This is a genomic window from Streptomyces sp. NPDC048590 (assembly GCF_043199535.1).
GTDB lineage: Bacteria > Actinomycetota > Actinomycetes > Streptomycetales > Streptomycetaceae > Streptomyces.
In genome coordinates this window covers 112,924-226,019 of the sequence record NZ_JBICWC010000008.1, presented here as the reverse complement: position 1 = coordinate 226,019, position 113,096 = coordinate 112,924, and the positions used below count along the sequence as shown (strand labels likewise).

At 71.1% G+C, this 113,096-nt stretch carries 97 protein-coding genes, 4 pseudogenes and 1 riboswitch (2 of these 102 only partly in view); of the genes and pseudogenes, 41 read left to right on the top strand and 60 right to left on the bottom strand.

Going from position 1 to position 113,096, the window contains the following annotated elements; all coding sequences use genetic code 11:
• The 7 genes from ACGFNN_RS23925 to ACGFNN_RS23895 all read right to left on the bottom strand — a co-directional run.
• Positions 1 to 3,271, bottom strand: the 5' portion of a protein-coding gene (locus tag ACGFNN_RS23925) for a hypothetical protein (protein ID WP_393558777.1). 1,907 nt of this gene lie to the left of the window's left edge; 3,271 of the gene's 5,178 nt are visible here — the first part of the coding sequence; its start codon is at positions 3,269 to 3,271; its stop codon lies off the left edge, out of view.
• Entirely contained in the window at positions 3,268 to 4,128 is an 861-nt protein-coding gene (locus ACGFNN_RS23920) for a DUF4132 domain-containing protein (protein WP_393558775.1), read from the bottom strand. The genes ACGFNN_RS23925 and ACGFNN_RS23920 overlap by 4 nt, the downstream gene beginning before the upstream one ends.
• Positions 4,129 to 4,471: 343 nt before the next feature.
• Positions 4,472 to 6,118, bottom strand: coding sequence for a penicillin-binding transpeptidase domain-containing protein (locus ACGFNN_RS23915; RefSeq protein WP_393558773.1), 1,647 nt, complete (start codon positions 6,116 to 6,118; stop codon positions 4,472 to 4,474).
• A 238-nt stretch (positions 6,119 to 6,356) separates the two neighbouring features.
• Positions 6,357 to 7,331 (bottom strand): clavaminate synthase Cs1, encoded by a 975-nt coding sequence (gene cs1, locus ACGFNN_RS23910; protein ID WP_362554193.1) that lies wholly within the window; start codon positions 7,329 to 7,331, stop codon positions 6,357 to 6,359.
• The gene (speB, locus tag ACGFNN_RS23905) at positions 7,328 to 8,278 is read right to left on the bottom strand and encodes an agmatinase (protein ID WP_393558771.1); all 951 of its coding nucleotides are present in this window, start codon (positions 8,276 to 8,278) and stop codon (positions 7,328 to 7,330) included. Before speB ends, cs1 begins: the two co-directional genes overlap by 4 nt.
• Before the next feature lie 58 nt (positions 8,279 to 8,336).
• Complete coding sequence (locus ACGFNN_RS23900) at positions 8,337 to 9,869, bottom strand: asparagine synthase-related protein (protein ID WP_393559104.1); 1,533 nt, start codon at positions 9,867 to 9,869, stop codon at positions 8,337 to 8,339.
• Positions 9,869 to 11,584 carry a thiamine pyrophosphate-binding protein gene (locus ACGFNN_RS23895; RefSeq protein WP_362675135.1) on the bottom strand — a complete coding sequence of 572 codons (1,716 nt, stop codon included), beginning with the start codon at positions 11,582 to 11,584 and terminating at the stop codon, positions 9,869 to 9,871. Before ACGFNN_RS23895 ends, ACGFNN_RS23900 begins: the two co-directional genes overlap by 1 nt.
• Before the next feature lie 243 nt (positions 11,585 to 11,827).
• Here ACGFNN_RS23895 and argJ point away from each other — a divergent pair, with 243 nt between their 5' ends.
• Positions 11,828 to 13,006 (top strand): bifunctional glutamate N-acetyltransferase/amino-acid acetyltransferase ArgJ, encoded by a 1,179-nt coding sequence (argJ, locus tag ACGFNN_RS23890; protein WP_393558769.1) that lies wholly within the window; start codon positions 11,828 to 11,830, stop codon positions 13,004 to 13,006.
• A gap of 96 nt (positions 13,007 to 13,102) precedes the next feature.
• Positions 13,103 to 14,116, top strand: coding sequence for an MBL fold metallo-hydrolase (locus tag ACGFNN_RS23885; protein WP_393558767.1), 1,014 nt, complete (start codon positions 13,103 to 13,105; stop codon positions 14,114 to 14,116).
• Between the two features lie 141 nt (positions 14,117 to 14,257).
• Here the strand turns inward: ACGFNN_RS23885 and ACGFNN_RS23880 are convergent, their stop codons facing one another.
• Positions 14,258 to 15,166, bottom strand: coding sequence for a recombinase family protein (locus ACGFNN_RS23880; protein WP_393559102.1), 909 nt, complete (start codon positions 15,164 to 15,166; stop codon positions 14,258 to 14,260).
• A 171-nt stretch (positions 15,167 to 15,337) separates the two neighbouring features.
• Positions 15,338 to 15,976 (bottom strand): TetR family transcriptional regulator, encoded by a 639-nt coding sequence (locus ACGFNN_RS23875; protein WP_393558765.1) that lies wholly within the window; start codon positions 15,974 to 15,976, stop codon positions 15,338 to 15,340.
• A gap of 142 nt (positions 15,977 to 16,118) precedes the next feature.
• Here ACGFNN_RS23875 and ACGFNN_RS23870 point away from each other — a divergent pair, with 142 nt between their 5' ends.
• The 3 genes from ACGFNN_RS23870 to ACGFNN_RS23860 are packed head-to-tail and all read left to right on the top strand — an operon-like array spanning position 16,119 to position 18,908.
• Positions 16,119 to 17,186 (top strand): ABC transporter permease, encoded by a 1,068-nt coding sequence (locus ACGFNN_RS23870; protein WP_393558763.1) that lies wholly within the window; start codon positions 16,119 to 16,121, stop codon positions 17,184 to 17,186.
• Positions 17,183 to 18,037 carry an ABC transporter ATP-binding protein gene (locus ACGFNN_RS23865; RefSeq protein WP_393558761.1) on the top strand — a complete coding sequence of 285 codons (855 nt, stop codon included), beginning with the start codon at positions 17,183 to 17,185 and terminating at the stop codon, positions 18,035 to 18,037. The genes ACGFNN_RS23870 and ACGFNN_RS23865 overlap by 4 nt, the downstream gene beginning before the upstream one ends.
• 1 nt (position 18,038) lies before the next feature.
• Positions 18,039 to 18,908: an ABC transporter ATP-binding protein gene (locus ACGFNN_RS23860; protein ID WP_393558759.1), complete on the top strand. Its 870-nt coding sequence runs from the start codon at positions 18,039 to 18,041 to the stop codon at positions 18,906 to 18,908.
• Between the two features lie 65 nt (positions 18,909 to 18,973).
• On the opposite strand, the pseudogene ACGFNN_RS23855 reads toward ACGFNN_RS23860, so the two are convergent.
• A pseudogene (locus ACGFNN_RS23855) lies at positions 18,974 to 22,101 on the bottom strand (Tn3 family transposase).
• 880 nt (positions 22,102 to 22,981) lie between these two features.
• Between ACGFNN_RS23855 and ACGFNN_RS23850 the strand changes: the two are divergent.
• Positions 22,982 to 23,545 (top strand): BTAD domain-containing putative transcriptional regulator, encoded by a 564-nt coding sequence (locus ACGFNN_RS23850; RefSeq protein WP_393558758.1) that lies wholly within the window; start codon positions 22,982 to 22,984, stop codon positions 23,543 to 23,545.
• 89 nt (positions 23,546 to 23,634) lie between these two features.
• On the opposite strand, the gene ACGFNN_RS23845 is transcribed toward ACGFNN_RS23850, so the two are convergent.
• Both ACGFNN_RS23845 and ACGFNN_RS23840 read right to left on the bottom strand, forming a co-directional pair.
• The gene (locus ACGFNN_RS23845) at positions 23,635 to 23,928 is read right to left on the bottom strand and encodes a transporter (protein ID WP_393558756.1); all 294 of its coding nucleotides are present in this window, start codon (positions 23,926 to 23,928) and stop codon (positions 23,635 to 23,637) included.
• A gap of 61 nt (positions 23,929 to 23,989) precedes the next feature.
• On the bottom strand, positions 23,990 to 27,976 hold the full coding sequence (locus tag ACGFNN_RS23840) for a NocE (RefSeq protein WP_393558754.1): 3,987 nt from the start codon (positions 27,974 to 27,976) through the stop codon (positions 23,990 to 23,992).
• A 308-nt stretch (positions 27,977 to 28,284) separates the two neighbouring features.
• On the opposite strand from ACGFNN_RS23840, the gene ACGFNN_RS23835 reads away from it, so the two are divergent.
• On the top strand, positions 28,285 to 29,946 hold the full coding sequence (locus ACGFNN_RS23835; protein ID WP_393558752.1) for an ABC transporter substrate-binding protein: 1,662 nt from the start codon (positions 28,285 to 28,287) through the stop codon (positions 29,944 to 29,946).
• A 50-nt stretch (positions 29,947 to 29,996) separates the two neighbouring features.
• On the opposite strand, the gene ACGFNN_RS23830 is transcribed toward ACGFNN_RS23835, so the two are convergent.
• A complete protein-coding gene (locus ACGFNN_RS23830) occupies positions 29,997 to 31,469 on the bottom strand; it encodes a LysR family transcriptional regulator (protein ID WP_393558750.1) in 1,473 nt (490 codons plus the stop codon).
• Positions 31,470 to 31,664: 195 nt separating this feature from the next.
• A complete protein-coding gene (locus tag ACGFNN_RS23825) occupies positions 31,665 to 32,408 on the bottom strand; it encodes an SDR family oxidoreductase (RefSeq protein ID WP_393558748.1) in 744 nt (247 codons plus the stop codon).
• A 246-nt stretch (positions 32,409 to 32,654) separates the two neighbouring features.
• Here ACGFNN_RS23825 and ACGFNN_RS23820 point away from each other — a divergent pair, with 246 nt between their 5' ends.
• Genes ACGFNN_RS23820 through ACGFNN_RS23805 form a run of 4 tightly spaced genes read left to right on the top strand, consistent with a single transcriptional unit; the run spans position 32,655 to position 36,422 of the window.
• Positions 32,655 to 33,887, top strand: coding sequence for a cytochrome P450 (locus ACGFNN_RS23820; RefSeq protein ID WP_393558746.1), 1,233 nt, complete (start codon positions 32,655 to 32,657; stop codon positions 33,885 to 33,887).
• A complete protein-coding gene (locus tag ACGFNN_RS23815; protein WP_393558744.1) occupies positions 33,884 to 34,096 on the top strand; it encodes a ferredoxin in 213 nt (70 codons plus the stop codon). The genes ACGFNN_RS23820 and ACGFNN_RS23815 overlap by 4 nt, the downstream gene beginning before the upstream one ends.
• Before the next feature lie 35 nt (positions 34,097 to 34,131).
• Positions 34,132 to 35,436 (top strand): Cpe/LpqF family protein, encoded by a 1,305-nt coding sequence (locus tag ACGFNN_RS23810; RefSeq protein WP_393558742.1) that lies wholly within the window; start codon positions 34,132 to 34,134, stop codon positions 35,434 to 35,436.
• Positions 35,433 to 36,422: an EamA family transporter gene (locus tag ACGFNN_RS23805; protein ID WP_393558740.1), complete on the top strand. Its 990-nt coding sequence runs from the start codon at positions 35,433 to 35,435 to the stop codon at positions 36,420 to 36,422. Before ACGFNN_RS23810 ends, ACGFNN_RS23805 begins: the two co-directional genes overlap by 4 nt.
• Here the strand turns inward: ACGFNN_RS23805 and ACGFNN_RS23800 are convergent.
• The 5 genes from ACGFNN_RS23800 to ACGFNN_RS23780 form a co-directional block, all read right to left on the bottom strand.
• Entirely contained in the window at positions 36,374 to 37,405 is a 1,032-nt protein-coding gene (locus ACGFNN_RS23800) for a GNAT family N-acetyltransferase (protein ID WP_393558738.1), read from the bottom strand. The two genes, ACGFNN_RS23805 and ACGFNN_RS23800, sit on opposite strands and share 49 nt — an antisense overlap.
• Positions 37,402 to 39,105, bottom strand: a complete 1,704-nt coding sequence (locus ACGFNN_RS23795; protein ID WP_393558736.1) for an ABC transporter substrate-binding protein — start codon at positions 39,103 to 39,105, stop codon at positions 37,402 to 37,404. Before ACGFNN_RS23795 ends, ACGFNN_RS23800 begins: the two co-directional genes overlap by 4 nt.
• Complete coding sequence (locus ACGFNN_RS23790; protein WP_393558734.1) at positions 39,102 to 40,250, bottom strand: GNAT family N-acetyltransferase; 1,149 nt, start codon at positions 40,248 to 40,250, stop codon at positions 39,102 to 39,104. Before ACGFNN_RS23790 ends, ACGFNN_RS23795 begins: the two co-directional genes overlap by 4 nt.
• Positions 40,247 to 41,536, bottom strand: a complete 1,290-nt coding sequence (locus ACGFNN_RS23785; protein ID WP_393558732.1) for an ATP-grasp domain-containing protein — start codon at positions 41,534 to 41,536, stop codon at positions 40,247 to 40,249. The genes ACGFNN_RS23790 and ACGFNN_RS23785 overlap by 4 nt, the downstream gene beginning before the upstream one ends.
• A gap of 497 nt (positions 41,537 to 42,033) precedes the next feature.
• On the bottom strand, positions 42,034 to 42,501 hold the full coding sequence (locus tag ACGFNN_RS23780; protein ID WP_393558731.1) for a DUF5709 domain-containing protein: 468 nt from the start codon (positions 42,499 to 42,501) through the stop codon (positions 42,034 to 42,036).
• A gap of 370 nt (positions 42,502 to 42,871) precedes the next feature.
• On the opposite strand from ACGFNN_RS23780, the gene ACGFNN_RS23775 reads away from it, so the two are divergent.
• From ACGFNN_RS23775 to ACGFNN_RS23760, 4 genes are all read left to right on the top strand, one after another.
• Complete coding sequence (locus ACGFNN_RS23775) at positions 42,872 to 44,635, top strand: diacylglycerol kinase family protein (RefSeq protein ID WP_393558729.1); 1,764 nt, start codon at positions 42,872 to 42,874, stop codon at positions 44,633 to 44,635.
• 1 nt (position 44,636) lies between these two features.
• On the top strand, positions 44,637 to 45,590 hold the full coding sequence (locus tag ACGFNN_RS23770) for a YihY/virulence factor BrkB family protein (RefSeq protein ID WP_393558727.1): 954 nt from the start codon (positions 44,637 to 44,639) through the stop codon (positions 45,588 to 45,590).
• The gene (locus tag ACGFNN_RS23765; RefSeq protein WP_362548479.1) at positions 45,591 to 46,397 is read left to right on the top strand and encodes a phosphatase PAP2 family protein; all 807 of its coding nucleotides are present in this window, start codon (positions 45,591 to 45,593) and stop codon (positions 46,395 to 46,397) included.
• A gap of 88 nt (positions 46,398 to 46,485) precedes the next feature.
• Positions 46,486 to 47,112 (top strand): alpha-ketoglutarate-dependent dioxygenase AlkB, encoded by a 627-nt coding sequence (locus ACGFNN_RS23760; protein WP_393558725.1) that lies wholly within the window; start codon positions 46,486 to 46,488, stop codon positions 47,110 to 47,112.
• Between the two features lie 148 nt (positions 47,113 to 47,260).
• On the opposite strand, the gene ACGFNN_RS23755 is transcribed toward ACGFNN_RS23760, so the two are convergent.
• The 12 genes from ACGFNN_RS23755 to ACGFNN_RS23700 all read right to left on the bottom strand — a co-directional run bounded on the left by ACGFNN_RS23755 (position 47,261) and on the right by ACGFNN_RS23700 (position 60,130).
• Positions 47,261 to 49,954 carry an amino acid adenylation domain-containing protein gene (locus ACGFNN_RS23755; RefSeq protein ID WP_393558723.1) on the bottom strand — a complete coding sequence of 898 codons (2,694 nt, stop codon included), beginning with the start codon at positions 49,952 to 49,954 and terminating at the stop codon, positions 47,261 to 47,263.
• A gap of 97 nt (positions 49,955 to 50,051) precedes the next feature.
• Complete coding sequence (locus ACGFNN_RS23750) at positions 50,052 to 50,684, bottom strand: isochorismatase family protein (RefSeq protein WP_393558722.1); 633 nt, start codon at positions 50,682 to 50,684, stop codon at positions 50,052 to 50,054.
• 33 nt (positions 50,685 to 50,717) lie between these two features.
• On the bottom strand, positions 50,718 to 52,370 hold the full coding sequence (locus ACGFNN_RS23745; protein WP_393558720.1) for a (2,3-dihydroxybenzoyl)adenylate synthase: 1,653 nt from the start codon (positions 52,368 to 52,370) through the stop codon (positions 50,718 to 50,720).
• Positions 52,367 to 53,569, bottom strand: a complete 1,203-nt coding sequence (locus ACGFNN_RS23740; RefSeq protein WP_393558718.1) for an isochorismate synthase — start codon at positions 53,567 to 53,569, stop codon at positions 52,367 to 52,369. The genes ACGFNN_RS23745 and ACGFNN_RS23740 overlap by 4 nt, the downstream gene beginning before the upstream one ends.
• A 53-nt stretch (positions 53,570 to 53,622) precedes the next feature.
• Positions 53,623 to 54,411: a 2,3-dihydro-2,3-dihydroxybenzoate dehydrogenase gene (locus ACGFNN_RS23735; RefSeq protein WP_393558716.1), complete on the bottom strand. Its 789-nt coding sequence runs from the start codon at positions 54,409 to 54,411 to the stop codon at positions 53,623 to 53,625.
• Complete coding sequence (locus ACGFNN_RS23730) at positions 54,408 to 54,659, bottom strand: hypothetical protein (protein ID WP_393558714.1); 252 nt, start codon at positions 54,657 to 54,659, stop codon at positions 54,408 to 54,410. Before ACGFNN_RS23730 ends, ACGFNN_RS23735 begins: the two co-directional genes overlap by 4 nt.
• 898 nt (positions 54,660 to 55,557) lie before the next feature.
• A complete protein-coding gene (locus ACGFNN_RS23725) occupies positions 55,558 to 55,965 on the bottom strand; it encodes an SHOCT domain-containing protein (protein WP_362675545.1) in 408 nt (135 codons plus the stop codon).
• 88 nt (positions 55,966 to 56,053) lie between these two features.
• Positions 56,054 to 56,548 (bottom strand): FBP domain-containing protein, encoded by a 495-nt coding sequence (locus tag ACGFNN_RS23720; RefSeq protein ID WP_362548455.1) that lies wholly within the window; start codon positions 56,546 to 56,548, stop codon positions 56,054 to 56,056.
• Between the two features lie 50 nt (positions 56,549 to 56,598).
• A complete protein-coding gene (locus ACGFNN_RS23715) occupies positions 56,599 to 57,102 on the bottom strand; it encodes an NUDIX hydrolase (RefSeq protein WP_393558712.1) in 504 nt (167 codons plus the stop codon).
• A gap of 87 nt (positions 57,103 to 57,189) precedes the next feature.
• Positions 57,190 to 58,089, bottom strand: a complete 900-nt coding sequence (locus ACGFNN_RS23710; protein WP_393558710.1) for a hypothetical protein — start codon at positions 58,087 to 58,089, stop codon at positions 57,190 to 57,192.
• Positions 58,086 to 59,099, bottom strand: coding sequence for an SPFH domain-containing protein (locus tag ACGFNN_RS23705; RefSeq protein WP_393558708.1), 1,014 nt, complete (start codon positions 59,097 to 59,099; stop codon positions 58,086 to 58,088). Before ACGFNN_RS23705 ends, ACGFNN_RS23710 begins: the two co-directional genes overlap by 4 nt.
• Before the next feature lie 386 nt (positions 59,100 to 59,485).
• Positions 59,486 to 60,130 carry a TetR/AcrR family transcriptional regulator gene (locus ACGFNN_RS23700; protein WP_393558706.1) on the bottom strand — a complete coding sequence of 215 codons (645 nt, stop codon included), beginning with the start codon at positions 60,128 to 60,130 and terminating at the stop codon, positions 59,486 to 59,488.
• Positions 60,131 to 60,299: 169 nt separating this feature from the next.
• Here ACGFNN_RS23700 and ACGFNN_RS23695 point away from each other — a divergent pair, with 169 nt between their 5' ends.
• Positions 60,300 to 61,112, top strand: coding sequence for a phosphatase PAP2 family protein (locus tag ACGFNN_RS23695; protein ID WP_393558704.1), 813 nt, complete (start codon positions 60,300 to 60,302; stop codon positions 61,110 to 61,112).
• Positions 61,109 to 62,086 carry a DMT family transporter gene (locus ACGFNN_RS23690; RefSeq protein WP_393558702.1) on the top strand — a complete coding sequence of 326 codons (978 nt, stop codon included), beginning with the start codon at positions 61,109 to 61,111 and terminating at the stop codon, positions 62,084 to 62,086. The genes ACGFNN_RS23695 and ACGFNN_RS23690 overlap by 4 nt, the downstream gene beginning before the upstream one ends.
• A 42-nt stretch (positions 62,087 to 62,128) precedes the next feature.
• Here the strand turns inward: ACGFNN_RS23690 and ACGFNN_RS23685 are convergent, their stop codons facing one another.
• From ACGFNN_RS23685 to ACGFNN_RS23675, 3 genes are all read right to left on the bottom strand, one after another.
• Positions 62,129 to 62,686, bottom strand: a complete 558-nt coding sequence (locus ACGFNN_RS23685; RefSeq protein WP_393558700.1) for a BLIP family protein — start codon at positions 62,684 to 62,686, stop codon at positions 62,129 to 62,131.
• Between the two features lie 247 nt (positions 62,687 to 62,933).
• Complete coding sequence (locus tag ACGFNN_RS23680; protein WP_393558698.1) at positions 62,934 to 63,473, bottom strand: PadR family transcriptional regulator; 540 nt, start codon at positions 63,471 to 63,473, stop codon at positions 62,934 to 62,936.
• A gap of 33 nt (positions 63,474 to 63,506) precedes the next feature.
• Positions 63,507 to 65,522, bottom strand: a complete 2,016-nt coding sequence (locus ACGFNN_RS23675) for an FAD-dependent oxidoreductase (RefSeq protein WP_393558696.1) — start codon at positions 65,520 to 65,522, stop codon at positions 63,507 to 63,509.
• 203 nt (positions 65,523 to 65,725) lie between these two features.
• Between ACGFNN_RS23675 and ACGFNN_RS23670 the strand changes: the two genes are divergently transcribed.
• Positions 65,726 to 66,265 carry a DoxX family protein gene (locus ACGFNN_RS23670; protein WP_393558694.1) on the top strand — a complete coding sequence of 180 codons (540 nt, stop codon included), beginning with the start codon at positions 65,726 to 65,728 and terminating at the stop codon, positions 66,263 to 66,265.
• Between the two features lie 53 nt (positions 66,266 to 66,318).
• Positions 66,319 to 67,161 carry a DUF1206 domain-containing protein gene (locus tag ACGFNN_RS23665; RefSeq protein ID WP_393558693.1) on the top strand — a complete coding sequence of 281 codons (843 nt, stop codon included), beginning with the start codon at positions 66,319 to 66,321 and terminating at the stop codon, positions 67,159 to 67,161.
• 106 nt (positions 67,162 to 67,267) lie between these two features.
• Here ACGFNN_RS23665 and ACGFNN_RS23660 read toward each other — a convergent pair whose 3' ends face one another.
• Both ACGFNN_RS23660 and ACGFNN_RS23655 read right to left on the bottom strand, forming a co-directional pair.
• Positions 67,268 to 68,533 carry an amidohydrolase gene (locus tag ACGFNN_RS23660; RefSeq protein WP_393559100.1) on the bottom strand — a complete coding sequence of 422 codons (1,266 nt, stop codon included), beginning with the start codon at positions 68,531 to 68,533 and terminating at the stop codon, positions 67,268 to 67,270.
• 94 nt (positions 68,534 to 68,627) lie between these two features.
• Complete coding sequence (locus ACGFNN_RS23655) at positions 68,628 to 69,914, bottom strand: MFS transporter (RefSeq protein ID WP_393558691.1); 1,287 nt, start codon at positions 69,912 to 69,914, stop codon at positions 68,628 to 68,630.
• Between the two features lie 153 nt (positions 69,915 to 70,067).
• Here ACGFNN_RS23655 and ACGFNN_RS23650 point away from each other — a divergent pair, with 153 nt between their 5' ends.
• A complete protein-coding gene (locus ACGFNN_RS23650) occupies positions 70,068 to 71,171 on the top strand; it encodes an Lrp/AsnC family transcriptional regulator (protein ID WP_393558689.1) in 1,104 nt (367 codons plus the stop codon).
• Between the two features lie 19 nt (positions 71,172 to 71,190).
• Here ACGFNN_RS23650 and ACGFNN_RS23645 read toward each other — a convergent pair whose 3' ends face one another.
• Together ACGFNN_RS23645 and ACGFNN_RS23640 are read right to left on the bottom strand one after the other, a co-directional pair.
• Complete coding sequence (locus ACGFNN_RS23645) at positions 71,191 to 72,570, bottom strand: cryptochrome/photolyase family protein (protein WP_393558687.1); 1,380 nt, start codon at positions 72,568 to 72,570, stop codon at positions 71,191 to 71,193.
• A complete protein-coding gene (locus ACGFNN_RS23640; RefSeq protein ID WP_393558685.1) occupies positions 72,567 to 74,078 on the bottom strand; it encodes an SDR family oxidoreductase in 1,512 nt (503 codons plus the stop codon). Before ACGFNN_RS23640 ends, ACGFNN_RS23645 begins: the two co-directional genes overlap by 4 nt.
• 143 nt (positions 74,079 to 74,221) lie before the next feature.
• Here ACGFNN_RS23640 and ACGFNN_RS23635 point away from each other — a divergent pair, with 143 nt between their 5' ends.
• The 5 genes from ACGFNN_RS23635 to ACGFNN_RS23615 all read left to right on the top strand — a co-directional run bounded on the left by ACGFNN_RS23635 (position 74,222) and on the right by ACGFNN_RS23615 (position 79,621).
• A complete protein-coding gene (locus ACGFNN_RS23635; protein ID WP_393558683.1) occupies positions 74,222 to 74,716 on the top strand; it encodes a MarR family winged helix-turn-helix transcriptional regulator in 495 nt (164 codons plus the stop codon).
• Between the two features lie 93 nt (positions 74,717 to 74,809).
• The gene (locus tag ACGFNN_RS23630) at positions 74,810 to 76,930 is read left to right on the top strand and encodes an MMPL family transporter (protein ID WP_393558681.1); all 2,121 of its coding nucleotides are present in this window, start codon (positions 74,810 to 74,812) and stop codon (positions 76,928 to 76,930) included.
• Positions 76,931 to 77,073: 143 nt separating this feature from the next.
• Positions 77,074 to 77,742, top strand: coding sequence for a TetR family transcriptional regulator (locus ACGFNN_RS23625; RefSeq protein WP_393558679.1), 669 nt, complete (start codon positions 77,074 to 77,076; stop codon positions 77,740 to 77,742).
• Positions 77,739 to 78,515 carry an SDR family NAD(P)-dependent oxidoreductase gene (locus ACGFNN_RS23620; protein ID WP_393558677.1) on the top strand — a complete coding sequence of 259 codons (777 nt, stop codon included), beginning with the start codon at positions 77,739 to 77,741 and terminating at the stop codon, positions 78,513 to 78,515. Before ACGFNN_RS23625 ends, ACGFNN_RS23620 begins: the two co-directional genes overlap by 4 nt.
• Before the next feature lie 65 nt (positions 78,516 to 78,580).
• Positions 78,581 to 79,621, top strand: a complete 1,041-nt coding sequence (locus tag ACGFNN_RS23615; protein ID WP_362675661.1) for an NAD(P)-dependent alcohol dehydrogenase — start codon at positions 78,581 to 78,583, stop codon at positions 79,619 to 79,621.
• 102 nt (positions 79,622 to 79,723) lie between these two features.
• Here the strand turns inward: ACGFNN_RS23615 and ACGFNN_RS23610 are convergent, their stop codons facing one another.
• The 8 genes from ACGFNN_RS23610 to ACGFNN_RS23575 form a co-directional block, all read right to left on the bottom strand.
• A complete protein-coding gene (locus ACGFNN_RS23610) occupies positions 79,724 to 81,208 on the bottom strand; it encodes a SulP family inorganic anion transporter (protein WP_393558675.1) in 1,485 nt (494 codons plus the stop codon).
• Positions 81,209 to 81,474: 266 nt separating this feature from the next.
• Positions 81,475 to 81,876 carry a hypothetical protein gene (locus ACGFNN_RS23605; protein WP_393558673.1) on the bottom strand — a complete coding sequence of 134 codons (402 nt, stop codon included), beginning with the start codon at positions 81,874 to 81,876 and terminating at the stop codon, positions 81,475 to 81,477.
• A gap of 453 nt (positions 81,877 to 82,329) precedes the next feature.
• A complete protein-coding gene (locus tag ACGFNN_RS23600; protein WP_393558671.1) occupies positions 82,330 to 83,193 on the bottom strand; it encodes an energy-coupling factor ABC transporter ATP-binding protein in 864 nt (287 codons plus the stop codon).
• Complete coding sequence (gene cbiQ / locus ACGFNN_RS23595) at positions 83,190 to 83,939, bottom strand: cobalt ECF transporter T component CbiQ (RefSeq protein ID WP_393558669.1); 750 nt, start codon at positions 83,937 to 83,939, stop codon at positions 83,190 to 83,192. Before cbiQ ends, ACGFNN_RS23600 begins: the two co-directional genes overlap by 4 nt.
• Positions 83,940 to 83,945: 6 nt before the next feature.
• Positions 83,946 to 84,314: an energy-coupling factor ABC transporter substrate-binding protein gene (locus ACGFNN_RS23590; protein ID WP_393558667.1), complete on the bottom strand. Its 369-nt coding sequence runs from the start codon at positions 84,312 to 84,314 to the stop codon at positions 83,946 to 83,948.
• Positions 84,314 to 85,036 (bottom strand): energy-coupling factor ABC transporter permease, encoded by a 723-nt coding sequence (locus tag ACGFNN_RS23585; protein ID WP_393558665.1) that lies wholly within the window; start codon positions 85,034 to 85,036, stop codon positions 84,314 to 84,316. The genes ACGFNN_RS23590 and ACGFNN_RS23585 overlap by 1 nt, the downstream gene beginning before the upstream one ends.
• Before the next feature lie 28 nt (positions 85,037 to 85,064).
• Positions 85,065 to 85,275, bottom strand: a riboswitch (cobalamin riboswitch).
• 366 nt (positions 85,276 to 85,641) lie between these two features.
• Entirely contained in the window at positions 85,642 to 86,181 is a 540-nt protein-coding gene (locus ACGFNN_RS23580) for a hypothetical protein (protein ID WP_393558663.1), read from the bottom strand.
• Positions 86,182 to 86,462: 281 nt separating this feature from the next.
• Positions 86,463 to 87,083 (bottom strand): TOPRIM nucleotidyl transferase/hydrolase domain-containing protein, encoded by a 621-nt coding sequence (locus ACGFNN_RS23575; protein ID WP_393558661.1) that lies wholly within the window; start codon positions 87,081 to 87,083, stop codon positions 86,463 to 86,465.
• Positions 87,084 to 87,277: 194 nt separating this feature from the next.
• Between ACGFNN_RS23575 and ACGFNN_RS23570 the strand changes: the two genes are divergently transcribed.
• Positions 87,278 to 88,129, top strand: coding sequence for a phosphotransferase (locus ACGFNN_RS23570; protein ID WP_393558659.1), 852 nt, complete (start codon positions 87,278 to 87,280; stop codon positions 88,127 to 88,129).
• Positions 88,130 to 88,253: 124 nt separating this feature from the next.
• On the opposite strand, the gene ACGFNN_RS23565 is transcribed toward ACGFNN_RS23570, so the two are convergent.
• Complete coding sequence (locus ACGFNN_RS23565; protein WP_393558657.1) at positions 88,254 to 89,003, bottom strand: DUF1838 family protein; 750 nt, start codon at positions 89,001 to 89,003, stop codon at positions 88,254 to 88,256.
• A gap of 107 nt (positions 89,004 to 89,110) precedes the next feature.
• A complete protein-coding gene (locus ACGFNN_RS23560) occupies positions 89,111 to 89,503 on the bottom strand; it encodes a glyoxalase (RefSeq protein ID WP_393558655.1) in 393 nt (130 codons plus the stop codon).
• A gap of 389 nt (positions 89,504 to 89,892) precedes the next feature.
• Between ACGFNN_RS23560 and ACGFNN_RS23555 the strand changes: the two genes are divergently transcribed.
• Positions 89,893 to 90,333 (top strand): NUDIX domain-containing protein, encoded by a 441-nt coding sequence (locus tag ACGFNN_RS23555; RefSeq protein WP_393558653.1) that lies wholly within the window; start codon positions 89,893 to 89,895, stop codon positions 90,331 to 90,333.
• Here ACGFNN_RS23555 and ACGFNN_RS23550 read toward each other — a convergent pair.
• On the bottom strand, positions 90,321 to 91,202 hold the full coding sequence (locus ACGFNN_RS23550) for an alpha/beta hydrolase (RefSeq protein ID WP_393558651.1): 882 nt from the start codon (positions 91,200 to 91,202) through the stop codon (positions 90,321 to 90,323). The genes ACGFNN_RS23555 and ACGFNN_RS23550 overlap by 13 nt on opposite strands.
• A 234-nt stretch (positions 91,203 to 91,436) precedes the next feature.
• Between ACGFNN_RS23550 and ACGFNN_RS23545 the strand changes: the two genes are divergently transcribed.
• The 3 genes from ACGFNN_RS23545 to ACGFNN_RS23535 all read left to right on the top strand — a co-directional run bounded on the left by ACGFNN_RS23545 (position 91,437) and on the right by ACGFNN_RS23535 (position 94,165).
• Positions 91,437 to 92,030 (top strand): ArsR/SmtB family transcription factor, encoded by a 594-nt coding sequence (locus tag ACGFNN_RS23545; protein WP_393558649.1) that lies wholly within the window; start codon positions 91,437 to 91,439, stop codon positions 92,028 to 92,030.
• Between the two features lie 32 nt (positions 92,031 to 92,062).
• On the top strand, positions 92,063 to 93,340 hold the full coding sequence (locus ACGFNN_RS23540) for an MFS transporter (RefSeq protein ID WP_393558647.1): 1,278 nt from the start codon (positions 92,063 to 92,065) through the stop codon (positions 93,338 to 93,340).
• Positions 93,341 to 93,535: 195 nt separating this feature from the next.
• Positions 93,536 to 94,165 carry a GPP34 family phosphoprotein gene (locus ACGFNN_RS23535; protein ID WP_393558645.1) on the top strand — a complete coding sequence of 210 codons (630 nt, stop codon included), beginning with the start codon at positions 93,536 to 93,538 and terminating at the stop codon, positions 94,163 to 94,165.
• Between the two features lie 245 nt (positions 94,166 to 94,410).
• Here ACGFNN_RS23535 and ACGFNN_RS23530 read toward each other — a convergent pair whose 3' ends face one another.
• On the bottom strand, positions 94,411 to 95,277 hold the full coding sequence (locus ACGFNN_RS23530; RefSeq protein WP_393558643.1) for a helix-turn-helix transcriptional regulator: 867 nt from the start codon (positions 95,275 to 95,277) through the stop codon (positions 94,411 to 94,413).
• Between the two features lie 241 nt (positions 95,278 to 95,518).
• Between ACGFNN_RS23530 and ACGFNN_RS23525 the strand changes: the two genes are divergently transcribed.
• Complete coding sequence (locus ACGFNN_RS23525; RefSeq protein WP_393558641.1) at positions 95,519 to 96,460, top strand: SDR family oxidoreductase; 942 nt, start codon at positions 95,519 to 95,521, stop codon at positions 96,458 to 96,460.
• Positions 96,461 to 96,520: 60 nt separating this feature from the next.
• Here ACGFNN_RS23525 and ACGFNN_RS23520 read toward each other — a convergent pair whose 3' ends face one another.
• The 3 genes from ACGFNN_RS23520 to ACGFNN_RS23510 form a co-directional block, all read right to left on the bottom strand.
• Complete coding sequence (locus ACGFNN_RS23520) at positions 96,521 to 97,741, bottom strand: metallophosphoesterase (protein WP_393558639.1); 1,221 nt, start codon at positions 97,739 to 97,741, stop codon at positions 96,521 to 96,523.
• A 116-nt stretch (positions 97,742 to 97,857) separates the two neighbouring features.
• Complete coding sequence (locus ACGFNN_RS23515) at positions 97,858 to 98,649, bottom strand: hypothetical protein (RefSeq protein ID WP_393558637.1); 792 nt, start codon at positions 98,647 to 98,649, stop codon at positions 97,858 to 97,860.
• Positions 98,650 to 98,910: 261 nt separating this feature from the next.
• Entirely contained in the window at positions 98,911 to 99,792 is an 882-nt protein-coding gene (locus tag ACGFNN_RS23510; protein ID WP_393558635.1) for a LysR family transcriptional regulator, read from the bottom strand.
• 198 nt (positions 99,793 to 99,990) lie between these two features.
• Between ACGFNN_RS23510 and ACGFNN_RS23505 the strand changes: the two genes are divergently transcribed.
• Positions 99,991 to 100,803, top strand: coding sequence for a DMT family transporter (locus ACGFNN_RS23505; protein ID WP_393559098.1), 813 nt, complete (start codon positions 99,991 to 99,993; stop codon positions 100,801 to 100,803).
• A gap of 400 nt (positions 100,804 to 101,203) precedes the next feature.
• Positions 101,204 to 102,250 (top strand): glutaminase A, encoded by a 1,047-nt coding sequence (gene glsA / locus ACGFNN_RS23500; RefSeq protein ID WP_393558633.1) that lies wholly within the window; start codon positions 101,204 to 101,206, stop codon positions 102,248 to 102,250.
• A gap of 34 nt (positions 102,251 to 102,284) precedes the next feature.
• Here glsA and ACGFNN_RS23495 read toward each other — a convergent pair whose 3' ends face one another.
• The gene (locus tag ACGFNN_RS23495; RefSeq protein ID WP_393558632.1) at positions 102,285 to 102,437 is read right to left on the bottom strand and encodes a hypothetical protein; all 153 of its coding nucleotides are present in this window, start codon (positions 102,435 to 102,437) and stop codon (positions 102,285 to 102,287) included.
• Here ACGFNN_RS23495 and ACGFNN_RS23490 point away from each other — a divergent pair.
• Both ACGFNN_RS23490 and ACGFNN_RS23485 read left to right on the top strand, forming a co-directional pair.
• A pseudogene (locus tag ACGFNN_RS23490) lies at positions 102,364 to 102,792 on the top strand (MFS transporter); the annotation flags it as partial. The gene ACGFNN_RS23495 and the pseudogene ACGFNN_RS23490 sit on opposite strands and share 74 nt — an antisense overlap.
• Positions 102,793 to 103,081: 289 nt before the next feature.
• Complete coding sequence (locus tag ACGFNN_RS23485) at positions 103,082 to 103,888, top strand: MFS transporter (RefSeq protein WP_393559096.1); 807 nt, start codon at positions 103,082 to 103,084, stop codon at positions 103,886 to 103,888.
• A 143-nt stretch (positions 103,889 to 104,031) separates the two neighbouring features.
• Here the strand turns inward: ACGFNN_RS23485 and ACGFNN_RS23480 are convergent, their stop codons facing one another.
• Genes ACGFNN_RS23480 through ACGFNN_RS23470 form a run of 3 tightly spaced genes read right to left on the bottom strand, consistent with a single transcriptional unit; the run spans position 104,032 to position 105,774 of the window.
• Positions 104,032 to 104,811 carry a GNAT family N-acetyltransferase gene (locus tag ACGFNN_RS23480; protein WP_393558630.1) on the bottom strand — a complete coding sequence of 260 codons (780 nt, stop codon included), beginning with the start codon at positions 104,809 to 104,811 and terminating at the stop codon, positions 104,032 to 104,034.
• A gap of 58 nt (positions 104,812 to 104,869) precedes the next feature.
• On the bottom strand, positions 104,870 to 104,947 hold the full coding sequence (locus ACGFNN_RS23475; protein ID WP_393559094.1) for a 50S ribosomal protein bL37: 78 nt from the start codon (positions 104,945 to 104,947) through the stop codon (positions 104,870 to 104,872).
• A 17-nt stretch (positions 104,948 to 104,964) separates the two neighbouring features.
• Entirely contained in the window at positions 104,965 to 105,774 is an 810-nt protein-coding gene (locus ACGFNN_RS23470; protein ID WP_393558628.1) for an SDR family NAD(P)-dependent oxidoreductase, read from the bottom strand.
• 469 nt (positions 105,775 to 106,243) lie between these two features.
• Between ACGFNN_RS23470 and ACGFNN_RS23465 the strand changes: the two genes are divergently transcribed.
• Positions 106,244 to 106,744: a hypothetical protein gene (locus ACGFNN_RS23465; RefSeq protein ID WP_393558626.1), complete on the top strand. Its 501-nt coding sequence runs from the start codon at positions 106,244 to 106,246 to the stop codon at positions 106,742 to 106,744.
• A 29-nt stretch (positions 106,745 to 106,773) separates the two neighbouring features.
• On the opposite strand, the gene ACGFNN_RS23460 is transcribed toward ACGFNN_RS23465, so the two are convergent.
• Positions 106,774 to 107,460, bottom strand: coding sequence for a dihydrofolate reductase family protein (locus ACGFNN_RS23460; protein WP_393558624.1), 687 nt, complete (start codon positions 107,458 to 107,460; stop codon positions 106,774 to 106,776).
• A 197-nt stretch (positions 107,461 to 107,657) separates the two neighbouring features.
• Between ACGFNN_RS23460 and ACGFNN_RS23455 the strand changes: the two genes are divergently transcribed.
• The 3 genes and pseudogenes from ACGFNN_RS23455 to ACGFNN_RS23445 all read left to right on the top strand — a co-directional run.
• Positions 107,658 to 108,026: a YciI family protein gene (locus tag ACGFNN_RS23455; RefSeq protein ID WP_362548313.1), complete on the top strand. Its 369-nt coding sequence runs from the start codon at positions 107,658 to 107,660 to the stop codon at positions 108,024 to 108,026.
• The gene (locus ACGFNN_RS23450; protein WP_393558622.1) at positions 108,023 to 109,279 is read left to right on the top strand and encodes an RNA polymerase sigma factor; all 1,257 of its coding nucleotides are present in this window, start codon (positions 108,023 to 108,025) and stop codon (positions 109,277 to 109,279) included. Before ACGFNN_RS23455 ends, ACGFNN_RS23450 begins: the two co-directional genes overlap by 4 nt.
• A 117-nt stretch (positions 109,280 to 109,396) precedes the next feature.
• Positions 109,397 to 109,609: pseudogene (locus ACGFNN_RS23445) on the top strand (MMPL family transporter); the annotation flags it as partial.
• Between the two features lie 277 nt (positions 109,610 to 109,886).
• Here the strand turns inward: ACGFNN_RS23445 and ACGFNN_RS23440 are convergent.
• Positions 109,887 to 110,540 carry a hypothetical protein gene (locus ACGFNN_RS23440; RefSeq protein WP_393558620.1) on the bottom strand — a complete coding sequence of 218 codons (654 nt, stop codon included), beginning with the start codon at positions 110,538 to 110,540 and terminating at the stop codon, positions 109,887 to 109,889.
• Positions 110,541 to 111,375: 835 nt separating this feature from the next.
• Here ACGFNN_RS23440 and ACGFNN_RS23435 point away from each other — a divergent pair.
• The gene (locus ACGFNN_RS23435; RefSeq protein ID WP_393558618.1) at positions 111,376 to 112,251 is read left to right on the top strand and encodes a DUF4394 domain-containing protein; all 876 of its coding nucleotides are present in this window, start codon (positions 111,376 to 111,378) and stop codon (positions 112,249 to 112,251) included.
• A gap of 115 nt (positions 112,252 to 112,366) precedes the next feature.
• On the opposite strand, the gene ACGFNN_RS23430 is transcribed toward ACGFNN_RS23435, so the two are convergent.
• Positions 112,367 to 112,495 (bottom strand): hypothetical protein, encoded by a 129-nt coding sequence (locus ACGFNN_RS23430; RefSeq protein WP_393558616.1) that lies wholly within the window; start codon positions 112,493 to 112,495, stop codon positions 112,367 to 112,369.
• Between the two features lie 63 nt (positions 112,496 to 112,558).
• Between ACGFNN_RS23430 and ACGFNN_RS23425 the strand changes: the two are divergent.
• A pseudogene (locus ACGFNN_RS23425) lies at positions 112,559 to 113,096 on the top strand (ABC transporter substrate-binding protein); it runs 593 nt beyond the window's last position.

The window sequence follows — 113,096 nt, the reverse complement described above, 5'->3', positions numbered from 1 at the left end:
CACCGCCGAGCACATGGTTGACGGCGAGGATCTGCCGGATCGTGGTCCATCGGCTGACGTTGCCCCACCAGCCGCGGTACATCCGCTCGGAGCCCCAGACGGTGGCCTGCTGGAGGGTCGCGTCATCGGCGTGTTCGGGGGACCGGTCGTGGAACATGCCCTGGGTGTAGGCGGGGTTCCTGGGTGTGGCCGGCTTGGGGGGTTCCAGGTACTGGGCGACAGCGGTGGCCCGGTACACGGCGTTGCGCACCATCGCGGTGACACCCGACAGGAGCTGGGGGTCGGACACCTCGGGCAGCAGCCGGGAGACGGCCTCCTCGGTCATCTCCTGCGAGGAGGGCCCGGTGTACTCCTCGACGGCCCGGAACGCCTCGAGGTGCCGTGCCACCGCCACGGCCACCACCTCGAAGAGTTCACCGGCGCGCGAGTCCGTCATGGCCCGCAGGGCCGCGGAACCGCGCTCGTCCCTCGGACGCAGGGCGTGCCAGTAGGACACCGGCGGTACATAGGGGGTGCCCGGCGCGTCACTTCCGCCGGAGGTGTCGGGGGTGACGTCCCACAGGCTGCCGCCGACGCCGTCGGTGTCCGCCGGGAAGGCCTCCACACGGCGCCCCGCCAGAGCCATGAGGGGGAGTGACCCGCCGGGCAGCGCCAGGGTGCCGAGCGGTACCGCGGACCGGCCGTCCGGCAGCGGGTACGGCAGGCCCACCGTGCGGCCGTCCGGGGTGCCCGCCACGATCCGGTGTCCGTCCACGGGGCCGGCTGCGCCGGGCTCGTGGACGGTACGGCGGATCCAGCGGCCGAGGACCTTGCCGTCCGTGCCGAACGGTGTCGCCTCCAGACCGGGCTGGAGGGGCAGCACACGGCACTGCTCGGTGAGCAGCCGGGTGCCCTCCCGCACCCCGGAACGGAGGAACTCGGGGAGCGAGGCCCGGCCGTGTGAACCGCTGACCGGGTCGTACTCCAGCCAGACCCGCTGCGTGCCCTGGTGGCCCTCGCGCCAGTGGCCGGTGCCGTCCGAGATGACGGCGCGCTGCGGCGGGAGCGTGGTGTCGCCCGCGTGCAGTGCCTTGCCGCCGGTCGCGCGGCCGCCGCCGGGCACCGGCAGGCAAACGTCGTCGGACGGGCCGGAGACACCCCAGCGGGGGGTCTGCTCACCACCGACGGTGAACACCTCGGTGGGGCGGTTCGACCAGTAGCCCCGCTGCTTTCCGTCCTCCCACCAGATGACCAGCAACTCACCGTCGACGAAACGGAAGGCGACGGTGCGCCAGTGGTCGTTGGTGGCGGGCAGCCGCAGGGTGTGCCGCAGCAGGACGCCCTCCGGGCCGACGACGACGGCCCGTTCGAGGGTGCTGAGGATCAGCGCGGGCCAGGCTCCGGTGACGCCGACGCGCACGGACCGGTTCTGCTGCCGGTTCGCCGAGGCCGCCTCCGAGGCCAACTCGGCGTAGGTCTCGTCGAGCGCGGGCCAGCCCAGCTCGTCCAGGACACCGGTCCGCAGCGTGGAAGCGAGCAACGGCACCACGTCATGGCCCTTGAGGAGCTGGACGGCCTCGGGCGCGACGTCCGCGACCACGGACCTGAACCACGAGATCCTGTTCAGGGTGGTCTGAAGACCGGGAAGCCCCCGGGCCGCCGTGTACTCCCGGGCGCGGGCGGTGAGCCACTCCCTCAGCACGACGGAGAGCACCGGGTGAGCCGCCAGCTTCGCCATGCCGGCTTCCTGGGTGGACTGTCCGCGTCCGCCACCGAGATCGCCGACGGTCCGGCTCAGCAGGGCCCGGAACTCCGGGCGCTCGGCGACCGCGACGAGATCCCGGGCGCCGGGCGTGGTGTCCGTGAGCCATACGCTGAGCGGGACACCCGGTGCCCGGGAGGTGCCGGCGTCCTCGTCGTCGGGCTCGGCGACGGGAACGCCGGAGGCCAGACAGAGGTCGAGGAGGTCCAGATCGGCGTTCCGTTGCCATCGGCCCTGGAACAGCTCGACGGGACGCCCGTCGGCGCGCAGCCGGGCCGCCATCCTGGCGGCCAGCTCGAGAGTGGCAGGACTGCGGCCCGCGGTGGCCCGGTTGCGCCTTCGGTGCGTCTCCCACCGGGCGAGCCAGTCCGCCGGGGAGACCGACGGTTCGCCGGGGACCGCCGCCGCGCCTTCGGCGGCGTCGGGAAGCGCGGTCAGCAGGTCCTCGGCGCCGGACTCGGCCAGCAGCGTGAGCCAGTCGTTCTCGCCGTCCGAGTCCCGCTTGCCCTCGCTGAAGGTCTCCGGGAAGAAGCCGAGCAGCCTGACGCGCACCGCCGCGTCCTCCCGGGCGAGGGCGAGGAGCGCGGAGCGGTAGGCCGTCCAGAAGGAGGCGGGGGCGCGGACCACGCCCGGGGAGCCGATCAGATCGGCCATGAGGTCGTGTTCGGCGGCCTCGCGGTCCAGCCCGGCCGCCTTCACCAGCGCGCGTACGTCCTGCGGAAGCGCCGCGTACGGCGGCATGCCCGCAGCGCAGCGCTCGACGAGCAGCCGGCGGAACTGGGCCCAGGCGTCCTGAGGTTCGAGCCGGTCAACCAGGTCGCGCACATACTGCCGCAGCGCCTTGACGGTCAGTGCGCCGGAGAACGCGAACTCCAGGAAGACCGCCCGCTGCCGGTCCTCGTCCACGACCAGCCCGTGCACTCGCTCGGCCTCGCGAGCTTTACCGAAGAAGGAGGCGGCGTACGTGGTGTTCTCGGCCTGGAGGAAGAGGCGCGCCACCTGCTCGTAGTAGGTGGGCAGGAAGTGGGGAACCGCACGGCCCAGGCGCGTCCCGAGGGCGTCGAAGCCCTCCTTGGCCGCACCCGCACGGGTCCTGGCCTGTCGGCCCAGCCGCTCGATGTCCTTGACCAGCGCCAGCGCGTGGTGCCCGTTGGCGGGGTCGTTGACGAGGGCCCAGGCCGGGAAGCCGAGCGTCTCACGTCGTATCTGCCCCACGACGGGTGCCTCGGCGGTCCGGGCCAGCCCGAGGAACTCGAGGGCCAGGTCCTCGGCCTCACCGAGTGTGCCGGGCACGAGCCGGACCACGGCGCGGTCGCCCAGGGCGGTATGGGTGTAGGTACGGGCCGTCAGGGCGTCGGCGTCGTCGCGATCGGTGGTACCGGCCGGGAGGAGCGCACCGGCGTCGAGCAGGGCCGCCGTGCGGGCGTCCGCCGCCTTGCCCCGTGCCTGAGCGGGAAGAGATGCGCCGTCGGCCGCCGCTGCCGCGCCCTGTGCGGTGTTCACGTGTGTGTTCGTCGTCGTGGTGCTCATGCCGCCTGCTCCTCGTCCTCTACATCGCGGCCTGCGTAGAGGGCCGCCGCCATGCGCATGCCCTCGGACCAGGCGACAGGGCCGATCTCGGCCGCCGTCAGCGTGCGCCCAGCGGGGTCGGTCCAGCCCAGCGGGCCGGTCTCGGTGCCGTAGTCGTCGTATCCGTCGTGCTCGCCGATCCAGATCCGCGCCTCGGTGGTGGCGCCGTCCTCGACCACGGGACAGACCGCGTAACCCCCGCGCGAGCGGTAGCCGAGCTGGGTGGTGCGGCCGTGCAGGAAGCGCAGCACCTTGAACACCCCTCCGGCGTAGGTGTCCACGGAGGTGGTGTCCGGGGCGAGGCCCGGCGGCCGGCGCCACACCTCACGGAAGAGCTGCTCCACGTTCTGGCTCACGCCCAGCTCGACCGCGAACTCACGCAGTTCGTCGAGATCGTCGAGGAGGACGGGGTGAGGCACGTTGACGACCTCGGGGGTGATGCGGACCGTGTCGCCGTCCAGGTCGACGAGGCCGAGCCCGCGGTCGGGGTCGACGTCGCGCAGGAACCCGGCGACTCCGCCGTCGGCGCCGGTGACCACCACGTCGCGCAGGGCGGCCTGCCAGGCAGGGTCGGGCCAGACCTGGGCGAGAACGGCCGTGGGGACGGGCAGCGAGCGGACCATCCACTGCTCGACGTCCGCCCGGCACCGGCGCTCGTGCCGCTCCAGCCACTCGACCAGTTGCCGGAGCCCGACGACCGCCGGGTCCTCCTTCAGCTTGGCCGGGACGGACTTGAGCCGTCGGCCCTTTCCGTTGCGGCAGACCACCTTGCCCGCCTCCAGGGCGACTTCGTAGTCGCCCGCAGCTACCCACCCCATGCGCTGTTCTCCCCGATGTCCTGAACGGCCGCCGCACCGGCGGCACGCTGATGAAACCCGTCGGCGGCAACGCACCGTGACGAGTGGGAGAGACTCTAGGCGTACCCAGTGACAATCGGTCCGGCGCCTGCCGTTCGGGCCGTCACTCGGCCTTCCGGGGAGGGGGCGCCGGCGCGTACGACGCCGCGCTCGGGCCGCGATGCGGGGATCCGGGACATCACCCGTTGTCAGGCAGCCGAGGGTGGAGGACGGCCGGCGGGCGGGCCGCCGGGTACGACACCTCCGCGGGGCGGGTGCCGGGCGTCTTCTCGGATCCGGCCGCCCGCGTCCTGTGTCCCGTGGATCAGCCCTGGTCCGTCAGCGCCTTCAGGAACCTGGCGGCCACCGGACCCGCGTCGGCGCCCCCGGAACCGCCGTCCTCCAGCATCACGCACCAGGCGAGGTCGCTTCCGCCCTGATAGCCGATCATCCACGCGTGGGTGCGCGGCGGCTTCTCGTCGCCGAACTCCGCCGTTCCGGTCTTGGCGTGCGGCTCGCCGGGAATCCCGGTCAGGGCGCTGCCCGCCCCGTACGTCACCGTCGCCCGCATCATGTCGCGCAGATCCGCGGCCACCGAGGCGTCGAGCCGCGCGGTCGCCTGGTGCTTCTTCTTGACCGCGTCGGGCACCAGTACGGGCTGCTTGAACGTCCCCTCCTTCACCGTCGCCGCGATCGAGGCCATCACCAGGGGCGACGCCTGCACACGGGCCTGCCCGATGGTGGACGCGGCGAGATCGTTGTCCGACGTCGTCACCGGGACCGACCCGTCGTACGTCGAGTCGCCCACGTCCCAGACCCCTCCGATCCCGAAGGCCTCCGCGGCCTGGTGCAGGGCGGAGCCGCCGACCTTGGCGCGGTTCTCCACGAACATGGTGTTGCAGGACTTCGCGAACGAGTCCTTGAAGGTCGACCCCGCCGGCAGGGTGAACTGGTTCTGGTTCTCGAAGCGCTGCCCGTCGACATGGGCGAACTTGGGGCACCGCACGACATCGGACGGCTTCATACCGGCCTTCAGCATCGCCGCCGCCGTCACCACCTTGAACGTCGACCCGGGCGGGTACTGCCCGGCCAGGGCCCGGTTCAGCCCTCCGGCCGGCCGGCTGGAGACGGCGAGGAGGTTGCCGGTCGACGGCTCCAGCGCGATCAGCGCCGCGTTCACCTTCACGTCCTCCAGGGCGGCCGCCGCGGCGTTCTGCACCTCGGGGTCGATGGTGGTCCGGACGGGTTTCCCGGGCTTCGCGGAACTCTTGGTGAGGGAGGCCACCGCCTGGCCGGACTGACGGTCGGCGATCACCACCTCACTGGTGGCGGAGCCGCCCCCGCCCCGTAACTGCTTGTCGTAGCGGGCCTCGAGACCGAAGGTGCCCTTGCCCTGCTCGCCGACGGAACCACGCAGGGAAGCGGCCTGGAGCTCGTCGCCGTTCTTGTCGAGCACCCCCGCCCGCTCGGCCACCGTCTTCAGGGCGAGGGTCTGCCCGGGCTTCAGCTCGGGGTGGATCATCGGCGAGCCGAACTCCACGGTCCACTGCTGAGCCTTCCTCACCAGGGTCGCCTCGGACTCGTAACGGAAGAGGCCTACCGAGGGGACGGTGAACCGCGCGGTGTACGGGACGGTCACCTCTCCGGCCTCGTTCTTCTCGCCGTCACCGGCCGAGATCTCGGTCCTGGTGGGCTTCAGATTCGTCATCACCGAGGTCAGCAGCGATTCGGCGTTCTCCGGCGAGTCGGAGAGCGCCGCGGCCTCGGCCGCCTTCCCCGCCGCCCACGCGTCGAGGAAGGACTGGAGCCTCTCGGTCGCGGCGACCACCTCGGGATCCTGTTCCGTTCCGTCCCCGGACCAGGCCTCGTAGCCCCACCAGCCCGCGCCCGCGGCCAGGAGGACGGCCACGGCCACGCCCAGTACCGGCCCTCTGCGTGACCCGCGTCGTCCCGCGCGGTCATGACGTGCCATCTGCTGCAAGGTGGGGTCCGACACTTGGCGCTGTCTCCTCGTCCGCTGCGGATACCTCTCCCGTGACCGGACCGCCTCCGGCCACCTTCCCGACACGCTAACCGCTGCTCCGCCCACCGGGGTGCCGCGGAGAGCGGCGGAAGAGTGAGCCGAGAGAAGTGCGGGAGCGCGACGCGGCCGGCGGGCCGGCGGCGCCCCACCAGGGCTGCCACCGGCCCGCCGGCCGTGGGAGAGGCGGTCAGGAACGAGGGGTGAAGGAGACCACGTCCCCCGCGCGTTCCCCACCGGAGAGCTGGCCGTAGGAGTCGGTGCGTATGTAGACGCGGTGCAGCCAGCGGTCCGCGCCGTCCCAGCGCGGGGTGAAGGGGGTACGGGCGTGGGTGGTACGGAAGTTGTCGATGATCAGGACATCGCCGGGGACCAGGTGAACGGCCTCGGTGACCTCGTCGAGCGCCTTGGAGAGCGACTCCACGGCCTCGACGTCCCGCGGGTCCTCGGGAGCCAGCAGTTCCCGGTCGTACCCGAGCAGCGGGTCGGACGGGTCGCCGTAGAGCGGCTTCACCTGGGCGATCGCGCCCGGGTCCTCGACGCCGCCGCGGAACGCCACGTCGACACAGCAGGGGACCTTGTGGTCGAAGAGGTGGCTGCGGAAACCGTCCGGCACCAGCGGCAGCGCCTTGCGGACCGACCCCACCAGTGTCGCCGCCCTGCGTTCGTGGTCGGCCCGGGAGCAGGCGAGCATCACGTAGTTGGGCTGGAGACTGTGGTAGGCCATCTCGGTGTGGAACTCGAGCAGCGTCTCGGAGGTCTCCGAGGACAGGTGGTGGGCACCCGGCGACGGGTAGACGTCGTGGTAGACGGTGCCGCTGCGCAGCTCCTGGTATCCCGTGTGCAGTCCGAGCCGGCGCCCGACGACGCCGAGCATCGCCTCCATGGTGAGGAGCGGGCGGCCGACCGGAGCGGGCGTGGATTCGGGTGTGCGGGGCAACTGGTCCTCGGGCTCCACGGGCAGGCCTCGGAGCAGCAGGTAACCGTCCTCGTTGCCGGAGGCGTTGAACGCGTCCAGCGCCTCGGCGATCGAGGCAGGAAGGTCACCGGACGCGGCCTTCGCGGCCTCCAGGAACGCCGGGAGGTCCGCGCGGGGTACCGCGGGCAGGCGTGAGGCGAGCTCCAGGAGCTCGTCGCGCAGTCCGGAGCAGTCGATGACGGTCACGCTTCGTTCCTTCCCTTGATGTGAGCACGTGCGTACTGGTAGAGCAGTTCGGCGCCGATCTCGGTCGCCAGGACGGAGGTGATCCCGGCGTGGTCGTAGAGGGGCGAGACCTCCATGACGTCGAACCCGACCGGACGCAGCTCGCCCACGCAGCGCAGCAGGGCCAGGACCTCACGCGAGGAGAGACCGCCGGGTGCGGGCGTGCCGGTGCCCGGGGCGAACGCCGGGTCGCAGACGTCGACGTCGACCGACACGTAGACGGGACGGTCGCCGATGAGTTCCTGGACGAGCGCGTGCGTACCGGCCACACCGGTCTCGACGAACTCGTCGGTGGTGACGACCCGCACCCCCTTGTCACGTGCGTAGTCCAGGGAGTCGGGACGGGGATTGTGACCCCGGATCCCGATCTGCACCATGCGCAGGGGGTCGATCAGCCCTTCGTCGATGCCGTGCCGGAAGGGCGTGCCGTGGTGGAACTCGCCCCCGTAGAAAGCGGGGTTGGTGTCCGAGTGCGCGTCCAGATGCACCACGGCGACGGGGCCGTGCTGTTCGGCCACGGCGCGCAGGGCCGCCAGGGTGAGGGAGTGGTCGCCGCCCAGCATCAGGAAGGCCGCGTTGGCCTGGAGGAGGCCCCGCAGATGCCGGTGCGCCGTCTCCATCGCGATGTGCATGTTGAACGGCGTGAGGTCGATGTCCCCGGCGTCCACGCAGTCGATGAGCTCGAAGGTGCCCGGCCCCCGGTCGATGCCAACTCCGTGGATCAGACCGGACTCGTTGCGGATGGCGCGGGGTCCGAACCGTGCCCCGGGGCGGTAGCTGGTGCCACCGTCGTAGGGAGCACCGATGACCACGACGTCACGGCCGCTGGGCTCCGGGTCGTGCGGCAGACGCATGAAGGTGGGGATCTGCGCGTACCGGGGCGAGACCGTGGTGTCTACACGTTCCACGAGGTCGTGCCTCCTTTCGACGGGGCCGCTGACGGCCGGGGGCGGGGGCCGGGGAGAGTCACTGGGACTCCTTCAGCCGCGCGGCCACCCGGTGCACCGTGTCGGTGGTGCTCACCTCGGCGGGGGGCACGCCCTCGACGGCCACCCGGTCGAAGATCTCCATCACCACCAGGGACTTCGCCCGGTGGACATCGGCCTCCGGTACTCCGGCGTCGATCAGCAGAAGGCTGAAGGACGACGTCGTCCCCGAACCCTCGTGCACACCGAGCTTCGGCCGGGTGACCGTCTCGTGCGGCAGCAGCGCGCTCATCGCCTCCCGCAGGACCCACTTGTCGCGGCCGTGCCGGCGTTTGAGACCGGCCTCCAGCGGCACCAGGAGGTCCAGTACCTCGCGGTCCCAGTACGGATGGGTCGACCAGTGCCCCTGGATACCGGAGAGCACCGGGGTCATCTCGTTGAGCCCGTCGAACGTGGCCATGTCGTACGCCACGGCCGTGTCCAGCTGGGGCAGGCGGTCCTCGCGGTGCATGCCGGCGAGCGGGATGTCGGCGCCGTAGCCGGTGAGGATGCGGCGGGCGGGCCCGTCCAGCGCCCGGTACAGGGCGGTGAGCGGCAGCAGGTACTCGATGATGTCGGGGTCCACGGATTCAGAGGCCCAGATCGCGTACGGGAGCTGGCCGAGCAGATCGGCCGTGGGAACCGTGATCTCCCGGTGGGCGGAACCGAGGTGGGTGGCCACCACCCGGGCCTCGTCGAACTCGTCCGAGGTGTCCGTCCCCATGGACAGGGTGTCCAGAGGGCCGTCCGTGTGCGCGGCGGCCAGGGCGGCGACTCCTGAAGAATCGATTCCGCCCGAGAGCACCACCAATGGTGTCCTGGTACCCGCCCGGGCGCGGACCGCGCGTTCGAGCGTCCCGCGCACCGCGTCGGCCGCGTCGGCCTCGGGCAGGATCCTCCGGGAGACCGGCGGCACCCAGGTCCGGGAAGGGGTCGCGGTTCCGGTGCGGACGTCGATCTCGAGCACCGTCCCGGCGGGCACCTGATGGACCCCCGGCACACGGCGAACCCTGCGCGCCTCGGCGACGGGCCGTCCGGACGGCGGTGTCCGGACCGTTGACGGGACGAGGGCCTTGATCTCGGTGGCTGCGATCACACGGCCTGGCGCGGGAAGCGTGTAGAGGGGCACGGAGCCCGCGTGGTCGGTGGCCAGGAGCACCCGCTCCCCGAGGGCCACGGCCGCGGCGAACCGGCCGTTGAGCAACCGGAACGCGTGCAGGTCGTACACGCCGAGCAGAGCGAGGAGCAGCCGGGCGTCCGTACCGGCGTCCGCGTCGGCGGGGAGGAGCGTGAGCAGTTCCTCCCTGTTGTAGAGCTCGCCGGCCAGGACGAGCGCCGTGTCGCCCGAACGGGCCACGGCGTCCTCGGGCGAACCCGAGTGCACGAGCACGGCGTTCAGGGTCTGGGCGCGCAGGGACTCGGCCACGGTTTCGTGGGCGCCCCGGGTCGCGAACACGGGCACGGGCCCCCGGTCCCCGCCCTGCTGGGCGGAGACCAGGAATCCCGTGGCCGCGGGAATGGTGTGAGCCATGATCAGATGCTCAGCGCACCGAAGCCGCCGGAGGTGAAGTCGTAGTTCACCGGGACCTCGATCAGGAACGGCCGGCCGAGACCGGCACCCTTGCGCAGCGCGGCGAGCAGGTCCTCGCGGGTCTCGGCGCGCACCGCCTCGACGCCGTTGGCCCGGGCGAGTTCGGTGAAGTCCACCCCGGTGAACTTGACGGCCGGGTCGTGCGAGCGCTGGTGACCGAGGTTCTGGTACAGCTCGATCAGACCGTTGGTGTCGTTGTTGACGACGACCGTCACGATCGGCAGGTTGAGCCGTGCGATGGTCTCGAGGTCGGCGCTGTTGGAGTGGAAGCCGCCGTCGCCCGCGATGAGGAAGGTGGGCTGGCCCGGACGGGCCATCTGGGCACCGATCGCGGCGGGGATCCCGTAGCCGAAGCTGGAGCAGCCGGCCGAGGTGAGGAACCCGAAGGGCTGGTCGGCACGCGCGAAGAGGACACCGTAGTGACGGAAGAAGCCGATGTCGGAGACGATCGTGCCCTCGCCGGCCTCGGCGGTCTCCGCCATGACCGTGTTCATCGAGTCCATCACCTGGTGGACGCGCATGCCGTCCTCGTACTCGGTGGGGTCCGCCAGGAACTCCGCGATCCGCTCGCGCAGCGGGGTGATGTCGTGCGGGGTCTTCGCGGCGGTGTCGGCCGTGGCGGCGTCCAGGTGCTCGACGAAGGCGAGGACGTCGGTGACCACGTCCACGTCCGGACGGTAGACACGGGGGATGGGGTTGACGGTGGGGGAGACGCGGACGGTCTTCTTCTCGCCGCCCCGGTCCCACATCGAGGGCCGCAGGTCCTCTGCGTAGTCGTATCCGAGGGTCACGATCACGTCCGCCGGACCGAAGAGGGTCTCCAGGGCGGGGAACGAGAGGATGCCGTCCATGTACCCCGTCACCGCGCCGTAGTTCAGACGGTGGCCGTGCGGCAGGACGCCCTTGGCGATGTACGTGGTGATGACCGGGATGTCCAGGCGTTCGGCCAGCGCGCGGATCGCGGGCACCGCACCGGAGCGGATCGCCGCCGCGCCGACGACGAACACCGGGTGCTCGGCACCGGCGACCAGGGCCGCGGCTTCGTCGGCCGGGGTCTCCCAGCCCGCCTGGACCGCGCCGACCGGCTTGGACGGGGTCCGTGCCGCCGGGTGCGTGACCGAGGCGTCGATGTCCGCCCCGAGCAGGTCGACGGGGACGGAGATGAAGCTGGGGCCGACGGGCTCCGTCATCGCGGCCGCGACGGCGGAGTCCACGAGGTCGGTGATCTCGTCGGGGCGCTGGAGCTCGACGGCGTACTTCGTCATGGGGCGCATGACGGAGACCGAGTCCAGGCACTGGTGGGTGTCGTTGGGGAAGATGTCGTGCGACTCGGACTGGGCGGCCAGCGCGATGACCGGCGAACGGTCCAGGATCGAGGTCGCCACACCGGTGGCGAGGTTGGTCATGCCGGGACCGAGGGTCGCCCAGCAGGCCTGCGGCCGGCCGGTGATCCGGGCCAGGACATCGGCTGCGACGCCCGCGGTGAACTCGTGCCGGGTGAGGACGAAGTCGATCCCCGGCGCCTCGTCGAAGAGGATGGAGGCGGCCTCGCGGCCGACGACACCGAACACCGTCTCCACACCGTGCTCGTGGAGACGCTTGAGCAGTGCGTGTGCGGCCGTCGGGTTGTTGCTGGGCTTGGTCGATACACGGGACATGCGGCGTCGTCTCCAGGATGTCGACGGGAAGCGGAATGTCGTCACCGTGCCGGTGGACTCTCTCCACCGCCTCTCCAGTGCCTATCCGACCCCTCTGTAGTGCGCTTCGAGGCGCACGGGACCTCTTCGGCCGCGCGTTCCGAGGGCGGCCGGATCCGTTCGGTCCGACGACCGCACCACCTGTGGTAGATGTATAAGAATACGGACCGATGCATAATGACATCGCGAAGAGAGAAGGCGATCATGACCCGTACGACCACCCGGGAGCCCGCCGGTTTTGTGGTCCACACCGCACCGGTGGGACTCATCGACGACGGGCGGGACGACTTCACCGTGCTGGCGTCCACCGCGCCCACGCAGGTCAGCGCGGTCTTCACCAAATCCCGCTTCTCCGGACCGAGCGTGGTGCTCAGCCGCGCGGCGGTCGCCGACGGGCAGGCGCGCGGGGTGGTGGTCGTCGCCCGGAACGCCAACGTCGCCACCGGCCCGGAGGGGGCGAGCAACGCCCGCGAGGTGCGTGACGCGGTGGCCGCCGCCACCGGCATCCCCCAGGACGAGATGCTGATCGCCTCCACCGGTGTGATCGGCCTCCAGTACCCGATGGAGCAGATCCGCGCGCACATCAAGACACTCTCCTGGCCCTTCCCCGAGGGCGGGTTCGACCGTGCGGCGCGGGCGATCATGACGACCGACACCCGGCCCAAGGAAGTCCGGGTGCGGTGCGGCGAGGCGACTCTCGTCGGGATCGCCAAGGGCGTCGGGATGCTGGAGCCCGACATGGCCACCCTGCTCACCTTCTTCGCCACCGACGCCCAGCTGCCGCAGGAGGTGCAGGACCGGATCTTCCGCAGCGTCATGGACCGGACGTTCAACGCGGTGTCCATCGACACCGACACCTCGACCAGTGACACGGCGGTCCTGTTCGCCAACGGGCTGGCGGGGCCGGTCGATCCGGCCGAGTTCGAGGAGGCGCTGCACGAAGTGGCGCTCGCCCTGGTCAAGAACATCGCGTCGGACGGCGAGGGCGCGAGCAAGCTCATCGAGGTGCGGGTCACCGGCGCCCGGGACGACGCGCAGGCCAAGCGCGTCGGCAAGACCGTGGTCAACTCGCCGCTGGTCAAGACGGCCGTGCACGGAAGTGACCCGAACTGGGGCCGGGTCAACATGGCGATCGGCAAGTGCACCGACGACACCGACATCCTGCCGGAGAACGTCAGTGTCCGGTTCGGCGGCACCCTCGTCTATCCGCAGAGCGCCGACGGACCGGGCGACGCCGAACTGCGAACGGTCGTCGCCGAGCACATGCGCGGCGGCGAGGTGGTGATCGGCATCGGACTCGGCATCGCCGACGGCGAGTTCACCGTCTACGGCTGTGACCTGACGGAGGGTTACGTGCGCCTGAACTCCGAGTACACCACCTGATCCGCCACGACCTGCCTCGCTGACTCAAATGTGCCACCTCGTGCCGGCCGCTCCGTAGGGTGACGGGTGATCAGCACAAGGTGAACGAGGTGGCGCATGGGTCAGTCGCGAAGGTCGGTACTCCAGGGCGCTTTGGGCGCCGGAGCGGCGGGGCTGCTGGTCGGCGGCGCCGCTCCGCTGCCCGCCGCCCACGCCCGGCGGCAGTACGAGCGCTCGAAGGGGGCTTCGCTCGGTCTGCGCTGGCTGGGTGTGGCCGGCTGGGAGTTGAGCTTCGGCGGCCGGAGCGTGCTCTTCGACCCCTATCTGAGCCGTATGCCCTACGCCGGCGAGGACGGGGCCCTCGATCCGGCACTGCCCATCGCCCTCGACCCGGAGGCGGTCGAGCTCGTCGCCGAGAAGTCGCTGACGGGTCCGCCGGAGCTGATCCTCGTCAGTCACGGGCATTTCGACCACCTCGCGGACGTGCCGCACCTGCTCGCGCGTCCGGCCTGGGCCGGCCGGCGGGTGCGGACGCTCTGCGACGCGACGTCCCGTCACCTGCTGGCCGCGATGGGGACCCCCGCGCACCGGATGGCGGACGTGGTGGCGGTGAACGGTGGTGACCATCTGCAGTTCGACGGGTACAGCGTGGAGGTTTTCCGCAGCCTGCACAGCAGGCAGCAGGACTACTCGTCGTTCGCCGCGGGGACCCGGACCGCGGTGCCGTCGAAGCCCCGGACTCTCGGCGACCTGGTCGAGGGTCAGACGCTGTCCTACCAGGTCACGGTCGAAGGGGGACCGTCCGTCCTGCTGACCGGCACCAGCAACGTGGCGGAGCGGGAACTGGCGGGCGCCCGGCCCGACATCGCGGTGGTCGGCATGAGCGGTCACGCCGCCGTCCACGGATACCCCGACCGGCTCCTCACCGCGCTCGGTTCGCCGTCCGTGCTGCTGCCCTGTCATCACGACGACATGGTGACCCCTCTGGGGGATGCCGGTCTCGCCCGGTCCGTGGCGCCGGACGCCGCGGAGGCGCTGGAACGTGCTGCCGCCCGTGCGCGGCCGGACGGTGGCACCCGTGTGCTGGCCCCGCGCCACCTGGAGATGGTCGACGTCATGTCGGAGGCCTGAGCTGACTCGACCGGAGCCGTAACTCGCTTCCTGGCGAAGCCGGATGGCCGACAGCGGTTGCACGGCGCACAGGGGGTGGTGCGCGACGACATCGGCCTCGGGGAACGTAGGTACAGCGGTTGGCGCTGAGATTGATCATGGTCAGGGTGTGAGCGCACTGACCTGGTTCTCGTACTCGCGGCGGGCCTTGCGCTGGGCCGGGACCGCGGGGACGCCCTGGCAGCCGTCGAGCGGCTGGCAGCGGGCGAGGTGCTGGCGGTGCACGGTGGGGACGGCGCTGACGCGCAGGGTGTAGCCCTGGCCGCGCTGTAAGGCCACCCCTTGGTCGAGCGCGGCCCGCTCGGCGGGCTCCAGTTCGGTGGTGCGGAGGTAGTCGGCGACCTTGCCCGGCATGTCGAGCGTGACCGGCGGCTCCGGGGCGGGCGCGTCCTCCTCGGTGGCGGTGTGCTCGGGCAGGAGGTCGGCGACGGCGGTGCGGATGGCGCCGCGGCTGACCCGGTGGTCGCGGGCGAGGGCGGCGATGGAGCGGCCTTCCAGGTACGCGGTGCGCACGCCGGCGGCCGTCGCGACCGCGACGGCGGGGCGGCGCCCGCCCTTGTTGCCCTTGGCCTCGGCGGCGCGCAGTCCGTCGTAGGTCAGCTCGCGCTGGAGGTCGCGCTGGAGTTCGCCGGCGGCGGCGAGGGTCTGCACCATGAACTTCACGGTGGACAGCAGCTCGCCGGTGCGCGGGTGGCGGGCGGTGAGGTCCATGGCGGAGAAGGCGCCGTCGTGGATGCGCAGGGCGAGACGGTCGCGGTGCAGGACGTCGAGCACGTCGAGGATGTGCTGGTTGCCACGCACGAGGCGGAGCATCTCGGAGATGTGCACGGTGTCGCCCGGCCGCGCGTAGGTGAGCAGCTCGCCGAACTTCGGGCGCTGGAGCGGGTGGAGGCGGCTGGAGGTGCCGGCTTCTTCCTCGAAGGCGACCGGGTCCTCGATCCCGGCCTCGGCCAGGACGAGGTCCTGCCGGGCGGTGGACTGCTGGTCGGTCGAGACCCGCTTGTAGACCAGGTTCGCCGCCGAAGGGCCCCCTTCCGTACGGAGGATCGGACCCTATCTGTCGTCAAACCCTGTCAGCAATCACCGTCGGATCTGATTGGATTCGGGCCGCCTCGAACCCCCGGGTTGCACGGGTTCGTTGGACGTCCCGTCCGCCTGTCGTCAAACGATCGTTTGACGACGTCAGGCCGGGGTGGGAAGGGGGCCGGTGAGGTAGTGCTGGACGACGGGGCCGATGCAGGCGACGAGGTGTTCGGTGTCGGCTCGGACGAGGGGGGCGACTCCGAGGATGTGGCGGGCGCTGGCCAGTCCGAGGAGGTGGCTGGCGACGAGGGAGATCCGCAGGAAGGGCTGGTCGTGGCCGCAGGCGGCGACGACGGGCCCGATCATTTCGGCGGTGAAGAAGTCGCCGAGGGCGTCGGAGGCGTCGCTGTCGCTGAACACGGAGCGGATCATCGCGGCGAGCGGGGTGCCCGAGACGGGTGCCTCCCACAGGCCCAGGAACAGGCGGACCAGGTGCTGGCCCATGTCGGCGGCGTCGGCGCGGACCAGGGCGGCGATCTGCTCGCGCATGTGCAGCGGGAGGCGCAGGGTGGCGGCAAAGAGGTTGCGCTTGCTGCCGAAGTGGTGGTTGACCAGGGCGGCGTTGACGCCTGCTTCGGCGGCGATGGCGCGCACCGTGGTGGTGGCGTAGGTGCCCTGGGCGAACTGCCGGCGGGCTGCGTCGAGGATGCGGTCGCGGGCCGGGCTCTGCCCGGTGCGGCTTCCGGCGGGTCGGCCGGGGCGCCGCGGGGCCGGGGCGGCGGGGGCGCGTTCGTTCACCCGGCGAGCGTAGCGAAATTAAACACGCGTTGCATTGCGGGGTCGGCCGTTCCTACGCTGGCCAGACCCTGTCGGCGACCGGCCGTGGGGCCTGAGAGCGACGATCGCGGATGCGGATGTCGCGGACAAGGCGGGTGGGCCCATGTGGGCGATGATCCTGAAGGAGTTCCTGGAGCTGCGGCGGGACAAGCGGACGATGGCGATGATCGTCGTGCTGCCGCTGCTGCTGCTGGTGGTCTTCGGGTATGCGGCGAACTTCCGGGTCGATGACGTGTCGACCCGGGTCTACGGGCCGCAGGCGCAGGCGGTCGCCGCGCAGTTGAAGGCCCCCTTCGACGTCGAGGAGGTCGACCCCTCGGGGACGCGGGAGCAGGCGGTCGACGACCTGCGCACCCAGGACGCCGGGGCGGTGGTGGTGACCGGTGAGTCGGGCGGGGCCTCGACGGTGCTGATCGACGGGTCGAACCAGTTCGCCGCCCAGGCCGCCGCGTCCGCGTCCCTGGCCTCCGGCGGTGTGCTGAAGCCGGACATCCTTTTCAACCCGGAGCTGAAGACGTCGTGGGTGATGGTGCCCGCCCTGATCGGGATGATCATGGCGTTCATCGGGACGATCGTCACCGCGATCGGGCTGGTGCGTGAGCGGCAGGCGGGGACGCTGGAGCAGCTGGCGGTGATGCCGTTCAAGGCGTCAGACGTGATCGTCGGGAAGATCGCCCCGTACTTCGTCCTCGCCGCGGTGGACATGGTGCTGGTGACGGTGCTGGGCTGCCTGCTGTTCGGGGTGCCCTTCTCCGGCAACGTCCTGGTGCTGGCGCTGGGAGCGGTGCTGTTCCTCTTCACCGTGCTCGGGATCGGGGTGCTGATCTCCTCGGTGTCGCAGAACCAGGGCCAGGCCATGCAGATGGCCCTGCTGACCCTGATGCCGCAGATCCTGCTCTCCGGCATGATCTTCCCGCTCGCCGCGATGGCCGCAGGCGTCCGCTGGATCGGCTACCTCTTCCCGCTGACGTACTTCAACATGATCTCCAACGGGGTCATGCTCCGCGACGCCCCTCTCAGCTCCCTCGCCCTGCCGCTGGGCGTCCTGGCCGGCATGTCGGTCCTGGTGTTCACCGCCGCGGTCCTGCGCTTCCGCCGCGACCTGGCACCCGCCGCTCCCAAGAAGAAGACCGCCGCCCCCGCGGCCGCCGCTGCCGGGAGCACCCGATGAGCACTCTGGCCAACCACACCACCGCCGGCGGGCAGGACTGGGGCGCGTTCGGCGTCACCGTCTCCTTCGGCGCCACCACCGCACTGGACCGGGTGACCCTGCCCGCCGTCCCCGGATCCGTGGCCGCCGTTGTCGGCGGCGACGGAGCGGGCAAGACGACCCTGCTGCGCACCCTGGTGAACCGGGTCCGCCCTGCCGCCGGCCATGTGACGGCGCCGCCCCCGACGGAGTGCGGGTTCATGCCCACCGGCGCCTCCGGCGTCTGGCAGGACCTCACCGTGGCGGAGAACATCGCCTTCGTCGCCGCCGCCCACCACCTCACGGGCACCGACCTCGACCAGCGCCGCGGCGAGCTGTTGACGGCCGCCGGCCTGGACCGGGCCACCGACCGGCTCGCCGGTGCGCTGTCGGGCGGCATGCGGCAGAAGCTCGCCTTCTGCCTCGCCATCCTCCACCGCCCCCGCCTCCTCGTCCTGGACGAGCCCAGCACCGGAGTCGACCCCGTCTCCCGCGTCGACCTGTGGCGGCTGATCAGCCGCGCGGCGGCCGACGGCGCCGCCGTCGTCATGGCCACCACCTACCTCGACGAAGCCGAACGCGCCTCCACCTGCCTGGTCCTGGACCAGGGCCGCACCCTGACGTCCGGCACCCCCGCCGACGTCCTGGCCGGCGCCCCCGGCATCCTCACCACCGGCACCGCCCCCACCGGACCGGCCGAACTGTCCTGGCGGCGCGGTCGGGCCACCCGCTCCTGGCACCCCGGCCCCGCCCGCCCCGACGAACACCCCGTCCCGGCGGACATGGAGGACACCGTCATCGCCCTCACCCTCGCCGCCCGGCAGGAGTCCTGACATGGCCGACACCCTCATCAGCTCCACCGCCGTCACCAAGCGGTACGGGTCCTTCACCGCCGTCGACACCGTCACCATGGACGTCGGCCCCGGCGAGATCGTCGGCCTCCTCGGCGCCAACGGCGCCGGCAAGACCACCCTCATCCGCCTCCTGCTCGGCCTGGCCGTACCCACCGACGGCACCGTCACCGCCTTCGGCCGCACACCCGACCGCACCACCCGCGGCCGCCTCGGCTACGTCCCCCAAGGGCTCGGCCTGTGGCAGACCCTCACCGTCGCGGAGAACATCGCCTTCGTCTCCGCCGCCTTCGGCGCCCCGCCCCCACCCCTCGAACCCGCCCTCGCGGCGGTCGAGCACCGCCTCGTCGGCGAGATCGGCCTCGGCCTGCAACGCCAGCTCGCCTTCACCATCGCGCTCGGCCACCACCCCGAACTCCTCGTCCTGGACGAACCCACCTCCGGCGTCGACCCCCTCTCCCGCGCCCGCCTGTGGGACGCCGTCCACCAGCAGGCCGAAGCCGGCACCGGCGTCCTGGTCACCACCCACTACATGCAGGAAGCCCAGCAGTGCGACCGGCTCATCCTGATGTCCCACGGACGCGCCGTCGCCGCCGGCACCGAAACCGAGATCATCGGCACCACCATCGCCTGCGAGGTCGACACCCTCCACTGGGCCGACGCCTTCGCCGCCCTCGACAACGCCAACCTGCCCGTCACCCTCAACGGCACCCGCGTCCGCCTAGCCGACACCCCACCCGGCACCGTCCGCACCGCCCTCGTCCAAGCGGGCATCACCGCCGACGTCCACGAAGTCCCTGCCACCCTCGAAGAGAAGATGACCGTCATCGACCGCCAGCCCACACCGCACTGAGCCCCTCCCCGCCTCAAGCGGGGCAAGGCCGAAGAACCGTCCCCGGCCCGGACCCGCCGCAGCCCTCAGTCCCGCGCCCCGTCATCGTCCTCGTCCAGCTCTGGCGTGTCCGGGTCGCGCAGCGGGCGCAGGGCGCCAGCGGCCGGGACGTGAGCGGAGAAGCTGTAGCGGCCGAGCAGGTTCAGGTTGCGGTGCTTGAGCGGCGACAGCCGGGCGATGTCCTCGTCGCGGATCTCGTGGCCTTCGGCGCGGAGCTGGGCGACGGCGGCGTCGAGGTACTTCGTGGTCCAGAGCACGATGGCGTTGAGGACCAGGCCGAGAGCGCCGAGCTGGTCTTCCATGCCGTCGCGGTACGCCTGGTGGATGGTGCCGCGCTTGCCGTGGCACACGTCGCGGGCGAGCTTGTGGCGGGACTCCTGCACGGTGAGCTGCCGGTTCATCTGCCGGCGGTAGGTGTCGTCGATCGGGTCGACCACGCGTAGCAGGTGCTCGGTCTTGGCGATCCGCCCGTACTCGGCGAATGCCGCCCCGAGCGGGGTCGGTCGGCCGTCGCGGCCGAACATGCGCAGCAGGTCGTAGGCGCGGACCTGGTTGGTGACGAGGGAACCGGCGACCTTCAGCATGTCCGGCCAGTGCGTGATCACCTTGTTCAGGTTGACCCGGTTGCGGGCCAGGTCCTCCACCGCGCCGTACGTGCCGGTCTCGACGCCGGGCATCGTGGCCCGCCAGAACCGCTGGTCGGCCAGGTCACGGAACCTGGGGCTGAAGTTGTAGCCGAGGATCTTGAACAGGCCGAACACCATGTCGGAGTACGAGGCGTTGTCGGTCGCCACCATCTCCGGCTTCACCCCGCCGTCCAGGTTCAACAGCGCGTCCAGGATGTGCAGGGAGTCGCGCGGGGTGCCGGGCACGACCATCTGCCCGATGCCCGCGACCTGGTCGTTCACGGCGTTGAGCCACGTGATGCCCCGCTTGAACCCGAAGCACTTCGGCGACGGGGCGGCGCTGATGGTGCGCACCGGCACCTGGAAGCGCAGCCCGTCCACGGAGGCGAGCAGCCCGTCGCCCCAGTAGCGCACGATCGGGATGCCGGCCTGGGCGGCGATCAGACGTGCGTTCGCCGCGGCGATGGTGTCGGCGCGCAGGTAGTACTGGTCGACGTGCACGAGCCGGGCCCTGGTCAGGGCCTCGTAGCCGGGGTTGACCACCGGGGCCAGGCCGATGTTGCACGCCTCGGACACCAGCAGCGCGACCACCGAGGTGGGCAGGTCCTTCATCCGGGTGGTGCCGTCGCCGAGGTGTACGAAGGCGTCGAGGAACCCGGTCCAGGCGTTCACCTCGAACAGCAGGTCCGGCAGGTCGATCTTCGGGAGCATCTTCTCGACCCGCTGCCGCAGCCAGGTCAGGGACTTCGGCGCGCCGAGCGCGCCGAGCTTGACGACGTTCAGCTTCACCCGCCCGTCGCCGGCGATCTCGATGGAGACCTTCGCCGCCGGCCCCGCTTCTTCCAGGCGTTCGGCGAGCTGCTTCCATCCGGCGCCCAGGCCCCGCACCAGCTCCGCCAGGTGCTCGGTGACGGGCATGTCCAGGCTCAGGGCCGCCAGGACGTCTTCCTCGACCGCGTCCCAGTCAGGCCCGTCCAGCAGGCGGGCGCGCGGGTTGGACCAGCGGTGAGAGGGGGAGGCGAAGACGTCGCGGTTGTTCAGGGCCCGGTGCAGCTGCTCCAGCACGCACACCACGTACGCGTCCCGGTCCACCGCACCCTGCGGCAGATCGGGGTTGGCGTACACCGCCTTGCGCCACGCCGGCGGCACTAGCTTGTCGTCCACCTCGCGAGGCAGCAGCGGCTTGATCCCCACCTTCCGCCGGGCCAGCGCCGGCAGGGCGCGCACCCCGGCCAGGACCCGCTTGCCTGCGCTCGCCGCGTCCAGCGCCTTCGACTCACCCAGCAACGCGAGGAACGGGCGCACCGCGGCGTACCGGTTCGCGAGCGCGGCCCGCATGGCGACCTCGGCCGAGTTCTCGTCCTCGGGCACCAGCGAGACCACCGTGGTCGCCGCGGTCATCACGGCGGCGCGCGGGGCGACCTCCTCCACGGCTGCCCAGAGCGCGGCCACGTCCAGATCCGTTTCCTGCTCCTCGACCAGCTCCAGCTCCTCGAACAGCACCTTCGCCGCCCGCGCGAGCACCCGTGACGCCTTCTCCAGTTGCGGCAGCGTCGACAGCCGCTCCTTCTCCGTCTTGCGCTTCGCGGTGTTCAGCAGCCGGGTGGCCATGAGGACCTGGAACAGGTCCAGGGCCTCGTCGATCGCCTTCGCCTCCAGGTGCCGCATCACCGCGGTGAGCATCGCCGTGCGCTTCGGCTCCGCCGCCCGTTCCAGCAGCGGCGCCTTCGACCCAGCGCGTACCGGGCCAGCGCCGCCGTCCGGTTCGGCGGGATCTGCGACAGCCTCAACCTGCCGAGCCGGTACGCGCCGATCTCGTCCACCCGCTCCAGCGCTCGGGCGAACGCCGTGCCCGTCGTCCGTGTCGGCGGCCGGCGCAGCCGCTCCAGCTCCGAGAACCGCGAGCCCTCCGGCGTCTTCAGCGTCGCCACCAGATCCCCGGGCAGCGCCGGGTCCGCGCGCCGGGCGGCGCCCGCGACCATGGCGTGCAGCCGCTTCTCCGCGACCTTCCGCACCTCCGCCACCTGCCGGGCCAGCACGGACACCCCAGGCAGCAGCACCCGGTGACGGCGCAGCCAGCCCACCGCGTGGTCGAACAGCGCCTTCGGGCCCTCGGCGTGCGTCCATGCCCGCCCGTGAAGGAACGTGCGGAACCGCCGGGCCCACTCCGCGTCGTCGTACTCGTGGTACTCGTAGGCGTCCCGGATCTCCTACGCGTGCTCGTACGCCGTCTTCGGCCGCTCGGTGTACCGCTTCACCACCGACGGGTCCTCGATGCCGAGCTGCGCGGCCAGGTGCTCGACCACCGGCCACGGCGCGTCCAGCGGGTCGTCCGGGAGAAACCGGCCGATGTAGCGCACCGTGCACATCTGGAGCGCGAAGCCGAGCTGGTGGTACGTCGAGCGTCGCCGGGCGATCAGATCGCGGTCGACATCGTCCAGGAAGAAGAACCGCTCCAGCTCTGGGCGGGTCGGCTCCTCGGCGAGCTTCCCGTACGCCTCGGCCTGCTCATCAGTCAGAAACTCCACCGGCTCGAGCGGACCGTAGCCAGCCCCAGCGCCCGCCCGGCGATCTTTCCACGAACCCCAGCGGAGCCACCGGCCGGTGTGCTGGCCGACCATGATCAATCTCAGCGCCAACCGCTGTACCGATGTTCCCCGAGGCCGGACATGCCGCATGTTTCTGCCATCACTGGTCTATACCACTGAACGGACAGTGCCGATGGCCGGTTCGATGCTCTGGGTAATCCTGTCCGGTCTGCGCCCGCTTCCGCCGGACGCACAGCGGACGCATATCCTCCGCTAGGGCCCGGCGTTCTGCGGCCCAGGGTGGAATCGGGCCATCGGAAATCACCGCTTCGCGGTCGTCACACCGTGCGATGTGTGAACGCTGTTCGCCGGACGCCTCGCCCCGCGGGTCTCCCCCCGGGGGGTTTCCGCAGGTCTCGCCCACCCTGCCGGGTACCGCAGTTTTCAGCCGCACCCATATCGGCTCCGTTGACGAGGTGAGGTTGGCTGATTACTGTCCCGAATCGATAGGGCGGACCCCCGCTGCGCGCGCAACAAATGAAGCCGCTTCATCGCGATTGTTCAAAGGGCCGGCGCACTCACGAACATCGCATGCGAAAATCCAGCAGTTCATGGCGGGGAAGTCGGCCATGGACCGGCAGAACGGGAGAACCCTGTGGTCGGCGTGCAGATTCGCATATTAGGTCCGGTCTCCATGGTGTACCGGAACGTCGTGGTCCCACTCACCGGGCAGCGGCAACTCAGGGTCCTGGCCGCTCTCGCACTTGTGTCCGGGAGGCCGGTCGGTACACCCGAACTCATCGGCCAGCTCTGGGGTGAGGACCCCCCTCGAACGGCATCCGGCCAGTTGCAGACCAGTGTGTGGATGATACGCCGTGCCATGGCCGCGGTCGGCGTTCCGCAGGAGACCGTCCTGTCCACGGCTTCCGGTTACCAACTGGATCCGGCGCACTGCGAGATCGACAGCGAGATCTTCCGGCGCAACATCGCGACAGCGAAAAAGCTCGTGCGCGCCGAGCTCAAGGAGGAGGCGCTCGACCTGCTCAAGAATGCGCTCGCCCTGTGGCGAGGGCCGGCCCTCGCCGGGATTTCGAGCACCGCGTTGCAGACCAGGGCCGCCCGGCTGGAGGAAGAGCGTGTCGCCGCCCTGCAGCAACGGATTTGCCTGGAAATAACGCTGGGTGAATACGAGGAAGCCATTGGGGAACTCACCGATCTGATTGCTCTTCACCCGCTCAGGGAAGAGCTGTACGGCCACCTGATGCAGGCCCTGTACCTTTCCGGCAGGCAGGCCGATGCGCTCGCTGTATTCCGCAGGGCGAGAAACACACTCACCGACGAACTCGGGATCTACCCGGGGCCGAGGCTGACCACCTTGGAGCGGGCGATCCTCCGTCAGGACGCCGACATGCTCTCGGCCGTGCCGGGGATGGCCCGGCGCTGACCCGCCACCGGTGCCGTCGACGGTGCCGGTCCCCTGGGCGACGTGTGTGCCGCGTACCCGGCGATCGCCGGGTACGCGGCACACACGCGTCAGGCGCCGAAGCCCCTCCAGGCGACCACCGCGGCACCGCCCAGCACTGTCACCTGGGCCGCCGCGGTGACCCAGGCCCGCAGGGCGACGGCGATGCCGCCGGACACGACGAGCAGGGTGAGGCAGACCAGCGCCGCACGGGAGGCCTCGTGGTCCACCGAGGTCCGGTCCGGACTGCCGGTCAGGCCACCGGAGACGACCACTCCGAGGAGCAGTACGCCCACCAGGACGGCGTCCACCACGAGCAGCAGCAACGCCGCGCCGATGTCGCCCCGTCGGGTCACCCGCCTCACCGCTCACCTCCTCCTCGGAGGGTCCTCCCCGGGAGGGGAGGACCCTGTCGGGTGTTCCGGGTCAGAGACCCATGCCTGCCATCGTCCGCTCCAGGGAGTCCGCGTACAGCCTGGCTCCACCGATCTTCGGGTGGAAGGACTGGGCGGAGGCTCCGAGTTGCAGGATCGGCCAGTCGATCGCCGGCTCGTCGCTCTCGACGAGGTCCAGTACGATCCCGTGGACCTGCTCGGGGTCACCGCAGACGGCCTTGCCCGCGAAGTTCTGGGCGGGGTTGGAGAACCACGCCTTCACCCCGGCGGTCTTGGCGTCGTTCACCGCGCCCTGCATCTCCGTGGCCAGGGTTCCCGCCATGCTGTTGAGCCAGGGAGCCTCCTCGGTTCCGACGCCGGGGATGCACCCCCCGACGCCTTCGAGCAGAGGCGGGTACCCCATCAGGACGATCTTGGCGTTCGGTGCCTTCGCCGCGATGTTCTTCAAGGCCGTGGTGATGGCGGGCCGGACCCGTTCCTTGGCCAGGCGTTCGGCCGCCACTCCGATCTTCAGCCCCTGGTAGGCGGCGTCGTCGACGTTCTTGTCGTCGTCGTCGAACGTCTGGTCCTGGCAGAGCGTCGGCCAGCCGACGCCACCGAAGATGCACTTCTGGATGATGTAGGCGAACCGGGCGTCGTTGCCGCCGATGGACATGGTCACCAGCGTGGTGTTCTGGTCGAGGTACCCCTTCTGCAGCTGCGGCAGTTCACCGTTCTCACCCACGGTCGCGATGTTGTACGTCCTGGCGCCGGAGCAGGCCACCAGGTGGTAGTCCATCGCCGCGGAGCGGCTGTCGTCCATGGAGCCCACGGAGGCCGACCTGCCCGGGATGGTGGCCTGACGCGACCAGGCCTTGGTCGAGCGGTGGCAGGCGTTGCGCGTCGAGGGGTTGTTCTCGTCGCGGTAGTTGGTCTCCTTGTAGTAGTCGACCCCGCCCGAGGCCGAGGCCCCTTCACCCGAGGAGTAGGAGTCGCCCAGTGCGACCACCATGTCCTTCGGCTTGCCCGACAGCTTCTGGAAGCCGGCGGCGTCCCAGGCGACGTCCTCGGAGCCGGTGCCGTCGGCCGAGTGGGTGGACAGTGAGATCTTCGGGGTGGAGGTGAACTGGAACACCCCGAGGGACACCCACTTGTTCTCCAGGACCCGCTGAGGGTGCACCCGCACCGGACTCGTGCTGTTCGTCCCGGAGATGGTGTACGAGGCCTGCCGGGTGTGGGCGCCGTGGTCGGGGAGGTGCACCCAGACCCGGGCCCAGCCCGTCATGCCGTTGGTCAGCGTCCAGGTGCCGGTGGTACGCAGCCGCGCGCCTTCGGCGGTCGCCTGGTTCCGGGTGTGCGAGAACCAGAAGTGGTTGCCGTAGCCGGCTCCGATCTGATGGGTGTCGATCTTGCCCGGATAGTTCGCGCCGTCGGCCGTGAAGGTGAAGCCGAACGTCCCGGGTGACGTGGTCGCCCCGCAGCTTCGCCCGGACGATCCGGCAGGGGTGACGCCGGAGGCCACATCGTCGATCACGTACGTACCCGACGGAAGGCCGCTGGAGCATCGGGGCGGGTATGCGTTGCCGTCCGGCTGTTCCGGGTAGGTCGCGTCGAAGCGGTGGAGGGCGTAACCGCAGGCGCCGCCCACGCAGCTCTTCCAGCTGGCCTTCTTGTTCCACCAGCAGTGCAGGTAGAACTCGTCCGCCGGGTTGTTCAGCTGGCAGGCCCCGTTGGTGCCGGTGTCCCCCTCCTTGATCTTGCTGGGGTCGCAGTTGTTGGAGGTGTCGCAGAACAGGCCGACCGGAGGCTTGGCCAGCGTCCGTTGGTCCGTGGCGGTCCACCAGGCGGCCCGGTAGCCGGGCTGGAAGTCACCGGGGGCGAACATCGCGGAGATCGGACGGGCGGCCCAGCCGATCACCTTCTCCTGGTAGGGCCAGTCCTGCGGGTGGGCGGCGTGCGAGTAGTCGTCCCCGCCCGCCGCGCTCTCCAGGAAGGGGGTGCGGTTGGCCTTCCACAACGGGTTGGCCGGGTTGTTGGTGAAGCCGACTCCCCAGTGACCACCGTGCTGACCGGCAGTGGACTGCGGGTAGAAGCCGGAGTTGTACGCCCAGAGGGCGAAGAACCAGTTCTCGATGTAGGAGGGACCGTCGTCGTTGACGGTCATTCCGGCGGCGTACGTCTGGTTCCACTTGTCGACCAGGATGTTGACGCCGGCGGCGATGTTGGCGGTGTAGTCGAGGGCCACCGCCTCCTGCTTCTGCACCGACAGCGCGGTCTCGCCCGGCTTCTCGTGGCCCGCCTTGCGCATGCCGTCGGTGACCTGGACGATGCCGTAACCACAGTCCGCGGAGGCCCAGTTGACGGCCCAGGGGTCGTTCTGGCCGCCGTCGGAGTCGTAGCTGATGCCGTAGTAGTTGCCGATGAGGGTGTTGGCCGTGACACCCGGGACCGCGAAGCGGGTCGCCTGCCACATGTTCGACTCCTGGGCGGTGATGCCCAGCATGACCTGCGCGGGGATGTGGTACTCGTCGGCCGCGTCGGGGGCGCCGTTGGGGTCGCCGGCCATGGTCTTGAGCGGGAAGAGGGACTGGGGCTGGTACGCCGACATCCCGGTGTTCTTCCAGTTGGCCGGACGCGAGACGTGTGAGTTCAGCTTGCCGACGACGGCCTGGTCGACCGCCCACTCCACCTGGCGCGGGGTCGGCTGGAACGCCTGCTTGCGGACGTCCCCGCGCGGGACGGAGCAGTACCGCTCGTCCTCCACGGGGTTGGTCGGGGAGGCGGCGGCGAGCTTCGGCGTGGCGGTCGCCGAGCCGCCCCCGGTCAGCGCCGGCGACGTGGCGAGGCCTGAGGCGGTCTTCGCGGTGGAGCCGATCGTCGTACCGGGGTGGGAGTCCAGAGTGACGGTGCGTCCGGTGTCCAGCACCTGCATCCGGGTCCGGGCGGTACGCGCGGAGGCGGCCTCCTGCGGTGTGATCCGGGAGTCCTTGCCGTCGGCCCACGTGGTGGTGACGGCGGCTTCGCCTCTCGTGGACAGGACGGCGTCCTTGGCCACGCCGGCCGGCATGCGTACCGACTCCGGCAGGCTGCCGGACGCCTTGGCCTTGCCTGTGACGTACACCTTGCCGCTGCGGGCCGAGCGGGCCAGGTCGAAGTCGGTGAGGGTGCCGGTGGCCACGCGCTGTGTGGTGCCGGTCGCCCGGGAGCCACCGAAGAGCGCCGCGGGCGCCCTGCGTACCTCGGCCCGCTCGCCAGCCGGCTGCTTGGCGGTCGGGGCCGTCCCGGTGCGGTCGATGTAGACGACCGAGCCGTCGCCCGCCGCCGTGAGCTGGAACGGGACGGTGGTGGTGCGCGCGGCGACGCGTACGTCGCCGGAGGGGGCGACCTCGACCAGGCGGGCGCCCTGCGCGGCGGCGTAGCCGTCGTTCAGCGGGACGGCCGAGGTGACCTGACCGGGCAGCTTCAGCGGCTTCGCCGCCTTGCCGCTCGCGGTGTCCACACCGATGAGGCGGGTCTCGTTGCGCTTCGAGTCGTCGTCGGAGAACTGTGAGAAGACCGCCTTCTCCGTGGCGCCGCAGCCGGGCGAGAAGTAGCTCAGGCTGGACTGCACGGGGAGTTTGGTGACCGCGCCGGTTGTCAGGTCGACGATCGCGGTGAAGGCGCCGCGCGTCATCAGAGCGGGCTTGTTGGTGAAGGTCCGGGGGGCGTAGGTGACGGCGGCGCGCTTCCCTGACGCGGTGAGGCAGGCGTTGCCGATCCAGGTGTCCGTGTCGAAGCCGGGCTCGGACAGGGTCGCGGCGGTACGCCACCGGTATCCGTCGTCGGCGGCGGCGACCATGACGTGGAAGCCGGTCGCGTCACCCGAGGTGGTCCACGCCAGGTCGTCGGAGTCGCGGTAACCGGCTCCGAGCACCTCGGCGCGCTCTTTCGCGGGGACGGCCTCCGGGAGCGCGGCAGGCCCGGGGTCGGCCGCGTCCGCCTTGTCCTTCTCGGTCCACCCCTGGGCCGCTCCGGCGGGGGGCTCGGGGGTCTTGGCCATCGACAGTGACGGATATCCCGCCAGCAGGGCAGTGGCCGCCAGGGTTATGACGGGTACATGCCATCTTTTTCTTCGGGGCACGCTCGGTTCGCCTCTCAGGACATCCGCATCGCGCGTCGGGGGAAGCGGACGTCCGCTTCGCGCGTGGGGGGACGCGAGCAAATCAGCCTGGGCTCTTCACCCCCTCTTCGCCCTCTCTCCCGCTATACCGACCCGCCGTCGGCTATGCGCCCACGCTCGAACACTCCGGAACGGGGCGCCTCACACCCGCAGAATGGCGCGGAAATCACCGCGAGAAGGGCTGGGACATGGAGACCGAACAGCCGGGCACCACCGGCTTCGACGCCGCTGTCGGCGCAGTGGTCGATCCGACCGACGCACTGGGCGGGACACTCCGTCTGGTCCGAACCGACGACTTCGACTCGCTCGACCCGGGCAACACGTACTACGCCTACACCTGGAACTTCTTGCGTCTGATCGGCCGGACGCTCGTCACCTTCGCCACCGAGCCGGGCAAGGGCGGCCAGCGGCTCGTCCCGGATCTGGCCGAATCACTCGGCGAGGCCTCGGACGGCGGGCGCACCTGGACGTACCGGCTGCGCCCGGGGCTGCGGTACGAGGACGGCACCCCGGTGACCGCGGCGGACGTCAAGTACGCCATAGCCAGGAGTAACTACGGCACGGACGTCCTGGGCGTCGGCCCCACCTACTTCCGTCACCTGCTGGGCACCGACTACGGCGGCCCCTGGCGGGAACCCGACGTGGACGGCCCCCTCACGATCGAGACCCCCGACGACCGCACCCTGGTCCTGAGGCTCACCCAACCCTTCGCGGGAATGGACCTGCTGGCGACCATGCCCAGCACCACCCCGGTCCCGAAGGCGCGCGACACCGGCATCGGCTACCGGCTCGGCCCGGTGGCCACCGGCCCCTACCGCGTCGTCTCCTACGAGCGCGGTTCGCTCGTCGTGCTGGAGCGCAATCCGCACTGGGACCCCGAGACCGACCCGGTGCGCCGTCAGCGCGCCGAGCGCATCGAGGTGCACCTCGGCAAGGACCCGCACGAGGTCGACCTGATGCTGCTCTCCGGAGAGGCCCACATCGACCTCGCGGGCTTCGGTGTCCAGCCCGCCACCCAGGAGCGCATCCTCGCGGACCCGGCACTCCAGGCGAACGCGGACAACCCGCTGACCGGCTTCACCTGGATCTACTGCCTGTCCAGCCGGATCACCCCGTTCGACAACGTGCACTGCCGGAGGGCGGTGCAGTTCGCCACCGACAAGGCGGCGATGCAGGAGGCCTACGGAGGCCCGGTCGGCGGCGACATCGCCACCACGATCCTTCCGCCGACCATCGACGGCTACCAGCCCTTCGACCGCTACCCGGTCGGCGAGGACGGCACCGGGGACCTGGAGGCGGCCCGCGCCGAACTGGCCCTGGCCGGAATGCCCGACGGGTTCAGGACGAAGATCGCCGCCCGCAAGGACCGGCTCAAGGAGTACCGGGCTGCCGAGGCGCTGGCGGCCGGACTGGCCCGCGTCGGTATCGACGCCGAGGTGCTGGACTTTCCGTCCGGCGACTACTTCGACCGCTACGGAGGCAGTCCCGAGTACCTGCGTGAACACGGCATCGGGATCATCATGTTCGGCTGGGGCGCCGACTTCCCCGACGGCTACGGCTTCTTCCAGCAGATCGTCGACGGGCGCGCGATCAAGGAGCGCGGCAACCAGAACATGGGAGAGCTGGACGACCCGGAGATCAACGACCTGCTCGACCGCGGAGCGGTCAGCGGCGACGCGGAGGAACGCGCGGCCATCTGGCACCGCATCGACCGGCTGACCATGGACCACGCGGTGATCGTGCCCTACCTCTATCCGCGTTCGCTGCTCTACCGCCACCCGGACGCCCGCAACGTGTTCGTCACGGGGTCCTTCGGGATGTACGACTACGTGGCGCTGGGCGCACGCTGACAGCGACCGGGGTGCCGGTGGAGAGGACCTCCACCGGCACCCCGCCGCGTTCAGCTCCGCCCGGCGACGGCCTGCCTGGCCGCGGGCCGCTCGGACAGGGACCTTCCCGGACGCGCTCCGGAGGTCCGGGGCGACCGGTACGCGCGCGACGGGAGAGGCCCGCCAGGATCACCTGAGGGCAGGCGGTCCGCCGTGCCGGTGATACCCACGGCGAGCAGCTCGGACTCGAAGCAGGCCAGCCTGGACAGGAACTGACGGGTCGGTACCGTCAGGTCCGTCCCCCGCGAGCTGCGTACCAGCAGGCGTGCGCCGAGGCGGAGTTCGAGGCGATGGATGCGCCGGGTGAGCGCGGACTGGCTGATGGACAGCACGGCCGCCGCGCGGTTGATGCTTCCGTGATCGGCCACCGCACGCAGGAGATGCAGGTCCTCCACATCGACCTGGACCGACTCGTCGGGCAGCGCCGGCGGCGACTGGAGACTATGTGCCGCGTCGGTACGAACCTTCAGCAGCTTCTGCTGCCCCTTCAGCCAGTCGGCCCACCACGGGTCGGCCAGCATGTCCTCGTGCTGCTCCGTGAACCTGGTCAGACAGCGGGCCGTGAGCAGCGAGGCGAGCTGTTGCGCCAGTGCCCCGGGCACGACGGCGGGATCGACGAGCAGCCCCGCCGCCCGCCGCGGCCGCTCCACCAGGGACCGGCGCACCAGTGACGGAGCGAAGACGGCCGGGCAGGCCGGGGAGCCCAGCCCGATCGCGTCGCCCCTCCGCAGCATCCCCCGGGCCACCGAAGCACCGGTGACCTGAATGCGGGACGGGGGAGTGAGACCGGCCTGCTGGTAGACCCGGCTCACCAGGACCTCGGCTCGCGGCCCCGCCTCGGAAACCCAGTTCTCCTCCCGGAGATCGGCGAGCGAGACCCTGTCACGTCCGGCCAGGGGGTGCCCCAGGGGAAGCGTGACCCAGAGCGGATCGTCCAGGACCTCGAACACCCGCACCGTGCGGTCGACCGCTTGCGGGAGGCCTTCCACCCCCCAGATGTGCGCGGCGTCCACCCGGTAGCCGGCGAGCTGCTGGAGGACCTGGCGCGGAGTGTCGTGACTGACCGAGAGGAGGATGCCCAACGTGTCGGCCGCGTCCTCGACCAGATCCTCCATCAGCGGCTCCGCGGTCGCGATGTTCAGGACGCGCGGCGCGTTCAGGGCCTCGGATCCACGCCCGTAGATCTCGGTCTGGACGGCCTGGTCGACCTGACGGAAGAAGCGGCGTCCGGCGACGAGCAGCCGGGCACCGTCCGGACTGAGCCGGGCGACACACGCGTCCCGCAGCGTCAGGCGCATCCCGGTCGCCTCGTCCAGCCGGTCCAGCCTTCGCAGGGCTGCCGGCGCTCTCAGCCCCGACCTGCGGGCCGCCTCGGCGAGGTCGCCACACTGTCCGATCGCGTCGAGCAGCCGCAGATCAGGACGGGAGAGGGGCAACCGCGTCGACCGGTGGGGGACGGAGGGCACGTGTATCGCAGAAGGCACGGACGGCTTCCTTACGGTAATGGATGACGCCTCTTCTTCACCTGTGACGGCCTGTTGCGGCTCACGTTAGGCAGGCGTTCTCTTCGCTCGCTCCTCTCACCCGAGGTGACCCCGGACCGCACGACGGCGGACAGGGCGGCCCCGGACAGCACGAAGGCGGACACCGCGCGACGCGGTGCCCGCCGGGGCTGTGCCTCAGGCCTGGTCGGTGGGACGGATGAAGATCTCGTTCACCGTGGCGTGCGGGGGTGCGGTGACGGCGTACAGGACCGCCGCCGCGATGTCCTCGCTCTGCAACTGCCGTATCTTCGCGACCCGTTCACTGATGGCTGCCTTGGACGGGGCGTGCGTGATGTGGTCGCGCAACTCGGTCTCCACCGTGCCGGGCTCGATGACGACCACGCGCACCCCGCGCTCGGTGACCTCCTGGCGCAGTCCCTCGCTGAACCCGTTCACGGCGAACTTGCTCGCGTTGTAGACCGCGCTGCCGCGCCCAACGACGCGGGCGGCGATGGACGAGATCTGGACGATCGTGCCCTGGTTCCTGATCAGTTCCGGGAGCGAGGCGTGGGTCATGTACATCAGGCCCATGACGTTGGTGTCCATCATCCGGGTCCAGTCCGTGGTGTCGGCGTCCTCCACCGGACCCAGGAGCATCAGCCCGGCGTTGTTCACCAGGATGTCCAGCCGCCCGAGCGCGTCGACCGTGGAGCGCACGGCCGCGGCCACGGCCTGTTCGTCGGTCACGTCGAGCTGGAGGACCTGGACCGCGGCGCCCGCGGCCGTCAGTTCGCCGCTCAGCTCCTCGAGACGCTCGACGCGCCGCCCGGCGATCGCGACCGAGGCCCCTGCCTCCGCGAGGGCGAGAGCCGTCGCCCGGCCGATTCCGGATCCCGCTCCCGTGACGAGTGCGACTTTTCCCTCTAGCGATGAACTCATGTGTTCCTCGTTCCCGGGGTGTTGGGCCGGAGCGGGGACCCGGCCGAAGGCTTGTCCGACGGTACGGCGCGGCCGAAAGTACCAGCCGTGGGCCGCGCTGGTGAGCGGCAACGGCCGCCGGGGTTATGTGCGTCGGCGGCTCGTTATGCGGGTCGGTCCTGCGCCCGGGGGAGGCCGCACCGTGGACGGTGAGGATGGGGCCGCTACTTCACGTCGGCATGCCCGTGCAGCGATAGGTGGGACCACATGACGCAGGACGCAGCATCCCCGAAGGTGACGGACTCCCCGTCCTACCCGATGGAGCGCGTCTCCCCGATCGATCCGCCTCCACCGCTCGCCCTCCTGCGGTCAGGCCCGGCCGCGAGCCGCATCACGATGTGGGACGGCGGCCAGGTATGGCTGGTGACGGCGCACCAGCACGCGCGCGCGGTCCTGGCGGACCGCCGGTTCACCGCGGTGACCAGCGCCCCCGGCTTTCCCATGATGACGACCACCTCGGTCCTCGTCCGCGACAAGCCGCACACCGCCTCCTTCATCCGCATGGACGACCCCGACCACTCGCGGCTGCGGTCGATGCTCACCCGGGACTTCCTGCACGCCAGAGCCGAGGCGATGCGGCCGCTGCTGCGCGAGCACCTCGACGAGATGCTGGGCGAACTCGTCAAGGGCGAGCGCCCCGTGGACCTGGTGCGCGGGCTGACCATCCCGGTGCCCTCACGCGTGATCGCCCTGCTGTTCGGTGTCTCCGACGAGCAGCGCGAACTGATCGAGAACCGCGCGGGCATCCTCATCGACCGCGGCTACCGGCCCGAACAGGTGGCCGCGGCCCGCGACGAACTGGACGGCCTGCTGCGCGATGTCGTCGAGGAACGCCTGGCGATGCCGGAACCGGGCGACGACCTGCTCGGCCGACTGGTCGTCGACCAGGTACGCAAGGGCCGGCTCACCGTCGAGGAGATGGTCCCGATGTGCCGGCTGCTGCTGGTCGCGGGCCACGGGACGACGACCAGCCAGGCGAGTCTGAGCCTGCTGAGCCTGGTCACCGACCAGGCCCTGGCGGACACGCTGGCCAAGGAACCGGAGCTGCTTCCCAAGGCGGTGGAGGAACTGCTGCGCTACCACTCCATCGTGCAGAACGGCCTCGCACGCGCGGCGCTCGAGGACGTGGAACTCGGCGACGTGACGATCAGGGCCGGTGAGGGTGTGGTCGTGTCGCTGTCCGCGGGCAACCGGGACTCCTCGGTCTTCCCGTCCCCCGACACCCTGGACCCCGGCCGGGACGCCCGCCGTCACCTGGCGTTCGGCCACGGCATCCACCAGTGCCTGGGGCAGTGGCTGGCCAAGGTGGAGCTGGAGGAGATGCTGGCGGCCGTGCTGCGGTGGATGCCAGGTGCCCGGCTGGCCGTTCCCTCCGGCGAACTGGACTTCCGCCACGAGGTGTCCAGCTACGGGCTCGGCGCGCTCCCGGTGACCTGGTGAGCCCCGGCCGGCTGACCGTGTCCGTGGACACGGACGCCTGCTGCGCCATGGGCCGGTGCGCGGCGACCGAACCCGAGGTCTTCGACCAGGACCCGGAGAGCGGCACGGTGGTCCTGCTCCGGGCCGAGCCCCCGCCCGCACTGCACGAGGCGGTCCGGCTCTGCGCCGACCTCTGCCCGTGTTCCGCCATCACCGTCACAGAGGACTGACATCAACGGGCGGCGACAGCCGTCGAGGAGCGATGATGATCGATCTGCCCGGACCCGACGCGACCGCGGACGAGGACGCGCGGTCCCTGCTCGGCGCGGACACCAGTCCCCTCGGGCGGAGTACCGGCTGGGCGGTGGACCTGCTCACCGCCGCCGAGCCTCCCCGGGAAGAGGATTTCGCCGCGCACTTCGTGCCCGTCTTCCTCGCCCGGCACCCGCAGGGCTTCGCCGCCACCGTCGAACAGTGGCGCGGCCTCGGCCCGTTCACCGTCGCCGACTACCAAGCGGTGGCCCACAAGTCCTGGGTGACCCTGGAGACCCCCTCGGGGGTCCGCTCCACTCTGTCCCTCACACTCGACTCGTCCGGCCTGATCCGGGTACTGCACCTGGGACCGGAGGTGGTGACACCGCCCGTGCGGGACTGGGACGACCTGGCGCGCGCGATGGAACAGCCAGGGGTCACCTGGTCGGCTCTCGTGACCCGCACGGCAGGAGAGCGGACCAGCACGCTGTACACCAAGGACGCCGACCGGCCCATGCCCAACGGCTCCTCGTACAAGCTGTATCTGATGCGCGCACTCGCCGAGGCGGTCACCGCCGGCACCGTCCGGTGGGACGACGAGGTGACCGTGACACCCGCCCTTCGCAGCCTGCCCACCGGCGACATGCAGGAACTCCCCGACGGTACCCGGGTCCCGGTGCGCGAGACCGCGTACAAGATGATCGCGATGAGCGACAACACGGCCGCCGACCTGATCCAGGACCTGCTCGGACGGGATGCTGTGGAACAGGCCGTCGCGGCCGGTGGACACGCCCAACCCGCTCTCTTGCGACCCTTTCTGACGAGTCATGAGATCTTCGAGATCGGCTGGGGCGACCCGCGGCTCCGCGCCGCCTGGGTGGACGCCGACGAGGCGGGCCGCAGGGAACTCCTGGACACGGTCGCGGGCCCGCTGACCGTACGGGGGTCGGACCTCGGCCCCACCGTCCACCGGCTCGGCCTGGACTGGCACATGAGCGCCTGGGACGTCCAACGGGTGCTGACCCTCCTCGCGGAGGACGGTGTACAGGACGCGAGCGGGGTCGTCGAGGAGATCCTGACGGCCTATCCGGGCGTACCCGTCGACCAGGCGCACTGGCCCCGCGTCGTGTTCAAGGGCGGTTCCTGCCCCGGGGTGATGATGTTCTGCTGGCTGCTCGAGGACCCCGACGGCGTGCGGTACACCGTGGTGCTCCAGCAGTGCGCCGACGAGCAGAAACTCATCGGGGACGGGCAGTTCCTCAGGGGGATGGGCGCCCGCGTCATCGAGTCCGGACTGCTCTCCGGTCACGCGCGATGACCGCCCGGGACCGCTCCCTGGCGGTGCTCGTCGCCGTGCTGTGGGGACTCAACTTCCTCGCTGTCCGCGTCGGTCTCGACCACTTCCCGCCCTTCTTCCTGGCGGCGCTGCGCTATCTGGTGCTCGCGGTACCGGTGGTCCTGTTCGTGCCACGCCCCGAGGTCCCGGTGCGCTGGCTGCTCGGGTACGGACTCGGCTTCGGTGTCGCCCAGTTCGGCCTGCTTTTCCTCGCCATCGACCAGGGCATGCCCTCAGGACTGGCGTCCGTGGTCGTGCAGGCCTCGGCGCCGTTCACCGTGCTGCTGGGGGCGCTGCTGCTCCGCGAGCGGGTCACCGGACGTCAACTGGCGGGCATCGGGATCGCGGTGCTCGGCATGGCCGTGATCGCGGTGGACCGGGCGCGCACGGCACCGCTCCTGCCGCTCACCCTGACCGTGCTGGCGGCGGTCGGCTGGGCCGTCGGCAATCTGGCGAGCCGGCAGGCCAAGCCCCGGTACCCGCTCCGCTTCGCCCTGTGGATGGCCGTGGTACCGCCGGTCCCGCTGCTCGCGCTGTCCGCCGTCAAGGAGGGCCCCGCCACGGGATGGCGCGCACTCGCAGAGTCCTTCGGCCCCGACGGCTGGCCCGGCCTGGTCGCTCTCGTCTACATCGCGCTGCTCGGCAGCGTCGTCGGCTCCGGCATCTGGACCGCCCTGCTCAAGCGCTACCCGGCGGGAGTGGTGGCGCCGTTCTCGATGCTGGTGCCGGTCGTCGGGATCGCGGGCGCCTGGCTGGCCCTCGACGAGACACCCACCGGATGGGCGCTCGCCGGCGCCGCCGCGGTGGTCGCGGGGGTGCTGCTCGGTACGGGATGGCTCCCCGCCTTCCTACGGCGGGGGACGGACCCGGCGGCAGCCCCCCGTACCCCTGAGGGGAGCGGGGGGCTGCCGCCCGGCGGTCAGGCCGCGGGGTCCACGGGAGCCTCCCAGGGAACCCAGCGCTCCTGAGGGGCGAAGCCCATCGCCTCGTTGAGGGCGATCATCGGCCGGTTGTCGTCCGCGTTGGCCGTCTCGATCAGCCGCACCCTCGGTTCGTACTCCAGGACGTGGGCGAGGTTGGCGAGCTTCAGCAGAAGCCCCAGGTGGTGGCCCCGGTGCGCGGGGGCCACCACGGTCATGCCCTGGAGAGCGTGCTCAGGGTTGCCCGTCGTCTTCGAGACACTGGTGAAGCCGGCCAGTTCGCCGGAATTCTCGTGGACGGCGCCCACGTGATAGGCGCGCCTGCCACGGCCCACCCGCATCCGCTCGAAGCGCCGCACATGGCTCGCGTGGACCGCTTCGGGCCCCTGGTCCCAGGTCTCCGGGCGGCTCTCGCCGAGCGACTGGCCCAGCTCGGACACCGCGATCGCGAAACCGTCCGGAGTGATCGTCCCCCACCGCTCGAGCCGGTATCCGGCGGGGACCGAGGGTATGCCACCGGCCAGCGGGTCGTGCCGGTCCAGATCGAGCCACTGGTGGATCCCCTGCGGCCCGCCGGCGGGCGCCGCGCCCACGGCCGCCGCGAACGCCGCTGGACCCTCGTCCCGGACAGGTCCGCCCGGCAGCGCCTGGACCAGATCGGCCACCAGCAGACCGCGCCCGTGCTGCCCGGCCAGGTGTCGTGCCCGCCGGAACAGCGCGGTGCCGATGCCCTGACGGCGCAGCTTCGGAACCGTCAGCAACTGGTCGACGACGGCGACCGGTGCCCCGTCCGGGAGCACGAGCCGCAGCGCGCCGACGGCTTCCCCGTCCAGGAAGGCGACCTCGTCCACCAGGACGGTGTCCGGCGGTGCGAAGCGAACCGAGCCCGCGAGGTCGGCCTCGCAGGGCGGTGCGGAGGACAGCGGCACGTACTCGGCACTGTCCACGGTGAGCCGGAGCCAGGCGCCGAGCGTGCCCGGGTCGCCCGCGTCCAGCGGGACGAAACGGAGGTCCGCTGCTGTGCTGTTCATTCGGTGTCGTTCTCCCGGTCGCTGAGGGTGTCGGTGACGCCCATGGCCTGGATGTCGTACAGGCCGAAGGCGGGGTGTACGTAGACGCCGGTGGTCCGGGGACCCCGGTAGTGCAGGGTCTTGTCGTGGACCAGCGGAAGGATGACCGCGTGGTCCATGACCCGGCGCTCGACCTCGCGCCACAGCTCCGTGCGGGCGGCCGGGTCGGCGGTGTGCAGTCCGGTGTCGATCAGATCGTTGACCTTCGGGTCGTCGAGCTCGGCGATGTTCCAGTTCCCACCGCCGGGGCGGATCAGTCTGCCGTCGACCAGAGGTGCCAGGAATCCGTACTCGGTGGGGAAGTCGGCACCCCAGTCGGTGACGATCATGCCGAGGCCGTGCTTGCGGATCGTCTCCGGTGACCCCGCACCCTGACTGAAGTACGTCGCCACGTCGAGTTCCTTGACGGTGAGCCGGATACCGACCCGTGCGACCGACTCCACGACCGCGTCGGCCACCATCCGGAACTTCCCGCGCTGGGTGCCGATGACGGCGTCGAAGCCGTCGGGCAGTCCGGCGGCCCGCAGCTCGGCGCGCGCGGCGTCGAGGTCGCCGCGCAGGTCCGGACCGGTCGGATACCGGTCCAGCGGCTGATGGGCGGGGAGCCTGGGAGGGAAGAGCGCGGTGGTCAGGTCGCCCCCGGTGACCGGACCGCCGCGGGCCTCCTGGAGCAGGATCTTGTCGGCCGCGTAGTGAACGGCCCGCCGCACGTGCACGTTGTCGAAGGGCGGGATGTGCGGCTGGAGGGAGACGAAGTGCAGGAAGCTCGTCCTCGGGTTGTCGGTGCGCGAGCGCAGCACGGCGTCGGTCGCGAGACGACTCTGGGCGGCGTGCTGAAGGCCCCGGCCCTCCAGGTTGATGTCGAACTCCCCGGCCGTCAGACGCTCGTCCATCTCGTCGAGGCCGAGACCCATCGTGACGTCCACCCGGTCCGGCAACGCGGGCCGCACCGGATCGGTGGCCCGGTCCCAGTGCGGGTTGCGTTCCAGCACGAGCCTGCTGCCCGGCCGGTGCAGAGCGATCCGGTAGGGCCCGGTGCAGCGCGGGTCGTCACCGTAGCCTGCCCCGGTGTCGGAGCGCCGGGGCACCGGGGAGACACAGGGCTGTGCCATCAGATGGTCGAAGTCGGAGAAGGGAGCGCGCAGCCGGAAGACGATCGTGCGCGGATCCGGGGTGGACACCGCCGGCAGCCCGTCCCCGCCGTCCCGGTAGGGCCCGGCGTACGGGCGGCCGGGGTCGTCCAGCAGAGGCACCAGGTAGGTGGGGCCGCCGGGCAGTACGTCCTGGGCGAAGATCCGCTCGACGGCGTACCGCACGTCGGCCGAGGTCACCGGTGTGCCGTCGTCGAACCGGACGCCCTCACGGAGCCGGTAGGTCCATGTGCGGTTGCCGTCGCTCGACTCGCCGGGCGCCTCGGCGAGATCGGGTACCGGGACCAGCCCCGCCGGGCCCGGGTCGGTGGGGTAGGCCATCAGCGTCCGGTTGAGCAGACGCTGGAGCAGCCATACCCAGACGTAGTACGTCCGCGCGGGATCGAGCGAGTCGACGCCGGCGGAGGAGACGAGCCGCAGAGTTCCTCCGCGTCGGCCCGACGGGTTGACGACCGCGCCTACGGCGGCGTTCCATCCGGGACCTTCCTGGAGGTCGTCGACCCCGCTCATCGGCCGTTCTCCTTCCGGTCGTCGTCGGGTCCCCCGGAACGGGGGACCGGGAGCAGGTAGGAGCGCTGCTCACTGGCCTTGCAGCCGCGCGCCAGCTTCGCCGCGACGCTGCCGATCCCCGCGTGCAGGACGGTCGCGCCCTCCTTCGCCGCGGCGTCCAGCACCTCGTAGTAGAGGACGTCGTAGTAGAGCGGCAGCTTGCCCTGGGCCTCGTAGTCGAAGCCGGCCCGGTGGCCGTACCACTGCTCCTCCCCGCGGGCCCGGGACCGGAGCTGCATGCCGAACCCGATGATGGTGCCGCGTTGACGGGCCACCGACACCAGGACGTCGTCGCCCATGATCTCCGCGATTCTGCCGATCATGCGCGCCGAGCCCTCGTCACTGGCCGGATTGCCGTACTTGCGCAGGAGGTTGGCGTCGAGCTGCCCCAGACGCGGGCACAACCGCTGGGTCAGCGGCTCGACACTCACCTCGACGCCCGCCTCCGCGAGTGCCCGGCGCTCCAGACGCACCCTGCGGCGCCGGTGCGCGCTCATCTCGTCGACGAACTGCTCGAATCCGCCGGGCGGAATGTCCAGCCACGCGTAGTGGTCCGACGGGTGATGCCGGTAACCGCGGTCCTCCAGCAGGGTCACCAGGGCGGTGTCGCGCACATCGACATGAGGGAAGCAGACGGTCGCCGCCCCGCGCTCCGCCGCCATCTCCTCGGCCCTGTCCAGCAGCGCCGCGAGATCCTCCCCGGTCGCGTCGGGCGAGGCCAGGGTCCGGGTACGCCCCAGGTGCCGGCCGCCGCACACGAGGGAGGGCAGGAGCCGGTCGGGGTCGCCCCCCGCCACCTCACGCAGTACGTCGGCGGCCTCCGGTACCTCCTGCTCCAGAGCCCGTCCCAGCATGGCGTCCGGACGGGCGAGCAGCCAGGCGACGGAGGTGTCGGCCCAGGCGGTGACCAGCCCGGCGACCGGGGTCCCTTCCCGTTCACGCACCAGGAAGTCCATGGCCGTACCGGAGTTGTGCTCCTGCACGGTGAGCCACCGTGGGGTCTGGAAGAAGTCCTCCGCCCCCAGCAGCGAGTCCCACCCCGCCGCCTCCAGCCCGGCCGCCTCCGCGATCGCCCGTACCCCGTCAGGACCGGTATACGGGCTCACCGGAGGTCTTCCTCGACGACGAAGTCGAGCAACGCGGCTGCCTTGTCGGCGAGTTCCTGGGCCGCGACCCGGTCGGGGCCGTTGCAGTAGGTGAAGCCGACGCATGAGGAGTTGTCCATCCGCTGCAGCAGATGGTCACCCTTCTCGACGTGCAGGAGTACCTGGACGCCCTCCACGGCCGCCGCGGCCTCCAGCCCGTCGATGTGCGACAGGGTCCCTCGCCGCGTCGGGTAGATCATGCGAACGGCGGCCCCGCCGCGGTGGATCACCGGTTCGATCGGCGGGGTGACGCCGATGGCGAGCAGCCAGGCGTCCAGGATCGGGCTGCGGCCGGTGACATCGGTGACCAGCATCGTCATGCAGCTGGACGGGGTACGGGGGTTGGCCTCGATGATGCGCCAGCCGGACTCGGTGCGCCGTACCTCGGTGTGGCAGGGGCCGTGCCGGTAGCCGATCATCTCCAGTGTCGAGCGGACCACCGAGTACAGCTCGTCACGCTCGTCGTCGGACAGGGGCACGGGGAAGGTGTGCCCGCACTCGATGTACGCCGGGTCCCCGAAGAGGTCCTTCGAGGTGACGCCGAAGACATGGGTGTGCCCGTCCACGGTCATCGTCTCCACGCTCACCTCCTCGCCCTCGACGTACTGCTCCAGCAGGACGTCGCCGCTCCGGGGCTGTCCGCGCAGGCTGTGGCGGACGGCCGACAGCTCCTCCCACGCTTCGATCAGCTCGGCCATGTCGTCGACCCTGCGGACCCCGTAACTGATCGCCTCGGCAGGGGGCTTGGCGATCATCGGGAAGCCCAGCCTGCGCGCCGCCTCGTCGAGCTGACCCCGGTGGCCGACCAGCACGTGAGGGATGTTGAACGGCTGGTCGCCCAGTGCGATCCGCAGCTGGTCCTTGATGTTGGCGGTGCGTACGGCCTCGGGGTCGGGACCTGGCAGTCCTAGACGCCGGGCCGCCTGCGCCGCGAGCTCCGTGTGGTAGTCGGAGAACGAGGTGAGCCCGTCCACCAGGGACGTACCGTCCTCGCCGGTGACGACGGAGAGGACGGCGTCGAGGTCGGTGGTGTCGACGTCGATCACCCGGTCCACGATGGCCAGCGGATGGGTGTCCCAGTCGTGTCCGTGGGTGTACCAGGACCGGTCACCCGTCAACAGCCACACCTCGAGGCCGTGCTCCTGCGCCTGACGCAGCCCCAGGACGAACGGGTGGTTCTGCATGTGCTCGACGATCGCGATCCGCTTTCCGGCGAACTGCGCGTAGTCGGCCAGAGGTGTTGTCATCGGACGCCTCCCGTGTGGGTGATGTGCAATCGACCGGTTCGGGTTCCGGGGATTCGGTGAACCGCGTTCCCCGGGTTCAGTTGAACTGCCGGGGGGCCGGCCGTGCCATGCATCGGGAGGCAGGACGCATAGGCGCCGGGCGAGGCGCATAGGAGCGAGTGACCGCAGGGCCGCGGCCGGACCCGGGCCGTCGGGTCCGTCGTGCCGTCGGGTCCGTCGCGCCGTCCGGCCTGTCGTGCCGGACAACTGCCACGACGCGGGCCCCACCGGAGTGCTCCCTCCGGTGGGGCCCGCGTCGTGACCTGGGTACCGAGTGCTTCAGCCCGAGGCGCCGGTCACCGCCTCGGCGCCCGGGGAAGGCGCCTGCCGACGTTCCGGCTTCAGGAGCTGAGGTCCGCCTGGGCAGGCCGGACGCCCCGCCGCAGATCACGGCCGGGCGTCACGTGGCCGGTGCCGACACCCCCGCTCGGGACTCCGGAGGAGAACCCGCCGCCGGCTCAGGCCCCGCCGTCCTCCTCCTGGATGTGGACCGCGGCCTCCTCCGCGGACGCGGCGCCCCCGTCGATGCCCACGTCGCGGCCCAGCACCCTGTTGTTGCGGCGGTTCGCCGGGTCCTCTTCGGCGGCTGCCATCCGGCCGGCGCGCACGTCGCCGGCGTCGTCCTCCTCGGGACCGTTGTCCTCCGGCCCGTCTCCGGCGTCGTCGTCCACGGGCGGAGGCCCGTCCTCGGGCACCTCCTGCGCGAGGCGGCTGTCGAGTGACTCGCCCTCGCGCTGCTCCTCGCCCGTCGTGCCGTACTTCGACACGCCCAGGGGCTTCTCCGGCGGTGAGTACCCCGTGTCCAGGATGTCGTCGAGGTCCGGCTCGTCGATCACGTTCTCCGGGTCGAGGTCGTCCGTGGGCCGGTTGCCACTGTCCGAGCCGTTCGGCTGGTAGACGTCGTCACCGCGTCCTTCTTCCGGCATCGGGGTGCTCCTTCCCTTGAGGTATGCCGTGTCCGCCGGCGCCCGTACGTGGGGGACGCGGCGTCGCCGCTCTCCTGCCCCACGAGCCACGGGCGATGCGGGTTCGAGGCAGACGGCATCAGGGCCCGTCCGGCTGTCCCGGGCGCCGTAAGGGCTGGTCGGGCCCACTACCGCCGGAGGCGGTCGGCTCGGGCAGCCTATGACCGATCCACTGCCGCTGCGACCGGGGAGGCGGCTCGCTGGTGACGGCCTCCCACGCGTGCCCGCACCGACGGCAGGTCTGGAGGCGTGCGGACGGGGCAGACGGCGAACGCCGGGAAAGCCCTGGCCCCGCGCTCAGCCGAGGGCGCAGCCGAACGACGGGAACGCCATGCCGACCGACACACCGGACAGACAGACAGCCTTCGCCGCCGGGCAGGCTTCCGCCGTACCGACGCACCCCGCCCGGAGACTGCCGCGGCCACGGCACCCGTCCGCCGGCGAGCACCACCGCGACGTCCCCGGCAAGCCCGGTGGCATGGGGCGTGCCGCCGGAGTCATAGCCTCGACGGCCGTCTGCCAGGCCGCGCTGATGGTGGGGCTCGGCCTGCTGATCACCGGACCGGCGGCCGGGCACTGGCCCCTGACGGCCGAGGACCGGGTGAACGAAGCGCTGGAGGGTGCCCGGACCGGCACGCTCGACGCGGTGTCCCTCGTCGTGTCCGAGGCGGGCAACACCCTCACCGTCGTCGCCGGGACACTCCTGGCCTGCCTCGCGCTGCTTCTCCTCCCGCGGCTTCCCCGGCGGCGGGACGCGCTCTTCCTGGCGACCGCCGTATCACTCCAGGCCCTGGTCTTCCTGGTGATCACCGAAGCCGTGGACCGCACCAGGCCGGAGGTCGAACGGCTCGACGCCTCACCGCCCACCTCCAGCTACACGTCCGGCCACACCGGCGCGGCGACCGCCCTCTACGCGGGGCTCGCGATCCTGGTCCTGCACCGTGCGAAGGGCCCCTGGCGCAGGCCCGTCGCGGTCCTGCTGATGCTCGTGCCGCTGCTGGTGGGCGTCGCCCGCGCCTACCGCGGCATGCACCATCCGACAGACATCGCCGGAGGCATCCTCAACGGCGGGCTCTCCCTGCTGATCGTCGGCCGTGCCCTGCTGGCCGGCCCCCACGTACCCGGTGGCACTCCGGCCGGCACCGAGGCTCCCGAGGCCGAGCCGGCCCCGGCACCCGGCCCTGCCGTCGTCGTCTACAACCCCACCGTGACGGACGAGAGCGCCCGCGCGGACCTGAGGCGTGTGCTCGACGCGCATGGCCGCACGGGAGCCGAGTTCGTGCCCACCACGGCCGACGACCCGGGGGAGGGGCAGACGCGGCGGGCCGTCGAACAGGGCGCCGCGCTCGTCGTCGTCTGCGGCGGCGACGGTACGGTCCGCGCTGCCGCCGAGGCCCTGGCGGGCACCGGCATCCCGCTCGCGGTGGTGCCCTGCGGCACCGGGAACCTCCTCGCCCGCAACCTCGGACTCCCCGTGAACCCCGAGGACGCCCTGGCCGTGGCGCTGACAGGTACCCCGCACCGCATCGACCTCGGCCGGATCGAAGGCGACGGAATGGATCCCGCGCACTTCACCGTGATGTCCGGCGCGGGCCTGGACGCCGCGATGCTGGAGAGCACCAGCGACCGGGCCAAAGCAGTGCTCGGCTGGCCCGCCTACGTGATGGCGGGTCTGCGGGAGCTACGTGCCCCCCGGATGCGCCTGACCGTCGCCGTCGACGGCGCGCCACCCCTGCGCCGCACCGCCCGGATGGTCCTGCTGGCCAACACCGGCAAGGTCCAGGGCGGAGCCGCCCTGGTGCCGGCGGCGCGGCCCGACGACGGCCTGCTGGACCTCCTGATCCTCGACCCCCGGGGGCCCGGCGGCTGGCTGAGGGCCGTCGCCTCCCTGCTGCGCCGGCAGCCCGAGGGAACGGCGGGCCACTCCGGCAGGGCGCCCGCGGTGGAGTACTTCACCTTCCACCGCGTCGACCTGCGCTTCGACGCCCCGCAGCAACGCGAACTGGACGGTGACTCCGTCGCGCCCGGCCGGCGCCTGAGCGCCGAGGTCAGGCCCGGTGCGCTGACCGTGCTGATGCCCGCGGGAGGAGAGTGACATGGGCACCGCCACCAGGGTCCCGCAGACCCGTGACATGGCCGGCAGCGAACTCTCCGGTGACGAGGCCCTCGTCACCCTGCGCCGCTACGGCCGCTGGCCGCTCCTCCGGGACTCCTTCGTCCGCTTCCGCTACGCCGACGGCTTCAGCCACTCCCGCGCTCTCGCCCTCCAGACGGTGCTCGCCGTGGTGCCGTTGGTCATCGCCTTCGTGGGGCTGTCCTCCGCGCTGCACACGGAGGATCTGGGCCGGGTGGCGGAACTGACCATTCAGCGCATCACGGCGGGACCCAGCGCGGGGGTCGTCGAGGACGCGCTGGACCGCAGCCGCGAGCACGCCGACGACGGCGCCCAGATCGCCCTGTGGTTCGGCCTCGTCTTCTCCCTCACCAACACCACCACGGCGATGTGCCAGATAGAGCGCGGGGCCAACCGGATCTACGGGGTCGAACGCGACCGGGACTTCCATCTGAAGTACCTGCGCGGCCTGGTCATGTCGCTGACCGCGGGCATCCCGCTGGGCATCGGATTCGTCGCGATGGTGGCCGGAGGGGATCTGGTGGCCGCGGTGGTCGACGTGTACGACCTGGGTTCCGGGGCACGGTCCGCCTGGGACCTGCTGCGCTGGCCCGCCGGCGTGGTACTCGTGATCCTCTCGGCGAGTGCGATCTTCCGCCGCTCGCCGAGGCGCCGTCAGCCGGGATACACCTGGCTGGCTTTCGGGGCCGCGGTGTATCTCGTCCTCTGGACCACCCTGACCTGGCTGCTGAGCCTCTACCTCGAGGTCAGCGGGTCCTTCGACACGGTCTACGGCCCGCTCACGGCCTTCATGTCCCTGCTGCTGTGGGCCTACCTCACCTCGATCGCCCTCTTCCTCGGCCTCGCCTTCGCCGCGCAGCTGGAGGCGGTCCGGGCCAAGCGCCCCGGCCCCGTACAACCCGACCCAGGAGCCTGAATGTCCGCACGATCCGCTGTTACCGGCCTCCGGCGGAGGAGGAGGGACGCCGACCGCCGATTTGGTGTCCGGCTGTTCGCCTCCGCCGCGGTCTCCGCGGTCGCCGCGGTGCTCTTCGGCCTCCTACTCGTCCTCGTGGAGAGCGGCTGGCAGCCCTTGCGGCGTCTCGACGCGGGCGCGGCACGGTGGCTGAACCGGACCGCGCTCGACCACCCGGCGTGGACGGGCACCCTCCGCTTCCTCTCCGACGTGGTGTGGGACCCGGTGACCCTGCGGGCGGCAGTCGCCCTGCTCACCCTGTGGCTCCTGTACCGGCGGGCGTGGCGGCTGGCAGCGTGGGCGGCCGTCACCGCGGTGGCGGGCGGACTCGTCGGCCTCCTGGCGAAGATGGTGGTCGAGCGCGCGAGGCCTTCCCTCCCGGACCCGGTGGCACATGCCCCCGGCTACTCGTTCCCCTCGGGCCACGCGATGGCGGCGACGACCTCCTTCGCCGTGCTGCTCCTGGTCCTCCTGCCGCTGGTACGCCGGAACCTCCGGCCGCTCTGCTGGGCCGTGGCCGTCCTCTCCGTGCTGGGCGTCGGGTTCACCCGGATCGCGCTGGGGGTCCATTGGTTCAGTGACGTCGTCGGTGGGTGGACGCTCGGGCTCGCCGTGGTGGCCCTGACCGGCTGGTCCTTCGAAGCATGGCGTGCCGACGCCGGGCTGCGCCGCACCGAGATGGCCGAGGGGCTGGAGCCGGAGCTGAGCGGCGAGGACCCGGAAGCCGACGGTGCGATCGCAGACGGAGTGGGGCGCCGGGACGCCTGACGGGAGGGTGCGGTGAATGCGTTCACCCGGAAGGTCCACCCATCGCGCAATGGAACAGGTGTTCTAATGCGGGCCTAGACTTGTCTCCATGTCCCCACATCTCCAGGGTTCGCTCTTCGACCAGGCCGACCGTCCGAGCCTCGGCCCTCTCGCAGGCCTGCGCAGGACCGTCCTGAGCGACGGGGCGTGGATCGATCTGCTGCCGGGCTGGCTCGGCGGGGCCGACGAGCTCTTCGCGGACCTGGCCTCCGGCGTGCCCTGGCGCGCCGAACGCCGGCAGATGTACGACCGGACGGTGGACGTGCCCAGGCTGCTCTCCTTCTACCGCGAGGGCGAGGAGCTGCCGAGTTCCGTTCTCGACGACGCACGGGAGGCGCTCTCCTCCCACTACGCCGATGAGTTGGGTGAACCCTTCACCACCGCTGGTCTGTGCTACTACCGCGACGGACGTGACAGCGTCGCCTGGCACGGCGACCTGACCGGGCGCGGTTCTCGTGAGGACACGATGGTCGCGATCCTCTCCCTCGGTGCCCCGCGCGATCTGCTCCTGCGCCCTTGCCGGGGTGGCGAAACGGTGCGCCGGCCGCTGGGCCACGGCGACCTGATCGTCATGGGCGGTTCCTGTCAGCGCACCTGGCAGCATGCCGTACCCAAGACCGCGCAGGCCCGAGGGCCGCGCATCAGCGTCCAGTACCGGCCCAGCGGGGTGCGCTGAAGCCGCCCCTGTGGGCCGCGTGCGGATCGAGGGGGTGATGCGTGCGCCCGTCCCATGGACCTGCCGGGCCCGTCCGCCCGCACACGGTAGGGGCGGCCCCGGGGCACGTGTCACACCTGCCCCGGGGCCGAAGAGACCCGCACGACGCTCAGGCGTCCGAATCTCCCGGCCGGGCCGTCAGCGCCGCCTCTGTCTCTCCGAGTTCGATGCGCCGGCCTCGCAGCTCGACCTGGTCGTCGGTCCGGCCGAGGTGGACCACCTCACCCTCCCGCGTCCAGTGCGCCAGGTCCCCGGTGCGGTACATCCGCGTCCCCGGCGGGCCGAAGGGATCGGCTACGAAGCGCGACGAGGTCAGACCCAAACGGCTCGCATACCGGTCCGCGAGCTGGCGGCCGGCCAGGTACAGCTCGCCCGGGACGCCTGGCGGGCAGGGCTGCAGCGCCGCGTCGAGCACATACAGCCGGGTGTTCCAGACCGGCCGGCCGATCGGCACGGGACCGGAGTCCCCGGCGGCGCAGGCGTGGAAGGTGACATCAACGGCCGCCTCCGTGGGGCCGTACAGATTGTGCAGTTCCGCCTCCGGCAGCAGCCGTCCGAACACCTCGGCCGTCTCCCGGGGCAGCGCCTCACCACTGCAGAAGACCCTGCGAAGGCTTCGGCAGTCCCCGGAATCCGCCCCGGCGAGGAAGACCTGGAGCATCGACGGCACGAAATGGCAGGTGGTGACCGCCTGTTCGCCGATCAGCCGGGCCAGATACGACGGATCCCTGTGGCCGCCGGGCTCGGCGACCACCAGGGTGGCGCCCTGACGCAACGGCCAGAAGAACTCCCACACCGACACGTCGAACGACGAAGGAGTCTTCTGGAGCACGACGTCGTCCTCCGTCAGCCCGTACGCGCCCTGCATCCAGCGCAGCCGGTTGTCGATCGCGGCGTGCGACACCACGACACCCTTGGGGCGCCCCGTCGAACCCGAGGTGTAGATCACATACGCCGGGTGCGCCGGGGTGAGCGGCCGCGAGGGGTTCACCCACAGGTACTCCGACAGGTCGAGGTCCTCCAGGACGACCAGAGGCGTCCCGGCGTCCTCGGGCAGCCGCCCCGCCCGGTCGGTGACCGCGCAGACCGGCTCCGCGTCCCCCAGCATGTAGGTGAGCCGCTGCTCCGGATAGTCAGGGTCCAGCGGCAGATAGGCGGCCCCGGCCTTGAGCACCGCGAGCAGGGACACCACGAGTTCCACCGAGCGCGGCACCGACACCGCGACCACCCTGCCGGGCCGGGCGCCCAGGCTCTGCAGATGCCGTGCCAGCCGGTTGGCCCGGGTGTTCAGCTGCTCGTACGTCAGCGAGGTCCTGCCGAACACCAGAGCCGTCGCGTCCGGTGTGCGGGCGGCGCGGGACTCGATGGGGCCGATCAGAGTCGTGGGCGGCAGCGCACGTCGGGTGTCGTTGAAGGTGCGCAGCACCAGTTCGAGTTCGTCATCGGTGGCGACGGAGTTGGCGGCGGCCGGCAGGTCCGGGTCGGTCCGGCTCAGCCTTCGCAGCAGATCGAGGAAGCGTTCCTGGTGGACCGCGAGATCCTCCTCCGTGTACAGCGCGGGATTTCCGTCATGGTCGACGCGCAGGCCTCGGCCGTCCGTCCGGTCGTAGATGTTGACCGTGAGGTCGTCGACGGGGCCGGTCGCGAGGTTCCGGGTCAGTGCGGCCGCACCGGCGAAGTTCACGTCGAAGTCGAAGGGCATGACGTTGACCAGAGGCCCGACCAGCGCCCGGTTCTCGCCCAGGAGACGCAGGTCCCGGCGGATGTCCTCGTAGCGGTAGCGCTGGTGGCGGCGGACCTGACGGATCGTGAGGACCACCTGACGCACCAGCTCCGCGAAGGTGGCTTCGGGCGGGACATCCACCCGAAGGGGAAGAACGTTCCTCACCATGCCGGGCACCCGCAGGTTCGCCGATCCCAGCCGGCCCATCATCGGCATGCCGAGCACCACCTCACGGTGGCCTGTCGCACGCGAGGTGTAGAGGGCCTGGGCGGCGACCAGCACCTCCGGCCAGGTGGCGCGGAGCCGGCCGGCCAGGTCCCGCAGCTCCCCGGTGGCCTCTGGGCCCAGAAGTGTGGTGCGGCGCAGGAAGGTACGCGAGGGCAGCGACCCGCGCCCGCCGAGCCGCGGGACCTCCGGGCGGTCGGCGAAGGCCTCGGCCCAGTGCGCGCGGTCCGCCGCGTGGTCTTCGGAGGCACGGTAGGCCTCGTCCTCGGCCACCAGGTCCTTCAGCGAGCCGAAGGAGCGGGGGCCGGGCTCCCCGCCCCGGGCGAGGGCGGTGTAGACGTCGGCCGTGCGGCGTACCAGCAGGGAGTAGCTGAACCCGTCGACAGCGAGATGGTGGACGCACTGGTACCAGAGCCATCGCTCGTCACCGAGCCGGAACAAGGCGTGGCGGAACAGCGGACCCGTCGCCAGGTCGAAGGGCTCGGCCAGATCCGAGGTCATCCAGTCCTCGGCCCGCGCGGCGGCGTCGGGCGCGTCCCGCAGGTCCCGGGTGGTCAGGGGCAACCGGACGTGGGGGAGTACCCGCTGCCGCGGCCCCTGCGGAGTGTCCTCGACGGTGACGCGCAGCGAGTCCGCCTCCGCGGTCACCCGGCGCAGCGCCTCGGCGAACAGCTCCGGATCGAGGGGACCGTCGATCTCCACGCACTCGGCCGTGTTCAGCGCGGGGCTGAGCGGGTCGAGCGACTGGGCGTACCACATGCCGGACTGGGCGGATGTCAGCGGCAGTACGGCCGGCGCGGATTCCTCGCCGGACAGGGCCTCTGGAGCGCCGGTGCCGGTGAGCAGGACGGTCATGAGACCCGCACCCCCGGCAGGGGCGCCCACGCGTCGAGGGCCGCGTAGTGCGCCTCGGTGCCGTGACGTATCGGTTCAAGGGTGAGCGCCACGGGGTTCAGACCTCCTTCAGCAGCGAGTCGGTGCTGGTGACGACCGCGCAACGGCCGGCCGCCCAGCGCAGCGCCATGTCGTGGTCCTCGCGGGAGAAGTCGGCCACGGCGTCGGCGACGACGAAGGCCTGGATGTCCCGCATCCACGCGTCACAGGCGCTCATGAGCACCCCGATGTGCGCGTAGACACCGGTGATCACCAGTTGGTCCCGGCCCGACTCCCGCAGCAGCGGCTCGAGTTCGGTGCGGACGAACGCGCTGTACTTCCACTTGGTCAGCACGGTGTCGCCATCGGCGGGCGCCACCACCGCGGGAACGGCCAGGGATTCGGGGTCGTCCGCCGCTCCCGGTCCCCAGAAGTCGAGCTGAAGGCCGCGTTCCTCCGCCGTCTGACCACCGCGCTGAACCGAGTAGACGACCGGTGCGCCGAGGCCACGGAACCGGTCGATGACACGGGCGGTGTTGTCGAGCATGCCGGCGAGCGGCTGCTCACCGGCCGGGAACGCGCGGAGGAAGTGTTCCTGCAGGTCGTGCACCAGGAGTACGGCGCGCGCCGGGTCGACCGTCCAGCCGACCCGGTTGGAGGGCAGTTCGGCTTCGGTCGGCAGGGCGTACGGAGCGATGGCGGGAAGAGCCACGGGGATACCTTTCGGGCGGGAGAGGGTGGGGAATCAGGAACGGGCGGGTGCCTGGCCGCCGGACGCGGTGTCCGAGCGCAGTCCCTTCTTGCTGACCTTGCCGATTCCCGTCTGCGGGAAGGCGTCGACGAACTCCACGAGATCGGGGACCTTGTACGCGGCGACGCCCCGTTCCCGGACCAGGCGCTTGATCGCGGCAGGCTTCAGTGGCTCCGCACCGGACCGGAGGATGACGTAGGCCAGGGTGCGCTCCCCGAGGTAGTCGTCGGCGACGCCCACCACCGACACGTCGTGCACCGAGGGATGGCTCAGGATGATGTTCTCGATCTCCTCGGGGGCGATCTTCTCACCACCTCGGTTGATCTGGTCCTTGGCGCGTCCCTCCACCACCAGGTGGCCGGTGGCCGTACGGCGCACGATGTCACCGGTGCGGTAGAACCCTTCCTCGGTGAAGGACCTCTCGTTGTGCTGGGGAGCCCGCCAGTAGCCCCGGATCGTGTAGGGGCCGCGCGTCAGCAGGTGGCCGTAGTCCCCCTGCGGTACGTCCACGTCCTCGTCGTCGACGACCCTGATCTCGTCGTCCTGGGAGATCGGCCGGCCCTGGGTGGTGACGACGGTCTCGTGGTCGTCGTCCAGTCGTGTGTAGTTGACGAGCCCTTCGGCCATGCCGAACACCTGCATCAGACGGCAGCCCAGCGCCGGTTCCAGACGGCGGGCGGCGGCCTCGCTGTACTTGGCTCCACCGACGAGGACGAGGTCCAGGCTGGACAGGTCATGAGCGGTGGCGGGGGCCGCCTCCGACCACAGGATCGCCAGCGGCGGCACCATGCCCGTCATCGTCACGCGTTCGCTCTCCACCAGCCGGAAGGCGGTGGCCGGGTCCGGGGCGGGGCTCAGGACGACGGTCCCGCCGGCGTAGAGGGCTCCCAGCCAGCCGGGCGAGCTCATCGGGAAGTTGTGCGCGGCGGGGAGCACGACCAGGAACCGGGTGTCACCGTCCACACCGCAGATCTCGTTGGATCCGCGCAGCGAGTAGATGTAGTCGTCGTGGGTGCGCGGGATCAGCTTGGGTACGCCGGTGGTGCCGCCCGAAAGCTGCAGAAAGGCGAGATCGCCGGGCTGAGGCGTGTGGCCCGTGTCCACGGGGTCGCACGGAACATCGGACAGGGCGGTGTGCTCGCCCGGTTCACCCACGACGAAGACGTGCTTCAGGGTCGGGGTGCGCTCCTTCACCCGGGAGGCGAGAGCGAGGTGGTCGAAGCCCGCGTGCCGCTCGGGCACCACGTAGGCGACCGCCTCGGTGAACGAGCAGAAGTAGCCGATCTCCGTCTCGCGGTGCGCGGGAAGGGCGTACACCGGAAGCGCGCCGATGCGGAACAGCGCGAAGACCACCTCGATGAACTCGGCGATGTTGGGGAGCTGTACGACGACCCGGTCACCAGGGGCGATGCCCCTGGCCGTGAAGCCGGCGGCCAGCCGGGAGGCGCGCTCGTCCAGCTCCGCGTAGGTCCACGCCCGGCGGGTGCCGGCCGGATCGACCACGGCGACCCGGTCGGGATGCGCGGCGGCCCGCTCGCTCAGCACACCGCCGAACGTCTCCCCCCGCCAGTGCCCCGCGGCGCGGTAGCGCTCGGCGAACTCGGCGGGCCAGGTGGGGGTGTCGGGGTTCAGGAAGGCGGTTGTCACAGGGAGGCTCCCACAGCGCTCAGGAAGGTACGGAACTTGGCCCCGGTCTCGGCCGTCTCGGCCTCCGGGGAGGACTGCGCCACCACACCGGCGCCAGCGAACAGACGCAGGGTGCGCCCCTCCGCCTCGGCGCAGCGGATGGTCACCACCCAGTCGCCGTCACCGTCGGCGCCCTGCCAGCCGATCATGCCGGTGTACGCACCGCGGTCGAACGGCTCCGACTCGGCGATGACCTGGCGGGCCACATCGGTCGGGCTGCCGCACACGGCCGGAGTGGGGTGCAGTGCCGACGCCAGGTCCAGCGCGGTGGAGTCCGGGTCGCGCAGTTCCCCGGTCAGGGTCGAGGACAGGTGCCACATGGCGGCGGTACGGACCAGCGTGGGGCGCTCCGGGACGTCCAGGTGGAGGCAGTGGGGGGCGAGTTGCTCGCGGATCGCGTCGACCACGACCTGGTGCTCGTGGAGGTCCTTGGGCGAGTCCAGGAGCGCCGCGGCCCTGCGGACGTCCTCCGCCAGATCGCTGCTGCGCCGCGCGGACCCAGCCAGCGGATTGGCGACGAGCCGGCTGCCCCGCCGTGACACGAGGAGTTCCGGGCTCGCCCCCAGCAGGGTGCGGTCCGGGCCGCTGGGTACCGCGAAGGTGTAGCCTTCCGGGTCGCGGCGTGCCAGACGGTTCAGCATGGACGCCAGATCCAGCTCACGCCCGGAGGTCAGCTCCAGGGTGCGGGCGAGGACGACCTTGTCGAACTCCCCGGCGCGCATCCGCTCCACGGCGGCGGCGACCGCCTTCGCGTAGCCGTCCGCCGAAGGGACCTCGCGTATCCGCCACTCACCGTCCGCATCGGTCTCGGGTCCCCGCAGGGCGACGAGAGGATCGGCGCGCAGCGGACCGGCCCGTCGGACCGTCACGGGGACGGCGAGCGTCGCCACACCGTCCGGTGCGAAGGGCACGGTACCCATCACGATGGGCGGGGTCCCGTCGTCCTGACGGACCGCCTCCAGCACCTCGCGCACCCTCAGCGTCAGCGGCCGGGAGTCGTGCGGCACCGAGACTCTGGTGCCGGAGCCGAGAAGGGTGTGCCGGGGAGTTGCGAGGAAGCGGTCCGAGCCGGGCCGGTAAGCCTCGAGCAGGGTGGTCGCCGCGCCAGGGGCGCTGTCGTGCGGGGGAGGGGCGGTGGGTGTGCGAGGAGAGGCGGACATGGGTGGTCTCCAGGGGGCGGCTCGGGCGGCGGCAGTGGGGGGTGGGCCGGGTGTCAGGCCCGGAGAGTGGCGCCGCCGTCGACGTACAGGTCGTGCATGGTGATGTGGCGGGCGCGGTCGGACGCGAGGAAGGCGACCGCCTCGGCGATGTCGGAGGGGTCGGCGATCCGGCCGAGCGGGATGCCCGTGCGGTACGTCGCAGGATCGCCTTCGATCACCCGGCGGGCCGAGGCTTCCTCGTCGCCCACGGCCCACATGCCACGCTGCATGTCGGTGAGCGTCGAGCCGGGGGAGACGGTGTTGCACCGCACCCCCTGCGCCGCCACCTCAAGACCGAGGCACTTGGTGAACATCACGGCAGCCGCCTTGGAGGCCGCGTACGCCGCCATGTTCGTACGGGGGACGCCGGCCGCGTTGGACGCGACGGTGACGATGCTTCCCGAACCGCGCCCGGTCATCCGGAGGGAGACGGCGCGTGAGACGTGGAAGACTCCGTGGGTGTTGACGGCGAACGTGGCCGCCCACTCCTCGTCCGTCATCCGGGCGACCGGAGATCCGCTGAGGATTCCGGCCACATTGACGGCTATGTCCAGAGGCCCCAGGGAGTCCTCGGCCTCCGCCACGGCCGCGTCGACGGCCGCTGAATCGGTGACGTCGAGCGTGCGTGCGGTCACCTGGCCGCCGTACGCCCGCTCCAGTGCCGTGATGCCGTCGCAGGCCAGATCGGTGGCCATCACGCGGGCGCCACGGTTGGCCAGGGCGTGCACGACCGCCTCACCTATCCCGCGCCCCGCTCCGGTCACCAGGGCGGTGCGGCCGGCCAGTTCCTGTTCGACGCTCACTTGACCATCGCCTTCCGGATGCCGTCGAGCACCGGGACCGCGGCCTGCGCACCGCCGAGGCTCGTCCACTTGCCTCCGTCGATCGCCGTCGCGTGCTTCTCGCGCACGGCGTCGAGCTGCCGGTACGCGGGCTTCGACGCCAACTGGTCGAGCAGACCGGTGCCTTCGGCGTCGAGGGAGCCGATGAACAGCAAGTCGCCGTCGGGACGGGCGATTCTGCGGGAGGAGGGGGACGAATGAGGCGACATGGCCTGGGATCTCCATTGCATCTGGGCGAGTCCGGTCCCGGCTGATGCGCCCTCACCGCCAGGGCGCGGTCGGGAGAGGGCGTATCCCATGGCCTCGGGGCACAGCTGTGCCCAGGGCCTCGCCAGAACCGGACGAGGTCTCTTAGGTTAGGCTACCCTTACGCTGGCGGTGCTGTGGGGCGGGTGGGCGCGGTCGGTCCGGCTCGCCCTCCCGAAGGGCCTCTCGCCCGCCGAGTTCAGTCGCCTCGGCCGCCGGAGGGCTCCTCCTCCTGCTCATCGCCCTGGTGCTGCTCTCGCTCCTCGTCGGCACGGGAGAGGGCTCCGCGGGGCGGGCCCGGGACTTTCTCCTCGGAGAACCAGGTGCCCGGGCCGGCGCCGTGATCCGGCCTGCCGTCATGGGCGTACGCCTCCCGCGTACGCTCGCGTCCTCGCTCGTGGGCGTCTGCCCGAGGGCTGTCCCGCAGGCGCGGCCGGCTGTCTCCTCCGGGCCGCCACCCGTTGGCCGATACCGGCCTGCTGGGCGCCACCTTCCATGGCTGCACCTCGTGCATCCTGCTCGGCACGCAGTCGACGTTCGACACCCACGGCTACGGGCCGATCGGATCGCTGGCCGGGTGGACTCGCGGCCGAACGCCTCGACAGGCCCTCCGGCGGCCGGCGCCGGTGCTGTCGGCTCGCGGTGGTCCTCACCCACGACACCTCGGTCGTCCTGCTCGACGAGACCACCAACGCCCTCGGCCTCGGCCGCGCCGTGGATGTGCCGGGACCGGTGCGGGACGTCGCCGCGGCCGCGCGGTCGCCCGTTCCGCCGCGCCCGTGTGACGGTCCGAAGCGACCTTACGTGGAGAAAGCCGCTTCCCGCCCGGTGTGGGTCCGGGCGGGAAGCGGCTTGCCGGGATCAGGCGAGGAGCTTGGCCTTGGCCTGGTCGTACTCCTCCTGGCTGAGGTGGCCCTTGTCCTTGAGGTCGGCGAGCTTGGCGAGGTCGGACACATGTCCTTCGCTCTTCCCCGCACCGTCCTCGGGCTGCGCGGCCTTGCGCACGTACGAACGGAAGGCTTCCTCCCGCTCCTCGGCCTCCTTGACGTCGCGCCGCCCCATGCCCTTGCCCCGGGCGATCAGGTAGACGAGTACGCCCACATAGGGGAGCACGATGACGAAGATGACCCAGGCCGCCTTGGCCCAGCCGCTCAGTGAGTGGTCCCTGAAGATGTCCGTGATCACCTTGAACAGCAGGAAGAACCACAGGACCCAGAGGAACACGTACATCATGGTCAGGAAGAGGTTCAGGAGCGGATAGTCGTCCATGGGGCTACTCCGATCGCACGGATTTTCCCCTATTCGTACATCTCCTGATGAAACATCGCATTCCAGGAGTGATGCCGGTCTCCCGCGCTCATGCGGCCAGGGTGTCCAGAAAGCCCGCGAGCTTGCTCCTGGTGCGGTCGATCTGCTGCTCGACCGTCAGTGACTCCTCGAAGCGCCCGCCGGGCGCCGGGGTCTTCTTCCCGCGTACGTACAGCGAGCAGTCGAGGTCGGTGCAGAGGTAGATGCCCACCGAGTTCCCGTCCCGGCCCGCCTGGCCCCGCTTGCGCGCGGTCATCAGCGAGACGCCGCTGCCCGGGTGCGTGGTCAGGCAGACGGAACACATGCTGCGGTGCAGGAATCCACGCTGATGGGACGGGAAGCGCAGCGTGATCCCGATGAGCTCGCCGTGCAGCTCGGTGACGATGTAGCTGCGGTCGGGAGCGGACAGGTCGCGCCACCCCAGGAAATCCAGATCGCCCCAGGGTCGCTCGTCGAGGTCGCGCGGCAACGGCAGGCGCTTCGCCTCCCCCTTGGAACAGTTGACGAACGACGCGCGGATCTCCGGCTCACTGACGGCTCTCATGCTGTCGACGCTAACTCTGCCTATGTGTCCTAGGCAAATAATTATGTCCCCTAGGCCGAGGTGGGAGGCAGGCCGACCCGCAGCACGTGTGCCGGGGGGTGCCCGATTCCGAGGTCCGGACGCCAGGTGGCGAGGATCTGCGCCGACGGGTGGAAGAGCGGGCTCGGGAGGTCGTCGAGCGCGGTCCACCGCCAGGCGCTGATCAGGTGCGGCTCGGTGACCAGCGGGTCGGCGGCGCCCACCCGCACCAGCGCCGCCATGCTGATCCGGTTGATGCCCCCGGCCACGTCGTGCACCATCGCGAACACGTCCACCTCCGCCTCCGGCACCCGGAGCCCGGTCTCCTCGCACAGCTCACGGGCGGCCGCTGCGGCGACCGACTCGTGCGTCGGGTCGACCTTGCCTCCGGGCAGCTCCCAGGTGCCGTCGCGGTGGCGGCCGAGCAGGACCCTGCCCTCCTCGTCCTGGACGATCACGCCCACTCCGAAGGCCGCCTGGGCGAGGGGAGGGCGGGTGTTGCGGGACGGGGTGCCCGCGGCGGAGTCGGTAGTCATCGGTCTCACTGCTTCCGGACGGTAGGTGAGGGCCCGTCGGCAGCTTGGCCGCCCGGGACCACGGACCGGGCCATCGTCACACGCCGGTCAGACGACGAGCCGGAGCGAGTTGTCGGAGACCCCGATCCGGACGGACTGGCCCCAGGTCAGCTCCAGGGCGTCGGACTCCATGCCGTCCCCGAAGACGACCATCCGGTCCGACTCCACCGTGAGCCTGAGCCCGTCCCGGGCGCCCAGTTCGCCGGCGACCATGGAGGTGCCCGTCGCGGGCGAGGGCCATGCCTCGCGCACGAACCACACCAGTCGCTGTTCCGAAGGCGCCGGAAGCCGGATCCCGCCGCCGCGCTCCAGCCAGAGGGAACGCAGCCAGCCGGTGGAGCCCGTGCCGGTGCCGACGAGGACGCCGGAGGAGGCCTGGGCCTCCCCGGCCGCCTCGGAGCCGTCCGGGCCGATGCGGTACCGGGCGGTCTGATGGCCCGCTGACCCGAGGTAGATCTCGTTGAGGGCGAGCAGGCGCTGGGTGTCGTCCGCGACCGCCTCCGTCATCGTCAGCGCGTCCACCCCCGCACCCGGGGACACGGCCGCCTCGCACAGGGCCCTGGTGTCGCGGGCGCGATGGCGCACGAGGACCCCCGGGTTGCGGCCGGGGTCGGTGTCGATGCCCACCACCGGCTGCCCGGACAGGTACTTGGCCACATTGGCGACCAGGCCGTCCTGGCCCACGACGAGAACCACGTCCTCCGGTCCGAACAGGAAGCGGTCCAGGTCGGCGCGCTCCACCCGGCTCCGTCGCCACCGCAACGGCACGGCGGCGGCCACCTCGCTGAGGGCCCGTACCGTCCGACGGTGGCGTTCGGCGACCTCCTCGATGGGCCGGCCGCGTCCCGCGAGGACGAACGCGGCCTGCCCATGCGTCCCGTGACGCGCGAGGAGCTCCTCGTACTCGGTCGTGCGGTGCACCAGCACGGCGCGGGGGGCCAGGCTCACGCCCGCTCCTCCGGCTCCGCCCGGCCCAGCTTCGCGAGGAGTCCGGTGAGGACGTCGGGCGACAGGGTGAGGCTGTCGATGCGCGGGAGGTTCTCCGCCAGCCGCGTCGCCGCGAGGGCGTGCAGCGTGCCGGGATCGGCATCGGCGTGCGCGCGCAGCCATGCGGCCTGCGCGTCCGCGCGGGCCGCCCCGACGTCCCGTGCCGCCTCGGCCTCGGCCCGGGCCAGTCGCACCGTTCTGGCGGCCTCGGCCGAGGTGCGTACCTCGTCGGCCGCCGCCTTCTCCTCGGCCTCCCTGCGGGCGTTGGTGCCCCGCTGGTCCACCAGTTGCTCCTCGCGGCGCGCGAGTTCGATCTTGCTGGCCAGTTCGTTCTCGGCGATGGTGCGCTCACGCTCGACGGCGACGGCCCGCCGTTCGTACACCGACCGGTCCGCCTCCTGCTGGATCTGTTCCCTGGCCGGGGTGCGCAGGGCGCGCTCGACCTCGGCCTCGGGGCGGATGGCGACGACGCGCACGGCGACCACGTCGATGCCGGTCGCGGGCAGACGCGGCTCGTCCGCGAGTCCGGTGGCGACCCGCTCCCGTACGGCGGCGACCCCGTCCACGAGGGCGGCGGCGAGCGGGGTGCGGGCCAGTACGTCCAGGGCGTGCTGCTGCGCGGTCTCGGTGAGCAGGGTGGCGATCTGCTCGAGCGGCGTCCCGCGCCAGACCCCTGTGTCGGGGTGCACGGAGAAGTCGAGACGGGCCGCGGCTGCGGCGGGGTCGCTGATCCGGTAGGTGACGGTCGCCTGCACCGTCACGTCCTGGAAGTCCGCCGTGCGCGCGTGGAAGGCCATCGCCAGCTCCCGGTCGTCGACCGGGACCTCGGAGAGCGCGGCCGAGAGCGCCCGGTACCAGAAGCTCAGCCCCGGGCCGTCATGCGTGAGCGTGCCCCGCTTGTGATGGCGGATGTGGGCGGTCGGAGCGGAGCGCAGGTGCCGCCAGCCGAAGCGCCGGGTGATGTCTGCCATGTCGGGCCCCCTCTTTTTCTCGTCATGGAGACGATAAAGGATGCGCTCCATATCGTCAATAGGACGAGAAGGAGGGGCTGGGCAGAAGTGCGGCCGGGGGGGGGGGGGGGGGGGGGCCCCCCCCCCCGCCGGGGGGGGGGCCCCCCCCCCCCCCCCCGCGGGGGCCCCCGGGCGGGGGGGGGGGCGCCCCACGCCCCCCGCCCCCCCTCATACCTGGCGGGGGGGGGGGCCCCCCCCGCGGGGGGGGGGGGGGGGGGGGCGCCCCCCGGGCCGGCCCCCCCCCCCCCCCCCCCCCCCCCCCGGCCGGGTGGTGGCGCCGTCCCCGTCCCCACGGTTCGGCGCACGGGCGGGTCGTCGTCATCCGCTCGGACGACGGCCCACGTTCATCAGGTCCCGCTGCCCGGGGAAGTGGGCGGCGAGGAGGGGAGGCCCAGCGCGGGCAGTACGGCGCACTCGATGAAGCGGGTCACGAAGCGGCCGTCGGTGTAGCGCTCCTCCAGCAGCGGCCGTGCGCGCATGATGCCCATCACCTGCGCGGCCACGTACTCCAGCGCCGGATTGTCTGCATCGACCTCGCCGCGGTCGACGGCTCGTTCGACCATGGCGTCGATGGCGGCGATGGCCGGCGTGATCAGCGTCGAGCGCATCGCGCACAGCAGGTCGGGGTTCTGGAGCGCGGCGTGGCTGAGCGCGTGCATCAGGGCGGTGTCCTGGCCGGACGCGGACTCGACCGCCCGCGCGGCCTCGCGCAGATCGCCGCTCAGGGAGCCCGTGTCGATGCCGGAGAACAGGGGCCTGCGGGTACCGTGCAGCGCTGCCACCACCAGCTCCGGCTTGTTCCCCCACTGGCGGTAGAGCGTGGACTTCCCGCACCGGGTGCGGGCGGCGACCCCCTCCATCGTCAGCGAGTCGTAGCCGCTCTCCCTGAGCAGGTCCAGCACGGCGGAGTAGAGCTCCTGGGCGCGCTCGGGTGTGATCTTCGACCGTCGTGACGTGGGCGCGGACTCCTGGGCGGACCCGGTTGACGGCATCTGCTATCCCTCCCTGCGGCGCTGCGGCTGAGGACCCCTCGATACGCCAGTGTACCGATACGCCAGTGTACCGATACGGCTCCGTATCGGTACACTGGCGTATCGATACGGCGGGGACTCGCCCCGCGGTACGTCGTAACAGCGCACCGTCAGCAAAGGGGCACGGGTGATGCACACCCGCAGTGAGCCTGCGGAGCGGGAGCCGGACACCTCTGCCCGACCGCCCCTCGTCCGCGAACTGCTTCTGGTCGCCGGACTCTTCCTCGTCTACAAACTCGGCCGGCAGGCCGCGAACGGACATGTGGAGGAGGCCTTCAGGAACGCCCGTGACGTATGGGGCTTCGAACGGGCCGCCGGCCTCCCCGGCGAGGGAGAGGTCCAGGCCGTCCTGCTGCACAGCCACGCCCTCGTGGAGGCCGCCAACACCTACTACGCGGCTGTGCACTTCCCGGCCACCGTCGCGTTTCTGGTCTGGCTCTACCTGCGCCGCCCCGGCCATTACGTCTGGGCGCGGCGGATCCTCACCGCGATCACCGGCGCGGCGCTCGCCCTGCACCTGTTCTTCCCCCTGGCGCCGCCCCGCCTGCTGCACGCGACCGGCCTCGTCGACACCGCCCAGGTCTACGGGCCCTCGGTCTATGCCAACACCCCCACCACCGACTCCATGGCCAACCAGTTCGCCGCCATGCCGTCGCTGCACTTCGGCTGGTCGCTCATGGTCGCCGTGGGGCTGATCGTCGCCACGCGCTCACGGTGGCGGTACCTGTGGCTGCTGCATCCGGCCCTCACCCTGCTCGTCGTCGTGGGTACGGCCAACCACTACTGGCTCGACGCGATCGTGGTCTCCGCGCTGCTCGCCCTGGCCCTCGCCGCGCTCAGGCAGCCTGCCACGCGCGTTCCGGAACACCCGCGGTGGCCGGCCGTCGTCCCGGTCCAGCGCCGCACGAGCCCCGCCTACGCACGCTCCGGAGGGCAGCGATGAACGCCACGCTCATAGCCGTCGCCCTCTCCCTCGTCTCCGCCGTCGCCTACGCGTCGGCCGCCGTGGCACAGGCGAGGCTCGCGAGCCGGACCGATCCCACCACCGGGGCGCTGCGCCTGATGGGCCACGGAGCCTGGTGGTCCGCCGTCGGCCTCAACGCCGGAGGGGCGCTTCTCCACGTCGCCGCCCTGAAATACGGCCCGCTCACCCTCGTACAGCCCCTCGGGGCGCTGACCCTCGTGGCGGCCGTCCCGCTGGGAGCACGCACGGCGGGCCGGCGGGTCACCCGCGCGGAGTGGCGCGGCACCCTCCTCACCCTCCTCGGTCTGGCCGCGCTGCTCCTCGCCGCGGGCGGCGCCGCCCCGCACGACACGCTCACCCTCCCCGAGGCCCTGGCCGTGGCGGCCGTGACCATGGCGCTCGTCGCCGGACTCAGCAGGCCGGGCACCAGGCCCGGGCTGCGGCACGCGGCGGCGTCCGGGATCACCTCGGGGGTGGCCTCCGCCCTCACCCAGACCCTGACCGTGGCGGCGACCGACCACTCCGGCCCCTTGCTCAGCTGGCGGCTCGTGACGGTGGCGCTGCTCGTGTCCTTCCTGGCCCTGGGCGGTCTGCTGCTGTCCCAGACCGCCTACCGGGGCGGTCTCGGCGCCCCGCTCGCCGTGGTGACCCTCGCCAACCCGGTCGCCGCCGCCCTGATCGGCTTGGTCCTCCTGGGCGAACGCCTCCAGGGCGGGCTGCTCGGCCTGGTCCCGGCGCTGATCGGCGCCGTCGCCGCCGTCGAGGGCGTGGTCCTGCTCAGCCGTGCGCAGGCGACGGCCACGGTCGCGTCCGACGCCACGGAGGCCGTCGTCCCGGCACCGGTCCGGGCGAGCCGACCCTCACGCGTCGTCATCTCCGCCCCTTCGCCCTCCGTGCCGCTCGTCGGCGAGCCGCCGGTCCTCCGGCCGGAGCCGGTGAGCGGCTCCCGCTGACCGCCGCCGGCTCGCCCCGGCGACGGTGCTCCGGGTGCGATCTCAGGTCAGATCACGCTGGTAGCGGTACGTCAGGACACCGTCGGTGAGATCGAAGGTGGCGCTCGGAGGGAAGAGGCCCGTCCCGGACGCGCAGGAGTACTTCCTCACGAATCCCGCCGACGCCGGCCAGGCCGGATAGCGCTCCCCCCGCACCACGCACGAGTCCTCGGGGACGACCGCCCACAACTGCGCCTCGGTCATGCCCAGCGTGGTCTTCTTGTACTGCGACAACGTGACGGATGGATTCTCCGGCTCGTACAGGCGCTCGTTGCGCTTGCTGTTGAGCTTGCCTTCGGCCGTGAAGTCGAATCCGCCGTAGGGGGCGTAGTCGCTCGACTCGGTGAAGCACAGGATGGAGTCACCGATGACTCCACCGGTGTCGCACGCGGCCTCGCCGCCCGCGATGTCCCACACCTCGTCGAAGGTCATCCCGAACTGGATCTGCTCGTACTTCCCGACGGAGAAGCCGGAGTTCGCCTCTGCGGACGCCCCTGCCGCGACGATGGCCGTCGCGGCCGCCGCGAGGGCGACCCCCGTACGTGCAATCCGTGCCTTCACCACATGCGTCCTCTCGTCGTCGCCTCGTCACCACGCCGGCCGACGGACGGCCGCGGGTTGCCTGGGCAGCGGTGCGCGACCGGAGATCCGCCGGCTCCCGCCTTCGGGCGCGACGCTACGTTCCGTCACTCTCCGTCCCGTCTCGTGAGGGAGACCGGCCCCGCGTCCACCGGAGGTATGGGCACGGCCTCCTCGAGAACCGCGGGCGGCACTACGGGAGCAGACGCCCGGCAAGCTGTCCGGCCCGTCACGGGGCAGAAGGCTCCAGGTCGTCGATCGCGTCGGTGAGCCAGCCCGTCCAGAACGTCTCCAGGTCGATGCCCCCGCGCAGCACCAGCCGTCGCAGGCGGTCCTCCTGGGCGTCGCGTTCCGGAGGGAAGTCGCGCCGCTCGATCTCCAGGTACTCCGCGAGCTGCGCCTGGTGCAGCGCCAGGTGCCGACGCAGTTCCCCGACGAGGCCGGGCGCCCCGACGACCGCCGCGGCCCGCATCCGCAGCAGCAGCGGATCGCGGACCGGGCGTGGGTCCTCCGCGAGCGACACCCAGGCCGCCAGCTCCGCGCGGCCCTCGGGAAGAACTTCGTACTCCTTCTTCTGCCCCCGGGCCGGCCGGCCCAGGGGCAGGACCCGGATGTGGCCCGCCTGCTCCAGCTTCCCCAGCTCGCGGTAGATCTGCTGATGCGTGGACGGCCAGAAGTACCCGATCGACCGGTCGAACCTGCGCGTCAGTTCGAGACCGGAGGACGGCTTCTCGATCAGGGCGGTCAGGATCGCGTGGGGGAGTGACATGCACTGCATCCTAGGGACGGTGGAACCGGTCCCTCACAGCTCGGCGGCCAGCTCCGTGCCCTGGCGGATCGCGCGCTTGGCATCCAGCTCCGCGGCCACGTCGGCGCCACCGATCAGATGTACGGGACGGCCTGCCGCCCGCAGCTCCTCGTAGAGCTCACGGCGGGGCTCCTGCCCCGCGCACAGGACCACGGTGTCGACCGGCAACAGGTGCTGCTCACCGTCCACGGTCAGGTGCAGGCCCTCGTCGTCGATCAGGTCGTACGAGGCGCCCGCCACCATCGTCACCCCGCGGTGACGCAGCTCTGTGCGGTGGATCCAGCCCGTCGTCTTCCCCAGCCCGGCACCGACCTTGGTCGCCTTGCGCTGGATCAGGTGCACCGTGCGCGGCGGCTTCGGCCGCTCGGGCAGCCCCAGTCCGCCCCGGCCCGTGTACTCGGTGTCCACACCCCACTGCCGGAAGAATTCGGCGGAGTCACGTCCCGCCTCGTCCCCGCCGTCGGTCAGGAACTCGGCGACGTCGAAGCCGATGCCGCCCGCCCCGACGACCGCCACCCGGTCACCGACCGGCGCACCGTCGCGCAGTACGTCCAGGTAGCTGACCACGCTCGGGTGGCCGACCCCGGGAATCGCCGGGGTGCGCGGCTCGACACCGGTGGCCAGGACGACCTCGTCGTACCCGTCGAGGAGGCCGGCCGTCGCCGGCGTGGAGAGCCGCACCTCGACCTCCTCCTCGGCGAGACGGGTGCGGAAGTAGCGCAGGGTCTCGTCGAACTCCTCCTTGCCGGGTACCCGGCGTGCCACGTTCAGCTGACCGCCGATCTCGTCCGCGGCGTCGAACAGCGTCACGGTGTGCCCACGTTCGGCTGCCGTGACCGCGCAGGCGAGACCGGCCGGCCCGGCGCCCACCACCGCGACGCGCTTGCGGGTCCGCGTCGGCGAGAGCACCAGCTCCGTCTCGTGGCAGGCGCGCGGGTTCACCAGGCACGAGGTGATCTTCAGGCTGAAGATGTGGTCGAGACAGGCCTGGTTGCAGCCGATGCAGGTGTTGATGGCGTCGGCCCGGCCGGCGGCGGCCTTGGCGACGAAGTCGGGGTCGGCGAGGAAGGGCCGTGCCATCGAGACCATGTCCGCCCGGCCGGAGGCCAGGATCTCCTCGGCCAGCTCGGGGGTGTTGATGCGGTTGCTGGTGACCAGAGGCACGGAGACCGCGCCTCGCACCTTCTCCGTCACCCAGGTGAAGGCACCACGTGGCACCGACGTCGCGATGGTCGGGATCCGCGCCTCGTGCCAGCCGATCCCGGTGTTGATGATGGTCGCCCCCGCCTCCTCGACCGCGCGGGCGAGACGGACGACCTCCTCCAGGGTCGAGCCGCCCGGCACGAGGTCCAGCATGGACAGGCGGTAGACGATGATGAAGTCCGGGCCGACCCGCTCCCGGACGCGCCGCACGATCTCGACGGGGAAGCGGATGCGGTTCTCGTACGACCCACCCCACCGGTCCTCGCGGTGGTTGGTCTCGCCGACGATGAACTCGTTGATCAGATAGCCCTCGGACCCCATGATCTCGACGCCGTCGTAGCCGGCGCGGCGTGCGAGCGCGGCGGCCCGTACGAAGTCCTCGATGGTCTCCTCGACCTCGTCGTCGTCGAGGGCGTGCGGAGTGAAGCCGCTGATGGGCGCCTTGAGCGCGCTCGGAGCCACCAGGTCCGGGTGATGGGCGTAGCGCCCGAAGTGCAGGATCTGCATCGCGATCCTGCCGCCCGCCGCGTGGACGGCCGACGTCACCTCACGGTGCTGATCCGCCTCCGCCTCCGTGGTCATCTTCGCGCCGCCGGGAAAGGAGCAGCCCCGCTCGCTGGGCGCGATCCCGCCCGTGACCATGAGGCCGACACCACCGCGGGCGCGGGCCGCGTAGAAGGCCGCCATCCGTTCGAAGCCGCGCTCCACCTCCTCGAGGCCGATGTGCATCGATCCCATCAGCACCCGGTTGGGCAGGGTGGTGAATCCGAGGTCGAGCGGGCTCAGCAGGTGGGGGTACGGGCTCATCGGGGGCTCCTCGCGAGTGGCGTCCAGCCAGTTGTAGACCACCCCTCCACAGTTATGCAACAAGTTGCACAATGACCTACGTCGCAGTCTCCCCAAGGGGCGCCACACGAATGGCGTAACAGCATCCGGCCCCAGGCACCCGTCCGGACGACAGTGGAATCCGTACGTCCGGACGCCGCCCTCCCGTCGACAGGAGACCCCCCATGACGTGCATCAACCGACGCGACCTCGGGCTTCTCGTGCTCCGGGCCGGAACCGGGGCCGTGCTCACGGCCCATGGTCTCCAGAAGCTGACCGGAATGTTCGGCGGCGGAGGCATCGAAGGGACCACCGCAGCGATGGAGGCCATGGGCTTCCATCCGCCGAAGCACAGCGCCCTGGCCGCGGGCATCGGCGAGGCCGGTGGCGGGGTCCTGCTGGCACTCGGCCTCGCCACCCCGGCGGCAGGAGCCGCGGCCGCCGGCACCATGGCCGGCGCCGTCGCCGTTCACGCGCCCGCCGGCTTCTTCGCCATGGGCGGTGGCTACGAGTACCCGGCCTTCCTGGGATTCACCGCCGCCGCCATCGGGCTGACGGGCGCGGGTCGCTACTCCCTGGACCACGCCACCGGGCATGTGCTGGACCAGCCGTGGGTCGTCGCGCTCGCCTTCGCGGGCAGCGCCCTGGCAGCGGCCGCCGTCGTCGGCCGACGGGCCAAGGGGCAGGCGTCCGCCGAGGAGGAACCGGGGGACGAGAGCGTCTAGCGGGTGCGGTACCCACCCGCATTGATCGCCGTTTCAGGGGCACCAGGCAGTGCATGAATGCGAACGCGCTGTCGATGAACGCACGAGGTCAGGCACGAAGAGCCGCACGGAGCCGGGCCCTGGACGTAGGAGCCAGGGCCGGCTTCGTGGCGCGTGGGGTGATCTACCTTCTGGTGGGTGTGCTGGCCCTGCGCATCGCCTTCTCGGACGGCGGGGGCAAGCAGGCCGACCGCGGCGGAGCCATCGCCGAGATAGCCGAGAAGCCCTTCGGAGGCTTTCTGCTCTGGGCGCTGGGCGTGGCACTGGCGGGAATGGCCCTGTGGCGTCTCTCCGAGGCCGTCTTCGGCCAGGCCGGGCCCGACGGCGACAAGGCGACCAAGCGGGCCATGGCCGCCGGCCGCTTCGTCTTCTACTCCTTCGTCTCGTACTCCGTGCTCTCCTACGCCGCCGGCGACAAGAGCAGCGGCAGCGGATCCAGCGACAAGCAGACCGACGACGTCACCGCGCGTGCCCTGGAGTGGCCCGCCGGTCAGTGGATCGTCGGGGCCGCGGGTGTCGCAGTGCTCGGAGCCGGCCTGTGGATCGCCTTCCGCGCGATCGCCCGTAAATACCACAAGCACCTGAAGATGGCCGAGATGAGCCGGAGGGTCCGTCAGGCCGTCGACGTCACCGGAGTGTTCGGCGGTGCGGTCCGCGGCGCCGTCTTCGCCACGGCGGGCGGATTCGCCGTAGCCGCCGCGGTGCAGCACGAACCCGGCAAGGCCAAGGGCATGGACGACACCCTGCGCACCTTCAGCGAGACTCCCGCCGGGCCCTGGCTGCTCGCGTTCATCGCCCTGGGACTCGCGGCGTTCGGTCTCTTCTCCTGGGCCAACGCCCGCTATCGACGCACGTGACGCGAAGGCGGTACGCACGAGTCGCGCCACCGCGCGGGCGACGGCTCCCCCCGGGCCGGCTCCGGCCGGGATGCCAGGGGCCGCCGCCCGCATGCGCGGTGCCGGGTCAGGCGTCCGGCCCGTGGAACGCCGCGGCGGCCGCGAGCAGCCCCCGCACCCCGTACTCGATGACCGGCTCCGCCTGGGGTGCGAAGCGCGGTGAGTGGTTGCCCGGGGTGCCCGGGCGTACCTGCGACGGGTCCTGGCCTTCGTAGAGCGCCGGATCGAACCCGCCCCACATCCAGAAGACCGAGGGACACGCGAACGTCGTGCCGAACACGCCGAAGTCCTCGCTGCCCGCGAGCGGCCGCTCCATGTGCTGCACGCCCGGCTCGCCGTAGACGGACACCAGGGCGGTGCGCACGCGCTCGGTGGCGTCCGAGTCGTTGACGGTGAGAGGGAAGGCGTTCAGCGGTTCGAACTCCGGCTCCCGCGGCGCGCCCGCCGCCTGGGCCTCGCCCCGTACGATCCGCTCGATCGCTGCCAGGACCCGGGTCCGCACCTCGGGGTCGAAGGTACGGACGTTGATCTTGAGTTCGGCACTGTCCGGGATGATGTTCTCCTTGTGACCGGCCTGGAACGAGCCGACCGTCACCACCGCGGCGTCCTGCGGGGCGATCTCGCGGGAGACCACCGACTGCAGCCGCGTCACCACGTGCGCGCCGAGCAGGATCGGATCGACCGTCAGCTCCGGCTGGGAACCGTGCCCACCGGCTCCGTACAGACGGACACGGAAGCTGTCCGCGGCCGACATGGCCGTCCCCGCGCGCAGTGCCACCGTCCCGGTGGGCAGCGGGCTGACGTGCTGGCCGAGGCAGACGTCCGGACGGGGGAAGCGCTCCGCGAAGCCGTCGTCGACCATGGCGCGGGCTCCGGCCGCGATCTCCTCGCCGGGCTGGAAGACGGCGAGCAACGTGCCGCGCCAGGTGCTGCGGTCCGCCGCGTACAGGGCGGTCGCGCCGAGAAGGGCGGTCACATGATGATCGTGACCACAGCCGTGCATCAGCGGCACCTCGCCGCCGTCGGGCCCGATCGCGGTGTCGGTCGACGCGTACGGCAGCCCCGTGTCCTCGGCCAGCGGCAGCCCGTCGGTGTCGGCGCGGAGCAGCACCGTGGGGCCGTCGCCGTTGGTCAGCGTGCCGACCACGCCGGTGGTGCCGACCTTCTCCGTGACCTCCCAGCCCTGGGCGCGCAGCACCGCCGCCACGATCGCCGCGGTGCGGGTCTCGTTCATCGACAGTTCGGGGTGGGCGTGCAGATCCCGGTAGAGATCTCCCAGCGTCGGGAGGAGCCGCTCCAGGCCCTGGTCGGCCGGGGTGCCCGCGGGCAGCACGAGCAGAGCGGGGTCGACCGGGCAGGCGGGTACGGGGGAAGGGGAGACGGTCACACGGGACTCCTTTGTCGAGAGGTAGGTGCGGGGCGGCCGGTCAGTCCCGGAGGGAGGGCCCGAGCCGGGAGTGGAGGGAGGCGGAGGTCTGCGGGGCGACGAGCGCGAGAACGGACGTCAGCGCCGCCCCGAGACCCAGGACCGCGAAGGCGACGGTGAACGAGTAGGTGTCGGCGAGGTACCCCATGAGGATGGGCACGAGGATGCCGGCGGACTGGCCCCCGAAGTTGATCATGCCGGAGGCGGCGCCGCTCAGCCGGGTCGACAGGGTCCGCAGCGGCACGGCGAAGATCGGGGTGAAGCAGAACGTGCAGGCGGCGTACGCGAGACAGAGCAGCGCCTCGAACGCGACCAGGCCCTCCGCCTGCGTCATCCCGAGGACCGCCGCACCCGCCACGGCCATGGATGGAGCGACGAGGATCGCCGGGCGCCCCTTCACCCGGTCCGCGCACCTGCCGCTGAGAATCATGGCGACGCCGCCGAACAGCGCCGGCAGCGCGCTGAGCAGCCCCGACTTCTCCAACGAGAGTCCTCGCTCGGTCTGCAGGTAGGACGGAACCCAGGAGGTGAGTCCCCAGGCGAGCATGCCGTACCCGAACAGCATTCCCACGTACAGCCACATCGGGGGAGAGGCCAGCAGCGCGCGGGTTCCCCCGCCCTCGGCCGTCCGCGGCCCGGTGGCCGGCCGCGCCGGGGGGAGCAGGAGCCGCACCAGTACGAAGGTCGCGACACCGAGTCCCGCGACCGCGTAGAACGACATGCGCCAGCCCCACAGGGCGATGACGGGACCGGCGATCAGCGGAGCCACGACCGCGCCGAAGGCGTTCGACGAGGAGATCCACCCGCTCGCCGTCATCCGTTCCTCCGGTCCGGTCCGTTCGGCGACGGCCTTCATCGCGGCGGCGGGGAAGATGCCCTGACCGGCGCCGAAGAGCACCCTGATCACCAGCAGCGCGGCGAAGGACCAGGCGGTCCCGGTCAGCGCGGTGAACACCGACCAGACGAGCATCGCCCACAGCAGGATCTTCTTGGAGCCGAAGCGGTCGGCGAGCAGCCCGCCGGGAATCTGGCAGCTGGCGTAGGCGAAGAAGAACGCGGACAGCACCAGGCCCTGCTGGGTGCGGTCGATGCCGAACTCGGTGCCGATGTGCGGCAGCGCCAGGTTGATCACGAGCCGGTCGATGTAGTCGACGATCCAGGCCAGGAAGAGCAGGCCGACGGTCGTCTTCGCGGCCCGGTCGAGCCGGACCCGCCCCTGGGGTGGGGCGGTGCTCACGTCCTGCGGCGGCGGCGCAGGTGACGGTGACGGTGTCGAGGTGGTGCTCACGGCGGCTCCACGGTGTCTTACGCGGCTGAGGGAGCGCGCACGCCTGGACCCGCGAGGATCCGCCCCCGGGCAGGCGCACACGTACGTGCGGCGGACCACCCGTGGCCGGGGGCCACCGCATCGGCGGATGCGAGTGGCCCCACAATGGTGGCCATGGCACCCACCCCCGCGCGGATGCCGGAATCCTGCACTCAGGGAGCGCAGGATTCCGTCTGCCCGACGCCTGGCGTACGCGACCTCGACGAGGCCGACATGGCACTCGTCGACGCCCTGCAGACCAGTCCCCGTGCGCCCTGGTCCCGTGTCGGCGCGGTCCTCGGCGTCGACGCGACCACCGCCGCCCGCCGCTGGGACCGGCTGCACACCGCCGGCCTCGCCTGGAGCACCGCCTACGAGACATGGGGGCCGCCCGGCCAGGCGGAGGGGCTGTGCGTCGCCTTCGTCGACGTGTCCGTCGCTCCGGGCAGCCTGGCCGCCGCCGCACGGGCCGCGTGCGACGAACCGTGCGTGGCCAGTGTCGAACGCACCACCGGGAGTACCGCGTCCGGCACGGACGGCACACTCTTCCTCACGGTGTTCTGCTACGGGACCGCGGCCCTGACGCGTTTCACCGACGGGCAGCTCGCACGGCTCCCGGGCGTGCGTGACATCCGGGTCGCCGTCATGCTGCGTGGCTACCGGGAAGGTGCCGACTGGAAGGTGCACGCGCTCGACCGCGGACAGCGCTCCCGGCTCGCGCGCGACGCGGCCGGCGCCGCAGCGGCCGCCCATCACGGCGACGCCGACCGGGCACTGCTCCGGGCACTCGCCGCCGACGCGCGCCGGCCCTACAGCGACCTGGCCCGGGACACCGGCACCAGCGAAGCGACGGTACGCCGCCGACTGACCCGGATGCTGGACTCCGGTCAGGTCAGGATCCGCTGCGACGTCTCCCATCTGGCGGCCGGCCGGCCGGTCATCAGCACCTACCGGATCTCCGTGCCGTCGGCCGAACTCGATTCCGCCGGGCACGTTACGGCCCGGCTGCCCGGGGTGCGGCTGTGCATGGCGGTGACCGGCGAGACCAACCTGCTCGTCTCGACCTGGGCCCGGTCGCTCACCGAGGCAGCGGACTTCGAGACCCACCTGGGCAGACGTTTGCCCTCCGCACACGTCCGACGTCGCGACATCACGCTGCTCACGGCCAAGCGGATGGGGCGTCTCCTGGACGACCAGGGCCGGGCCCAAGGACACATCCCGCTCGGTCTCGGGCCCTGAGGGGTGATCCGCGCGGGTGTCAGTCCAGCCCCCGGGCCTCCTTGAACCGGGCCAGCCCTTCCGGCAGCCCCACCACCGGCTCCGGGTAGTCGCAGCGGGACCGCTGCGACCGGGGCAGCTTCCACGGCTCGTGGACCGCGGGCCCGGCGACGTCGGCCAGTTCAGGGACCCACCGGCGCACATAGGCGCCGTCCGGGTCGTAACGCTTCGCCTGGGTCACGGGGTTGAGTACCCGGTTCGGACGGGTGTCCGTGCCCGTCCCGGCCACCCACTGCCAGTTGAGCTGGTTGTTGGCGACATCGCCGTCGACCAGCAGATCCAGGAAGTGGCGCGCCCCCGTCCGCCAGTCCACGTACAGGGACTTGGTGAGGAAGCTCGCGGCGAGCAGCCGCCCCCGGTTGTGCATCCAGCCCTCGTGCAGGAGCTGACGCATCGCGGCGTCGACCACCGGATAGCCGGTGCGGCCCTCCTTCCAGACCGCGGTGTCGTCCTCGGCCGCCTTCCCGGTGCGCCAACGGTCGTGCCGCGTACGGTAGTCGGACCGGGACGAGGCGGGACGGGCGGCCAGGACCTGGTGGTGGAAGTCCCGCCAGCACACCTGCCGTACGAACGCCTCAGCGCCGGGGCCGCCCGCCTCACGCCCACGGCTCACCACCTCGGTGGGGGAGAGCGTGCCGAAGTGCAGGTGCGGTGAGAGCCGCGAGGTCGCGTCGCCCGCCAGGTCGTCGTGACGGTCCTCGTACGCCGCCAGGCCGTCGCGCCGCCAGGCGGTGAAGAGCCTGCGCCCTTCCTCCTCGCCCCCCTCGGCGAGCCCCGGGGACACCCCGCTCACCCCGTTCCTGGCCGGCAGCGCGGCGGACGCGGGGCCCTCCGGCACGCGGACGGCCCGGGGAGCCCGGAACACCTGGCGGGTCCCTTCCTCGGACCAGCGCCGGAAGTACGGCGTGAAGACGGCGAAGTGGTCCCGGCCCGGTCCGGACGGGACCACCGCCCCCGGCGCGACGACGGTGATCACCGCGTCGTGCACCCGCAGCCGGCAGCCCTGCGAATCGAGGGCCTCACGCAGCCGCTCCTCCCTGCGGTGGGCGAACGAACTGACTCCCGCCGCCATGTGCACCGAGCCCGCCCCGGTCTCCGTGACGATCCGGCAGACCTCTTCGACGACGGCGCCCTCACGTACGACGAGGCGGCCGCCTCGCTCGCGGAGCCCCGTATCCAGATCCCGCAGGCAGTCGGCCAGGAACGCGCGCCGGTTGGGGGCGTCGAAGCCGGTGGCCTCCACTCCCTCGTCCCGTACGAAGAGGGGTACGACCTCGTCGGCCGAGGCGAGGGCCGCGTGCAGCGGGGGGTGGTCGTGCAGTCGCAGATCGGAGGTGAACAGCACCACGGCCACGGTCATTTCGTCACACCTTCCGCGCCCTGGACCGCTGCCCGGGCGATGTTGCGGGCCATTCCGCCGAAGATCAACGCGTGGAAGGGGGACACGCTCCACCAGTAGGCGTGGCCGAGCAGCCCGGCCGGATGGAAGACGGCGCGCTGGCAGTAGTGCGACCTGCCGTCCTCGCCCTCCTGCGCGTACATCTCCAGCCAGCCGAGTCCGGGCATCCGCATCTCCGCGCGGAGCCTGAGGAGCCTGCCGCGCTCGATCTCCTCGACCCGCCAGAAGTCCAGGGAGTCGCCCACCCTCAGCCGCTGGGCGTCCCGCCTGCCCCGGCGCAGTCCCACTCCGCCGGTCAGCCGGTCCATCCACCCTCTGACCGCCCAGGCCAGAGGGAAGGAGTACCAGCCGTTGTCGCCCCCGATCCCCTCGATGACCCGCCAGAGGGCCTCGGGAGAGGCGTCCACGTCGAGTTCCCGTACGTCGGTGTAGAGGCTCCCGCCGGCCCAGTCGGGGTCGGTGGGCAGCGGATCGCTGGGGATGCCCGGCGTGGAGGCGGAGGACCAGCGCGTCGTCACCCGGGCCTCACGCACCCTCTGCAGGGCGAGGGAGAGGGCGGTGGCGAAGGAGAAGGGCCGTCCGGGCCCGTCGGGTACGTGCTCTGCGATGTCGTGTTCCTGGCAGACGACCTCGTAGCGCAGGGATTCCGCGAGGGGCCGCGCGATCGACGCGGGCACGGGGGTCACGAGGCCGACCCAGTGGCTGGACAGGCCCGGAGACAGCATCGGCACCGGGAGGATGAGGCGGTGGGGGAGGCGGGCGACCGCCGCGTACTTCTGCATCATGTCGCGGTACGTCATGACGTCCGGCCCGCCGATGTCGAAGGTGCGGTTCACCTCGGCGGGCATGTGCGCGCTGCCCACCAGATAGCGCAGGACGTCCCGTACCGCGATCGGCTGGATCCGGGTGGAGACCCAGCTGGGGGTGACCATGACGGGCAGGCGCTCGGTGAGGTAGCGCAGCATCTCGAAGGACGCCGAGCCCGATCCGATGATGACGGCCGCGCGCAACGCCGTGGTCGGCACACCCGAACCGAGCAGGATCCGCCCGACCTCGGCGCGCGAACGCAGGTGCGGGGAGAGTTCCCGCTCGTCGACGTCCGGCGGCGTGAGACCGCCGAGGTAGACGATCCGCCCCACACCGGCCGCCTTCGCCCGCTGACCGAAGACACGCGCCGCCTCGCGGTCGGTCTTCTCGAAGTCCGGTCCCGAGGCCAGCGCGTGCACCAGGTAGTACGCGACGTCGATGTCCCGCATGGCCGCGTCGAGGGACTCCGCGTCCGTCACATCGCCCTTGACCACCTCGGCCTCCCCGGCCCACGGGTGGTCCCGCAGCTTGTCCGGGGTCCGCGCCAGGCAGCGCACCCGGTGGCCGGCCTCAAGGAGCTCGGGCACGAGCCGCCCCCCGATGTAACCGCTCGCACCCGTCACCAGGCACCGCAGTCCGCCGCTGTCGTCCTTGCTCTCCATGACCCCTCGCTCCGGCTCGCTTCTCCTCGGACCACGGTGTCCCCGATCGCGGGTTTCCGCAGACCGGACACGCCGATGCCACGTTCCGGATCCGTGGTCGATCAGTGAACAGCCGGGCGGGGCGGGCGACCTAGGATGGGGCGGTGGACAGTGCAGACGACTCTCGCGGCGGACCGGACCGGCACGGGACGGGGGCGCCGGATCTCCAGGCCCTCGCCGTCGAGCTGCGCCGTATGAACGGCGAGATCAATCGTCTGGTCCACGCGTTCGCCCATACACAGGGCCTCCACGCGACGGATGTGCAGGCGCTCGGCGCGATCCTCGACTCGGAAGTTCCGCTGACCCCCGGGCGGCTGCGTGAGCACCTGGGCCTCACGTCCGGCGCGGTGACCGCCTGCCTGGACCGGCTCGAGCGCGCCGGGCACATCAGACGGGCCCGGGAGAGCGCCGACCGGCGTGTCGTGCACCTCCACTACGAGCCCGGGGCCCAGGCCGCGGCCCGATCCTTCTTCATGCCGCTGGCCCAGGCGGCGGCCGGTGCCCGCTCGGTCTCGGAGCCCGGGGAACTCCAGGCCGCCCTCCGTTTTCTGGGGCGCATGAACGGGGAACTCGCTCGAATGCAGGTTCCCAGGCGCTGAGACCCCTCCGGTGCGGAAGCACGCTCAAGGACATGTAATCTCAATCATTGAGATACATCATGATTGAGAGATCGCGGCCGACCCAGGAGTGCTATGTCCACCGCATCGAAGCCGACCCGCCGGCTGATCCTTCTCCCCGTCTTCCTCGTCCTCGCCTGGCTGGTCGTCGGCGGCGCCTTCGGCCCGTACGCCGGAAAACTCGGGGAGGTGGCCACCAACGACCAGGCCGCGTTCCTGCCGCAGAGCGCCGAGTCCACCAAGGTCGTCGAAGCGCAGAAGAAGTTCAGCCGCCAGGAGACCGTGCCCGCCATCGTCGTCTGGACCTCGGACGAGGGCGGCGGAAAGCTCGGCCCCGACCAGCAACGCGCCGCCACGGCCGCCCTCGCCTCCGCCCAGGACGGGCCCGGCGTGACGGGCAAGGTGAGCCCCGCGCTGCCGTCGAAGGACGGTGAGGCCCTCGAAGGCGTCGTACAGCTGAGGCCGGATCTGGGGGAGGAGCTCCCCGACTCGCTGGCACACATCCGCGAGGCCGCGAAGAAGGTCCCCGGCACGGTGGTCCAGCTCGCCGGACCCGCGGCCTCCCAGGCCGATCTCTCGGACGCCTTCGCCGGTATCGACGGCCTGCTGCTGGGCGTCGCCCTGGTGACTGTGCTGGTCATCCTGCTCCTGGTCTACCGCAGTGTCCTGCTGCCCCTGATCATCATCATCGGAGCCGTCTTCGCGCTCGGCGTGTCCTGCGCGGTCGTCTACGTCCTGGCCGACCACGACATCGTCCGGGTCGACGGGCAGGTCCAGGGCATCCTCTCGATCCTGGTCATCGGAGCCGCCACCGACTACGCGCTGCTGCTCACCGCACGGTTCCGCGAGGAGCTCGCGCGGCAGTCCGACCGGTGGTCCGCCATGCGCGCCGCGCTCCGCGAGTCCGCCGGACCGATCGTGGCCAGCGCCGCCACCGTGGCCCTCGGCCTGCTCGCCCTGCTGCTCAGCGATCTGACGAACAACCGGGCACTCGGCCCGGTGGGCGCCATCGGGATCGTGTGCTCCGTCCTGAGCGCGCTCACCTTCCTGCCGGCCGTCCTCGTCCTCCTCGGCCGGGCCGCCTACTGGCCGTCCGGACCCAAGAAGGGGCAGAGCGAGCCCGAGGCGGGCTCCACGGGAATCTGGTCGAAGGTCGCCCGGCTGGTCGACCGCGCCCCGCGCAAGGTGTGGGCCGTCACCCTGGCCGGTCTCCTCGTGTGCGCGGCCTTCATGCCGACCCTGAACTCCAAGGGGGTGCCCCTCGAGGAGATCTTCGTCAACGACGCGCCGTCCGTCGCCGCGCAGGAGACCCTCGGCCGCCACTTCCCCGGAGGCTCGGGCAACCCCATCGTGGTGATCGCCGAAGCGGACCGCGCGCAGCAGGTCACCGCCGCCGCGGAGGACGTCCCCGGCGTCGCCGGTGTCTCCGTACTGACGGAATCGGGCCGTCCGGGCGCGGGGGAACCGCTGGTCGTGGACGGGCGCGTCCGGATCGATGTGACACCGGAGGCAGCGGCGGACAGCGACGCGGCCAAGGCGACCGTGGTCGACGTGCGGGAAGCCGTGCACGCCGTCCCGGGAGGCGACGCCCTCGTCGGCGGCTACACCGCCCAGCAGTACGACACGCAGCAGACGGCCGAGCACGACCGCAACATCATCGTCCCGGTGGTGCTGATCATCATCCTGGTCATCCTGATCGGTCTGCTCCGCTCGCTGCTGATGCCGCTGCTGCTGGTGGCCACCGTGGCGCTCAACTTCCTCGCGACGCTGGGCATCGCCTCGCTGGTCTTCGAGCACGTCTTCGGTTTCACGGGTACGGACGCCTCCGTGCCGCTGTACGGATTCGTCTTCCTGGTCGCCCTGGGCGTCGACTACAACATCTTCCTGATGTCCCGTGTCCGGGAGGAGTCGCTGATCCACGGCACCCGTCAAGGGGTCCTGCGCGGACTCACCACCACGGGCGGAGTCATCACCTCCGCGGGCGTCGTGCTCGCCGCCACCTTCGCGGCCCTGGGCGTCATCCCGCTCGCCTTCCTGGTGCAGATCGCCTTCATCGTGGCGTTCGGCGTCCTGCTGGACACCCTCGTGGTGCGCTCCCTGCTCGTGCCCGCCCTGGTCAGGGACATCGGGCGCACCGCTTGGTGGCCGGGCGCGCTCAGCCGGGTCCCGGAGGAGGAGCCGGAGCCCCGCTCCTGAGGGCTCTCCACGCCTGAGCCGAGTCCTGTACGGGGCCGGGGTGACCGTTGGTCGCCCCGGCCCCGTCGTGCGTGTCCCGACGGCGGTCGTGTCCCGGAGGGACTCATGTCCCACTGGGACATTTAAAGGTGTATGGTGCAGTTATGCATGACGCAGGGAAGGCCCCGGAAAGGCGCGCCCGCAAGGCGCGCAGGACCCGGGACACGCTGGCGCGGTGCGCGTTCGACCTCGTGCTCGACCGCGGCCTCCGAGGTGTGACGGTCGAGGACATCGCCCAGGCGGCGGACGTCGACCGGCGCACCTTCAGCCGGTACTTCCCGAGCAAGGAGGCCGCCGTCCTCGACGCAGTACGGGGCGACGGCGACCGCATCAACCGAGCGCTCCGCGAGCGCCCCGCGGCCGAACCACCGCTCACCGCCTACCGCCGGGCCGTCCTCGACTGGCTCGAGGACCCCGAGGCGGAGCCCTGGCACCTACGGCCCCGCATCTTCGACCTGCTCGTCATGGCCGAGGAGGAACCGACCCTCTACGCCGCGTACCACCACATCCGGGTGGACGCGCAGGAGGAGTCGGTGGCGATTCTCGCGGAACGGCTCGGCGTCGATCCACGGCAGGACCTCCGTCCCGCCGTGGCCGTGGCCGCGGGAGCCGGAGCGCTCATCGCGGCCCAGGCGGCCTGGGTCAGGGGCGGCCGCCCCGCCGCCCTGCCCGAGCTCGTCGTACACGCCTTCGACGCCCTCTCCGCACACCTGCTGGATTCGCGGCAGGACGGGCCGGCGCCCCACAGCACCACGCAAGGAAGCACACCATGAGCACCACCCTCCCCACCGCCCCCGAGGCGGAGTTCGCCGGCAAGGTCGCCCTCGTCACCGGCGGAGCGTCCGGCATCGGCCTCGCCCTCTCCCGCCGGCTCGCCGCGAGCGGCGCCAGCGTCGTCGTCGCCGACTACAACGAGGCGAGCGCCCGTCAGGCCGCCGAAGAGCTGCGCGCCACCGGCGCCACGGCCGCCGCCGTCGCACTCGACGTCACCGACCCCGCCTCCGTCGAGGCCGGAGTCCGCTTCGCCGTCGACACCTTCGGCGCCCTGCACCTCGCGGTGAACAACGCCGGCATCGGCGGCCCCTCCCAGCCGACCGGCGAGTACGCCGTCGAGGACTGGAACCGGGTCGTCGCCACCAACCTCAGCGGCGTCTTCTACTCGATGCGCCACGAACTTCCGGCCATCCTGGCCGCGGGCGGCGGAGCCGTCGTCAACATCTCCTCCATCCTCGGCACCAACGGGTTCGCGAACTCCCCGGCCTACGTCGCCGCAAAGCACGGCGTCGTCGGCCTCACCAAGACCGCCGCACTCGAATACGCGAACCAGAACATCCGCGTCAACGCGGTCGGCCCCGGCTTCATCGACACCCCTCTGCTCCGCGACACCGACGGACCGGCCCGCGACCACCTGATATCCCTGCACCCCGCGGGCCGTCTCGGCACGTCCGAAGAGGTCGCCGAGCTCGTTGCCTTCCTCCTCTCCGACCGCGCCTCCTTCATCCACGGCAGCTACCACCTGGTGGACGGCGGCTACTCCGCCTCCTGATCCCCCGAGTGGCGGAGCGCCATCACGGGGGTCACAAAGGAAACACGGAGAAACGAAGGAGAGACATGAAAGCCGTCCAGTACCGCACCATCGGCGCGGCCCCCGAGGTCGTGGAGATTCCCGAGCCGGAGCCGGGCCCCGGCCAGGTCCTGCTGAAGGTCACCGCAGCCGGTGTCTGCCACTCGGACATCGCGGTGATGAGCTGGCCCGCCGAGGGCTTCCCCTACGAGCTGCCGCTCACCCTCGGCCACGAAGGCGTCGGCACCGTCGCCGCGCTCGGTGACGGCGCGGAGGGCGTCTCCGTCGGCGACTCGGTCGCCGTCTACGGCCCCTGGGGCTGCGGCACCTGCGTCAACTGCGCCGAGGGCCGGGAGAACTACTGCCTGCGCGCCGCGGACCTCGGCATCAACCCGCCCGGACTGGGCAACCCCGGTGCCATGGCCGAGTACATGATCGTCGACGACACCCGTCATCTGACGCCGATCGGCGACCTCGACCCGGTCAAGACCGTCTCGCTGACCGACGCGGGCCTCACGCCCTACCACGCCATCAAGCGCTCCCTGCCGAAGCTGCTGCCGGGCGCTACCGCCGTGGTGATCGGCACCGGAGGCCTGGGCCACGTCGCGATCCAGCTGCTGCGCGCCATGACCGCCGTGCGCGTCATCGCCCTCGACGTCACGGAGGAGAAGCTCGCCCTCGCGAAGACCGTCGGAGCCCACGAGGCCGTGCTGTCCGACGAGAACGCCGCCGCGAAGGTCCGCGAGCTCACCGGTGGCATCGGTGCCAAGGTCGTCTTCGACTTCGTCGGAGCCGAACCCACCGTGAAGACCGCCGGAGCGGTCGCCTCCGTCGACAGCGACGTCACGATCGTCGGGATCGGCGGCGGAACCCTGCCCGTCGGGTTCGGAGTCCTGCCGTTCTCCACCTCGGTCACCGCACCGTACTGGGGCTCGCGCAAGGAACTGGCCGAGGTCATCGAGCTCGCCCACGCCGGTGCCGTGGACGTCCACGTCGAGACCTTCTCCATCGACGAGGCACCGCTCGCCTACGAGCGGCTGCACGCCGGGAAGATCAACGGCCGTGCGGTGATCCTGCCCAACGGCTGACCCAGTACGACGGCTCCCCGGGGCACCTTTCACCGGTGCCCCGGGGAGCCGTCGTGCTCCCGTGGGGAAGCGGAGGGATCTCCGCTTCCCCACGGCGTCGTCTCAGGGAGAGGCCGTCACCACGTCCTCGCGGGTCAGCCGCACCGGCTCGGTCCCGGACGCGCTGTGCCGCTCCGCCCAGTTCTCCAGCGCGGTACGACAGGCGTGGTCCAGATGGTGGAGGCCGGACAGGTCGAGCGCGACGGGCCGGTCCGTGGGGAGAGCCTCCAGGCTGTCCAGTATCTTCGGCAGCCGCAGGAACGTCGCATTGCCCGAAAGCCGCGCCCTGACCAGGTCATCACGGGTCTCGACGACCTCCAGCCGGATATGGGAGGCATCCCAGGCGGCCTTGGCCACCGACAGCGCGAGGCCGGTCAGCACCCCCTCGAACATGTTGACCGTCACGATGGCCACGGCCGTCACGACCAGGATCAGCGCCTCCCCCCGGTGCTCACGCCACAGCGCCACGAGGGAGCGCAGCGGAATCAGCTTCCATCCGGCGTGGATCAGGATCCCGGCGAGCGCGGGGAGCGGGATGAGCGCCAGCGCCGAGGGGAACAGAGCCGCGAACAGGAGCAGCCACACACCGTGCAGCACCCGGGAAGCCCGGGTCCGCGCACCCGCCCGCACATTGGCGGAGCTGCGTACGATCACCGCGGTCATCGGGAGCGCCCCGAGGATTCCGCACACGGTGTTGCCCGCTCCCTGGGCCATCAGCTCCTTGTCGTACCGGGTGCGCGGCCCGTCGTGCAGGCGGTCGACGGCGGCCGCGCTGAACAGGCTCTCCGCGGAGGCGATCAGCGTGAAGGCCGCCACCGTCCCGAGCAGGCTCAGGGTCGCGAGACCCCCGAACTCCGACAGCGGAGGAATCTGCACGGCGTCCAGCAGACCCTGGACCTGGACGGTCCCGACGGGCAGGTCGAACGCCAGGGTGACCAGCGTGGCGAGCGCGACCGCGGCGAGCGCGCCCGGGACGGCCCTCACCCGCTTCGGCATCCTTTCCCACGTCACCACCAGGACCACGGTGGACACGGCCACCGCGAGCGAGGCGAGCGCCTCGGGGCTGGACAGGGCATCGGCCAGCAGCCCGGGGATTCCGGTCATCTTCTCCGTACCGGAGGCCGGTGCCTCCGCACCGGCAGCCGTGTACAGCTGACCGGCGATGAGAACGAGACCGATGCCGGCGAGCATGCCCTCGACGACCGAAACCGAGATCGCCCGGAACCAGCGGCCCAGCCGCAACGCGCCCATGGCGAGCTGGAGCAGACCCGACGCCAGCACGATCACACCGAGGGCGGGCAGCCCGAAGGTCTGTACGGCCTCGAAGACGAGCACGGTCAGACCGGCGGCCGGTCCCGAGACCTGGAGACTGCTGCCGCGCATGGATCCGGTGACGAGGCCACCCACGATGCCGGTGATCAGGCCCAGTTCGGCGGGGACCCCGGAAGCCACCGCGACGCCCACGCACAGCGGCAGCGCGACCAGGAATACGACGAGTGAGGCGGCGAAGTCCTGCCGCAGATGGGGAAAGGCGCCGACGCGACTCATGGCGGCCCTCATCCCGTGCGGAAGGGGGCCGAGCGGACGTCGGCGGGGGGAGCCCAGCCGGCGGTGCCGCTGTTGGTGTGGGGGACTTCTGTCGTGTGGGGATCGACAAGAGTGTGCATGCCAGAGATTCCTCCTGGCGCGCCGAAAGGGGCGGCGCGTCGGTGTGTACGAGAACTGGAACCGCGCGGAGGGACGCGGAGGCAGCCCGGTGCACCGGGTCCCGCGGGACCGACGGTGAGGGCGGGTCTCCGGGAGTCCCGGTCACCTCAGCAGCGGAACACCTGGAGCACGGAGGAGGAATGGGCGGTCGACGGTCTGGGGGAGTGAGCCGCGGCCCCCGTCCCCGCACCGGCCGCCGGCACGGAGCCGTGACCGGCCGAACCGTCCACGGCGGCGCGTGACGGTGCCTCCGGGACCGGTGCGCCTGCGGAGCGATGCCGGTCGCGCGGGCGCAGGAGGCCGTTCGGGTCGGACCCCGGATGGAGCGTGCCGCAGGTGCCGCCGTACTGGCTCAGCGCCTCGCCCACGGAGGGTCCGTGCGCCCGGTCCTCGCGCAGGGAGGGCGCGGGCCCGTGAGTGGGGGCCTCGGCCGTCGAATCACCGGAGTGAGGGGCCAGGAGAAAGGCCAGGAGGAACGCGAGCACGAACCGGACTGCCGTCGTCCGCACTCTTCACCTCCTCCTGGATTTCACGTCTTCCGTCGGACGCTAACAGGCCGGAGTGCTTATGAAGTTAAGTCGATGTGAAGAGTCCGAAAGTCGCTCACGAACGAGTCGATTCCTGCGCCCGACGGCTGTGGCCTGCGCAGGCGTCGTCCGGTTGATTCTCACATTTCGAGATGCCTCGCATATGGGTGGTTCCTGCATATGCCGGTGGAACGGCAGTCTCTTGGTCGGTCAATGGTTCGACGAGGCGAATCGCCCGGCATTTCGCATGGTATTGAGCCATGGCGAATTGACGACATTCCCTGTCGCCGGTCGGCGCGGGGCGTGGAGACAAGTCATCGAGGGGGTACCGCCGGGGACGGGTGAGCGGTCCGCCGCTGACACTGAACCCTCGGGCCCTGAGCGCCGGGGAGCGAGAGGCGGCCGCCCGGCCCGGTGCCGAGGGCGCCTCGCACATCAGCGGCCCGCGTCAGGAAGGGCCACCGCCTCGGAGAGGTAACCCTCGGCCAGCTCCGCCGGCGTACGAGGGCCTGCCTCACCCGGAGCCAGCAGGCCCCGCTCGCGCAGCAGCTGCGCGGTCGCCACCCCCCAGGGCAGCCTGAGCCCCGCCTCGGTCAGGAGATCCGTACGGGCCAGCATCTCCGGTGCCGGCCCGGCACGGACGCCGGCCGGGGTGAGCAGCGCCGCGTCGTCGGCCCAGCGCAGTGCCAGGTCGACGTCATGCGTGGCCATCATGACCGTCGTACCGCTCGCGCGGAGTCCGCCGAGCGTGGCGAGCAGACGTTCCTGCCCGTCAGGATCCAGCCCGGCGGTGGGCTCGTCGAGGATCAGCATGCGCGGCCGCATTGCCACCGCCCCCGCGATCGCGGTCCGCTTGCGCTGCCCGTAGGACAGGAGGTGCGTGGGCCGGTCGGCCAGCGCGCCGATGCCGAGCGCCGTCAGCGCCTCTTCGACCCGGCCGCGCACCTCCGCGTCCGGCAGACCGAGGTTCAGCGGCCCGAACGACACGTCCTGGAAGACGGACGCTGCGAACAGCTGGTCGTCCGGGTCCTGCACCACCAGCTGAACGGTCGTCCGCAGTCGCGTCAGTCCCTTGCGGTCGTACGCGACCGGGATCCCCTCGACCGTCAGGCCGCCCTCGCTCGGGCGCAGTCCGCCGCTGAGCAGCCGCATCAGCGTGGTCTTCCCGCTGCCGTTCCTGCCGAGCAGCGCGAGAGCACGCCCTTCGCGCGCGTCGAAGTCGAGACCGCTGAGCACGCGCGGGCCGTCCTCGTAGGAGAACGAGGCGCCCCGCAGGGACAGCAGCGAGGAACCACTCATGGGAGCAGCCTTTCCAGGACGAAGGTCAGGGCGGCCACGGCCGCGAGGAGGCCGGCGCTCGCGGCCACGAACCGGACGGAGACGCGGGCCTCGGGCACCAGGACACGCAGGGTGCCGTCGTATCCGCGCCCGGCCAGCCCCGACTGGAGACGGGCGGCGCGGTCGAAGGCCCGGACGAACGCGGTGGCCCCGAGGCCGGCCAGTGATCTCCAGGTGGCTGCCCTGGTGGTGTGCCCGAGCCGGGCGGCCTGCGCCTCGCGGATCCTGCGCATCGCGTCCAGCAGCAGAAAGCTCATGCGGTAGGTCACCAGGGCGACGTCCACCACAGCCGCGGGCACACCCGCCCTGACCAGCCTGGGAAGCAGGTCGGACATCGGTGTGGTGAAGGCGAGGAGCAGGACGCCGAGTGATGCCGCGGAGGTCCGCAGCAGCAGCTCACCCGCCCGGACCGGTCCGCCCGGAGCGGGAGCGACGAGCCCGTCGGGGCCCCCGACCTGTACGAGCAGGGTCGCCGCACCGGTCACGCAGAACCCGAGCGGAATCCTGTACGCACGCCACAGTTGACGGGCACGCACACCCGCCGGCCCCAGAAGCACGGAGACCGCCGTGACGAGTACCAGTGCGGCACCGGGCCACGGAGGAAGCGAGATGGCCAGCACCGTGAGCCCCAGTCCGAGCACGGCCTTGTCGACGGGATGGCGGCGGCGCCAGCGACTGCTGTGCGCCGCCGCGTCGATCGGCAGCACGGAGGCTCAGGCCTCCTGGGCCGTGGACTCCTCGGCCCGCCCGGTCACGGCGTCGCCGTCCCGCCGGGCCAGGGCGAGCCGCTCGCCCTGACGGCGTCCGCGCCGTACACCGAAGTAGTAGGCGAGCACCCCGGCACCGAGAGCGGCCTGCAGCGCGAAGAGCGCCGACTCGATCTCGCCGGAGGGCGGCTCGTAGAGCGGGGAGAACCAGGGCTCGTAGTCGGGGTCGATCTCGGTGATCGCGGTCTCCGCCTGAGCGTCCGCCCCGGCGAAGGGCTCCTTCTCGCCGTCCCCCGAGCCAAGTACCAGGGGCAGGACGGCCAGTGCCGCCACCAGCAGGAGCAGCAGGCCGTTGATCTTCGTGTGCCGGTTCATCACGCCACCGCTTCCGTCTTCTCGTCTTCCGTCTTCACGTCCGCCTTGGCCCGGGCCCTGCCGCTGAGGAACACGCCGAGCCGGGTCAGATCACCCTTGCTCGACTGCACCAGAAGCCGCATGACCAGCACGGTCAGAAGTCCTTCGCTCACCGCGAGAGGAATCTGGGTGACGGCGAAGATGGAACCGAACTTCCCGAGAGCCCCGAGGAACCCGGTGCCAGGGTCGGGGAACGCGAGTGCCAGCTGCACGCTGGTGACGCAGTAGGTGGACAGGTCGGCGACGAACGCGGCGAAGAAGACCGCGACCATCAGTGATACGTCGAACCGGCGCAGCACCCTGTACACGGCGTAGCCCGCCCAGGGGCCGACGATCGCCATGGAGAAGACGTTGGCGCCCAGCGTCGTCAGGCCTCCGTGGGCCAACAGCAACGCCTGGAACAGCAGGGTGATCGTTCCCAGGACCGCCATGATGGGCGGCCGGAACAGTATGGCTCCCAGGCCGGTGCCGGTGGGATGCGAACAACTCCCCGTCACCGAAGGGATCTTCAGGGCGGACAGTACGAAGGTGAAGGCTCCGGAAGCCCCCAGGAGCAGTGTGCTCTCCGGGTTCTCGCGGACCTCACGGGTCAGTGACCGTACTCCGTGGACGACGAACGGCGCGGACGCGACACCCCAGGCGATCGCGTGCGCCGGAGGCAGGAAACCCTCGGCTATGTGCATGACTCAGAGACCCTCTCCAGCACCTCGTGGATGGTTGAAGTGCCTTGGCCGGTCTCCTGGCTTACGGGTGACACCGCCCGAACTCCGCCTTCCCGGGTCACAAGGACCCAGTGGCTGCCCGCGAGGGCCGGAGCCGGACTTCCCGATCACAGTGGCGAGGGCCGCACCGGCATCACACCGGATTTCCCGTTCACCAAGGCGTGGCGACAGTAGTGCCAGCCAGGGTGCGATGACAAGCGGGCCCACCCGCCCGCACCTGCGGACACGTCCGCGGGAGCGTCTGCGGGCGTGCCTGCGGACGGGCTCCGGCGGGCCCGGGGGCGGTGCCACGCCACGGCTGGGCGTCGCGGCTGTTCGACGCGTCCGCCGGCCTGTCGGGCCGCCCTCCTGTCGGTCGGCGAAGCGCGCCCGGTCGGTCGGATGCGCGAACCGGGCGGTGCGGCCGCCGTGCAGCCGTTACCGGCCGCGGGGAGCGGCAGTCCCGTTCAGCCGACTCAGCCGACTCAGCCGACTCAGCCGACTCAGCCGACTCAGCCGACTCAGCCGACTCAGCCGACTCAGCCGACTCAGCCGACTCAGCCGATCTCACTGGGCATCGGAAAGCGTCAGCCCAGCTCCGGGGTCGCGCGCAGTTCGACGGCCGGTTCCGAGCAGCCGTCCAGCTCGAGGACCACGAACTCGTTGAGACCCGCCCGCAGGAGCGGCCACGGCACGTAGAGGGTCCGTTGGGGTCCCCGCGTCTCCCAGTAGCGGCCCAGGCAGAAGCCGTTCACCCAGACGTATCCCTTGCCCCATCCGGGCAGCGCGAGATAGGTGTCCCCGGTGTCCGACAGCTCCAGGAAGCCCCGGTGGAACACCGGACCGGAGGAGGTGTCCGCGTCTCCGGACAGTGCGTCCCAGGGCACCCTGTCCGGGGTTCCGTGGTCCAGCGGGACGGCCCGGGCGGTCCAGCCGTGCAGCAACTGCTGCGTGTGGGAGACGCGCTCCACCCCCTTGCGGTCACCCAGCGCCACGCCGTAGTTGACCCTGCCCATGGACTCCACCAGGAGCTCCACACGCGCCTGTTCGGCGTCGACCCGGACACCCTCGACCGACTCGGCGCCGCCACGCTCCAGAACGCCCACGGGCTCACCGGACAGCCTCATCCGCGAGGCTCTCCAGGGCGTCGAACAGTGCCACCGATTCCGGCAGTTCGAGTGTCGCCGGGGGCAGCAGTGGCGCGGGGGGCTCGGGTTCGGGCAAGGGCTCTGTGGAGTAAGCAGGAACACACCCGACACCGCAGCCTTCAAAGGCGCGGTAGGCGGGGATCGCCGTCCTTCAGGGCGGCGAGGATGTCAATCCAGGCCACGCCGGGTGATGCGACATGGCCGAGCCGGATGCGGAGACGCGGGAGAAATGAGCGGATGCCGGCCCTGTTCCCGGTCGGTCAGAGACCGGCGAGCAGACCCGAGAGCGGCGCGGGGACCCGGTCGGTGCCGAGTGCCTCACCCAGGACGTGGCCGTACCGGATCTTGCGCCCCTTCTTCGTGCCGAGGAAGCGCCGCAACTGCTCCTGAGGTGAGCGCCCGCGCTGCGCCGGCTGGTTGAGGAAGGCCAGCAAGGGGCGGAGTTCCCCCTCCCGCTCGACCAGTTCCCTGACCCGTGTCACCCCCAGCGCACGGATCAGCTCGTCCTCCAGGTCCGCGGAGCACACGAAGAACCGGCGCGACCACGGCACACCCGCCCGTTCGAGTCCCCGGGAGAACCAGTCCCGTTCTCGTTCGTCGCAGAGGCCGGCCAGGCCGAGCCCGAGGCCGGGGGGTCCGAGGAACCTCGCGTACCGGCCGATGTTCATCGCACCGTCCATCGACAGCACGCAGACGCCTTCGGCTGCCAGGTCCCGGCCATGGGCCGCTGCTACCGCCTCGACGGCGGCGACGTCGCTCAACCCCTCCACCAGGACCGCCGTCCGCACAGGCACCAGCGCGGCCAGCTCGTGCGGGCGCGCGCCGGTGTCTCCGGCCGCCCATGAGCCGACCGCCTGCCGGAATGTCTGCATATCGGTCACAGGTCGATTCTCCAGGTTCTCCGGCCGCGGGACCACGCGATATCGGGACGGTCCGTCGCCGAGGTGCGAGCACTGCCGATCGACGGAACCGTCCGACGGCCGGGTCGACTCCGCCCGACGTCTTGCTAGCCTGCGCCGTCGACCACCGACGACACGGGTGTTCCACAAGGTTCGGGAGAGGCAGCGGCAGGACGATGGAGACAGCGGAGCGAACGCGTGCGGTCGCGGCAGCCACGGCGGCCGCCTCCTCACTCGGCTTGCCCGTCCGGGAGGTGACCGTTCTCCAGGACTCGAACAAACTCACCCTGCGTCTTCTGCCGTCCGACGTCCTCGCCAGGGTGGCCCCGGAGGCGGACAAGGTCGCACACCTCGAGGTCGCCATCGCCGGGCAACTCGTCCGGGCGGGCTCCCCGGTGGCGGCGCCGGATCCCCGGGTGGGGCCACAGGTCATCGAGCGCGACGGATTCGTCATCACGCTGTGGACCTACTACGAGCCCATGACATCCCGCCGGCTCCCCTCGGACGACTACGCCCGGGCGTTGGAACGGTTGCACGCCGGCATGCGTACGCTCGACGTCCAGGCCCCGCACTTCAGCGACAGGGTCGAGTGGGCACACCAACTCCTGGTCGACCGCAGTCGCACACCCGCGCTCGCCGACACGGACCGGCAACTGCTCCTGGACACGCTGCGAAGCGCGAGCCGGCTGGTCGCCGAGCGCGCGGGTGACGAGCAGTTGCTGCACGGTGAGCCCCACCCCGGCAACGTCATGAACACGGCGCACGGGCCGCTGTTCATCGACTTCGAGACATGCTGCCGGGGACCGGTCGAGTTCGACATCGCCCATGCGCCCGACGAGGTCGCGGACCATTGTCCGAGTGCCGATCCGGACGTACTGCGCGCCTGCCGCGCCCTCGTCCTGGCGATGATCACCACGTGGCGCTTCGACCGGGACGACCGCTTCCCGGAGGGCCGCCGCCTCGGCGCCGAGTGGCTGCGCAGGGTCCGTGAGGTGCATGAGCGCGAAGGATTCGGCCACAGGCGCTGAACGGGTACCCGGTGGCTCGGCCGGCGACAGGGCACAGAGATCGGCGCCGGCCCGGTGAGCCCCGCAAGGACGTCGCCGCCTGCCGGACGGGCGCGGGCCGACGCAGGTTCGCTCGCAGCACGCTCTACCGGGGTGGGTGAAGCTTGCGGAAGTACGTCCAACTGGACTCGTTCGGCTCGCTCCACTCCGATGGCGCGTGGGCGAACTCCGGCTGATGGGTGGCGATGTAGGCGCGAGTTCGCTCGGGTGCCTCCGCGTACGAGGCGAGTTTCCGGCCCCGGCAGTGGAAGGTGAGGCCGCCCGGTCGCTGCCCGCGCTCCATCCAGGGAAGCCACGGGGACATCCGGCTCCACGACATCGTGGCCGGGACGCTGGGAGCCGTGCCGGCCAGATCGGCCCGGTCGGCGAAGAACTGGAAGAGCTCCAGCGCCCGGTAGGTGTCTCCGGCCGAGTTGACCGGATACTCGGACACCGGCAGGGGCGAGGGGTAGGCGAGCGGGATCTCCAGGCTGAAGCAGACCTGTCCACCCAGTTCGGTCGTGGGGATCGGGAAAGGGCGCCACCTCTGGTTCGCCGGGTCGTTCCACACGTGGACGACCGGCAGGCCCTGCCAGGTCTCAAGGATCTCCCGGGTGGTGGGGTCCAGGTAGAAGGCGGCTTCGCGAGTCAGCAACCGGTATGCCTCCCCGCCCTCTTCCGTCTCCTCGACCAGACGGGCCACATTGAGTCCCTCGAAGCCGAAGACCCGCTGGTACGGCTCATCGGGGCCCCAGGAGTACACGTCTCCGGACCACCAGTAGGTGACCTCGTCGCCGTCGAGCGAAGCGCGTGTACGGGCGAAGGCGCGGAGGAGTTCAGCGGGTGTCTTCGTCATACCGCACACTCTGCGCGGCATGCCGTCCAGGCGGTCGCAGAACACCCCGGCGGGGCTGGAAACGGCCCCGAGACGACCGTGTTTCGGCACGCGAAGGTGTCGTGCCGTCATTTCTCGTGCATCGGCTCCAGGAACTCCAGCCGATTGCCCAACTCGTCGGACGCGTAGAAGCGCTCGTGTCCCGGGAATTCACCGTCCCAGGTCACAGGAATCCCGCGGTCTTCCAGTCGTCGGGCCAGCGCATCGAGCGAGGTCACGAGAATGCCAGGGTGCGCCTTCCTGTTCGGGCGGAAATCCTCCTCGACGCCCAGATGGACCTCCAGGCCTCCGCCCCTGAACCAGCATCCGCCACGAGCGGCCAGCACGGGTGGCTTCTCGATCTCCTCCATCCCGAGCACCTCTCCCCAGAACTCACGGCAGAGGTCCTCGGCACCGGGTGGGATCGCGAGCTGTACGTGATGCAGACCGCCCAGGGAGAATCCTTGTGTTCCCTGCGTCATGTGCCACCCTTCGACCTCGGAACGATCCGACGAGACGTCAAGCTAGTCGCCGTGGCGGTAGTGCAACAGGGGGAGGGAGCGGCGCGTCCGCAGTGACAGATCGGCAGGAAGCCGCGCCGTTCCGTGCCGTCGGCAATCGAGCCGCAGGCGATCTCTCTTCGGGCGCGGAACGCCCCCTCGCCGGTCGACCGCCTTACAGACCTACTTCGAGCAGCGCGAGGCTCCCCGGCAGAAGTCCTGGCGAGCCCCGGACATCTGACCTCCGAGACTCCGATCCCACCGATAGAGTTTAGTTGGAATGGCGTCAAATCAGCTTCATGTGCACGTGGTTGAGGCATCCAGGATAGGACGGCCCTGTGCACCTGCCGCGTCTGAGGACAGCCGCTTATGTGACCCGCGAAGTGTCCGGCGGTCGGGAACTGCTCGTCTTCGATCACCGGGACCACCCCGAGGCCGGCACCCAGGTGCCGGCTGGGGGCGTGGACCCCGGAGAGCTCCTCACTCACGCCGTCCTACGGGAGGTCAGAGAGGAAACCGGCGTCGCGGCCGTCGCACCGGTCACCGTGCTGGCCGTGCAGAGGCGCCCGCACCCGCACACCTCCCAGCCCCGCCTCACGGTGTTCTTCCACGCGTGTACCACCGAAACTCGCGACAGCTGGACGCATACCGTCGCGGGCCGGGAGGGCGATGAGGACTACGGCCTGGTCTTCCGATGCTACTTCGTCCCGTTGAGCGAGGCCGCGGGTCTACTGGCCGACAGCCAAGGCGAGTTCATTCCGCTTCTCCGGCATCCAGGTTCGCCTACCGCCGATTCCGGTCAACCGGTGTGAGCCACCAGCGCGTCCAGCAGGACCGGCCACAGTTCGCGCGGACGGTCGTGGCCCATGTCGGGGATCAGCACGAGCTCCGCTCCCGGGACCAGTTCGGCGGTACGTTTTCCACCGCTGGGGTCGATGAGCGTGTCGTCCAGGCCGTGGATCACCAGCGTCGGTACCCGGAGTCCGCGGAGCGCGTCCGCACGTGAGCCGCTGAGGATCATCGCGGCGAGCTGACGGCCGATACCGGCCGGGCGGTAGGCACGGTCGTAGCTTTCGGCGGCAAGCTCCCGCAGCGCGGTGGCGTCGCCGTAGCGCCTGGACGACCACAGCAGATCCCTCTCCGCCGCGGCGATGTACCCCTCGCGGTCCGCGGGCTTCGGGGTGAACAGCGCGGCCTGGGCCTGAGGGTCGGCCTGCCCGTACTCGCTCTCGCCGGTCGAGGACATCATCGACGTCAGGGACAGCACGCGCTCGGGGGAGTCGATCGCCATGGTCTGGGCGATCATCCCACCCATCGAGGTGCCGACCACATGGGCACGCTCGATGCCCAGCGCCGTCAGCAGCCCCAGGCCGTCACTGGCCATGTCGACAAGTCGGTAGGGCGCCATCGCGAGGGCGGAGGTGATGTCGCCGGAGCTCACAGCGGCGATGAACTTTCCCATGTCGACGGGGTGGTCGTCGAAGCCGGTGGACAGGCCGCAGTCCCGGTTGTCGTAGCGGATGACGTATCGGCCCCGGTCCGCGAGAGCCCGGCAGAAGTCCTCGTGCCAGGCCAGCATCTGCGCGCCGAACCCCATGACGAGCAGGACCGGCGGATCGCCGTCGTCCCCGAAGGTCTGGTAAGCGATGGACACCTCGGGGGACACGGCGATGATCGGCATGACTGGAGGGTGTCACGGCCCCCTGCGCGGCGCATCCGGATTCAGGCTTGTGACGTGCGCGTTCTCGTGTCCTCCGGCCTGCTCCGGGCCTCGGGGCCCCAGGCATCGTCCGGACGACCGTGGGGCGGCGGGGTGTCCGCCGTCCAGGATCCAGGGCTCAGGGAGTGCTGAGGGAGTGCTGCAAACCCCGAAGGGGATATTGCGAAAATATTCTTTCACAACTACGTTCAGCGCATGCCTCAGAAGCCCGAGCCCGAGCGGATCACCGATGTGGAACGCCTGCGGGCGTTCATGAACCCGCTGCGGATGCAGCTCTACAGGCTGCTGTACGCCTCGGGCTCGGCAACCGCGTCCCAGCTTGCCGAACACGTCGAGAAGACACCCTCCCTGGTCAGCTACCACCTGAGGAAGCTGGCCGAGAACGGCTTCGTCACCGAGGCCGACGACCGGTCGGACGACGGCAGGGAGCGGTGGTGGCAGGTCGCATCCGAGGAGGGCTGGGGGTTCCGGGAGTCCGATTTCGCGGACTCGCCGGAGGAGTCGGCCGCCGTGGGCGCTGTGGCCCGAGGCATCTTCGACACCCGCGTCGCCCAGTTTCGCGCGTACCTCGACGGCAAGTCGGCCTGGGGGCAGACCTGGACGGACGCGGCCTTCAGCTCTGAGTGGCTGCTCGACATGACGCCGACGGAACTCGCCGAGATGGGTGAGGAACTCCAGGCGCTGTCCCGGCGCTGGCGGGAGCGGGTGGCCGCCGCGAAGGCGTCAGGAGACACCACCGGCCGCGAGCACGTGTCCGTGCACCTGTACGGCTTCCCCTTCCGGCCCTGACAAGGCCTCGTAGCGCTCAGAACGGAGACCCCATGACCGCCGAAGGGACGCACATACCCCTGCCGGAGGCAGCTCTCGCGCCTGCCCACCGCGACGGCAACGTACTGCGCTGGCTCGCCGCCTACACCGCCTCCCTCGTCGGTGACGGTGTGTACTTCGTCGCCCTCGGCTGGGCCGCCCAGAAGAGCGGCGACCCCACCGAGGTCGGGCTCGTCATGGCCGCCGGAGCACTTCCACGCGCGTTACTGATGCTCGCCGGAGGCGTGGCAGCCGACCGGTTCGACCCACGCCGAGTGATCCTCGGCAGCGACGCGGCGCGTTGCCTGCTCATCCTGGCCGTGGCCGCGGGTGTCGCACTCACTTCACCCGCGCTCTGGATCCTGGTGGCACTGGCTCTCGTCTTCGGAGTCGTCGACGCGATGTTCGTCCCCGCGGTAGGCGCCCTCCCTCCACGGATCACCACCCCCGACCAACTGGCCCGGATCACCGGGATGCGCTCGCTGGCGATGCGCGTCAGTCAGATCGCGGGCCCGCCGCTCGGTGGCACGGCGATGGGGCTGGGAGGCTCTGCGGCCACCTTCGCCGTGGCCGGCCTGCTCTTCGCGCTCTCCCTGCCGCTCCTGGCGGCCGTACGGATACGTCCCTCGGTGACGAGCGAGACCGAACACCAGGAACCGCCCGGCACGGGAAGGCCACGCACGGCACGCGAGGAACTGCTCGACGGCCTGCGCTACATACGCCGGCACCGCCTCATCGGCCCGCTCGCCGTCGCCAGTGCCATCTTCGAACTGGGCCTCACGAGCACCCTCAACGTCGGCATGGTGCTCCTCAACGCCGAACGCGGATGGGGCCCTTCGGGCTACGGCTGGATCATCGGCGGCTTCGGCGCGGGGGCGGCCGCCGCCGCCACGCTGCTGGCCGTCGTCGGCTGGCTGCCCCGCGCGGGGCTGACGCTCTCGGTGACCCTCCTGATCGGCTGCGTGGGAGCTGCCTCCATCGCCCTCGTTCCGATGCTGTGGGCCGCTGTCGTGCTCGCCGTGCTGATCGGGCTGAACGCGGGCGTCTTCGGCAGCCTGAACCACAGCTTGATCCAGACCGCGGCGGACCCCGCCTATCTCGGCCGTGTCACCTCCGTGGTCATGCTCACGATGGTCGGGATCGCCCCGCTCAGCTATCCGCTGGCCGGCGCCGCCATCGGAGCCTGGGGCTCAGCCCCGGTGTTCATGGGGTGCGGAGCCTTCGCCGCACTGGGTGTCGCCGTCGCCCTGTCGTCCGGCGCGGTGCGCGGCGCCGAACTCCCCCGGCGGTGAAGGGAGGAGATGGACAGACCGCTCCCGACCGGCGGTTCGTCATCTCCCGTTCGTCGGAGCGCCCGTGGTCGACGCCTGGGGAGTGCCGGCCGGCGACGCAGCGGTGCGTCGCCGGGCCGCGGGCAGAGATAATCGACGGCGGAGGCCGCGTCGGGCCTGAAGTCCCCTGCTCTGCCCCAAGATTTGGAGGCGCATATGACCACAGCCCAGGACCTGTCGATCCTTGCGTTCATCCCGGAGGCCGACACCGGTCTCGAGCGGGGAGACCTGTCCCTCGCGCTGGCGGGAGCCGAGCTGATCGACCTCGTCGAGGCCGGCGTCGTCACCCTCGACGACGACCGGATCGTGCCCCGCACCCCGGCCCCGCGCACCGAGGACGCCCTGCTGGGCGAGGCCGCTTCCACGCTCGCCTCCGGACCATCGTCCGAAACCGTGGAGGACTGGCTGTGGCGGCGGGGGTCCGAGCTGGCCGGGAGGTATCGCGCCGCTCTCGAAGCCGCGGGACTCGTCGCGCCCGAGCGGTCCCGCCCACATCTCTTCCGCAGGGACAGGGGTGTCCCCGCAGGCGCCGGTACGTCGGCCACGGCCGACGCTTCCACGGTCGACAGGGCGGAGGCGCGCAGGGAGGCGGGGGACCCTCTCCTCACCTCGCTCGCGGCCGCTGTCGGCATGGGAGAGGTGCCGGAGGCGACGCTCACCGGACTCCCGGACGACGCTGCGACCGTAGTGACCGCTGTCCATCAGGCGATCACCGAACTGGCTGCCGAACGGCAGCGCAGGTCCATCGAAGGAGCGGCCTTCGACAACATCTGGCGCGGGTACTGATACCGGCCTCGCCGCGCCGGTGTCCGTGACGGCCCCTGCAACCGGGGCCTCGCGGGCAGCGGGCAGCGGCGCGACGGGACGGACGCCGGTACCCGAGCGCGAGGCCGCCGGACGCGTCGAGGAGTTGCGCCGCGGGTGCCGGGAGCGCGGGGTGGAAGGCGGGGGACCGTGTCACGGTCGGCCGGTTCGGCGGCGGCCGGTCGCGATGCCGAGATGCTTCCACGTGCTGGGCATCGGACGGGTGCTCAGCCGGAGTTCAGGTCGGATTCCAGGCGTGTGGTCCGGGACCCGACCACCGGGAGAAGCCGCAGTCTCTCGTGGCTCGTGCTGCCGGGGACGGCGGTGTAGACGAGCAGACGGTGTGCCTGTTCGGGATCGAGCAAGGTCTGACAGTGCAACTCCAGCACCCCGGCCTCGGGGTGGATGAACCGTTTGACGTGCTGCGGGCGAACACCGATTTCGTGCCTCTCCCAAAGACACCGGAACTCCTCGCTCTCCTCGAGGAGGAGAGCGGCGTACTCGGCAGCCCGCGAGTCCGGGCCCCGTAGGGTGGTGACCTCCCGCAGTCCCGAGACGAACATCCGCGAGAGCATCCCGTGGTCCTCGGCCACGTGCCGCGACCGCGTGGCAGGGTCGGTGAACCAGCGGTAGCCGATGCTCCGGGCGGCGCCGGTGTACCGGGTCGTGTCGCCGGTGAGCGCGGCACCGAGCGGACTCTGCCGCAGCGTCTCCCCGAGCTCGGTCACGATCTCCGCTGGGGTGTCGTCCAGACGGTCCAGGATGCGCAGCAGGCCAGGACTGACATGGTCTCCGGCCGCACCCCGCTCGGGCGGAGTGTGTCCGGCGAGACGGAACAGGTGGTCACGTTCGTCGAGCGTGAGGTGAAGCCCCTGGGCCATCGAGCCGATCATCTGCTCGGACGGCTGCGGGCCGCGCTCCCGCTCCAGGCGGGCGTAGTAGTCGCTCGACATGTGGCAGAGCACGGCGACCTCCTCGCGACGCAGTCCGCTGGTTCTCCGGCGACGCCCACGGGGAAGGCCGACGTCCTCCGGCTGCAACGCCTCCCGACGACGGCGCAGGAAGGCGGCGAGCCCGGCCCGGTCGATCTGCACGGTTCTGTCTCCTCCTGGTCGGTCCTCCCTGTCTACAGCCTGGCGGCACGCGCATCCACGGACCGACGATCCCCCCTTCCGGTGGGAAAGGTGCTGGTCGCGACCGTGTCCACCCGCGTGCGCCCGGTTCGCCCGCCGTAGCCTCGTCGCACTCGACAGCGGATCGGGAGGTCCTGGACGGGCCCGCTTCGGCGTCGGCACGGTGGAGACAGCGGATGGTTCGGACAGGAGTGGGAGAGACATGCCAGGTAGGAACATCGACATCACCGTGCCCCGTCTCGACGGGAAACGCGCCGTGGTCACCGGCGCCAGTGACGGGCTCGGGCTCGGAATCGCGGCTCGGCTGGCCGCCGCCGGCGCCGAGGTCCTCATGCCGGTCCGCAACCAGGAGAAGGGAGCGGCGGCCCTCGACGAGATCCGGCGGAGCACACCCGGCGCGAACGTGTCCCTGCGCGCGCTCGACCTCTCCTCGCTCGACTCCGTCACAGCTCTCGGGAAGAACCTGCTGGAGGAGGACCGTCCCATCCACCTGCTCGTCAACAACGCCGGCGTCATGACCCCGCCCGACCGGCAGTTGACGGCCGACGGGTTCGAGCTGCAGTTCGGCACCAACCATCTTGGCCACTTCGCCCTCACCGCCCACCTGCTGCCCCTTCTGAGGGCCGGTCAGGCCAGGGTGACCTCGCAGGTCAGCGTCGCCGCCAACAGCAACGCCATCAACTGGGACGACCTCAACTGGGAGCGCTCGTACAACGGCATGCGGGCCTACAGTCAGTCGAAGATCGCCTTCGGGCTCTTCGGCCTGGAGCTCGAACGCCGCAGCCGCGCCCTGGGATGGGGCATCACCAGCAACCTCTCCCACCCCGGTGTCGCCCCGACCAGTCTGTTGGCCGCCCGCCCGGAAGTCGGCCGCGACAAGGACACCCTGGGGGTGCGCCTGATCCGCGCCCTGTCCTCCCGTGGCATCCTCGTCGGGACCGTACGGACCGCCCAACTGCCCGCCCTGTACGCCGCTGCCGACCCCGGAGCCAGGGGCGGCTCCCTCTACGGTCCCAGCGGGCCGGGCCACATGGGCGGTGCCCCCGCCGAGCAGAATCTCTACAGCCGACTGCGCGTCACGGAGGAGGCCCGGCGGGTCTGGGACGTGTCGCAGGAACTGGTCGGGGTGCGGTTCCCGGACTGAGGGGACGTCGGTGCGCCCCCGGACCTCCGGCGCCGGACGTCGGCGGTGCCGCCAGGAGTGTCACGCCGACGGGGACGTCTGTGGCGAGCGGAGTACGAGCAGCGTGATCTCGCTGGGGGCGAAGACGCGGAACGGAGGCCCCCAGAACCCGGTACCACGACTGGTGTACAGCAGGGTGCGGCTGCCATGGCGGCTGAGTCCGGCCAGGGCGGGCTGATCGAGGCGGACCAGGTGGTGGAAGGGCCAGATCTGGCCGCCGTGGGTGTGGCCCGAAAGCTGTAGGTCGATCCCGGCGGCTGCGGCACGGTCGACGAACTTGGGCTGGTGGGCGAGGAGCAGGACCGGAAGGTCCGGATCGGCTCCGTCGATGGCGCCTGCGAGGTGGGCTCGGTGACCCGCCAGACCGGAGGACTCGGCGGTGACATCGTCCACACCGGCGACCACGAGGGTGTCGCCGCCGCGTTCGAGCAGCACATGACGGTTGCGCAGCGGCTCCCAGCCCAGCTCGTCCATCAGGTCGACCCAGCCCTGGGCCTCGCTGTAGTACTCGTGGTTGCCGGTCACGTAGACACGGGCCCGGGTCGCCCGCACGGTGCCGAGAGGGGTGGCCTGGGCGCGGCGGCGTTCCGCTGTGCCGTCCGCGATGTCGCCGGTGTGGCAGACCAGGTCCGCTTCCAGGGAGTTGACCTTCTCGCAGACCCGCGCCGACCATCCCGCGCGGTCGATCGGACCGTAGTGGGTGTCGGTGATCAGGACGACCCGCGTGCCGTCCAGCCCGGCTCCCAGCCGCGGAAGCGGTACGTCGAGTCGGCGCACGCGGGGCACCCGGCGCGCTTCGACGTACCCCCAGGCGAGCAGTACGGCGCTGACACCGAGGACGGCCAAGGTGACGATCCGGGCCCGGGTCTGTCCGTCGCCGACGCCGCCGACGAACAGAGCCAGGCGCAGCAGCACGCCCAGCAGGACGGACCAGGTGAACAGGACCCAGATGCCGCCCAGGAGTGTGTCACCGACGACGGCCGCCCGGTCCTGCTGGCGTCGGCCGTGACCGCGCGTCATCGCGAGCGGCATACCGATCAGACCGAGCACGAACACTGCGGTCCCGCCCCAGGCGGCGGACGACGGCCAGCGCTGCCCGGTGTGCAGCAACACCCAGCAGGGCAGGGCCCACAGCAGGACCGGGGCGATCAGAGGGATGTAGCGCATCACGCGGTGGAGCAGGTTCGGTGCGACCTTCCCCTCCGCACCTTCGGTGGATCGGGTATCGCTGGTGTCGGTCACGCTTCGCCTCCTCGTACGGCCGGCCTGCCGTCGCGCGCACTGTATCCGGTGGGTCTCGGTCGAAGAGTGGCAGCGTCACGGCATTCGACGGGGCGCCTGCCTGCGCGGGTCGACGTTCAGGCGCCGGCGGCCTTGCTCACCTTCTCTGCGAGAACGGCGGTCATCGGCTCGTCCGGCCCCGGTTCCGGTGCGAATCCCTTCACCTGCTCGGCAGGAAAGGGCCCGAGGGCGTCGGAGGTCCGCACCGAGGCGATGACACCTCCTGCCCGGACGACGGTGACCAGGGCGTAGTGGTATCCCCGGTCCCCGGAACGCAACTTCGTGCGGGTCAGCATGCGGTAGCGCACGGCTTCTTCGCCGAGCGCGGGAACCGGCAGTGTCTCGGTCGTGACGGATCCGGTTCCATAGGCATTGCGCACATGGAAGCGGCCGCAGGCCTTCACGGCCCGGCGGAGTTCCGCCATTCGGGCGCGCGCGGTGTCCACCGGGTAGCTGGTGAGCACGGTCTGCCTCGGCCACAGAGCACCGTCACCCAGGTACATGGTCGACCAGGCGGCAGCCGACTCACCACGCTCGGGCGCGTTCTCGCTGGGTGTCCGTCGCAGGACCAGGCAGGCCGTCGGCTCGCCCGCCTCCGCGGCTCTGCCGTCCGCGGCAGCGGCGCCGGCTCGCGAATCGCTGCCCGTGATGGTGAAGCCCTTCGCCTCCGCTTCGGTGAGCAGGGCGGCCTTGAGCTCGGCAGCCGTGAGGGGCGCGGCGTGGCCCCTCGTCTCCGTCGCCACCGGGTTCCGGCCGGCGGCCTCGGCCGTTCCGGCCGGACTCCCGGCATCGGAGCAGGCCGTACTCAGGCCGAGCAGGGGCAGAAGGGTGGCGGCCGAGAGCCGTCTTCGTACCTTGCGAGTCAACATCAACTGCCGTTCCTCCTGGGCGTGGCGTGGGCGGGAGGCGCACGCGCGGCTGAACCTACGGGTTGGGCGTGAACGTCCGGAGCGGCGGAACCACTCAGTCCGTTGCCTCGGCGTCACCGTGGCGGACATCGCCGTCGTCGCGCCGTTGGGATCGTGGCCCCCGACGCACGCCGCCCGGCCCGGCCCGGCCCGGCCCCGGGAGTGGTAGCAGGTGCGCGAAGCGTGCATCAGGACCTCAAGGTTCTGGGACGCGAGACCCGCCTACTTGCTCTCGCGGTAGAGAGCGGTGGCCAGGGCGATGGCGGTGTGTGTGGCGGGGTGCGGATCCTGGGTGCGCCAGATCAGGTGGACGGGAACGGGCTCCGCGTCACGCAACGGGCGGTAGGTGATGCCGTCGCGGCGGTACTGGGCGGCGGTCGCCTGGGGGGTCAGGCCGACGCATCTTCCCGTGGCGATGGCGGCGAGCCAGTCGTCGATGTCATGGGTGTACTCGACGCGTGGCCGCGCCTCCTCCCCCCACAGGTCGAGCGTGGTGGTGCCGGTGCGCCGGTCGATGGCCAGCGTGCGGGTGGTGAGGTCGGAGAGGCGGATGTGCCGGCGCCTGGCCCAGGGATCGTCGGAGGCCAGAGCGACGCAGCGGGGCTCGTGTCCGATCAGGGCGTGGGACCAAGGGCTCAGATCGAGGGGCGCGCGGATGACGGCGAGATCGCACAGCCCCTCGGCCAGGCCACCGGTGCGGCTGTTGTGACGAATGAGGCGGAGTTCGGTGTCCGGGTGCTGTTCACGCCAGCGGCGCTGGAAGGCGGTGGTGTGACGGCCGAAAGCGGACCACGCATGTCCGATGTGGAGGCGGGCGTGGCCGGTAGTGGCCTCACGGACGAGTTCGTCGGCTCCGGTGAGCAGGACGCGGGCACGGGCGAGGACTCGCACGCCCGCCGTCGTGGGGGCGACGCTACGACTGGTGCGGTGCAGCAGACGCACCCCGAGGAGGTGCTCGAAGGCGGCGAGGGTACGGGAGACAGCGGCCTGGGAGAGACCGAGCTGGATCGCCGCGTCGGTGAAGCTGCCGGTGTCGACGATGGCGACGAGACACCGCAGGTGCTTCAGTTCCAGTGCCGCCGTTCCATCCTGTGAGCCATCCATACGCTCAGCGTATAGGTAAGGCGCCGCATGCATTTTGCGCATAGGTGATGCCCCGCGATCGTGGTGCTCATGCAGTGCGATTCCTCCGTGCGTACGGACAGGGCACACCGGTCCGGCCCATGTGACCCGACCACCGCCCCCACGACCACCGCTCCCACCGCCACCGCGTCGACGCCCCGGTGGCGCGGAGTAGCGCTGATGCTGGGCAGCGGGCTGTCCAACCAGACCGGCGCCGCGGTGGCCGCGCTGGCCTTTCCGGTTCTTGGGCCGACGGGTGTGGTGGCGGTGCGCCAATGGGTGGCCGCCATCGTCCTCGGAGCCGTCGGAAGACCGCGATTCGGGCAGTTCACCGCAGCGCAGTGGCGTCTCGTGGCCGGTCTCGCGTTGGTGTTCGCCGGAATGAACCTCTCCTTGTACGCGGCGATCGACCGGATCGGCCTCGGACTGGCCGTCACCCTGGAATTCCTGGGCCCGTTGACCGTGGCCCTGGCCGGATCCCGACGCCGGGTCGACCTGGTCGCCGCTCTCGCCGCGGCGGGTGCGGTGACGGTTCTGGCCCGCCCCACTCCGACCACCGACTACCTGGGTATCGGTCTGGCACTGCTGGCTGCGCTCTGCTGGGGGTGCTACATCCTCCTCAACCGCGCCGTCGGCGCCCGGCTGCCCGGCCTGGAGGGTTCGGCCGCGGCGGCAGCTCTCTCGGGCACCCTCTATCTGCCCGTCGGAGTGTGGGCGCTCACCCAACACCCGCCCACGCTCGCGGCGCTGGGATGCGCACTGGCGGCGGGGGTGCTCTCCTCCGCCGTGCCCTTCCTCGCCGACGTGCTGGCCCTGCGCCGGGTCCCGGCGCACTTCTTCGGCGTCTTCATGAGCGTCAACCCTGTCTTCGCCGCGCTGATCGGGCTCATCGTCCTCGGACAGCAGATCGACGCCATCTCCTGGGTGTCCGTCGTGGTCATCGTTTCGGCCAACGCCCTGTCCGTCCAAACCACTTCGCGCACCATCTCCTGACCGCCACGGTCCTGCTGCCTCCACTCCTCGCGCAGGGCGCCGGTGACCACAGAACCGGCCTGCCCACGCGTGGAGATGACCGCGCTGCGATGGTCCTCCCTCCGCCTCGACGCGTGGCCCCGCCGTAGAGGGGGAGGCGCTGCGGCGTGCAGACCGCGCCGTAGGGCGCGGTGACCGGATCACGTCGGCGGTTGCCCGTCGCGGCGCCACCCATGGCGCACCGGCTGCCGGGTGGTCACCTCATCGCCGTAATCGTACGTGCGGGGGCCACCTCCGGCCTGAACACTGGCATCAGGGCATACGGGCAGCATCGGCGGGCGGGAAGGGGCAGACACGTGAATCCTGGAGCCGACTGGTCGTCCGTGCGGGCACGAGAGCGGACGACGGACGGCTCCGGACGATGAACGCGGCACCGCAGGAGCGGGTGATCCACGACAGCCGTGACGCCGTGTCGCCCGGTAAGGCCGAGGCCGCCGTGTCCACCGGGGACCTTCCCCTCATGGGGGACGTCGAGGCTGCGCTCGCGGGAGCCCGGTCGCGGTACGCCGAGGACGACTCCGGTCAGGTCGCCGACTACATCCCGGCGCTGGCCTCGGAGGATCCCGCGTTGTTCGGGCTCGCGGTTGCCGATGTCCGGGGGCTGGTGACGTACGAGGGTGACTCCGAGCACCGATTCTCCATCCAGTCGGTTTCCAAGGCGTTCGTCTTCGCCCTGGTGGACGAGGCGCTCGGCCACGACACGGTGCGTCGCGCTGTGGGGGTGAACAACACGGGTCTGCCGTTCGACTCGGTCCTGGCCATCGAGCTGAACCGGGGCAGCCCTGTCAACCCGATGGTGAACGCGGGAGCCCTGGCGACCACCGCTCTGGTTCCGGGCCGGGACGCCACCGAGCAGTGGGACTTCGTCCGTGGCGGCCTCTCCCGCTTCGCGGGACGCGAACTCGAACTGGACGAGCGGGTCTACGCCTCGGAGTCCGCGGCCAATCAGCGCAACGAATCCATCGCCCGGCTGCTCGGCAGCTACGGACGGCTCCAAGGCGATCCGTCCGAGGTCACGGACGTCTACACCCGGCAGTGCTCACTGGCCGTTTCCACCCGCGATCTCGCGGTCATGGGAGCCACCCTGGCGGCGGGGGGAGTCAACCCGCTGACGGGGGAGCGGGTGGTGGACGCAGCCGTGTGCAGGGACACCCTTGCCGCGCTGGCGTCGTCCGGCATGTACGAGCGCAGCGGCGACTGGCTCTACGAGGTCGGAATGCCCGGCAAGAGCGGTGTCTCGGGAGCGGTCCTGACCGTGTCTCCGGGCAAGGCGGGGCTGGCCGTCTTCTCGCCGCGGCTGGACGCCACCGGCAACAGCGTGCGAGGGCAGCGGGCCACCCATTACCTCTCCGGAGCCCTTGGTCTCAACCTCTTCGCCTCCGCGCCGTTCAACGGAAGGCAGGGATGAGCATGGCCTCTTCGCATCACACGCGGTCCGCGCCTCAGGAACCCAAAGCGTCCTGGACCCCCTTGATCGCCATCTTCCTCGGCCAGGTCCTGATGTCGGTGAATGTCGCGGCCCTGCCGATCTCACTCAGCGGCATGATCGACTCCTTCGACGCCACCCCGACCGAGGTCAGCACGGGCATCGTCACGTACGGACTGGTCGTCGCCGCACTGGTGATGACCGGGGCCAAACTGGGGCAGAGATTCGGCTGGGTGGCGGTCTACCGCGTGGTGATCGTCGTCTTCGCCGCGTCGACGGTGCTGATGTTCCTCGCCCCCACCGTCTGGGTGATGGTGACGGCACAAGGGCTGGCGGGGGCGGCGGCCGCCATCGTCGTACCCGCGCTGGTCGCCCTCATCGCGGAGAACTACCGCGGTGAGCAGCAGGCCACCGCAGTGGGATCCCTCGGTTCCGCAAGGGCTGGTTCCGGCGTCACCGCATTCCTCCTCGGCGGAATCTTGGGCACCTACGCCGGATGGCGGCCGGTCTGGATGATCCTCACGGCGCTGGCGGTCGTCGTGTTCGTCCTGAGCTTCAAGCTGCGCTCCGACACCGCCGACCGCTCCGTCGAGATCGATGTCGTGGGAGCGCTGCTGATCGGTCTGGCGATCGTCTGCCTGACCATGGGCTTCAACAACCTCAACGACTGGGGCGCATTCCTGGCCGCCGACGACGCCCCGTTCGCCATCCTCGGAGTGTCCCCGGCCCTGCTGCTCCTCGTGGTGGGGGTCGTCCTGGGGGCAGCTCTTCTTCGTCTGGACCCGCCGCCGCGCCGCTCTCGGACGGACACCGCTGATCAGCCTCGACGTCGTCGGCTCCAAGAGCGAGCGCTCTGCCGTCTACGCCCTGTTCGTCGTCGTCGCACTCGAAGCGGCCCTGAACTTCACCGTCCCCCTGTACATCCAGGTCGTCCAGGGGAACACCCCGCTGGCCACCTCCGTGGCGATGATCCCCTTCAACCTCACCGTCTTCGCCGCAGCCATGGTCGTGGTCCGCTTCTACAAGCGTTTCTCCCCCCGCGACATCGCCCTCGTCTCCTTCGTTCTCACCACGGCGGCACTGATCTGGCTGGCGTTCATCGTGACCAACAACTGGGAGACGCCGGCCACGATCGTCGGCCTGATCTTCTTCGGAGCCGGGCAGGGCGCACTGGTGACCCTGCTGTTCAACGTCCTCGTCACCAGCTCGCCCAAACACCTGGCGGGCGACGTCGGCTCGCTCCGTGGAACCACACAGAACCTCGCCTCCGCCGTGGGGACCGCCCTGGCGGGAGCCATGCTGGTCGGCGTTCTCGGCCTCGTCCTCGCGAACACCATGGCCTCCTCCTCGCTCCCCGAGTCCCTACGGAAGGAAGCGGGACTGGACAACTCCAACTTCGTGAGCAACGACGACCTGCGCGGCACGCTCGAACAGACCAGCGCCACCCCCGAGCAGATCGACGACGCCGTCCGCATCAACTCCGACGCCCGACTGCGCGCCCTGAAGATCGGCTTCCTCGCCTTTGCCACCGCCAGCGCCCTCGCCGTCGTGCCGGTGCGCAACCTCCCGCGGTTCGACCCCCGGGAGATCCCCGATCCCTGCCCGGAGAGAACAGCCTGACAGGGGAGGCCACAGGGGGTGGCGCCCGTGCCGGAGTCGACCGCGAAGGCTTCACCGTCCTGGTGATCAGCGGCGCGAGCGCGCTCGCGCCGACACGGGCATCCGATGGTCCGGCGGGGCGGCCGAGCCCCCGCACGCGCTCCCTACGCGGCCTCGGCCACCTTGGACGCCTGGCTGACGGGCCCGGCGACGTGGTGGACGTACTCGCGGGTGAGCCGGAAGCCGGCGGTCCAGGCGAGAAGCCGGCTGGGGCGGTTGTCGCGGGAGCAGCTCCAGCCGGCGCGGTGGCCACGGGCCGCGATGTCGGCCGTCAGGCCCGTGACGCAGGCCAGGGCGAGGTGTTGACGGCGCTCGTCGGGCGCGGTGACGCAGACGACATCCTCGTACCGGCTGCCGACGAAGCGGGAGCAGGCCACCGCCAGGACCCTCCCTCTGCGTGTAGCGATCCATCCGAGTCCTGATGCGGCGAGTGCGCCGGGTCCGTCCCAGCTCTCGTGGATCAAGGCCATGGCCGGTGCCGGCGCGGCGAGCGCAGAGGCATCCTCCGGGGTGATTCTGCGTACGGTCACGCCCCGGGGCAGGCGGGGTGCGATCGCCGGGCCGCGGTGCACGTAGAGCATCCGCTCACACGGCACGAGTCGCTCGAAGGCCGCTCCGAGAACGGGCACGAATCGGCCGGGCGTCTCGATGCGGTGCCGGGCCAGTGGGGACAGCTCGTCCGGAGCGATCGCGCTGGGGTCGCCCGCCAGGAGAGCGTGTCCTCCGCAGGTCACCGCCACGACGCGAGGCCGGTCGGCACGGTCGGTCCACCATCGCCCGTGCCCCGTGGAGAGGACGTGCTCGGCGAGAGCCGCGGTGCCGGGTGCGCCTGTGAGGAACACACGGGCGGAGGCGGGCGGTCGGTGGGACGGATGCGGGATCACGGGACCTCCTGGTACGGGACGGGGGAGGGGCGGCCCGGGTGCGGGCCGCCCCAGGAGTTCAGCGGGCGCCGGCCTTGCGGCCGTGGTTCGCCTTCTTCTTCCGGCGGTCCTTCTTCTTGCGGGCGCGCTTGGACATGGGTGGTGCGGTTCCTTTCAGGCGTTCTGGCCGACGAGGAGGTCGGCGAGCTTGGTGAGGCGCTTGACGGTGCGTTCCTCGGAGGCGGCGGGCGCGGGGGCGACGCGGTACTCGCGGTCGTAGTAGGCGCCGTTGACGATCTCGACGGCCGGGTCGCAGAGCCGTACGACATGCGCCGCGCCCTCGGCCGGTGCGACGCCCTCGTGGGCGTACAGGGGGAGGAGGCTGGTGGTGCACACGCCGGGGTGGACGGAGACCGCGGTGACGCGCGGGTCGGCGGCGAAGACGGTGAGGGCCAGCTGCGACTGGGCGTAGGCGGCGAGGCGTGAGTAACGGCGGACCCGGTTGGGGTCGCTCCACTGGATGGAGCCGGTGCGGTGCAGGGAGGAGGAGACGTTGACGACGCGGCCGCCCGTGCCTCCGGTGAGCGCGGGCTCCAGGAGGTGGGTGAGCAGGTAGTGGGCGAGGAAGTTGACCTGGAAGGCGATCTCGTTGCCGTCGGACGTCACCGTGTGCTGCTCGGGCCCGGCCATTCCCGCGTTGTTGACGAGTACGTCGAGGCGCGGGTGCTCGGCCAGGACGCGCGTCGCGAGCTGCTCGACCTCCTCCAGCCGGGTGAAGTCCGCCCCGAGCGGGCAGAGCCGGGCCTCGTCGACGTCGGCCAGGGTGACGAGCCTGTCGGTGGCGGCGTGAGCCTCCTCGGAGGTACGGCCGTGGACGAGCACCGTGGCGCCGCGTTCGGCGAGCAGCCGCGCGGTCTGGTAGCCGATGCCGGAGGTGGCGCCGGTCACCAGGACGGTTCGGGAGGAAAGGTCGGATACGGACATGACTGGTCAGTCCCTCAGGGATCAATGGCGTACGGGTAGGAAGAAGGGGCGCCGGACAGGGATGTCACGACGCCCCGGAGGTGATGCGGAGGTATGTCAGCGGCGGGCGGACGTCTCCGGACAGCGGGGCTCACGACGGGGCGCCCGATGAGGCGGCCGGTCGAGCAGGAGCCACGCGCTGTTCATGATGTCCATCGAACCGGCGCGGTAAGTCCCGGGCAAGGCGTGCACGGATTCCCTGATGCGCCCCTGACGGACATTCACCCGAGTCCTGGGGACGCCGGAGGCGATGAACGCGTACACCTCGCTCATCGATCGCTCTCCTTCGCGGAGAAGACCGCCGCTTTTCGCAGCACTTCTTCGGGGTCTCCTCCAGCGTCCTGACGATCACCCGCTCGACGTCTGCATCGGTGATCCCACGAGGGACACCGGCCGCTGGTCGTCGCACCAGCTCCCATAACCTGCGCCCATGACTATCGAGGAGCACCTCTCGACGATTGACGCGTTGGCCGTGCAACCGTTTCCCGAGGAGGCCTATGCCGATTTCTCCGGGAACGGTGGACCAGCGCATCGTGTACGCGATTTGCAGGTCAGTCGGGACTTCTGGGATGACGACGACGGCCTGGCCTGGGTTGAGGCCGAAGCTGACATGCGGGCCTGCCTCGATGCCCTGGCGGCACGCCTGACGACCCGGTGGGGCAAGGCGTTCTTCGTCGACCTCGGACCGTATCTGATCGCCGGCTGCGAGGGAGAGATTGTGCCCGAGCCGCTCGACTTCCTCAGTCAACAGGTCGTGAGCATGCAGGTGTGGCCGCTTCCCGACAGCGGCCGGTGGCTCGCGCTGGCGCTCGGCCAGGCCGACAAGGAGCTGCCACTCATCTTGTTCGCCGCAGTCGGCCAGGCGTCCGCACTCGACTTGGACGTGCGCGGCCGGTCATGGGCGGAGCCACACTATGGCGGCTGCGGTTGAGGCAGGTGACCCCTCACCGACGACGCCATTCATGTCGCCGTACGGTGATACGGGTCGGCAGACGCCTCCTGACCCCTTCGCCAGAACAAGTGGTGCTTCACCCCACTCGGGCTGGGAACGACCTCCAGGTGGAACCGGTCGAGCAGTTCGTCGGGGGACTCCCAGAGTCGTACCCCGGACCCGAGCTTCACCGGCGAGACCGCCACGTGCAGTGTGTCGACGAGATCGGCGTCGAGGAACTGCCGGATGGTGGTGGCCCCGCCGCCGAGTCGGACATCCTTGCCCTGTGCCGCCTCCCGAGCCTGTTCGAGGACCGTGGCAGGGGCGCCGTCGACGAAGTGGAACGTGGTGTCGGAGAGCGTGAACGAAGGACGCTTGTGATGGGTCATGACGAACACCGGGGTGTGGAACGGAGGCTCGTCACCCCACCAGCCGCGCCACTCGTGGTTGAGCCAGGGCCCGCGCTGGGGGCCGAACTTGTTCCGGCCCATGATCTCGGCGCCGATGTCACGGGCGTAGTCCCGCGTGAGGTAGTCGTCGAGACCTCGGCTGCCTCCGGGGTCGGTGCGCATGGGCCAACTCGCGGTGGCACCGGCCCAGGCGAACAGCCTCTCGGGCTCGACGTGACCGAATGGTCTCTCGAGGGTCTGGTCCTCACCAGCACCGATTCCGTCACTCGAGACGTTGAAGTTCTGGACTCGCAGTAGCTGAGGCATGTGTTCCTCCCATGGGGTCGACAACGGTGGTGATGCTCGGATCCTCACCCTGAGGTCGGAGCCGATCGACGGATCTTGACCCGTCCCGGCACAATCTGGTCCGCTGAATCCGTCGCCGGCATGTCAAGAGCGGCCGGCCCGCGACGACCACCTGATGACGGGGCCCGACCGGGCACCGCTACGGTGAGGAGTTGGACATGAAGTTCCTGCTGATCATGCACATCGACCCGGCCATCATGGAGGCACTGACCGAGGCCGAGCGCCAGGAGATCATGGAAGGCCACGGCGCGTTCATGAAGACGCTCCGCGAGTCCGGCGAGATGATCAGCACCGAGGCGCTCGCCGACCCGTCCCAGAGCTCCGTGGTCCGCGTCCGCGACGGTGTGCCGGTCGTCACCGACGGCCCCTATCTGGAGGCCAAGGAGTTCCTGGGCGGCTACTACCTGGTCGACGTCGCCGACAGGGACCGCGCGCTGGAGCTGGCCGCGATGATCCCGGACGCCCGGTTCAACGGCCTGGGCATCGAGGTCCGCCAGGTGATCTTCTCCGGAGGTCCTACTGAGTGAGCGCCGACCGCGCCACCGTCGAGGGCCTGCTGCGCGCGCTCGCGCCGCAGGTCCTCGGCGCGCTCGTGCGCCGGCACGGGCAGTTCGAGCTGAGCGAGGACGCCGTGCAGGAGGCGCTGCTCGCCGCGGCAACTCGATGGCCGGTCGAGGGCGTCCCGGACAACCCACGCGGCTGGCTGACCACGGTCGCCGGTCGCCGCCTGGTCGACCAGTTCCGCAGCGAACAGGCCCGGCGCCGACGCGAGGACGAGGTGGCCGCCCAGGATCCGGATCCGACGTCGCCCGGCCCCGGCGAGGACACCCCGGCCAACCAGGACGACACGCTCACCCTGCTCTTCCTGTGCTGCCACCCGGCGCTGAGCCCGGCCTCGCAGATCGCGCTGACGCTGCGCGCGGTCGGCGGGCTGACCACTGCGGAGATCGCACGCGCCTACTTCGTGCCGGAACCGACCATGGCGGTCCGGATCAGCCGGGCCAAGCAGCGGATCCGGGCCACCGGAAGCGAGTTCATCCTGCCGGTCGGGCAGGATCGGGCGGAGCGACTACGAAGCGTGCTGCACATCCTGTACGTGATCTTCAACGAGGGCTACACCGCCAGTTCCGGAGACCGGCTGCGCCGCGACGACCTGGCCGCCGAAGCGATCCGCCTCACCCGCCTGCTGCACCGCCTGCTGCCGGACGACGGCGCAGTAACCGGCCTGCTTGCCCTGATGCTGCTCACCGACGCCCGCCGGGCCGCCCGCACCGGCCCGCACGGCGAGCTGATCCCGCTCGACGAGCAGGACCGCTCGCGCTGGGACCGCGGCCGCATCGCCGAGGGCGTCGCACTGGTCACGGACGCTCTGACCCGCTCGGCGCTGGGCCCCTACCAGCTGCAGGCCGCCATAGCCGCCTTGCACGACGAGGCGCCCAGCATCGGCGAGACCGACTGGCGTCAGATCAACACGCTGTACAAGATCCTGGAGCGGCTCTCGCCGAACCCGATGGCCGGCCTTAACCGGGCAGTGGCAGTCGCCATGATCGACGGCCCGCGCGCGGGCCTCGCCCTGCTGGACGAGTTGGCCGCGGATGACCGAATCACCGACCACCACCGGCTGCACGCGGTCCGCGCACACCTGCTGGAGACGGCCGGCGACCAGCCGGCGGCCCGGGAGCACTACCACCGGGCCGCCCGCGGCACCACCAGCCTGACCGAGCGCCGCTACCTGGAAACCCGCGCCGCCCGGCTGGCGCCGAGGTCCGCCTCCGGCTGACCCTTCCCACGCCATCCGGTCGGGATCGCGTAGACCGTGACCCCGATCGGTGGAGGGACGAACAGACAACCATCCGCAGTCGGGCAACTCAAGCGAGCTGCACCGGGCTTGAAGGACGTCTCCTCGCTCGGCTCCGGCCTTGCCGCAGCGGTCGTCCTCGACGCGTTCATGGTCCGCATGACTTTCGTGCCCGCCGTTCTTGCGCTGCTCGGCCGACGGTCCTGGACGCTGCCCGGCTGGCTCGACCGACGGCTGCCGCACGTGGACATCGAAGGCCAAAGGCTCGCCAGCACGGTGCGGGAACCGGCGATCCACCCGCGGCAAGGCTGACCTCATTCCGAATCACTGAGTCACATTCACGAAGCCCGCGCAACTGTGCGTGCTCCATGCCGTGTCGCTGACTGCGCGCTGGCCCGGAGAACCCGCCGTGCGAGGCGGCGGCCGGCACTCACGCACCGCAGGAGGAGGCCTCTGCGTCTTCCTCCTGCAGTGTGGAGGGGCGCGACCAGGTCCTTGTCGAGCAGGCTGGTCACAACCAGTGGATCGTCGTTGGTGCGGGCAACGACAATCGTGCCGAGCGGGGGCACCTTGGTTGCTGTTGGTGCGCCTACTGCATCAATTCGGTGTGGGGGTGCTGTGATGAGACCGGACACACGTACAGCTGCTGTTTGTAGCTGCGGCCGATCTGGATGGCGGCCGGCTGATTCGGTCGGGGCTCGCCTGCCCTCACTGGTGCTGTGGATTGTCGCATCTCATACGGGATCCAGCTGTGGTTGTTGCTCGACCATTCGTGGGTGGCGATAGTCAGAAGGGGATCCATCGGAGTGTCGCAGGCGGGGCAGAATTGAGGCTTGGGGTCGGTTACGCCCCAGGAGGCCCAGCCGCCTGCTTTCCAGCCGGGAGCGACGGAGAGGTTGATCGTGTAGTACTCGCTCGGGTAGGGCGCGTACCGGCTGTCGACCGCGTCACCGGCGGATTCCCATCTGCTCCAGTCCTCGAGCAGGCTCCGCACTTCCTTGCTCAGTTCCAAGGGGTTGGGGTATTCGGTGATCTGCTCCGGGACGAGCAGGCACGGCTCGGGCAGGTAGTCGGCGCGTTGCACTGCGTACGGTTCCGGAGGTGCGATGAGGATGTCGGTGACCTCGGCTGCGGACCGCCAGAACAGCACGGTCCTGGGCATGTACTCCTTGGGAGGGTGGTCGAACGGGCACCACAGCACCTGGAGCAGATCGGTGTCGGCGGGCGCGCGAAGATCGGGCACGTCCCGCGTGTACAGCTGTGCCAGCGGCAGGAGCGCTATTGGCCCGTCATATGGTTGGCGGCTGGGCGCAGGTCTCGGATAATTCCTGGGGGGATGGATGCGGGTGAGGGTGTCCCGTTCCTGCGAGGTCAGATCCCGGCCCTGTGCCGCAGCTCGAATCCGACGTTCCAGTTTCAAGTCCGCCAGCGGTGGGACTGGGTTTCCCGGGTCCCATTCGTGAGGTTCTTCGCAGTGCGGCCACGGCTCATCGGCCGGCCACAACAGTGGACCACCGACCGAACTGCTGCGGGGCGACGGGGTGGCGGGGACGGGGTGCAGCCGGGTAGCGGTGCGGGCCAGCGGGGCCAGTTGCGGAAAGAGTGTGTTCACGTTGAGCGGCCGCGGCGGGGTAGTTCGCGTGATCCTCATAGCTGTTGATGCTGCCAGTAGCCTCTGACACCGGGCAGATCGGATCCCCACCACAGCCGCCGGACCAGCCGCCCAGCACGGCGCCTGGGGAGTGCCTTCCGGCGCGCTGATGACGGTGGTACCGAAGGCAGGGGCAACACGATGGAATGCCCCGTCCTCGCCTCTCTCGGACGCAGGAATCTCCTCCAGACCAAAGACCCAACGGTCCTTCGGGATGTCCCAGCGCTCATCCGTACGGGAATGCCAGGACGCCCTCACCCAGGTAACCCAACCGTCCGTTCCACGGGTTACCTGATTGTTTTGCATGCACTTAGGGCCATTTGGGGCCTTTTCCGTGATATCTCCAATCCGGAGTGAAGGTGGCATCGAAGTGACGAGTGGACCCGCCCTCTCCGGGGGCGGGCCGACTACCGTTCGGAGTGAAACCGTGCGTTCTCGTATGCTGTCGGCCGCCGCTGCCGGCGCCATCGCGTTGTCCCTCGGCGCCCCCGCTCACGCGTCGGCCGAAACCGCGCCCACCCCGTTCGGTCCGCGTGACCGTGCGGGGGCTCCGGGTCTCATCAGTGTGGGTCTGACCTCCGACCAGCGCCTGGTCGGCTTTCAGGTCACCAAGCCGGGCGACAGCTGGTCGTTCGGCAAGGTTTCCGGCCTGCGGGCGGACAGGAAGCTGGTCGGTATCGACTTCCGAGTCCAGAACGGCAAGCTCTACGGAGTCGGCGACCGGGGCGGCATCTACACGGTGAACAGCGACGCGAAGGCGGTCAAGGTCTCCCAGCTCACCGTTGCCCTGGCGGGCAGGAACTTCGGAGTCGACTTCAATCCCGCCGCCAACCGCTTGCGTGTCATCAGCGACACCGGACAGAACCTCCGTCACAACATCGACGACCCGGCTGCACCGCGCACCACCACCACCGACGGCATGCTCACCAACCCGACCACGCCGCCGACGACCGCGCTCGGCGTCACCGGAGCCGCGTACACCAACAACGACCTCAACGCGTCCACCGCCACCACCCTGTTCGACATCGACACGGTCAACGACCGGGTCTCCCTCCAGTCCCCGGCCAACGCCGGCACCCTCGCTCCCACCGGAAACCTGGGAGCGAACACAGGGCCTCGGGTTGGATTCGACATCTACTACAAGCGCTCCGACGGTTCCAACCGCGCCTTCGCGTCGCTGTCCACCGAGGGGAGGCAGCGCTTCTACCAGGTGAACCTCCTCGACGGTGAGGCGTCCCTTGTCGGCTCCTTTCCTGTTGGCCGACAGGTCGTCGACATCGCACTGCCGCTGAACCAGAACTGAGAGCGGCCCGCGCCGGTGCCGGTGGAACCACCGTCGGCACCGGCGCGGGAGACCCTGGAGAGATCGGTCGGCGCTGCGGGTGCGCGGCCGCCAACGCGACGCGGGCGGCAGCGGGTCAGGCGGAGCCGGGCGGCAGCGCTCCGAGGACGGCGGCGAGGGCGTGCGGGGCGCGGCGGGCGATGTTGTGACCGACGGGTATCTCGTGAACCCGCCAGCCCGGGTCTGCGCGCAGCCGCTCGGTCACTTCGAGGAACGGACTGCCTGCCCACGCACCCCCGCTGACGTACGTCCGGTCGGGTGTGCGGCCATGCCGTGCGACGTGCCTCCACGTCGATGGCACCTCCGGGCCCGGCTCCGGGAGCCCGCTGAAATGACCCAACCGTTCGCACGACGTCAGGTACTGGCCGGGGCTGGCGCACTCGCCGCTGTGACAGCGCTGTCCGCATGCTCCTCCTCACAGTCGAAGGAGGGCGGTAAGGGCTCCGCCGGTGCGGGGATGCTGCGGGCCGCCTTCAGTGCGGGCGGTTCGCGGGAGACGCCCGATCCGCACCCCGCCCCGCTCTTCGTCGACCAGGCCCGTTCCAAGGCCCTGTACGACAGCCTGCTCACGTACAAGGACGACATGTCCGTGCAGAGCAGGCTCGCCGAGTCCTGGGAGAGCGACCGGGCCGGGACGACCTGGCGCATACGGCTGCGGAACGCGCGTTTCCATGACGGCAGGCCCGTCACCGCCGCCGACGTGCTCTGAAACTACCGGCGCATCGCGGATCCGAAGACCGCCGCGTCCTCCCAGCAACTCTTCGCCGCCGTCGACTTCGCCACCTGCCGTGCCTCTGGGCGTGACC

Excerpts from the sequence above, each read along its gene's own strand:
- ACGFNN_RS23870 (WP_393558763.1), top strand. The coding sequence starts at position 16,119 with ATGTGGGCGATGATCCTGAAGGAGTTCCTGGAGCTGCGGCGGGACAAG.
- ACGFNN_RS23570 (WP_393558659.1), top strand. The coding sequence starts at position 87,278 with ATGGAGACAGCGGAGCGAACGCGTGCGGTCGCGGCAGCCACGGCGGCC.
- ACGFNN_RS23560 (WP_393558655.1), bottom strand. The coding sequence starts at position 89,503 with ATGACGCAGGGAACACAAGGATTCTCCCTGGGCGGTCTGCATCACGTA.
- ACGFNN_RS23645 (WP_393558687.1), bottom strand. The coding sequence starts at position 72,570 with ATGACCGTGGCCGTGGTGCTGTTCACCTCCGATCTGCGACTGCACGAC.
- ACGFNN_RS23810 (WP_393558742.1), top strand. The coding sequence starts at position 34,132 with ATGATCGATCTGCCCGGACCCGACGCGACCGCGGACGAGGACGCGCGG.
- ACGFNN_RS23770 (WP_393558727.1), top strand. The coding sequence starts at position 44,637 with ATGGGCACCGCCACCAGGGTCCCGCAGACCCGTGACATGGCCGGCAGC.
- ACGFNN_RS23840 (WP_393558754.1), bottom strand. The coding sequence starts at position 27,976 with ATGGCCAAGACCCCCGAGCCCCCCGCCGGAGCGGCCCAGGGGTGGACC.
- ACGFNN_RS23690 (WP_393558702.1), top strand. The coding sequence starts at position 61,109 with ATGAACGCCACGCTCATAGCCGTCGCCCTCTCCCTCGTCTCCGCCGTC.
- ACGFNN_RS23550 (WP_393558651.1), bottom strand. The coding sequence starts at position 91,202 with ATGCCGATCATCGCCGTGTCCCCCGAGGTGTCCATCGCTTACCAGACC.
- ACGFNN_RS23860 (WP_393558759.1), top strand. The coding sequence starts at position 18,039 with ATGGCCGACACCCTCATCAGCTCCACCGCCGTCACCAAGCGGTACGGG.
- ACGFNN_RS23800 (WP_393558738.1), bottom strand. The coding sequence starts at position 37,405 with ATGAACAGCACAGCAGCGGACCTCCGTTTCGTCCCGCTGGACGCGGGC.
- ACGFNN_RS23620 (WP_393558677.1), top strand. The coding sequence starts at position 77,739 with ATGAGCACCACCCTCCCCACCGCCCCCGAGGCGGAGTTCGCCGGCAAG.
- ACGFNN_RS23720 (WP_362548455.1), bottom strand. The coding sequence starts at position 56,548 with ATGAGAGCCGTCAGTGAGCCGGAGATCCGCGCGTCGTTCGTCAACTGT.
- glsA (WP_393558633.1), top strand. The coding sequence starts at position 101,204 with ATGAACGCGGCACCGCAGGAGCGGGTGATCCACGACAGCCGTGACGCC.
- ACGFNN_RS23700 (WP_393558706.1), bottom strand. The coding sequence starts at position 60,130 with ATGCCGTCAACCGGGTCCGCCCAGGAGTCCGCGCCCACGTCACGACGG.
- argJ (WP_393558769.1), top strand. The coding sequence starts at position 11,828 with ATGACCCGTACGACCACCCGGGAGCCCGCCGGTTTTGTGGTCCACACC.
- ACGFNN_RS23885 (WP_393558767.1), top strand. The coding sequence starts at position 13,103 with ATGGGTCAGTCGCGAAGGTCGGTACTCCAGGGCGCTTTGGGCGCCGGA.
- ACGFNN_RS23540 (WP_393558647.1), top strand. The coding sequence starts at position 92,063 with ATGACCGCCGAAGGGACGCACATACCCCTGCCGGAGGCAGCTCTCGCG.
- ACGFNN_RS23780 (WP_393558731.1), bottom strand. The coding sequence starts at position 42,501 with ATGCCGGAAGAAGGACGCGGTGACGACGTCTACCAGCCGAACGGCTCG.
- ACGFNN_RS23665 (WP_393558693.1), top strand. The coding sequence starts at position 66,319 with ATGAATGCGAACGCGCTGTCGATGAACGCACGAGGTCAGGCACGAAGA.
- ACGFNN_RS23725 (WP_362675545.1), bottom strand. The coding sequence starts at position 55,965 with ATGGACGACTATCCGCTCCTGAACCTCTTCCTGACCATGATGTACGTG.
- ACGFNN_RS23590 (WP_393558667.1), bottom strand. The coding sequence starts at position 84,314 with ATGAACCGGCACACGAAGATCAACGGCCTGCTGCTCCTGCTGGTGGCG.
- ACGFNN_RS23680 (WP_393558698.1), bottom strand. The coding sequence starts at position 63,473 with ATGTCACTCCCCCACGCGATCCTGACCGCCCTGATCGAGAAGCCGTCC.
- ACGFNN_RS23785 (WP_393558732.1), bottom strand. The coding sequence starts at position 41,536 with ATGACAACACCTCTGGCCGACTACGCGCAGTTCGCCGGAAAGCGGATC.
- ACGFNN_RS23650 (WP_393558689.1), top strand. The coding sequence starts at position 70,068 with ATGGCACCCACCCCCGCGCGGATGCCGGAATCCTGCACTCAGGGAGCG.
- ACGFNN_RS23475 (WP_393559094.1), bottom strand. The coding sequence starts at position 104,947 with ATGTCCAAGCGCGCCCGCAAGAAGAAGGACCGCCGGAAGAAGAAGGCG.
- ACGFNN_RS23705 (WP_393558708.1), bottom strand. The coding sequence starts at position 59,099 with ATGGCAGACATCACCCGGCGCTTCGGCTGGCGGCACCTGCGCTCCGCT.
- ACGFNN_RS23920 (WP_393558775.1), bottom strand. The coding sequence starts at position 4,128 with ATGGGGTGGGTAGCTGCGGGCGACTACGAAGTCGCCCTGGAGGCGGGC.
- ACGFNN_RS23715 (WP_393558712.1), bottom strand. The coding sequence starts at position 57,102 with ATGACTACCGACTCCGCCGCGGGCACCCCGTCCCGCAACACCCGCCCT.
- ACGFNN_RS23505 (WP_393559098.1), top strand. The coding sequence starts at position 99,991 with ATGCTGGGCAGCGGGCTGTCCAACCAGACCGGCGCCGCGGTGGCCGCG.
- ACGFNN_RS23825 (WP_393558748.1), bottom strand. The coding sequence starts at position 32,408 with ATGAGTTCATCGCTAGAGGGAAAAGTCGCACTCGTCACGGGAGCGGGA.
- ACGFNN_RS23630 (WP_393558681.1), top strand. The coding sequence starts at position 74,810 with ATGTCCACCGCATCGAAGCCGACCCGCCGGCTGATCCTTCTCCCCGTC.
- ACGFNN_RS23895 (WP_362675135.1), bottom strand. The coding sequence starts at position 11,584 with ATGTCCCGTGTATCGACCAAGCCCAGCAACAACCCGACGGCCGCACAC.
- ACGFNN_RS23695 (WP_393558704.1), top strand. The coding sequence starts at position 60,300 with ATGCACACCCGCAGTGAGCCTGCGGAGCGGGAGCCGGACACCTCTGCC.
- ACGFNN_RS23670 (WP_393558694.1), top strand. The coding sequence starts at position 65,726 with ATGACGTGCATCAACCGACGCGACCTCGGGCTTCTCGTGCTCCGGGCC.
- ACGFNN_RS23455 (WP_362548313.1), top strand. The coding sequence starts at position 107,658 with ATGAAGTTCCTGCTGATCATGCACATCGACCCGGCCATCATGGAGGCA.
- ACGFNN_RS23625 (WP_393558679.1), top strand. The coding sequence starts at position 77,074 with ATGCATGACGCAGGGAAGGCCCCGGAAAGGCGCGCCCGCAAGGCGCGC.
- ACGFNN_RS23535 (WP_393558645.1), top strand. The coding sequence starts at position 93,536 with ATGACCACAGCCCAGGACCTGTCGATCCTTGCGTTCATCCCGGAGGCC.
- ACGFNN_RS23585 (WP_393558665.1), bottom strand. The coding sequence starts at position 85,036 with ATGCACATAGCCGAGGGTTTCCTGCCTCCGGCGCACGCGATCGCCTGG.
- ACGFNN_RS23915 (WP_393558773.1), bottom strand. The coding sequence starts at position 6,118 with ATGGCACGTCATGACCGCGCGGGACGACGCGGGTCACGCAGAGGGCCG.
- ACGFNN_RS23515 (WP_393558637.1), bottom strand. The coding sequence starts at position 98,649 with ATGTTGACTCGCAAGGTACGAAGACGGCTCTCGGCCGCCACCCTTCTG.
- ACGFNN_RS23465 (WP_393558626.1), top strand. The coding sequence starts at position 106,244 with ATGACTATCGAGGAGCACCTCTCGACGATTGACGCGTTGGCCGTGCAA.
- ACGFNN_RS23850 (WP_393558758.1), top strand. The coding sequence starts at position 22,982 with ATGGCCGCGGTCGGCGTTCCGCAGGAGACCGTCCTGTCCACGGCTTCC.
- ACGFNN_RS23740 (WP_393558718.1), bottom strand. The coding sequence starts at position 53,569 with ATGTCCGCCTCTCCTCGCACACCCACCGCCCCTCCCCCGCACGACAGC.
- ACGFNN_RS23760 (WP_393558725.1), top strand. The coding sequence starts at position 46,486 with ATGTCCCCACATCTCCAGGGTTCGCTCTTCGACCAGGCCGACCGTCCG.
- ACGFNN_RS23775 (WP_393558729.1), top strand. The coding sequence starts at position 42,872 with ATGCCGACCGACACACCGGACAGACAGACAGCCTTCGCCGCCGGGCAG.
- ACGFNN_RS23865 (WP_393558761.1), top strand. The coding sequence starts at position 17,183 with ATGAGCACTCTGGCCAACCACACCACCGCCGGCGGGCAGGACTGGGGC.
- ACGFNN_RS23835 (WP_393558752.1), top strand. The coding sequence starts at position 28,285 with ATGGAGACCGAACAGCCGGGCACCACCGGCTTCGACGCCGCTGTCGGC.
- ACGFNN_RS23795 (WP_393558736.1), bottom strand. The coding sequence starts at position 39,105 with ATGAGCGGGGTCGACGACCTCCAGGAAGGTCCCGGATGGAACGCCGCC.
- ACGFNN_RS23615 (WP_362675661.1), top strand. The coding sequence starts at position 78,581 with ATGAAAGCCGTCCAGTACCGCACCATCGGCGCGGCCCCCGAGGTCGTG.
- ACGFNN_RS23565 (WP_393558657.1), bottom strand. The coding sequence starts at position 89,003 with ATGACGAAGACACCCGCTGAACTCCTCCGCGCCTTCGCCCGTACACGC.
- ACGFNN_RS23765 (WP_362548479.1), top strand. The coding sequence starts at position 45,591 with ATGTCCGCACGATCCGCTGTTACCGGCCTCCGGCGGAGGAGGAGGGAC.
- ACGFNN_RS23640 (WP_393558685.1), bottom strand. The coding sequence starts at position 74,078 with ATGGAGAGCAAGGACGACAGCGGCGGACTGCGGTGCCTGGTGACGGGT.
- ACGFNN_RS23675 (WP_393558696.1), bottom strand. The coding sequence starts at position 65,522 with ATGAGCCCGTACCCCCACCTGCTGAGCCCGCTCGACCTCGGATTCACC.
- ACGFNN_RS23525 (WP_393558641.1), top strand. The coding sequence starts at position 95,519 with ATGCCAGGTAGGAACATCGACATCACCGTGCCCCGTCTCGACGGGAAA.
- ACGFNN_RS23600 (WP_393558671.1), bottom strand. The coding sequence starts at position 83,193 with ATGAGTGGTTCCTCGCTGCTGTCCCTGCGGGGCGCCTCGTTCTCCTAC.
- ACGFNN_RS23820 (WP_393558746.1), top strand. The coding sequence starts at position 32,655 with ATGACGCAGGACGCAGCATCCCCGAAGGTGACGGACTCCCCGTCCTAC.
- ACGFNN_RS23580 (WP_393558663.1), bottom strand. The coding sequence starts at position 86,181 with ATGAGGCTGTCCGGTGAGCCCGTGGGCGTTCTGGAGCGTGGCGGCGCC.
- ACGFNN_RS23730 (WP_393558714.1), bottom strand. The coding sequence starts at position 54,659 with ATGTCGCCTCATTCGTCCCCCTCCTCCCGCAGAATCGCCCGTCCCGAC.
- ACGFNN_RS23545 (WP_393558649.1), top strand. The coding sequence starts at position 91,437 with ATGCCTCAGAAGCCCGAGCCCGAGCGGATCACCGATGTGGAACGCCTG.
- ACGFNN_RS23755 (WP_393558723.1), bottom strand. The coding sequence starts at position 49,954 with ATGACCGTCCTGCTCACCGGCACCGGCGCTCCAGAGGCCCTGTCCGGC.
- ACGFNN_RS23470 (WP_393558628.1), bottom strand. The coding sequence starts at position 105,774 with ATGTCCGTATCCGACCTTTCCTCCCGAACCGTCCTGGTGACCGGCGCC.
- ACGFNN_RS23805 (WP_393558740.1), top strand. The coding sequence starts at position 35,433 with ATGACCGCCCGGGACCGCTCCCTGGCGGTGCTCGTCGCCGTGCTGTGG.
- ACGFNN_RS23510 (WP_393558635.1), bottom strand. The coding sequence starts at position 99,792 with ATGGATGGCTCACAGGATGGAACGGCGGCACTGGAACTGAAGCACCTG.
- ACGFNN_RS23460 (WP_393558624.1), bottom strand. The coding sequence starts at position 107,460 with ATGCCTCAGCTACTGCGAGTCCAGAACTTCAACGTCTCGAGTGACGGA.
- ACGFNN_RS23610 (WP_393558675.1), bottom strand. The coding sequence starts at position 81,208 with ATGAGTCGCGTCGGCGCCTTTCCCCATCTGCGGCAGGACTTCGCCGCC.